This is a genomic window from Caballeronia sp. Lep1P3 (assembly GCF_022879595.1).
In the GTDB taxonomy this organism is placed as follows: domain Bacteria; phylum Pseudomonadota; class Gammaproteobacteria; order Burkholderiales; family Burkholderiaceae; genus Caballeronia.
In genome coordinates, this window is record NZ_CP084265.1 from 173,015 (window position 1) to 284,450 (window position 111,436).

The window sequence follows — 111,436 nt, forward strand, 5'->3', positions numbered from 1 at the left end:
GTTGGCGGTGAATATCGTGGAGTGTTGAGGCGAGGGCGCTTCGGAGCAATGGCTTCGAAGGTCAACTGAAACATTCGGTGAACGAAACGTTTCGCGGCGATGGATACAGATAGAGTAAGTCTGAAGATCGTCAGCCCACCGCATCGCCCGCTTTCCTTCGCTGCGGTGGCCCCTCAGTCGACCCGGGAGAACCGCAATTGCATCCGAAGGACCTTGCCGCTCATAAGAGCGTGCGCAAGCGGCTGACTGCCGCGCCTCGATTCAGCAAGCTGGTGCGTAATGCGTTGCCCAAGCCGTTCAACAGGATTGGCAGACAAGGAAGTCAGACGACAGATCTGCTGGCCGTGTCCGACGATCACTGTGTTCTCTTCATGTGGCACGACGGACCGGAGCGAACGGATCGCTCGTTCTACGGGTATCTGCTGAGCGTTGCGCGAAACGGCGATCTGTATCCGCTCTTCGAGTTCCACTATCATCCTGCTCACAAGGGCCTGCATTGCAAAGTGCCGTGTCAGACGATCGCGGACTACCGGAACCGCTTGCTGCCTGGCGCACCGGAGCTTACCCTGAAGCCGGCTCGCGAGTTCGATCCAGCATCGGAGCACGATCGCGCAGCATTGATCACGGTTTTTTGCAAGGCAGTGGGAATCGAGACGTTGTTCGAAGACGATCGCCAGGCTCGGTTATGGAATTAACGCAAACGCTCAAGCATTGCATTTGCTCGCTATTCGAAGTGCACGCGGATACTAACGGCGTGCAGCGAATCGTCACGCCACTCGAATATTCGGGAACCGGTGACCGGGTGGTCGTGCGGGTTCGGCTTAAGGACGGGGGCTATGTGGTCGATGAGAACGGCGAAGCATGTCTGAATGCAAGCATGTCGGGCGGCGATGTCGAGTCCGCAGCGATTGGCCGATGGTCTCAAGAACTCGCCGAAGCGAGTCCCGCGCGACTCTTCGGCGACGGAGTCATTCGCGCAACCACGCACGCAGAACGACTGATCGCGCCTTATGTGTTTCGCGTGGCGGAAGCCGCGCAGCAACTGTACGCCGTGGCGACTTCACAGGCCGACCGGCAAACCAACAGCGACTTCACAGAGCAGTTAGCGAACGTACTCGCGGAGATCGCACGTGAGCTTTGCGTTCCGCTGCGCTCGGATGTCGAACTGCCCATCTCCGGCGGCTGGGTCGCGGATCACGTCGTCGACATTGAGAAGCCCTTGATTATCATCGGTGCGTCGAGTCCCACGCGGTTACTTGAAGCCGAGATGATCTTCATGCAGTACAAGATGCAGAGTATGAGCGGCTATGTGCTCGCCATTGCGGAGAGCCAAAAGGCGGTCACGAAAAAACAGTTCGAGCGCGCGAGTTACTACACAGACAAGACAGTTGCGTTTGACGCGAAGAACCTCAAAGGCATGATTGCTTCGTCGATTCAGTAAGCGTCGCCCCGTCACCCCCCAATCAGATTAACCACCTTCACATTCCGCGTATCCGGCACTTCCGCATAAGAAAGCACCTTCAACTGCGGCAAGCTCCTGCGCAGGAATCGCGCAAGCATCGCGCGCAGCGAATGCTGCACGAGCAGCACGGGCGGCAGTCCCAGATTCTGCTGACGCAGCATCGCGTTCTGCGTCGAATTCATCAGCGTTTGCGCGAGCCCCGGCTCCAGCCCCGGATTCGGCCCCGTCGATAGCGCCTGCGACAGCACGCGCTCCAGCGTCGGATCGAGGCCCATCACCTGCAGATCGTCGGCGCCGGGATACCACTGCTGCGTGATCGCGCGGCCCAGCGCGAGACGCACGGCCGCCGTGAGCTCGAACGCGTCCGAGATGCGCGGCGCGTGTTCCTGCAGCGCGTCGAGAATGGTCCGCATGTCGCGGATCGGCACGCTTTCGTCGAGCAGGTTCTGAAGCACTTTCTGCAAGGTCGTGAGCGACAGCGTCTTCGGCACGAGATCGTCCGTGAGCGACGGCGTGTCCTTGCCGATGCGCTCGAGCAGCGCCTGCACTTCCTGCCGCCCGAGCAATTCGGCTGCGTGCGTGACGACGAGATGATTCAGATGCGTCGCGACGACCGTGCTCGCATCGACCACGGTGTAGCCATACACCTGCGCCTGTTCGCGCATGTTCGTGTCGATCCAGACCGCCGGCAAACCGAAGGCCGGATCGGTCGTCTGCGTGCCCGGCAGCGTCGCCGAAACCTGCCCCGGATTGATCGCGAGCCATTGTCCCGGAAACGCCTCGCCGATGCCCACTTCCACGCCCTTGAGCGCAATGCGATACCCGTTCGGCCGCAGTTCGAGGTTGTCGCGGATATGAATGACCGGCGGCAAAAAGCCGATTTCCTGCGCGAACTTCTTGCGGATTCCCTTGATGCGCTTGAGCAGTTCGCCATCCGCGTTGCGGTCGACGAGCGGAATGAGCCGGTAGCCGACTTCCAGCCCGAGCGGATCGATGAGCGCGACGTCTTCCCAGCTCGCCTCGGCGTTCTCGGCGGATGCCGCCGCCGCCGACGCGATCGGCGTCACGTCCGTCACCGCGCTCGCCTTCTTCTTCGCTTCGGCGCGCTTGTTCATCGAGCGCGCGGCATAGATGAGGCCGCCGCCCAGCAGCATGAACGCGAAATGCGGCATGCCCGGAATCAGTCCCATCACGCCGATGATGACGCCCGTGATCATCAGCACGCGCGGATTCTGGAACAACTGCCCCGTCAACTGCGTGCCGATGTCCTCTTCCGTCGCGACGCGCGACACGATCACGCCCGCCGCCGTCGAAATGATGAGCGACGGAATCTGCGCAACGAGGCCGTCGCCGATGGTAAGCAGCGTGTAATTGGTCGCGGCGTGCGCGAAGTCCATGTCGTGCTGGAGCATGCCGACGATCAGCCCGCCCACCACGTTGATGACCATGATGAGCAAGCCCGCGATGGCATCGCCGCGCACGAACTTCGACGCGCCGTCCATCGAGCCGTAGAACTCCGCTTCCTGCGCCACGCCCTGACGGCGCTTCTTCGCGGTTTCCTCGTTGATGAGGCCGGCGTTCAGGTCCGCGTCGATCGCCATCTGCTTGCCGGGCATCGCGTCGAGCGTGAAGCGCGCGCCGACTTCCGCGATACGTCCCGCGCCCTTCGTGATGACCATGAAGTTGATGATCATCAGAATCACGAACACGACGATGCCGACCGCGAAGTTCCCGCCGACGAGAAAGTGGCCGAACGATTCGATCACCTGTCCCGCCGCGTCCGGGCCGGTGTGCCCTTGCAGCAGCACGATCCGCGTGGATGCCACGTTCAGCGAGAGCCGCAGCAGCGTGGAAAACAGCAGCACGCTCGGGAACGCCGCGAAGTCGAGCGGCTTTTGCGTGTACATGCTGACGAGCAGCACCATCACCGCGAGCGCGATGTTGAAGGTGAACAGCAGATCGAGCAGAAACGCCGGCAACGGCAGAATCATCATGCCGAGGATCATGCAGATCAGAATCGGACCGGCCAGCGCCCGCAGGTTCTGTGTGCCGAGCGCGTCGGTCCGTTTGGCGAAAAATCCAGCGCGCGCGTTCATGCTGCGGCTCCATCGGTAGTGTTGTCGCCGCTCAGCGCTTCAGCGGCTTCCTGATCGGCGTCGGCGTCGGATACGCCGCCCTTGTCCAGTTCCTTCGGCACGTCGAGATCGGTCGGATCGTCGGGCTTCGCGCCGCCGTCTTCCCGGTAGCGTTTCAACTGGTAGACCCACGCGAGCACTTGCGCGACCGCGCCATAGAGCGCGCCCGGAATCTCGCGGTCGATGTCGACGTTGTGATACAGCGCCCGCGCGAGCGGCGGCGCTTCGAGCAGCGGCACGTTGTTCTCGCGACCCAGCTCGCGGATGCGCGCGGCCACGAGATTCACGCCCTTCGCAACCACGCGCGGCGCGCGCATCTCGCCGTCGGTGTACTTCAGCGCGACGGCGAAGTGCGTCGGGTTCGTCACGATCACATCGGCGGTGGGAATCGCCTGCATCATGCGGCGACGCGCGGCCGCGCGCTGCTGCTGACGGATCTTGCCCTTGATGTGCGGATCGCCTTCGCTTTCCTTGTGCTCGCGCTTCACTTCTTCCTTGCTCATGCGCAGCTTCTTCGCGTGCGACCACATCTGATACGGCACATCGACGGCGGCGACCAGAAAGAGACCGCCGATCGCCATGCCGCAGCACACGACGATCATGTGCAGCGCATCGGCGAGCGCGAGGCCGAGCGGCTTTGTCAGCAGGCCGAGCACTTCGGCCTTGCGGCTCCAGATTGCGGAACCCGCCATGCCGCCGACGACGAGCGTCTTCAGGATCGACATGCCGAGCTGGATCGGCCCCTGCACGGAAAAAATCTTGCCGAGCCCGCTGACGGGATTGAGCCGCCCGAAATTCGGCGCGAGCGGTTTCGTCGTGATGAGCCAGCCGCCGAGCGCCATCGGCGCGGCAAGCGCGGCGAGCGCGGTCATCGCGAGCACCGGCAGCACGGTGAGCATGCCTTCCTTGCCCGCGTTGGCCGCGCCGATCATCATCTGGCGGGTGTCGAGCACGGTGTCGTGGTTGAACGTGAACGCGCCGCGCAGAATGGACTGCAGATGCAGGCTGATCGACCCGGACATGCCCCAGATGCCGAAAAACCCCGCCGCCAGCAACGCGAACGAGGCGAGTTCGCGCGAGCGCGCGACCTGACCTTCCTCCCGCGCCTTTTCCAGGCGCTTGGGAGTGGCTGATTCGGTTTTTTCGAGATCGCTTTCTTCCGCCACCGCGTACTCCGCTCCGTGCTTCGCTTCGTGCTTGATTCGAAACGGCAAAACGCCGCTTTCTGATGCAAGCGATTATTGCGGAAGGCGTCGAGGGGCTATCGGCGGATTAGGTCGGGGAAAACCGGGTTAATCGGCGAATGAGCGCGGCGAGCATGCAAAAGCGGCGCGTGACCTCGAGAGGCCACGCGCCGCTTTTGCGGACCGAGAAACGCGTTACGCGCCCGGCACGCGGCCGTCCGGCCCGTAGAATCCGGCCTTCGACGGCGCGACCTGCAACGCGGCGAGCGCACGGCGGTTGTATTCCATGCGCGTGCGGATCAGCACGCCATTGTTGTTGTTCCCCTGTTTAGCGCGGCGCGCGGCGGCGCACAGGAGCGTCCATTGTTCGCCGATGCGGACATCGCCTTCGGCAGCGGCTTCCATGCCGACGAACCCGCCGGGCAAGCCGAGCGCGCTCAGGTGCGCGTCGCGCTGTTTCTCGAGCCCGCCGATGCGCTCGGTGAGAGCGGTCTTCTGCTCGATGATTCCGGGCAGCGCCGCAAGCGGCTGCGCGGCGATCAGCGCTTTTTCCTCGTGGGCGAGGAGGGCTTCGAAGTCCTGAACGGCGGCGACTTCTTCGATGACAGTGGCAAGCAGGGCGTCTCTCATTGCAGCTCGCTAAAACGCGGGTTGGGTTCAAGCCGCCCGGCGCCGTCCACGTCGCGTTCCGGGCGTGGCCCGGTTCGTCGCGTTCAGCCGCCGGTCGGCGGGGTTCTCGTTTGCAGCAGGTCGCGCGCGGTATTCAAAATGCCGTCGGCGATCTTGCTCGTGTCCATCTTCAGGCTGCCGTCGCGGATCGCGGCCTTGATCGATTCGACTTTCGCCGTATCGATGTCCGAGCCGTTCGATGCGCGCAAGTCCGACGAGAGCGTCGACAGGCTGACCGTCGAGGTCGCGTCCGTCTTCGCGCCGCCCGGCTGCGCGGTGGCTGCGGCAGCTTTCGCATCGCTCTGCGATGCACGTTGCGAGCCATCCGTCAGGCCCGTCACAGCGGTGTTGCTTTTCGATTCGATTTTCACGATGTCCATTCCCGAACGTGTTGAGTCCTTTATCGGCGGGGGGTTTGAAAAACTTTACCCTGCCGGTGAGGACGCGTCGCACGCCGATCCTGGTCATCGGCCGCAAAGCCTTATGGAGTAAGGCTGCGGCAGGTTTGAAACAAAATGCAACAGATTGTTAGGAAACGCACGCTGCGCTTTTACATCCGAATTTCGACCGTCTGGCTGTCCTTCACGACGCCGGTGATGATCTGCCCGCCGGCCGTTTTGACGCGAACCTGCTGGCCGGGCGCGGCGTTGTTCATCGCGCTGCCGTCGGCGGAGATCGAAAAGCCGGAGCCGTCCGCGACTACATGAACCGTCTGCCCGATGGCGACGGAACTCGCCGCGCGCAGCATGTCCGTGCGCAGCGGCAAACCGGCCGCCACGCGCGACAGCGCAACGGCGCCGACCGCCTGCGACGGATCGGTGACGACGGCTTGCGGCATCGCGGTGAGATCGCCGTCGCGGGCGACGAGATCGGCGCTCGCGAGCACTTCGCCCGGCGCGATAGCGCGCGCCGCGAGGTAATACGTCGCGTTGACGGAGATGCGCGCCTGAACGTACAGCGTCCACGGCCGCTCGCCGACACAGCGCACGCCGACGGTCACGCGACCCCACAGGCGCGCGCCGGTCGGCATGAACGGATCGAGCGCGGAGCAGGCGGCGAGGCCGCGCGGGAAGACGGGCGTGACGGCGATTTCGACCTTACCGGGCAAGCCCGCCGTCTGCTGCTGCAGAAACGCGAGGGCGGCGGCGCGCACCGATTCGCCGTCCTGTACCACGGCGGCGGGTGTTTGAGCGGCGGCGGGCGCGAAGCTCACACGCTTCATCGGGGAAACGGCGGCAGCCGCATAATTCGCCGGACGAACCGGCGATGCCGCGCCAGCCGCAATCGGGCGCGCGGCTGCCGCAGAGGCGTCGTCGCGCGTGACGACGACCGGCATCACATCGCGCGATGCCGACGCAACCGGCGCCTTCGGCAACGCCTGTGCCGCCGCGTTCGTACTTGCGGCGGGCTTCGCCTGCCCCGGCCCCGGAATGACGATCATGCCGCCCGCGTCGTCCATGGCGTCGTCGGCGGCCTCGGCGTGCGCTTCCAGCGCGAGCGCGGCGTGACGCATCGCGGCATCGGCGGCTTGCGTCGCCGCGCGATAGTCCGTCACTGGAGCGGGAGCAGGAGCGGGAACCGGAGCCGGCGCGGACGGACGGCTCGCGCCGAGACTCTTCGCCATGTCCGCCACGGCGGCCGGATTCGTTTCGGCGTTGCCCGCAATCGCGATGAAGCCGTCGCTCTGCTGCGCGAACGCGCTCGCCGCGAAGCCGGCGATCAGCGCGATCAGCGAGACGCCCGCCATACCGCGCGAAAGCGACGCCGCGCGCGCCCCGCGCTTCATCGCGATTTCGCGCGCCACGTTCGACGATTGCCTGGCGGACCTGCTCATCACTTGTTCTCCCTCGTCCATCGCGATGCGACGGCTTGCCTGATTCCATCGAGCGCATCGCCGTTCAGGGCGACCGCGCCTCGACCACGACCCAGATTCTAGATAGGCGCCGCCACGCTCAAGCGCCGAATAGAGGCCGCGTTTGCCGGTTATTCATCGGATTAGTAATTGCGCGCCGCTCCTAAGATGCGTGTCATGCAAAAAGCCCCCGTCGATGCGGGCGGCGACAGGCAGAAAGCAAGAACACGCAACACAACGGGACGGAGAACAACCCGATGCTAGACAAGCTCGACAAGGAATTCGCGTTCGGCCGCGAGGCGCTCGATGTGCGCGCTTACCGGCAGGAACTGCTGTCGTCGAATATCGCGAACGCCGACACGCCCGGCTACAAGGCGCGCGACGTCGATTTCTCGACCGCGCTCGCGGGCGCGCTGAAGCAAGGCGGCGGCGCGTCCAACGCCTCGACGCTCAAGATGGCGCAGCCGGTCTCGGTGAGCGCGGGCGCGTCGATGGCCGTGACCGCGCAAGGCCACATGACGGGCACATCGACGCTCGCCGCATCCGGCGGCAGCGCCGACGACTACGGCCGCCTCGCGTATCGCGTGCCGAGCCAGCCTTCGCTCGACGGCAACACGGTCGATCTCGACTCGGAGCGCGTGCAGTTCGCCGACAACGCGCTGCACTTCGAAGCCGGCATGACCGTGCTGAGTTCGCAGATCAAGTCGATGTTGTCCGCCATCACGTCCAATAGCTGAGAAAGACCATGCCCTCCTTGATGAACATCTTCAGCGTCGCCGGTTCCGCGATGTCGGCTCAGGCGCAGCGCCTGAACGTGACCGCGTCGAACCTGGCGAACGCGGACAGCACCACCGGGCCGGACGGCCAGCCGTACAAGGCGAAGCAGGTCGTCTTCGCCGTCGATCCGCTCGGCGGCGCGAAAAGCGGCTCCGGCCAGCAAGTCGGCGGCGTGCAGGTTACGGGCGTCATCGACGATCCGAGCCCCATGAAAACCAGCTATGACCCGAGCAACCCGGCGGCGAACGCGGACGGCTACGTGACGCTGCCGAACGTCGATCCGGTGCAGGAAATGGTCAACATGATTTCCGCGTCGCGTTCCTATCAGGCGAACGTCGAGACGCTCAATACCGCCAAGCAATTGATGCTCAAGACACTGACCATCGGAACCTGAAGGAACGCAACGTGACGACCAACACCACGATAGGCAGCAACGGCACCACCGTGTCGCAGACGCTGCTCGACACCATGAACGGCACGAACTCGTCGAGTTCGGCGAGTTCGTCCAGCAGCACGAGCGGCACGAGCGGCACGTCCGCATCCGACCTGCAGAACACCTTTCTCACGCTGCTCGTGACGCAGCTCAAGAACCAGGACCCGACCAATCCCGCCGACAGCTCGCAGATGACCTCGCAGCTCGCGCAGATCAACACGGTATCGGGCATCGGCCAGTTGAACACGTCGCTCAGCTCGCTCGCGACGCAACTGTCCGCAGGCCAGTCCACGCAGGCCGCGCTGCTCATCGGCTCGAACGTGCTCGCGCCGGGCAACAGCGTGACGGTGTCGAGCGGCGCGTCGTCGAACTTCGGCGTGCAGCTCGCCAACGACGTGAGCGACTTGCAGATCGTCGTGAAGGACAAGTCGGGGAACATCGTCAACACGCTCGATCTCGGCGCGCAGGGCGCGGGCGTCGTGCCGGTGTCGGGATGGACGCCGGTCGATTCGAAGGGCGCGACGCTCGCCGACGGCAGCTACACGATCACCGCGCAAGGCACGATCAACGGCCAGCAGGCAACGGCGACGACGCTGTCGGCTTCGCAGGTCCAGAGCGTCGTGCAGATGTCGGGCGGCACGCCGGGCCTCAAGCTCGCCAACGGTTCGACGGTCGCGCTCTCGAGCGTCGCCTCCATTCTCTGATTCCACTAATTTCGTGACGCCGGGTATCGCCCGGCCTTGAGACAAGACATGAGCTACCAACAAGCACTGAGCGGCCTGGGCGCCGCATCGAGCGATCTCGACGTGATCGGCAACAACATCGCGAACGCGAACACCGTCGGCTTCAAACAAGGCGCGGCGCAGTTCGCGGACATGTACGCGAGCTCGATGGCGACGGCCGTTTCGAACCAGATCGGCATCGGCACGCGCCTCTCGGAAGTGCAGCAGCAGTTTTCGCAAGGCACGATCACCACGACGAATCAGGCGCTCGACGTCGCGATCAACGGCAACGGTTTCTATCAGCTGTCGAACAACGGCTCGGTGGTGTACTCGCGCAACGGCGTGTTCCATCTCGACGACAGCGGCAATATCGTCAACTCGGCGGGCCTGCAACTGATGGGCTACGCAGCCGATTCGGGCGGCGTGGTCAACAGCGCGAGCACGGTTCCGCTCACGGTGCCGACCGCGAACATCGCGCCGACCGCGACGAAGACCATCACCGCCGCGTTCAACCTGAATTCGCAGGACGACGACAAGCCGGTATCAAGTTTCGATCCGACCAACGGCAACACGTACAACGCATCGACTTCCGTGGATGTGTACGACTCGCTCGGCGGCACGCAGAAGGTGTCCGTGTACTTCACCAAGAGCGACACCGGTTCGTGGGAAGCCTTCGCGGGCTATGGCGACCCGGTCTCGACCACGACCGATCTCGGCGCGGTGAGCTTCGATTCCTCGGGCACGCTGACCGGCACGGCGCTGTCCGGAACGTCGACCTCCGGCGTCACGATCCCGACGACGGGCAACAAGTTCACCTTCACGATTCCGAACGGCGCGGACAAGACCACGGGCGCTACGCAGACGCTGACGCTCGATCTCTCCGGCACCACGCAGTACGGCGCGAAGAGCGGCCTCACGAACCTGCATCAGGACGGCAACAGCACGGGCGAACTGACGGGCTTCACCGTCGGCACGGACGGCATGCTGACGGGCAATTACTCTAACGGCGAGACGAAGGCGCTCGGCCAGATCGCGATCGCCAACTTCAACAACCAGAACGGCTTGCAGAACATGGGCGGCAACGTGTACGCGCAGACGGCCGCATCCGGCGCGCCGCAAGTGGGCGTGCCCGGCTCGACGAACCACGGCACGCTGCAGGGCGGCGCGGTGGAGGACTCCAACGTGGATCTGACGAGCGAGCTCGTGAACCTGATCACGGCGCAGCGCAACTATCAGGCGAACGCGCAGACGATCAAGACGCAGCAGACCGTCGATCAGACGCTCATCAATCTGTAAGCACCGTGCGCCAAGCATAGCGAAGAAGGAAGCGATTCATGGACCGTCTGATTTACACCGCGATGACCGGCGCGAGCCAGTCGCTCGAGCAGCAAGCCGTCATCGCGAACAATCTCGCGAATACATCGACGACGGGCTTCAAGGCGCAGCTTGCGGCGTTCCGTCAGGTGCCGATGTCGTTCGAGAACCAGTCCGCCGATGGCTCGACGCGCACCTTTGTGCTGTCGTCGACGCCGACCGCCGATTACTCCGCCGGCCCGATTCAGCAGACCGGCAATCCGCTCGATGTCGCCGTTCAGGGACCGGGCTGGCTGTCCGTGCAGACGGCGGACGGCGGCGAGGCGTACACGCGCGCGGGCAACCTGCATGTGGATCAGAACGGCCAGCTCGTCACCGCGAACAACCTGCCGGTGCTCGGCAACGCCGGACCGCTGTCGGTGCCGCCCGGCGCGGAAGTGACCATCGGCAAGGACGGCACGGTGTCGGCGCTCATTCCCGGCGATCCGCCGACCGCGATCGCCACGGTGGATCAGCTGAAGCTCGTCAATCCCGATGCATCGACGCTCACGCGCGGCGACGATGGCCTCTACCGCACCGCGACCGGCGACCCCGCCGATGCAGACCCGAACGTCGTCGTGGCCGGCGGCGCGCTCGAAGGCAGCAACGTGAACCCGGTCTCCGCGATGGTCTCGATGATTACGAACGCGCGCCAGTTCCAGATGCAGACGAAGCTCATGGAATCGGCGGACCAGAACGAACAGTCGGCCAACAAGCTGCTCAACTTCTCGTAAGCGGCGCACAGAAGCTACACAGGAAACGAAAGAACATGAATCGCTCTCTCTACATCGCCGCGACCGGCATGAATGCGCAGCAGGCGCAGATGGACACGATCTCGAACAACCTTGCCAACGTGAGCACCAACGGCTTCAAGGGCTCGCGCGCGGTGTTCGAGGATCTGCTGTATCAGACCACGCGTCAGCCGGGCGCGAATTCGACGCAGCAAACGGAACTCGCCTCGGGCGTGCAGCTCGGCACCGGCGTGCAGCAGATCGCGACCGAGCGCCTCTACACGCAAGGCAATCTTCAGCAGACGGGCAACTCGAAGGACGTCGCCATCAATGGCCAGGGCTTCTTTCAGGTGACGATGCCCGACGGCACCACGGCCTATACGCGCGACGGCTCGTTCCAGACCAACGCGCAGGGCCAGCTCGTCACGTCGAGCGGCTATCAGTTGAACCCGGCGATCACGATTCCGCAGAACGCGACGTCGATCACCATCGGCTCGGACGGCACGGTGTCGATCACGCAGGCGAACAGCACGGCGGCCACCAACGTCGGCGCGATCCAGCTCGCGACCTTCATCAACCCGGCCGGCCTCGAAGCGCGCGGCGAAAACCTGTTCTCCGAAACGGGCAGCTCCGGCGCGCCGAACGTCTCGCAGCCGGGCTTGAACGGCGCGGGCACGCTGCAGCAGGGCTACGTGGAAGCGTCGAACGTGAACGTCGTGCAGGAACTCGTCAACATGATCCAGACGCAGCGCGCGTATGAGATCAACAGCAAGGCCGTGACCACGTCCGACCAGATGTTGCAGACGCTCTCGCAAATGCAGGTTTGACCCTCTATTCGACCGATTGAAACCGCGAGGACGGCGTCACACTAACGCTTCAATTGCTTCAAACGAGTTATCACGATGTTGCCCAAAACAATCCTCACGCGTGCTTCGATGGCAGTGCTCGTCGCCGCGCTCGCCGCGTGCGGCCTCGTGCCGAAAGAGCCGATCGTCCAGCAGCCGATGACCGCGCGCCCGCCGCAGCCGCCGATGGGCACGCGCTCGCCCGGCGCGATCTACAACGCGGGCTACGCGGGCCGGCCGCTTTTCGAAGACCAGCGTCCGCGCAACGTGGGCGACATCCTGACCATCGTGATCTCGGAGAACGTGAACGCGACGAAGTCGTCGGCGGCGAACACCAATCGCGGCGGCTCCGGCTCGTTCTCGGTGCCGACGACGCCCGGCATCTTCGGCGGGCTTTTCAACAACACGAACCTGTCCGCGACCGGCGCGAACAAGTTCACGGCGGCGGGCGGCGCGAGCGCGGCCAACACGTTCAGCGGCACGCTCACCGTGACCGTCACCGAAGTGCTGCCGAACGGAAACCTGATGGTGAGCGGCGAGAAGCAGATGCTCATCAATCAGGGCAACGAATTCGTGCGCTTTTCGGGCGTCGTCAACCCGACGACGATCTCCGGCAGCAACACCGTCTACTCCACGCAGGTCGCCGACGCAAAGATCGAATACTCCGCGAAGGGCTATATCGACGAAGCGGAGAACATGGGCTGGCTGCAACGCTTCTTCCTCAACGTGGCGCCGTTCTGATCATGAGTCCGCTTCTTCGCTTCCTTTCGTTTTCGCTCGCCGCCGCGCTCGTCGCAATCGGGTCCGCGCAACACGCGCACGCCGAGCGCCTCAAGGATCTCGTCTCGTTCCAGGGCGTGCGCGACAATCCGCTGATCGGTTACGGCCTCGTCGTCGGTCTCGACGGCACCGGCGACCAGACCATGCAGACGCCGTTCACGACGCAATCGCTCACGAACATGCTCGGCAATCTCGGCATCACCGTGAACTCGGCGACGACGCAGAACATGCAGTTGAAGAACGTCGCCGCGGTGATGGTGACGGCCACGCTGCCGCCGTTCGCGCGCCCCGGCGAAGCGATCGACGTCACCGTTTCGTCGCTCGGCAACGCGAAGAGCTTGCGCGGCGGCACGCTGCTGATGTCGCCGTTGAAGGGCGCGGACGGCCAGGTCTATGCGATGGCGCAGGGCAACCTCGTCGTCGGCGGCGCGGGCGCGAGCGCGAACGGCAGCAAGGTGCAGGTCAATCAGCTCGCGGTGGGCCGCATTTCGGCCGGCGCGATCGTCGAGCGCGCGGTGCCGACGGCGTTGCAGCAGCAAGGCGGCACCATGCAGATGGAACTGCGCGAGATGGATTTCGACACGACGCAGCGCATTGTCGCGGCGGTGAACAATCAGTTCGGCATGGGCACGGCGATCGCGCTCGACGGCCGCACCATTCAGCTTCGCGCGCCGCAGGACGCCGCCGAACAGGTTTCGTTCATGGCGCAGTTGCAGAACATCGACGTGCGCCCGGCGCAGGCCGCGGCGAAGGTCATTCTCAATGCGCGCACCGGTTCCATCGTGATGAATCAGATGGTGACGCTGCAGAACTGCGCGGTCGCGCACGGCAATCTGTCGGTGGTCATCAACACGCAGACGGCGGTGAGCCAGCCGAACGCGCTCTCGAACGGGCAGACGGTGGCGGCGAAGCAGTCGCAGATTCAGCTCAAGCAGGACTCGGGCGCGCTCAAGATGCTCTCGGCCGGCGCGAATCTCGCGGATGTCGTGAAGGCGCTCAACGCGCTCGGCGCGACGCCGGCGGACCTCATCTCGATCCTTCAGTCGATGAAGGCGGCGGGCGCGCTGCGCGCCGACCTCGAAATCATCTAAGGGACCACGGCTCATGAACTCGAACTTGACGAGCGGTATCGCCGGCTCCGCGCTGGCATCGACCGATACGAGCAGCGGCTTCGCGAGCCTGTCGAACCGCTTCGCGCTCGACACGCAGGGCTTCGACGCGCTGCGCGCGCAGGCGGGCGCCAATCCGCAGCAGGGCCTGAAGGCGGCGGCGCAGCAGTTCGACGCCGTCTTCACGCAGATGATGCTGAAGAGCATGCGCGACGCGACGCCGTCGGACAGCCCGTTCGATTCCAACGATTCGAAGTCCTTCACCGCGATGCTCGACCAGCAGTTGTCGCAGCAGATGTCGTCGAAGGGCATCGGCGTCGCGGACATGATGCTCAAGCAGTTGATGCGCAACGCGGGCGGCAAGAGCGATGCGGGCGGCGCCAGCGGCGCTGCTGCGACGAACGCGATGAACGCGTTCTCGGGCGGCGGTAGCGGCGGCGACATCGAATCGAATGCGGGCAACATCGCCGCGATGAACGCGATGGCGAAGGCCTATGCGGCGGCGCAGGCCAACCGCAGCGCGGCGTCGCTCGGCGCGGGCAAGGGCTATACGGCGGACAACTCGCTCGAGCCGCCCGTTCATGGCGTCGGTTCCGACAAGGTCAACGCGTTCGTCGAGCGCCTCGCGGCTCCGGCGCAGGCGGCGAGCGCGGCGACGGGCATTCCGGCGCGGTTCATCATCGGCCAGGCGGCGCTGGAATCGGGCTGGGGCAAGCGCGAGATCAAGCACGCGAACGGCGCGACGAGTCACAACATTTTCGGCATCAAGGCGACGCCCGGCTGGACCGGCAAGACCGTCGATTCGATGACGACGGAGTACGTGAACGGCCAGCCGAAGAAGGTCGTGGAGCGCTTTCGCGCCTACGACTCGTATGAGGATGCGCTGACCGATTACGCGAGCGTCATTAAGAACAATCCGCGCTATGCGCCGGTGGTGGAGGCCTCGCGCGACGTCGCGGGCTTTGCGCACGGCATGCAGAAGGCGGGCTACGCGACCGACCCGAACTACGCGCGCAAGCTGATTTCGATCATGCGGCAGATTGCCTGACGAAGCGCGCGGTTCGGTGCGAGCGCGAGTGGCAAACGTTTTACGTCGGAAGGGACGGCGCACCACATAAGATTTTCGCGACGGCCCCTAAACTTTTTAGATGACATGCCGCTAACCCGAGGACGACAGTGCCGGATCGACTGCGATCTGGCAGCCGCGTTGGAGCGAGGGCAGGCGATACGCGGGCAAAATGAACACGGCTAGCACCATGAATACCAATCACAAGCATGACTTTGCCGACGACGATGCGCCGAACGTGGATTTCGGGCGGCGCAATCCGCTGGAGATCGGGGTATCGCTGCGCAATCTCGCGAATCGCGGGGATTTTCTGACGGCGCAATATGGCGACGCGCAGATCGTGACGCGGCTGCTGGATGTCGACGTGACGGCGCACCGGTTCACTTTCGACTGGGGCGGCGTGGCGGGGCAGAACCGCGACGTGCTGCAGGCGCCGAAGCTGATTTTTCACGCCGCGCCGGATGGCGTGCGCGTCGAGTTCACGACTGGCACGCCGAGCGAGGTCGCGTTCGATGGCCGTCCGGCTTTCGAGGCGGACTTCCCGCCGGTGCTGTATTACATGCAGCGTCGCGAGTATTTTCGCGTCGAGGCGCCGGTGCTCGATCCTTATATCTGCAGCGGCTCGTTGTCGGAAGGCGAGCGGTTTCGCTTCGAAGTGCACGATCTTTCGCTGGGCGGCGTTGCGTTGCGCACGACCGACGAGCGCGTTGCGGATCTCGAAATGGGCGTCGTCATTCAGGACGCGGAGCTGCATTTTTCCGCTACCGGGAAAGTCACCGTCGATATGCAGCTCGTTTCGCATCGCGAGTCGACTACTGCCAAGGGCGATCGGCGGTTTACGCTTGGGTTCAAGTTTGTTTCCATGCCGGGGTCGGCTGAGAATACCTTGCAGCGGCTTATCACTCAGCTTGAGATGAAGAGGCGGGCGCTTGCACGTTGAGGGTTTTTTCTTTTTTGTCGGTGCTTAGTTTTGGTGTCGGTCTATTAGCGTTGCCCCTGTGCGGGGCGGCAGTCACTTTCTTTGCTTGGGACCAGAGTAAGGCGCTAAAGCGCCAACTCTGATCGACACAAAGAAAGTAACCAAAGAAAGCAGCTTCTCAGCCCAAAGCATCTACTGTGTGGGCGGCTTGCGGGAAGAGCATTGGCACTCAGCTTATAAACAGCCTTGAATGGCCTTCCGCGCCCGCTGAGCGCCACGTCCTCCGAGCCGCTTGGCTCGTCAAAACCACATCTCCATTTCGCGTTCTCGCCTGCGGTTCGGTCCGAGTTGGAGCGACCGCATGAGCTTTTGCATGGCCCGGCAGTTTGCTCTGCTGCGTGGACAACAGCGCCTACCTTTGCAGACCATCGGTGTTAACGAGCCAAGGGGCTCGCAGGACATGGCGGTCAGCGGGCGCGGAAGGTCATTCAAGGCTGTTTGTTTACCGAGTGCCAATGCTCTTTCCGCAAGCTGCCCACGCCCTAGCTGCTGTGGGCTAGAAAGCTGCTTTCTTTGGTTACTTTCTTTGTGTCGACCAGAGTTGGCGCTTTAGCGCCTTACTCTGGTCCCAAGCAAAGAAAGTGACCCCCGCCCCGGGGAGGGGCGACGCCAATAGACCGACACGAACAATCAGCACCAAAAAAAACAAAGAAATAAGCCCAAAACAACACTCAAATCGCCGAATGGCAAAAAGCCCCCCGTCCGATAATGCAAACCCCGGAAACCGCCGCCTCCGCAAAAGCGAAAAATCCGGCCAAGAAGCACCAAAAGAACCAAACTAAATTTCCCCGGCAAACCGCCGATATAACGTGCAGCCAAGCGGCAGCGCAAGAACCCCGAACGCCGCAGACAAGGATTCGTGCATGTCCAACAACATCTTCAACATCGGTCTTTCCGGTCTGAACGCCGCGCAGTGGGGCCTGACGACGACCGGTCAGAACATCAGCAACGCCGCGACGCCCGGCTATACGCTCGAAAAAGTCGCGTATCAGGAATCGTCCGGCCAGTTCACCGGCTCCGGCTATCTCGGCAACGGCGTGCAGACCGCCACCGTCACGCGTCAGTACAGCCAGTACCTCACGACCCAGGTCAACAGCACGCAGTCGTCGAGCAGCGCCGCCAACACGAACTACACGCTCGTCTCGCAACTCAACAATCTCGTCGGCGATCCGACGCAGGGCATCGCCTCGGGCATCAGCAGTTTCTTCTCCGGCCTGCAATCCGTCGCGAACGATGCGAGCAGCACCGCAACGCGTCAATCGCTCATCAGCGGCGCGCAAACGCTCGCCGATCAGTTCACGTCCGCCGGGCAGCAGTACGACCAGCTGCGCCAAAGCGTCAACACGCAACTGTCGAGCGCGGTCTCGTCGATCAACACGTATTCGCAACAGATCGCCGACCTCAACAAGCAAATCAGCATCGCCACCGCGTCGGGCCAGCAGCCGAACCAGTTGCTCGACCAGCGCGATCAGGCCGTCACCAACCTGAGTTCGATGATCGGCGTGCAAGTCGTGCAGCAGGACGGCAACTACAACGTGTTCATCGGCAACGGGCAGCCGCTCGTCGTCGGCAATACGCAATACGGGCTTCAGACGGTCAATTCGCCGTCGGACCCGAGCGAGCTGACCGTCGCGTTCCAGAGCCGCGACGGTTCCACGCAGACGGCCGCGCAAACGCAGTACATCGACAACTCCGCGCTCACGGGCGGCGTGGTCGGCGGGCTGATCGACTTCCGCACGCAGACGCTCGACCCCGCGCAGGCGCAGCTCGGCGCGATCGCCACCAGCTTCGCCGCGCAACTCAACGGACAAAATGCGCTCGGCCTCGATCTCAACGGCAACGCGGGCGGCGCGCTCTTCTCCGCCGGCCAGCCGGCCATCTACGCCGACGCGCGCAACAAGGGCGACGGCAGCGTCGCCGTCTCGTTCGACGATCCGACCAAGCCGACCACCGGCGATTACGCCGTCACCTTCAACGGCACGGATTACGACGTCACGGACCGCGCCTCGGGCAAGTCGCTCGGCAGCTTCTCGCAGACGGACGGCAGCGGCAGCGTCGACGGCATGACCATCACCGTGTCCGGCACCATGAAAGCGGGCGATTCGTTCACCATCCAGCCGACGCGCAGCGCGCTCGACAACTTCGCGCTCGCGACGACGAGCGCGGGCGCGATCGCGGCTGCGTCGCCGGCGGTGACGTCCGCGGCGACCACGAACACGGGCACGGCCTCGATCACGTCGGCGAGCGTGGCGGCGGGCTACACGGCGGTGCCGTCCGGCGGCATCCAGCTTACGTATGACAAGTCGGCGGCCGGGTTCACGTCGAACGTGGATGTGACGGTCGGCGGCGTCCCGTATCAGGCGAACCAGACGATTCCCTACAGCGCATCGACGGGCATCACCGTGAGCGCGGGCGGCATCAGCGCGACGGTGAGCGGCACGCCCGCCGACAAGGACGTCTTCAGCATCGACGCGAACAAGGGCGGCACGAGCGACGGCACCAATGCGCTCGCCATGTCGAACCTCGTTTCGGCGAAGTCGCTCAACGGCGGCACCGACACGCTCACGAGCTCGTATGCGGGCTACGTGAACGATATCGGCAACCAGACGAACCAGCTCAAGGCGGCGAGTTCGTCGCAGACGGCGCTGCTCAATCAGGCGACCTCGGCGCAGCAATCCGTGCAGGGCGTGAACCTGAACGAAGAAGCGGCGAACCTGATTCAGTATCAGCAGCTTTACCAGGCGAACAGCAAGGTCATTCAGACGGCGTCCACGCTCTTCCAGACGCTGCTCGGCATCTTCAACTGAGGCAACTCGCGATGCGTATTTCCAGCTCCCAGTACTTCAACATGAACGTCGCTTCGATGAGCGACCAGCAGAGCACGCTCGCGTCGATGTATCAGCAGATCTCGTCGGGCAAGCGCATTCTGACGGCATCGGACGATCCGCTCGGCGCGGCGCAGGCCGTGCAGCTCACGATGCGAAGCGGCGCGCTCACGCAATACAGCTCGAACCAGACGACGGCGCTTTCGTCGCTGCAGCAGGAAGATTCGACGCTCGGCGACGTCAGCAACGTGCTGCAGAGCATTCAGTCGAAGCTCGTGCAGGCGGGCGACGGCTCGCTCACGGACGCGGACCGCATATCGGTGGCGAACGCGATTCAGGGCTACCGCGACCAGCTTTTCGGCTTGGCGAACACCACGGATAGCGGCGGCAACTACATCTTTTCCGGCCTGAAGGGCGGCACGCAGCCGTTCTCCGACGACCCGTCGGGCGTCGGCACGACGTATTCGGGCGATCTCGGCCAGCGCACGGTGCAGATCAGCGAGGGACGTTCGATCGCCGTGGGCGACACGGGCGTATCGATTTTCGGCAGCGTGTCGCCGACGGAGAGCGATCCCGTATCGAGCGCGGCTTCGAACAAGGGCACGGGCACGATCAGCGCGGTGAGCGTGTCGGACGCGAGCGATCCGAAGAACGCGAGCACGTACACGATCCAGTTCGCCATGGACGCGACCACCGGCACGATGGGCTACACGGTGGCGGCCCAGCCGGCGGACGCATCGCTGCCGACGACGCCGACCGCCTACACGGGCAAGACCGACATCACGCTGGGCGGCCAGAAGGTGACGATCGACGGCACGCCGAGCGATGGCGATTCGTTCACGGTGCAGCCCGCGGCGTCGGGCAACAACGACATTTTCGCGACGCTCGACAATTTGGTGAATGCGCTCAAGCAGCCGACGGGTTCTCCCGCGGCGCAGGCCACGCTCACCAACGCGCTGACGACGGCGGGCACGAAGATCGGCAATACGTTCAACAATGTGCTGTCGGCGCAGACGGTTGTCGGCGGACGCGAACAGGAAGTGCAGTCTGCGCAGACTGCCATGCAGACCAGTCAGACGCAGACGGCTTCCGATATCGCCAATCTCACTAGTCTCGATCTCGTTTCTGCTATCAGTTCGTATGAGTTGACGCAGAATTCGCTTCAGGCCGCGCAGATGGCTTTTTCTCAGATTCAGAAGATGTCGTTGTTTGATTATTTGAGTAGTTGACGGGTTTTTTCTTGGTGCTTGGGTTTTTGGTGCTTCTTTTTCGGTGCTTAGATTTCGTGTCGGTTTATTAGCGTTGCCCCTCCCCGGGGCGGGGGTCGCTTTCTTTGCTTGGGACCAGAGTGAGGCGCTAAAGCGCCAACTCTGGTCGACACAAATAAAGTAACCAAAGAAAGCAGCTTCTCGGCCCGCAGTAGCTAGTGCGTGGGCAGCTCCCGGAACGGCATTGGCATTCAGCCAATAAAGAGCCTTGAATGACCTTCCGCGCCCGCTGAGCGCCACGTCCTGCGAGCCGCTTGGCTCGTCAAAACCACTCTCCCATTTCGCGTTCTCGCCTGCGGTTCGGGCCTGTTGGAGCGAACCGCATTGGCGTTTGAGACACCGGCAGTTTCCTTGCTGTAGACGCTAACGCGAGCAAGCGCGCTTACCCTTGCAAACCCTGGGTGTTAGCGAGCCAAGGGGCTCGCAGGACGTGGCGCTCAGCGGGCGTGGAAGAGCATTCAAGGCTGTTGATTAGTTAGATTGCCACCGTCTTGCCGGAAGCTGCTCACACGCTAGATGCTGCGGGCTCGAAAAGCTGCTCTCTTTGGTTACTTTCTTTGCAGCAGCAAAGAAAGTGACCCCCGCCCCGGGGAGGGGCAACGCTAATAGACCGACGCGAAAACTAAGCACCGAAACAAAGCACCGAACAGACCGACACGAAAAACTAAGCATCAAAAAAAGCACCACCCCCCCCCGCCCCGGGGAAAGAAACGAGCAACACCCTGTTCAACTCCCGAATTCGCCCCAAAAACCCCCTCTGTTCAACCCATCACGCCCCCCCGCGATAGCGAACAATGCACCCTATCGAAAGAGGCACGCATTCATGGCTACCACGACCGCAAACCAGCAACCCATCGTTCCCGCGAAGAACGGCAAGCTCAAACGCATTCTGATCATCGCCATCGGGGCGACCGCGCTTCTCGGCGCCGGCGCAGGAACCGCGTACTTCGTCATCGGCAAGACCGGTCACGGGGCCGCGAAACCCGTGCCCGTGCCGCCGCCCGTGTTCTTCCCGCTCGATTCGCTGACCGTCAACCTGCAAGCCGACGACGGCATCATGCATTACCTGCGCGTCGGCCTTACGCTCAAGCTCAAGAACGAAAAAGCGCAGGCCGCGCTCACCGAGCGCATGCCGGAAATCCGCAGCCGCGTGCTGCTGCTGCTCTCGGCGAAGCATCCCGAAGAGCTCGCCACCATCGACGGCAAGCGCAAGCTCGCAAGCGAACTGCGCACCGCCGTCGAAACGGCGGGCAGCACCGTCGATCAACCCGCGCACGTCGACGAAGTGCTCTTCACCGAATTCGTCGTTCAGTAAGCGCCCGTATTTCACTCAAGCAACGGAAAGAGTCATGGGCCACGAAGAGTTCATGTCGCAAGAGGAGGTCGATGCCCTCCTCAAAGGCGTCACCGGCGAGATCGACCAGGAGTCCGACGAGAAAAAACCCGTCGGCGTGCGCCCGTACAACATCGCGACGCAGGAACGCATCGTCCGCGGCCGGATGCCCGGCCTCGAAATCATCAACGACCGTTTCGCGCGTCTCATGCGCGTCGGCATCTTCAACTTCATGCGGCGCTCCGCGGAAATCTCCGTCGGGCCGGTGAAGGTGCAGAAATACAGCGAATTCACGCGCAATCTGCCGATTCCGACCAACCTGAACCTGGTCCATGTGAAGCCGTTGCGCGGCACGTCGCTGTTCGTGTTCGACCCGAACCTCGTGTTCTTCGTCGTCGACAATCTCTTCGGCGGCGACGGGCGCTTTCATACGCGCGTCGAAGGCCGCGAGTTCACGCAGACCGAACAGCGCATCATCCACAAGCTGCTCAATCTCGTGTTCGAACACTATTCGGCATCGTGGCGCAGCGTGCGCCCGCTGCAGTTCGAATACATGCGCTCGGAAATGCACACGCAGTTCGCCAACGTCGCGACGCCCAACGAAATCGTCATCGTGACGCAGTTCACGATCGAATTCGGCTCGACGGGCGGCACGCTGCACATCTGCTTCCCGTACTCGATGATCGAGCCGATCCGCGATGTGCTCTCGTCGCCGATCCAGGGCGAAGCGCTCGAAGTCGATCGCCGCTGGGTGCGCGTGCTGTCGCAGCAGGTGCAATCGGCGGAAGTGGAGCTGACGGTCGATCTCGCGGAGATTCGCTCGTCGTTCGAAAAGCTGCTCAACATGCGCGCGGGCGATGTATTGCCGATCGACATCCCCGAGCACGTCGTCGCGAAGGTGGATGGCGTGCCCGTCATGGAATGCGGCTACGGAATTTTCAATGGTCAATACGCGCTGCGCGTCCAGAAGATGATCAGCGCAAGCGATTCCTCGAAGGAAGGTAGTTATGAGTGATTTGATGCAGGAAGGCACGCAGCCGGGCGCGACCGTTTCGACGGACGACGAAATGGCAATGGACGACTGGGCAGCCGCGCTCGCCGAACAGAACGGCAACGAAACGCCGGTGACGTCGGCAGGCGTGTTCCAGCCGCTCTCCAAGGCGGCGGCACCCTCGACGCGCAACGACATCGAGATGATTCTCGACATCCCCGTGCAAATGACGGTGGAACTCGGCCGCACGAAGATCGCGATTCGCAACCTGCTGCAACTCGCGCAAGGTTCGGTCGTGGAACTCGACGGTCTCGCCGGCGAGCCGATGGACGTGCTGGTGAACGGCTGTCTCATCGCGCAGGGCGAAGTGGTCGTGGTGAACGACAAGTTCGGCATTCGCCTGACGGACATCATCACGCCGTCCGAACGCATCCGGAAGCTGAATCGATGAAACGCCTGGCCGCAGGGTTTCTGGCAGCGCCGCTCGTCGCGCGCGCAGCCGACATGAACGCCGTCAATCATGCCGCGCAAATCGCGTCGGGCGTCGGCGCGGGAAGCGCGGTGCCGTCGCTCGGCTTCGGCGCGGTGCTGCAAACGCTCGTCGGGCTCGTCGTCGTGATCGGCTTCGTGTTCGGCTGCGCGTGGCTCGCCCGCAAGTTCGGGCTTCAGGGCGGCAAGCGCAGCGGGCTCGTGAAGGTGGTCGGCGGCGCATCGCTCGGCAACAAGGAGCGCGTGGCGGTCGTCGAAGTCGGCGATACGTGGCTCGTGCTCGGCGCGGGTCCGGGCAACGTGCGGCTTCTGCATACGATGCCCGCCGGTTCCGCCGACGTGGACGGCATCGGCGAGCGGGCCGCGTCGCCCGATCAGCCGCTGCAAGGCTCGTTCGGCCAGCGCTTTCGCGATGCAATGCACGGCGAAGCGAGCAAGCGTCTCCAGAAGCTCGTCGGCTCCGGCAAATAACGCGGCTTTCGAAACAACACGACGGGCGTGCTCCGCAAGGGCCACGCCCGTTTTTCATTCGAGGAACCTGCCCTTCGCAATGGAGCGAGTTGGCGCCGAATCTCCCTTCTGTTCGCGCCATCGTTTCGCGAAGGGATGGTCAACAATTCACGCTATCGAAAGAGGCAGGAATTCATGGCTATCACGTTCGTCATTTTCCAGGGGCAGCGTCTTCGCAACGCGCTCAGGCGTATCAAGCACATCGCAGGCGGGAGCAAGTAATGCAGGTCAGTCGTAACATCGTGCGCGGCGTGAAGATCGCGGTTCCGGTCGTCGTCGGCCTATTGCCGATGCTCGCGTTCGCGCAAAGCACGGCGGGGCTGCCCGCCTTCAACACGAGCCCCGGCCCGAACGGCGGCACGACGTATTCGCTCAGCGTGCAGACGATGCTCCTGCTGACGATGCTCTCGTTCCTCCCCGCGATGGTCCTGATGATGACGAGCTTCACGCGCATCATCATCGTGCTGTCGCTGCTGCGTCAGGCGCTCGGCACCTCCAGCACGCCGCCGAATCAGGTGCTGGTCGGCCTCGCGCTCTTTCTCTCGTTCTTCGTGATGTCGCCGGTGCTGGACAAGGCCTACAACGACGCCTACAAGCCGTTCTCGGAAGGCCAGATCGCGATGGATCAGGCGATGACGCGCGGCGTCGCGCCGTTCAAGCAGTTCATGCTGAAGCAGACGCGCGAATCGGACCTCGCGCTGTTCGCGCGCATTTCGAAGGCTCCGCCGATGAACGGCCCCGAGGACGTGCCGCTCTCGCTGCTCGTGCCTTCGTTCATCACGAGCGAGTTGAAGACCGGGTTCCAGATCGGCTTCACGATCTTCATTCCGTTTCTCATCATCGACATGGTGGTGGCGAGCGTGCTGATGTCGATGGGCATGATGATGGTGTCGCCCTCGACGATCGCGCTGCCGTTCAAGCTGATGCTGTTCGTGCTCGTCGATGGCTGGCAGTTGCTGATCGGCTCGCTCGCGCAGAGCTTCGTATCGTAAGGAGACGCGAGATGACACCCGAATCCGTCATGACGATGGCGCACCAGGCGATGTACGTCGCGCTGCTGCTCGCCGCGCCGCTGTTGCTGGTGGCGCTGGTGGTGGGTCTTGTCGTGAGCCTTTTTCAGGCGGCCACGCAGATCAACGAATCGACGCTCTCGTTCATTCCCAAGCTGATTGCCGTTGCGGTGACGCTCGTGATTGCGGGTCCGTGGATGCTCTCGACGCTGCTCGACTACATGCGGCACGTCTTCACCATCACGCCCGCGATCACGGGCTGAGCGATCGATGTTCTCCGTCACCTATGCGCAGCTCAACGGCTGGCTGACCGCGTTCCTGTGGCCGTTCGTGCGCGTTCTCGCCTTGATTGCGACGGCGCCGGTTCTGAGCCACATGGCCATTCCGATGCGCGTGAAGATTGCGCTCGCGGCGTTCATCACGTTGATCGTCGCGCCGACGCTGCCCGCGATGCCGCAGGCGACGGTGTTTTCGGCGGCGGGCATCTGGATCATCGTGAATCAGTTTCTGATTGGCGCGGCCATCGGCATGACGATGCAGATTGCCTTCGCCGCGATCGATGCGGCGGGCGAGTTCATCGGCCAGCAGATGGGCCTTGGTTTCGCGATGCTCTACGATCCGCGCGAGGGCGGCAATGCGGTGGTCGTGTCGCGCTATCTGAACACGCTCGCGATGCTGGCGTTTCTCGTCTTCGACGGGCATCTGCAATTGATCGGCGCGCTTGTCACGACGTTCCAGAACGTGCCGATCGAGGCGAATGTGGTTGCGGCGGCATCGCATGCACAGGGCTGGCGCGTGCTCGTCGGCTATGGCGGGAGTATCTTCGGCACCGGGCTGCTCCTTTCGCTGCCGATCGTGGCGGCGTTGCTCATCGCCAATCTGGCGCTCGGGATTCTTAATCGCGCTGCGCCGCAGATCGGGATTTTCCAGGTTGGGTTTCCTGTCACCATGCTCGTGGGTTTGCTGCTTTTGCAGCTTATGGTGCCTAATTTGATGCCGTTCTTTTTGCGGGTTTTTGATGCGGGGATCGCGGAGGTGGGGCGGGTTGTTGGGGGGTTTTAGTTAGAGATTTTTTTGTTGGTGCTTAGTTTTGGTGTCGGTCTATTGGCGTTGCCCCTGTGGGACCTATCCGTAATTCCGTGGGCGAGGCATATCATGAGAGGTAAAAGTCATGGATATGCCGATGAAGAAGAAACGCACCGTCGCGTCTCAGGCAGCGGCCCGCGGGCCGCTGCCTGAGTTGCCTGAAGCGCTGCTTGATGAGCTGGTGAAGGGTCCGATGACGCCCGGTGAGGTCCAGGACCTGATGCTGGCGTTCAACAAGGCGCTCATCGAACGCGCGATGGGCGCGGAAATGAGCATGCATCTGGGCTACCGGCCCGGCCAGCCCAAGCCTGCCGAGCAGACCAATGAACGCAACGGCGCCAGCGGCAAGACCGTCATCACCGAGCGCGGCGCGGTGCGGGTCGATCTGCCGCGCGACCGTGAAGGCAGCTTCGAGCCGATCCTGATTCCCAGGCACGAGCGCCGTTTCGCGGGCTTTGACGAGCGCATCATCGCCATGTACGCACGCGGCATGAGCGTGCGCGAGATTCAGGCATTTCTGGCCGAAAGCTATGGCACCGAGGTCTCACCCGATTTCATCAGTTCGGTCACCGATGAGGTGATGGCTGAAACGCTGGCCTGGCAAAGCCGTCCACTCGAGGCGATGTACCCGGTGGTGTTCTTCGACGCGCTGCGCGTGAAGATCCGTGGCGACGGCGTGGTGAGCAACAAGGCGGTGTATCTGGCGCTGGGCATTCAGGCCGACGGCCAGCGCGACGTGCTCGGCCTGTGGATCGAGCAGACCGAAGGCGCGAAGTTCTGGCTGAAGGTGTTCAATGAACTGAAGACCAGGGGCTGCCAGGACATCCTGATCGCGGTCGTCGACGGCCTGAAGGGGCTGGCCGAGGCGATCGGCACAGCGTACCCGCGCACGGCCGTGCAGACCTGCATCGTGCACCTGATCCGCAACAGCCTGGAATACGCCAGCTACAAGGACCGTAAAAGCGTCGCCGCCGCGTTGCGTCCGATCTATGGGGCGGCCAGCGAACAGGCCGCGCAGCAGGCGCTGGAGGCCTTTGCCGAAGGGCCATGGGGCGCGAAGTATCCGACCATCGTGCAGTCATGGCGACGGGCATGGGAGAACGTCACACCGTTCTTTGTGTTTCCCCCGGCGATACGCCGGGTGGTGTACACCACCAATGCCATTGAGAGTCTGAACATGCAACTGCGCAAGATCATCAGGACGCGCGGCCACTTCCCCAACGACGAGGCCGCCATCAAGCTGCTTTGGCTGGCATTGCGCAATGTGCTGGCGAAGTCGGTACGGGCGGCATTTGACTGGTCCTCCGCCATGAACCAGTTCGCTATTCTGTTTGGAGAGCGTTTTACCAACGCACGCGGGTAACTCCGCTAACCGCCTCGCCCACAAAAACGCGGATAGGTTCCCCCTGTGCGGGGCGGCAGTCACTTTCTTTGCTTGGGACCAGAGTAAGGCGCTAAAGCGCCAACTCTGGTCGACACAAAGAAAGTGACCAAAGAAAGCAGCTTTTTGAAGCCCGCAGCATCTAACGTGCGGGCAGCTTGCGAATAGGCATTGGCCCTCGGTGAATAAACAGCCTTGAATGACCTTCCACGCCCGCTGAGCGCCACGTCCTGCGAGCCGCTTGGCTCGTCAAAACCACTCTCCCATTTCGCGTTCTCGCCTGCGGTTCGGGCCTGTTGGAGCGAACCGCATTGGCGTTTGAGACACCGGCAGTTTCCTTGCTGTAGACGCTAACGCGAGCAAGCGCGCTTACCCTTGCAAACCCTGGGTGTTAGCGAGCCAAGGGGCTCGCAGGACGTGGCGCTCAGCGGGCGTGGAAGGTCATTCAAGGCTGTTTATTCACCGAGTGCCAATGCTCTTTCCGCAAGCTGCCCACACATTAAGTGCTTTGGGCTAGAAAGCTGCTTTCTTTGGTTACTTTCTTTGCAGCAGCAAAGAAAGTGACCCCCGCCCCGGGGAGGGGCAACGCTAATAAACCGACACGAAAATAAGCACCGAAGCAAAACACCGAACAGACCGACACGAAAACTAAGCGCCAACAAAAAAGCACCGAGAAAACCCAAAAACCTCAAGCAAAAGTATCAACAAGCCCCACAGTCCGCCGGACTGAAACCCCCGCCGTGCCACCGGCAACAACGCCACCAACAGAACCACGCGCCCCGCGTTCATTCCCGCGACGATCATCCCCCTGCGACTGCCGCCCGAACCCGAACGCGGACCCGTCCGAAACACTGGTGCTGCCGAGGCTGATGCCATTCGCCTCCATCGCCTCACGCAGCTTCGGCATGGCAGCCTCGACCGCCTCCCGCACCTGCGCATGCTGCGAAACGAAGAGCGCGTGCGCGTGGTTCTCCGCGACTTGCAGCGTCACCTGCAACGGACCGAGATCCTTCGGATTCAGCGTCAATTCAGCGCTCTGCCGATCCCCCTTCGACAGAAACACGACCTTCTGGCTGAACGCATCGTCCCAGCCGGATGCGCCCACATGCGGCGCAATCGCCGCGCTGGTCGCCGCCGTCATCTCGCCCTGCGGAGCCGACACCGCCGAATTCGCCGATGCCGTCTGCATCGCCACTGCATGCGCCGCCGCATCCGCCGCCTGCTTGTACGCAGCGCTCGCGCCGTCACCCGAAGGCGCAAGCGCCGCTTGTGCCGCTTGTGCCGCTTGTGCCGCTTGCGCCGCCTGTGCCGTCGTCAGCGCAGCAGCGTCGGTGGCGGGCGCCGTTGTCGCAGCGGTTTTCGCATCGTCCGACGCAGCGCTGATCAGGCCCGTGCCGCGAGCGCCTTTCGCGCCCGCGCCGGCCAATTCGCCCTGCGTCTGTTCTTTTGCTCCGTTCACGCCGTTCCCGGCAGTCTGGGCGCCCGCTGCCGCATGAAGCGCCGCCGCATTCGCGGGCGCAGCGGTCATCGCGGCGAGCGCGGCTTGCAAAGCGTCATCCGCCGATTTCGCATCGTCGGACTTCTTCGTTTCGCCCGTCGCCGATGCATCGCCATCCGTCGATGTCACCGACGCCGCAGCATTCGCCGCATCCGCGAGATCGGCCAGCGTGGCATCGTTGGCGTCATCGCCGGCATTGGCGGCATCCGCGCGCGCCTTCGCGTCGGCGGCTGCCTTTGCCGCAGACGCAGCGGAAGCGGAAGCGCTGGAATTCGCGGCATTCGCTGAATCCGCCGTCTTCGACGGCGAATCCTTCGACGCATCTTCCGCGTGCTTCGGCGCGGCGTCGGTCTTTACGCCCGTATCCGCCGACGACGAAGCCTGCGCGTCCTTCGCGTCGTCGCCCGGTTTCGCGGCGCTCGCGTTGTCGTCGGGCTTGGGCGCGTCGTGCACGCTCGATTTATCGCCCGCTGCGAGCGTTTGCGCGGCGAGCGCTTCCGCGTTGGCGCGGTCGGTGATGCCCTGCAGCGTCAGCCCGAACGACGCGCCCGCGCTTGCCGCACGCTTCGCGGCCAATGCGCTCGACGATGTTGCGCCCGTCTGCGCGCCGATTGAAGTAACGGAGGACATGTTCGGCCTCTTGGATCCGGTAAGTGAAATACAAATACACGCGGCAAAGCGCCGCTAAATCATCAGGCTCGCTGGGCGCGCATGCGCAGCACCTTGGCCGCATGCTCGTCCGCTTCGCGCTGTTCTACGCGCGCCGCTTGCTTCGCGAGAATCGCCTCGCCGCGCGCGGCCAGCACTTCGTAGCTGCCCACTTTCTGCTTCTTCATCCGCCATTCGGGTTTCGCCGCCTCGATGCGCTGGTCGGCCATCAGAAGCGCCGTGCGCTGCTGCGCGATCGCGGCATCGAGCGTATCGACGAATGCCTGGAAGTTGCGCAGCGTCTGCGCGGTCGTGCCTTGCTGCGCCGACGCCGTGAAACGCGCGTGATATTCGTCGCGATAAGTCACGAGCGAATTCATCTGCGCCTCGATGTCGTTGCGTTCCTGCTGCAGTTTCCCGAGCTTCTTGGTGACGGCGTCGAGTTCTTCCTGCGCAAGCTCGATGAGTGTGTTGATCGGCAGATTTTTGGACATGAACGTGGCGGTCTCTGTGGTCTTCGTGTGCTACGCGTTCTTATGAGGAATGGCTCGAATACTAGTCGAAAAGCCTGTGCAGCAAATCGAGGCTCGGTTCAAAATTTGCCTGCTCGCGGAAGCCTTGCTGTAAAAACTGCTCCATGCGCGGATACAGCGCAATCGCGCGGTCGAGCAGCGCATCGCGTCCGCTCGAATACGCGCCCACGTTGATGAGATCGCGGTTGCGCTGATAGCGCGAGAGCATCTGCTTGAAGAGACGCACGCGCTCGAGATGCTTGTCGTCGATGATCGACGTCATCACGCGGCTGATCGACTGTTCGATGTCGATGGCCGGGTAATGTCCCGCCTCCGCCAGCGACCGGTTCAGCACGATATGGCCGTCGAGAATCGCGCGGGCGGAATCGGCGATCGGGTCCTGCTGGTCGTCGCCTTCGGTCAGCACCGTGTAGAACGCGGTAATGGACCCGCCGCCTTCCGGTCCGTTGCCCGTGCGTTCGACGAGCGCCGGCAGCTTCGCGAACACGGATGGCGGATAGCCCTTCGTCGCGGGCGGCTCGCCAATCGCGAGCGCGATTTCGCGCTGCGCCATCGCGTAGCGCGTGAGCGAATCCATCAGCATCAGAACGTGTTTGCCCTGATCGCGGAAATATTCGGCGAGCGAGGTCGTGTACGCGGCGGCCTGCATGCGCAGCACCGGCGACACGTCCGCGGGCGCCGCGACGACGACCGAGCGCGCGAGTCCGTCCTCGCCCAGAATCTGCTCGATGAATTCCTTCACTTCGCGGCCACGCTCGCCGATCAGCCCGATCACGATGACTTCGGCGCTCGTGTAGCGCGCCATCGTGCCGAGCAGCACCGATTTACCGACGCCCGAGCCCGCGAAGAGGCCCATGCGCTGTCCGCGCCCGACGGTGAGCAGCGAGTTGATCGCGCGCACGCCGACATCGAGCACCTTGTGGATCGGCTCGCGGTTGAGCGGATTGATGACCGGCCCGGCGAGCGGCGCATCGACTTTCGCGCCGAGCGGCCCGAGACCGTCGAGCGGACGCCCGGACGCATCGACCACGCGGCCGAGCATTTCCCAGCCGACAGGAAGACGCTTCGCGCCCGCCATCGGATCGTTGATCGGCGCGCTTTCGAGCGGATAGACGCGCGCGCCGGGCAAGAGGCCCGCGACTTCGGTCGTCGGCATCAGAAAGAGCTTGTCGCCCGCGAAGCCCACGACTTCGGCTTCGGCGGTCGGAATCGCGCTGCCGGGCGGCAGCTCGATCATGCATTCGGAGCCGACGCCCATCTTCAGGCCGACCGCTTCGAGCACGAGACCCGCCGCGCGCGTGAGCCGCCCGCATGGACGCAGGGGCCTCGCGATCGCGTTGCGCGATTTCATCGCGTCGAGCTTCTCGCGCCACGCGTCGATGTGCGGATTGCCGGCGAGCTGCGCGAGCTCGGCGATGGTGCGCGCGGCATGCGCATCGGGCGTGTCGTCGCCGTTGACATCGCTCGCGAGCGGCCCGAACGACGCGCGCGCGATTTCCTGTTCCAGCGCCGAGAATCCGTCCTGCGTGATCCGGTTGTTCACCACGGCTTGTTCCTCCCGAGCGCGGCGGCGACGCGTTCCCAGCGCGATGCGTTGGTCGCGTCGACTTCGCCGGTTGCGGCGTGCGCCTTGCAGCCGCCGCGTTCGATGGCCGGGTCCGGACGCACGGTCCAGCCGGCGGCTTCGAGTTCTTCCTTCAGATACGAGTCGACGACGGGCAAATCCGCCGGACTCACGACGAGCGTCGGCGCGCCCGAAAGCTCCGGCTCGGCCGCGATCACTTCGCGCGCGACGGCGACGAGCGCGGTCGGATCGAGCGCGAGATGCTGACGCACGACCTGCTGCGCGATATCGATGGCGAGCGCGGCGAGCGTCTCCGCGATGGCGGCATCGGCGGCCTGCAGCGCGGTCCTGAACGTATCGGCGATCTGCGCGAGTTGCGCGGCCTCTGCGAGCGCTTCCTTGCGGCCCTCTTCGAAACCCTTCGCGTTGCCTTGTTCGAAGCCCGCCTTGAAGCCGTGCGCCTGACCCGCGACGTGGCCCTTCGCGAGCCCTTGCGCGTGCGCGTCTTCCTCGACGCGGCGCAGATGCGCTTCGAGCGCCGCCTGGTCCGCCGCGCTGTTGTCGACGGTGACGGGATCGAACGACGCCATCTCCCAGCGCTGATACGCTGAGACCTGCGCCTTCCCGTTCTGCGTGCGGGCCGCGTCAGACATACGCGTCCTCCGCCTTGCCGCCTAGCTGGATCTGGCCGTTTTCTGCGAGATTGCGCACGATTTGCAGAATCTTGCGCTGCTGCTGCTCCACTTCCGAGACGCGCACCGGACCGCGCGAATCGAGGTCTTCCGCGAGCAGTTCGGCCGCGCGCTGCGACATGTTCGACAGGAACTTCTGACGCAGTCCCGGCTGCGCGCCCTTGAGCGAGACGATCAGCGTTTCGGATTCCACTTCCTTCAGCAGCAACTGGATCGCGCGGTCTTCCAGGTCGAGCAGGTTCTCGAACACGAACATCTGGTCGATGATCTTCTGCGCGAGTTCGGCGTCGTATTCGCGCACGTTCGACAGCACGCCTTCTTCGTGATTGCTCGACATGAAGTTGAGAATTTCCGCCGCCGTGCGGATGCCGCCCATCGGCGCGCGCTTCAGGTTGTCGCTGCCGGAGAGGAGCGTCGTCAGCACGTCGTCGAGTTCGCGCAGCGCGGCGGGCTGAATGCCGTCGAGCGTCGCGATGCGCAGCAGCACGTCGTTGCGCAGGCGGTCGGTCAGAAGCGCCACGATTTCCGACGCCTGATCGCGGTCCAGATGCACGAGGATCGTCGCGATGATCTGCGGATGCTCGTTCTTGATGAGTTCCGCGACCGCGCCCGAGTCCATCCACTTCAGGCCTTCGATGCCGCTCGTGTCGCTGCCTTGCAGAATGCGGTCGATGAGCGCGCCGGCCTTGGTTTCGCCGAGCGCCTTCGTCAGCACGGTGCGGATGTATTCGCTCGAATCCAGCGAGAGCGCGGTGTGTTTTTCCGCTTCCACGACGAACTCGGTCAGCACGTTGTCGAGCTGCTCGCGGGTCACGTTCTTGAGCGACGCCATCGTCGCGCCGATCTTCTGCACCTCGCGCGGGGCGAGATACTTGAAAACGTCGGCGGCTTCTTCCTCGCCGATCGACATCAGCAGGAGGGCGGCTTTATTCAGGCCTTCAGCGTTCATCGGACACCCAGTTCTTGACGACCGTCGCGACGATTCTCGCGTCCTGACGCGCGATCATCCGCGCGTAGTCGAGATTGCGATCGAATTTCGCCTTGTTGCTTTCATGACCGAGGAGATTCACCTCGGCATCCTTGTCTTCATCGTCCTTCTTCTCGCCGTTGAAAGAAGGGCCGTCCAGCACAGAGAGGTCGTCCGGCGAGCCGAGCGAGGGCGCGGCGGGTTCGGGCGGCGGGAACGCGCGGCGCATCGCCGGCTTCACCATGCTGAAGTAGAGGAACAGCGCGACGATGCCGATGCCCACGTACTTCGCGAGCGAAATGCCGCGCGCGATCATGTCGGGCGTGCGCCACCACGGGACGTCCGGCGTCGCGTCGAGGTCCGACGAAAATGCGCTGTTGACCACGTTCACCGAATCGCCGCGCTTTTCGTCGAAGCCCATCGCGTCCTTCACGAGCTGCTGCACTTGCGCGAGCTTGTCGGCGGTGAGCGGCGTCATCGTGACCTTGCCCTTCGCGTCGATCTGCCTTTCGTAATTGACGACCACCGCGACCGACAGACGCTTGATGCCGCCCGTCGCCTGCTCGAAGTGGCGCACGGTGCGATCGACTTCGTAGTTGGTCGTCGTGTCCTTGCGCAGATTCGTCGGCGTGGCTTTCGTCGCGGCCGCCCCCGATGCCGCCGCGTCGATCGGCGCGGAAGCCGGCTGCGGCGGCTGATTCGAGAGCGCGCCCGGCACGCCCGACGCGCCGCTGCCCGACGTTTCGCTCGATTCGCTCGACTGCTGGCTGCGAATCGCCGTGCTTTGCGGATTGGCGTTCGGGCCGTAGCTCTCGGCGGTCTGCTCGAGCTTCGAGAAGTCGATGTCGGCGCTCACCTGCGAGCGCGCATTGCCGGCGCCGAAGAGCGGCGCGAGGATCGCGTCGATGCGCTTTTGCGTGTTGTGCTCGATCTGCTGCACGTACTTCAGTTGCGACGCATCGAGGCCATTCACCGCGCTCTGGCTCGTGAGCAGGTTGCCGTCCTGATCGACGATGTTCACGTTGCGCACCGGCATGTCCGGCACGCCCGACGACACCATGTGCGCGATCGCGAGCACCTGGCCTTCGTCCAGCACGCGGCCCGGATACAGGTTGATGAGCACGGAGGCGGTCGGCAGTTCCTTGTCGCGCACGAAGACGCTCGGCTTCGGAATGGCCAGATGCACGCGCGCCGACTTCACCGACGAAATGGAGCCGATGGTGCGCTCCAGCTCGCCTTCGAGCGCGCGCTGATAGTTGATCTGCTCGGCGAACTGGCTGATGCCGAACTTCTGGTTGTCCATCAGCTCGAAGCCGACCGAGCCGTTCTTCGGCAGGCCCTGGCTCGCGAGACGCAGACGCGTTTCGTGAACCTGCTCGGCCGGCACGAGGATCGCCCCGCCGCCGTCGGAGAGCTTGTACGGAATGTTGCCCTGCTGGAGCGCGGTAACGATTGCGCCGCCGTCGCGATCCGACAGATTGCTGAAGAGCACGCGGTAATCCGGCTGGCGCGACCACATGACGAGACCGGCGACGACCATCGCGAGCACCGCGACCGCGATGATCAGCGGCACGCGCGGGTTCGAGCGGAACTGCGAGAGCATCGGCACGCGCTGCGCGAAGCCGCCGCCGAGCGAGCCCGCGGCGGGCGCCGCGGCCGCGCCGGGCTGCGCACCCGCCAGGCCCATTCTGGCGTCGGGCGTGATCAATGAATTGTTGGGCGTTTCCATTTAGCGTCGAAGCTCCGAATCTTTTGCGCCTTCCTGCGCCGCCGCGTTTTCGTTAAGCGGCTGAGGAAGTCTTTTCACGATGGGGATTATCCGCACAACATTGCAAGTCGATTCGGTGAATAGAGCGGGGTTTTCCCCGTTCTTCGCACGCTTTGGAAACGGGCCCGCTGCTAATCTTTTTCATACCCGGACGAGGCTTTTCAACGCCCGCCGAACGCATGAAGTCACGCGCAACCTGTCACACGGAGTCAACATGAACTTTCCGATCAATCCGCTTTCCGCCGCGCTCGGCGCCATTCAGTCGATGTCGGCGCAGGCCGCCGGCGGCGCGGGCAGCGCATCCACGGTCGCGTCCGGCGCGGTCGCGGGTCAGGGCGGCTCGGGCGCGGTGAGCGCGGGCAGTTTCGCGGACGCGCTGAAATCGTCGATCGACAAGATCAGCGACAACCAGACGAGCGCGCTCAACGAAGCGCACGCATTCGAGATCGGCGCGCCGAACGTATCGCTCAACGACGTGATGGTGGACATGCAGAAGGCGAACGTCGGCCTGCAATTCGGGCTGCAGGTGCGCAACAAGCTCGTCTCCGCCTACAACGACATCATGCAAATCTCCGTCTGACGCGAGCGCCGCGCGCGGTCCCGCTGTGCCTGGCACCCGCTCGAAGCCTTGTGCCCTAAAGCTTTGCCGCGTTTCTCCGATAACCCCGATAACAGCACGGCGAACGATGGTTCGCTCGCGAAAGCGGGCGCGGCCTTCGTGTTTCACGCCGGCGCCGGAGTCGGGCCGCGAAACCGGCGGCTTCGGCAAGCGCACAGCAACCATCTTGCAGGGAGCGAGCGAAGAGGCCGAAGCTCTTGCGCTCGCGTACCGCAACCACATGCAGAGGGACGAGATCGCGGCCGAAGCGCCCGGTCCCGTGTCCGGGAGAGCCATCGATGTTTTCGCAGGGACAGGCGGGAGCCAACGCATACGCGCGCGTCGGCGTTCAGACAGGCGTCATGGGAGCCAGCCCGCACCGGCTCATCGTGATGCTCTATCAGGGCGCGCGGCAGGCCATCGCGCAGGCGCGGATGCATTTGCAGCAGAACAACGTGAGCGCACGCGGCATGGCGATCAGCAAGGCGATCAGCATCATCGAGAGCGGTTTGCAGCAGGCGTTGAACAAGGAAGCGGGCGGCGAGATCGCGCAGCGACTCGACGCGCTCTACGCCTACATGACGCGCCGTCTGCTCGAGGCGAACATGCAGCAGGACGAGAAGATGCTCGTGGAAGTCGACGACCTGCTCGCGACGCTGGAAGAAGCGTGGGTGGGAATCGGACAGGAAGTGGCACAGATGACCGCGGCGGCAGTCTGAAAGGAAAGCGGCGGGCGACTGCCGGAGAAGAATGAAAACGACAGAACAATACTTCGCTCACTACGAAGCCATCGCCGCGCTTTCCGCACAAATGCTGATGGCGGCGCGCGAAGGCGAATGGAGCGATCTGAAGGCGATGCAGGGTACGTATCGCGAGTTGATCGACCAGTTGAAGGAGACGGACGCGGGCTCGGTACTCGACGAGACCGCCCGGGCGCGCAAGCTCCATCTGGTGAAGAAGATTCTCGCCGATGACGCCGCCATCCGCGATCTGAGTTCGCCGAGTCTCGCGCGGCTCTCCGCGCTTTTTACGGTCAACAGCCCGGCGCGCGTCCTGAAGAAGATGATCGGACTGCGCTAGGGCAAACGCGCCGCGACGTATCGCGGACGCACTTGAGGATCTCGCATGACTGGACTCGACTCCGCGCTCGCAGCACTCTTCGCCAGCCGCACGGATCTCGTCCTGTCCGCGATCCGCGCGGCCGATGCCGTGAACGGCGCGGCCGGCGCCGCCGCTGGCCGCACGACGACGCAAGCGGGCACCCCGTCTTCCGTCGATACGGCGCAGACGCCGACGGCCGCCGCGAGCGATGCGGGCGCACCGGCGGCATCGGCGCAAACGCAGCTTTCCAGCGTCGCGCGCACGCTCGACGTGATTTCGCGGCTCGGCGGCGCGGCGCCGCCCGTTCTCGGCGACGTCCCGCTGTGGCCGACGCCGCCGCGCCCCGCGAGCGCCTTCGCCGCGCTCACCACCGGACTTTTCGATACCGCGTTCTCGTCGAACGCCGCCGCCGTCGCGGCTGCACGCGCCGCGAGCCAGAATCTGCCGCCGCTGCCGGCATCGGTGCTGGCGGGCGAACTCGCCAAGACCGTCGGCGAGAGCGGGCTTTTCTACGAATCACACCTCGCGCAGTGGCTCGCGGGACAGCGCAGCGCGGCTTCGCTCGGCAACGAGCCGCAGGCGCGCGCCGATGCCCGCTCGCTCACGTTGCCGCTCGATTTCGAGGGCGAACCGCCTCTCGGCGAAACCCACGTTGCGCCCGACTTCCCCGACGCTTCCCCGACGATGCCCGCGCGCGCCGTCGCGATGCCGCAAACGCCGCAGCAGGCGGCGGCGCTCGCGGCATCGGTGCGCGATGCGCCCGCGTCGGCGTTATCGAGCTCGCAGAATGGCGGCGCGGGCGCGAATGGGAGCACGGCGTCCGCGCCCGCGCAGGCGGAACCGCATGAATCGGCGATGCAGGCGTCGATGGCGGCGGGCATTCATCCGTCGACGCTCGCTGTCGTGCGCCAGCAGCTCGACGTGCTCGCCAATGGCCAGTTTCGCTGGCAGGGCGAGGCGTGGCCGGGCACGCGCTTCCAGTGGGAAATCGGCCCCGAGCCGCGCGACGCGCGCACGCCGGAACCCGCCGCCGACGAGCGCGCCTGGCGCACCCGCGTGACGCTTTCGCTGCCCGCGCTCGGCATGGTCGACGCCGAACTGGTGCTGACCGGCGGGAAGCTCGCCGCGCGCATCAAGGCGAGCGACAAGGGCGCGGGCCGGCTCGCGGCCCAGGGCACGGCGTTCGCGCGCCAACTGGAGGCGGCGGGCATCGCGCTGGCGTCGTTTTCGGTGCGTTCGATCGACGGCAGCGCGGACATCGACCTGACGGGCGACGAAAGCCGCGCGGCCGCGAAAGCCGTGCGCTCGCCGCTGGAACATCTCTTTCGCGCATCGCCGCGCGGCGAAGGAGGCGCGTCATGAGCACGCCCTACAACCGCAAGCAGGCGACGGCGCTCGCCTACGAAACCGGCAACCGCGAAGCGACGCCGCGCGTGGTCGCGAAGGGCTACGGACTCGTCGCGGAAATGATCGTGCAGCGCGCGAAGGAAGCGGGCGTCTATGTGCACGACTCGCCGGAAATGGTGTCGCTGCTGATGCAGGTCGATCTCGATTCGCACATTCCGCCCGCGCTGTATCAGGCGGTGGCGGAGTTGCTGTCGTGGGTTTACCGGCTGGAAAACGAGGAGCCGATGCGCGGCGTGCGCTGACGCATCACCGCAAACATCGACGAAAACCATCGCCGCGACTTGTCGCCGTAAAGCATCGCCGCCAAATATCGCCGAAAAGCATCGCGGTAAAACACCGCCGTAAAACGTCGCCGCAAAACATCGCCGAAAAGCATCGCGACTTCGCCGCGCTATCGCTCGAAGGCCCGCTGCACGATTCGCTCATGGTCGAACCGCGCCGGCAACGTGCCGTACACGCGGCCCGTTTCGCCGCGCGCATCGCCGAGCCGCGTTTCGATGAACGCCTGCGCCACGTCTTCCGGCGCATGCCGCGCGAGCAGCACGCCCTGCGCGCACAACGCGAGTTGCTGCGCGATGCGCCGCGCCGACGCCTCGCGCGATGCGGCATCGTCCGTCAGCATGCCGGCTAGCGCGCGAAGCGCCGCCGCGAGCGCCGGATGGCGCGCGCCCGCGCTCGCCCAGTCGTCGAAAAGCGCATGCGCCGCGTCCTGTTCGCGCTCGAACGCGCGCAGCACGTCGAGGCACATTACGTTGCCCGAACCTTCCCAGATCGAATTGACCGGCGCCTCGCGATAGAAGCGCGCCATCGGCCCGGTTTCGACGTAGCCGTTGCCGCCCCAGACTTCCATCGCCTCGCCGGTGAATTCGAGCGCGCGCTTGCAGACCCAGAACTTCGCCGCCGGCGTCACGATGCGCCGCCACGCGCGCGCGGCAAGCGCATCCTTCGACGCCGCGCTCTCCTCGAACGCGCCCGCGAGCCGCATGAACAGCACGGTCGCCGCTTCCGATTCCAGCGCGAGATCCGCGAGCACGTTGCGCATCAGCGGCTGATCGGCGAGCCGCGCGCCGAATGCGCTGCGATGCCGCGCGTGATGAATCGCCTGGACGAGCGCCGCGCGCATCAGCGCCGCGCTGCCGATCACGCAATCGAGCCGCGTGGTGTTCGCCATTTCGATGATCGTCGGCACGCCGCGTCCTTCGTCGCCGATCATCACGCCGTAGGCATCGAGAAATTCGACTTCGCTGCTCGCGTTCGAGCGATTGCCGAGCTTGTCCTTCAGACGCTGAATCTGAACCGCGTTCTTGCGGCCATCCGGTGCGAAGCGCGGCACGTAGAAGCACGACAGCGCGCCTTCGTCGGCGGTGCGCGCGAGCACGAGATGCGCGTCGCACTGCGGCGCGGAGAAAAACCATTTGTGCCCGACCAGCCGATACGCCGCGCCGCGCCCCGCCGCGCCGAGCGAAAACGCGCGCGTGCGGTTGCTGCGCACGTCCGAACCGCCCTGTTTCTCGGTCATGCCCATGCCGATCATCATCGAGCGCTTGCCCGCTTCCAGCGCGATGTCGCGCGGATCGTGCTCGCGCGAGAGCAGCGGGGCGGCGAGCCGCGCGTAGAGCGCCGGCTCGTTGCGCAAAACGGGGATGCTCGCGAAGGTCATCGTGATCGGGCAGAGCGAACCGGATTCGAGCTGTCCGTGCAGAAAGTAGCCGGCGCATCGCGCGGCCATCGATCCGGCTCGCGCGTCCGGCTCGAACGGCAGCGCGTGCAGGCCTTCGTGCCGCAGACGCCGCAGCAATTCGTGCCACGCGGGATGAAATTCGAGCGCATCGACGCGTTCGCCGCGCGCATCGTGCGTGGCGAGTTCGGGCGTATGGCGGTTGGCGAGATCGGCGAGCGCGAGCGCATCGGGCTTCGCGAGCGCGCGGCCGTCGCGGGCGAGCGCCTCGGCGTGCCAGCCGGCGCCTTCGCGCTCGACGGCGGCACCGAGCGCGGGATCGGCGGCGAACGGGTCGTAATCGCAGAGCGGCGGCGCCTGGTTCGTGACGTCGTGCGTCTGTCCGAAACGATGCGCCTGCCAGTCGTTCAAGGGCGAATTCATGCGGAGGTCTCCTGTTCGCGTCGCGCGGCGGCCGGCGAGTTGCCGTGTCGCCGCGACAGTGCGCCGAGGCGCCGCGCAAGCCATCTCGAATCAATCCATCATAGGCCGCGCGCGAAGCGGGCGAGTAGACGCATCGCTCGGTTCAACGTGGCGGCGCGGCGCGGCGCGCTTGTCACAGCGCCGCGAACTCTTCTTAGGCGCAGTCCCAAAATTCCTATGCCTGAGACAAATCCGATTGTTCAGTGAGCCGGACTGACGGACAGGACCCCGAACCTATAATCGGACGGCACGAGCGGGCCGAAGAGCCCGAATCCGCCTTTACTGGAAGTCTTCTCAATGAGCATTAACCTCAATCAGTTGGTACAAGGCGCTTTCAATGAAAGCGTATTGGAGCAGGCCGCCGCGCGCGTCGGCTGCTCGCCGGAGTTGGCCAAGCGCGTCGTGTCGCTGTGCGGCCCCGCACTCATCGGCTCGATCATGAACAAGGCGTCGTCGCTCGAAGGCGCCCGCGCGCTCTTCGCAGCCGTCATGTCGCCGACGGTGAACGCGCACATCGCCGAAGAGCTGCCGATGTTCGTCACGCGCGACGAAGGCATGCGTCAACTTTTGTCGACGAGCGTTTCCGTGGATGGCGCCGTGGCGTCGCACGACAGCGTGAATCTGCTGAGCGAACGCATCTCCGAATACACCGGCGTCGCGGCGGGCGCCACGCGCACGCTGGCGGGCGCGGTCGGCGCGACCATTCTCGGGCTGCTCAAGCGCCATTTGACGCAGCAGAACGGACAGGTCGGCCAGTTGCCGACGCTGCTCGGCCATCAGCTTCCCGTGGTCCGCGCGAACATGACCGATGCGTTCGCGCAGGCGCTCGGGCTCGGCCCGGTCGGTGGCTTCCTCGCGGGCGTCGCGTCGCGGCTGAAGGCAGTGTCGTCGCATCTGGAGCATCCCGCCACGCAGGAGGCGTCCGCGTTCCCGCTTCAGAGCGATCTCTACCCCGCGCCTCAAACCGACGAAGCCCAGCCGAAGCAGAGCAGCCGTAAATGGATCTGGGTCGCGAACGCCGCCGCGCTCGCGCTGTTGGCGGCGCTCGTCGCGCGCGGTTGCTCCACCGCCGACAAGCCGAAGGAAGACGCCGTGGACGCGCAGGCGGACACGTCGGCGGCGGCGGTGTCGTCGGCCATCGCGACCGATTCGGCAAGCGCTTCGGCGGCTGACGCCGGGGCGTCGGCGTCGGAACAGGCGTCGTCGCCGGCGTTCATGCCGACGCTCATGCCCGGCAAGGACGCGCTCGCCAGCGTCTCGGTCGATGCCGCCGGCGTGCCCACGCTCAAGGCGACCGTCGGCACCGACGAAGAGCGGCAGCACCTGATCGACGAGTTGTCGTCGAAACTGGGCGCGGACAAGTTCCACGCGAAAGTGACGGTCGATCCGGACACGAAGCCGTCCGCATGGATCGGCAAGCTGGACAAGCTCTTGCCCGTCTTCACGCTGCCCGGCGCGAGCGTGCAGATTACCGGCGACACGATTCAGCTCGATGGCGCCGCCGCCGACGCAAAGCTCGGCTGGATGGACAAGCTCAAGGCGCTGTTCGGCGCGGGCTGGAGCGTCGGGAAGGCGCCTGTTCGCGAAGGCGCGGCCTCGGCTTCGGCTTCGGCGCCGGCCTCGGCTTCTACGCCCGCTTCCGTGGCTTCCGTTTCGGCGAATTCGATGGGATGCGAGGCCCCCGCCATCGCCCGCATGCTCAACCTGAAGCCGATCAATTTCCGCACCGGCTCGAACACGCCGCCCGCCGCTGCCATGGCGGCGCTGGCGAAGTCGGCGGAAACGCTCAAGGAATGCGATGCGCGCGCCACGCCGATCAAGCTGCAGATCGCCGGCTATTCGGACAACACCGGTGAAGCGGCGCTCAACGTGCAGTTGTCGAAGAAGCGCGCGGAGTCCGTGCGCGCTTATCTCGTGAAGCACGGCATTCCGGCGAACTCGCTCACGGCCGTAGGCTTCGGCGAAGCGCATCCGATCGCGGACAATGCCACGCCGGCGGGACGCATGGCGAACCGCCGCATCGAGTTCAAGCAACTGAACTGACCGGCTGACCAGTCGTCGCGAAACGCGCCGGGTCGCTGTACGCGATGCCGGCGCGTTGCGCTTTTGGGAACATCGAACGATCAGCCGCCCGCGTCGCGGCGGCGCGAGCGCGCGAAGCCCTCGGCCATGAAGTCCTGATCCAGATTGCCGGGCAGCACTTCCCGCGCGACATCGATCCACGCGCGCGCCGCGTGCGACAGATACCCATTGCGCCGCCAGCCGAGCGCCATGTCCCAGTGAATCTCCGGCGCGACGACCGGCCGGCAGGTGAACGCGCCCGCATCCAGCCGACGGCAATACGGCGCGGGCAGGAGCGCAATTCCGACGCCCGCCTGCACCAGCGCCGCCATGAAATCCCAGTGTCCGCTGCGCCCGACGATCGTCGGCGAAAAGCCCGCTTCGCGGCACGCGCCGAGCACGACATCGTTCAGCGCGAGGCTCTCGCCATAAAAGACGAACGGCTCCGCGGCGAGATCCGCGAGCGGCACCTCGCGCGCATCCTCCCAGCGCGAACCTTTCTGCGCGACGAGCCATAGAAGCTGGCGGCTGACGGGCAGCACGTCGAACACTTGCGCATCGACAGGCTGGAGCACGCCGCCGAGTTCGAGTTCGCCGTCGATCAGCGCGGCCTCGATCGCCTTCGAGCCGCGTTCGAAGAGCTTCAGTTCCACCTTCGGATACCGCTGCCGGAACGCGGCGATGGCGGGCGTGAAGAGCGATCCGCCCATCGGCGGAATGCCGATGGTGAGCGTGCCGCGCCCGAGCGTGCCAAGGTCGTTCAGTTCCGCTTCGAGCCGCGCGTGCGCCGCGAGGACATCGACGCCACGCTGATAGACGATCTGCCCGACATCGGTCAGGACCATTTGCCGGCCTTCGCGCAACAGCAGCGGCGAACCGACTTCGTCTTCCAGTGCCTTCACCATCTTGCTGATGGTCGGCTGCGTGACGAACATGTGTTCGGCGGCGGCCGTGAAGCTCTTCTGCTTCACGACTTCGACGAAATAGCGCAGCGCGCGCAGTTCCATGCGGACTCCCGATTCCATATTGGAATGATTTGAATAAGGTTAAGTCATTTTTATTATGGCGAGCGCGGTCCTATACTCGGACTCAAGGTTTACCCTAGCTCCTCCAGGAAATTGCCATGTCCGCCGTTCTCTCGAATCAAACGCCGTTCAGCGCCCGCGTCGCCCTGAGCCGTCTTGCGCGCGTCGCGGTTCAGTCGGCGGGCATCGCCGGAATCTGGTTCGTGTCCGACTTCGTCGCGCGCAAGCTCGCGTTGCCGGTTCCGGGCGGCGTGGTCGGTCTCGTCGCCCTGCTTGCGCTGTTGCTGACCGGCGGCATCGCGCCGCGCTGGGTCAAGGCAGGCGCGGACTGGCTGCTCGCCGACATGCTGCTGTTCTTCATCCCGGCCGCCGTCGCCGCGGTGCAGTACGGCGGCCTTTTCATGGAGGAGGGCTGGCGGCTCGCGCTGGTCGTCGTCGCGGGAACGCTGATGGTGATGGTCGCCGTCGCGTTCGCCGTCGATCGCGCCGCGCGCCTCGAACGCCGTCTCGCGCTGCGCCGCGCACTCGTCGCGCGTCACGCCGCTCGCGCGTGAGCGCATCGCGATGAGCCACTTCTACGCCTCCCTTTTCAACGATGACGCCGCGCGCCTCATCGCCGCCGGCTGCTTCGTGCTGACCGTCGCGCTGTATTTTGCGTCCAAGCGCGTGTACGCGCGCTTTCGCAAGCCGTGGCTCACGCCGATGCTCGCCGCGCCCGCTGTGCTGGCGCTGATCGTCGTGACGGCGCGCATTCCGTATTCGGTGTACTTCGCCGACACGCGCTGGCTGATGTGGCTGCTCGGGCCGGCCACCGTCGCGTTCGCCGTGCCGATCTACGAATACCGCGCGCTGCTCAGACGCCACTGGATTTCGCTCACCGTCGGCGTGACGGTCGGCATTCTCGTCGCGGTCGGCGGATCGCTCGCGCTCGCGAAGCTGCTGCATCTGTCGCCGGAATTGCAGCGCAGTCTCGCGACGCGTTCCGTTTCCACGCCGTTCGCGCTCGCCGTCTCGGACAAAATTCACGCGCCGCGCGATCTCACCGCGCTCTTCGTGATCGCGACGGGCGTCTGCGGCATGCTCTTCGGCGAACTGGTGCTGGCGCTCGTGCCGCTGCGCACGCGGCTCGCGCGCGGCGCGCTGTTCGGCGCGGCGGCGCACGGCGTCGGCACCGCGAAGGCGCGCGAACTCGGCAGCGAGGAAGGCGTCGTCGCCAGCCTCACGATGATGATCGCGGGCGTCGTCATGGTGCTGCTCGCGCCGCTCATCGGCATGCTGCCGATCTAGCCCGCGCTTCGGCTTTCGGCTGCGCTGGAAACGCCATCGGCGAAGGCTGAAAGGCAAACGATCCAACGAGACTTTGCTACAATCGACGCTCGCCTTCGAGGAGCGTTGCGACGGGTGATCCGCTTGATTCAAGCGTCACCTGCCAGGCTCGGAGGCATTCAATCCGGACGGTTCGAAAACGCCTCTTCTCGCAGGCGCCCGCAGAGCCACCGCATTCGAACGGCGCTCACGTCAACATTTCTAGTCTTTTTTAGAAAGGAGGGCGTGATGAACGCCGCAGTTCTCGATTCTCAAGCATCCAAGGATTTCGTCGTCGCGGACATGTCGCTCGCCGCATGGGGCCGCAAGGAACTCGACATCGCCGAAACGGAAATGCCGGGTCTCATCCAGACGCGCGAAGAGTACAAGGCGCAACAGCCGCTGAAGGGCGCGCGCATCGCCGGTTCCCTGCACATGACCATTCAGACGGGCGTGTTGATCGAAACGCTCACCGCACTCGGCGCGGACGTGCGCTGGGCGTCGTGCAACATCTTCTCCACGCAGGATCACGCTGCCGCCGCAATCGCCGCTGGCGGCACGCCGGTGTTCGCGTTCAAGGGCGAATCGCTCGACGAGTACTGGGAATTCACGCACCGCATCTTCGAATGGCCGAACGGCGAGTTCGCCAACATGATTCTCGATGACGGCGGCGACGCCACGCTGCTGCTCATTCTCGGCGCGAAAGCGGAGAAGGACCGCTCGGTCATCGGCAAGCCGGCGAACGAAGAAGAAGTCGCGCTTTACAAGGCCATCGGCAAACATCTCGACGCCGATCCGACGTGGTACTCCACGCGCCTGTCGCACATTCAGGGCGTGACCGAAGAAACGACGACGGGCGTGCATCGCCTGTATCAGATGGAAAAGGAAGGGCGCCTGCCGTTCCCGGCCATCAACGTGAACGATTCGGTCACGAAGTCCAAGTTCGACAACCTGTACGGCTGCCGCGAATCGCTGGTCGACGGCATCAAGCGCGCAACCGACGTGATGATCGCGGGCAAGATCGCGGTCGTGGCCGGTTACGGCGACGTGGGCAAGGGCTGCGCGCAGTCGCTGCGCGGTCTCGGCGCGACCGTGTGGGTCACGGAAATCGATCCGATCTGCGCGCTGCAGGCGGCGATGGAAGGCTACCGCGTCGTGACGATGGAATACGCCGCCGACAAGGCCGACATCTTCGTGACGGCAACGGGAAACTATCACGTCATCAATCACGACCACATGAAGGCGATGCGCAACAACGCGATCGTCTGCAACATCGGTCACTTCGATTCGGAAATCGACGTTGCGTCCACGCGCCAGTACACGTGGGACAACATCAAGCCGCAGGTCGATCACATCATCTTCCCGGACGGCAAGCGCATCATCCTGCTGGCCGAAGGGCGTCTCGTGAACCTCGGCTGCGCGACGGGCCATCCGTCGTTCGTCATGTCGAATTCGTTCACGAACCAGACGCTCGCGCAGATCGAACTGTTCACGCAAGGCGACAAGTACGAGAACAAGGTGTACGTGCTGCCGAAGCATCTCGACGAGAAAGTGGCGCGCCTGCATCTGGGCCGCATCGGTGCCGAACTGACCGTGCTGTCGGACGAGCAGGCCGGCTACATCGGCGTCGAAAAGAACGGTCCGTTCAAGCCGAACCACTACCGCTATTAAATCGGACGCGGCGGCTGTCGCGCGCGCGGGTCACGTATCCGCGCGTGCGCTCGACCAAGACCCAACGGAGAACTTTCGATGACCGTGCTGCTGACATGGCTGATCAACGCGCTCGCGCTTCTGATCATCACCTATCTCGTGCCGTCGATTCATATTCGCAGTTTCGGCACGGCGCTGATCGTCGCTGTGGTGCTCGGTCTGATCAACGCGGTGCTGCGCCCGGTGCTCATCATCCTGACGCTGCCGGTGACCATCCTGACGCTCGGCCTCTTCATCCTCGTGGTGAATGCGCTATGTTTCTGGCTGTGCTCGTCGCTGCTGAAGGGTTTCGAGGTCTCGGGATTCTGGTCGGCGTTCTTCGGCTCGATTCTCTATAGCATCGTGTCGTGGCTGTTGTCGGCGCTCATTTTCGGGCAGCGCAACTTCGGCTAGCCGCCGCGCTTTGCGCGCACATCACCATCATGAAACCCATCGAACTCTCATTCGAGTTTTTCCCGCCGAAGACGCAGGAAGGCGTGGAGAAGCTGCGCGCCTCGCGTGCGCAACTCGCGCAGCTCGCGCCGAAGTTCGTCTCCGTGACGTTCGGCGCGGGCGGCTCCACGCAGCAAGGCACGCTCGATACCGTTCTCGAAATGGCGGCGGAAGGCTTCGAGGCGGCGCCGCATCTTTCGTGCATCGGCTCGTCGAAGGAAAGCCTGCGCGCGATTCTCGCCGCGTACCGCGAACACGGCATTCGCCATATCGTCGCGTTGCGCGGCGACTTGCCTTCGGGCATGGGCGAAGTCGGCGAACTGCGTTACGCGTCGGAACTCGTCGCGTTCATCCGGCAGGAACACGGCGACTGGTTCCATATCGAAGTGGCCGGGTATCCGGAGTTTCATCCGCAAGCGCGTTCGCCGCGCGCCGATCTCGAAAACTTCGCGCGCAAGGTGAAGGCGGGCGCGAATGCCGCGATCACGCAGTACTTCTTCAACGCGGACGCGTACTTCGAGTTCGTCGACGAAACGAAGAAGCTCGGCGTGGACGTGCCGATCACGCCGGGCATCATGCCGATCACGAACTTCTCGCAGCTCATGCGCTTTTCCGACATGTGCGGCGCGGAAGTGCCGAAGTGGATCGCGCGGCGGCTCGAAAGCTACGGCGACGATCGCGAGTCGATTCGCGCGTTCGGACTCGACGTGGTGACGGGCCTGTGCCGCCGCCTCATCGACGATGGCGCGCCCGGCCTGCACTTCTACACGCTCAACGGCGCTTCGGCGACGAAGACGATCTGCGAGCGGCTCGGGCTTCGGCGCGTCTGATTCGCTTTATCCGCTTCATTGCATCACCCGCGCGGCGCTCGCCGCGCGGTTCCCGCCTCTTCGTTTTCGACTCCATGTTTCGCGGTCCGACGCATTTCAAGCCCCCAAAAGAGGGGAACACGAGGCACGCGCGTAACATTTGTTCATGCTAGTGTTGCGCCCGCGTTTCGCATCCGCTACCAAAGCGATTGGTGCGATCAAGTAATATCGCGCTACGCCGGCCGCGAGGCTGGCTCTGACTTGGAGGAAACATGAAGAAGAATGGCCTGTTGCGAACCGCCCGCATGTCGGCGCTCCTGGGCGCCGTCGCCACGGCAACGCTTTTCGCGGTGACCGCAGGGAATGCTGCGCACGCCGCGATTCCCAACAAAACGCTGATTTACTGCTCCGAAGGCAGCCCCGCTGGTTTCGATCCCGCGCAATACACCACCGGCACCGATTTCACCGCGAACACGTTCACCGTCTACAACCGTCTCGTCGAATTCGAGCGCGGCGGCACGAAGGTCGAGCCGGGTCTCGCGGAAAAGTGGGACGTCTCGCCGGACGGCCTCACTTACACGTTCCATCTGCGCCACGGCGTGAAGTTCCAGACCACGTCCTACTTCAAGCCGACGCGCGAATTCAACGCGGACGACGTGCTCTTCACGTTCAACCGCATGCTCGATCCGAATCAGCCGTTCCGCAAGGCGTACAACGTGCAGTTTCCGTACTTCACGGACCTGGGCCTCGACAAGCTGATTTCGAAGATCGAAAAGGTCGATCCGTACACCGTCAAGTTCACGCTGAAGGAAGTGAGCGCGCCGTTCATTCAGAACATGGCGATGGAATACGCGTCCATTCTCTCCGCCGAGTATGCGGACAAGCTGCTGAAGGACGGCAAGGCCGCCGACATCAACCAGTATCCGCTCGGCACGGGTCCGTTCATTTTCCGCAGCTACACGAAGGACGCGACCATTCGCTTCGACGGCAATCCGGACTACTGGAAGCCGAACGCGGTGCAGATTTCCAAGCTGATCTTCTCGATTACGCCGGATGCCGCCGTGCGCGTGCAGAAGCTCAAAAGCAACGAATGCCAGGTGATGAGCTATCCGCGTCCGGGCGACATCTCCGCGCTGAAGTCGGCGTCGAACGTGGACACGCCGTCGCAGGCGGGCTTCAACGAAGGTTACGTCGCGTATAACGTGACGAAGAAGAACCTCGACAACGCCGACGTGCGCCGCGCGCTCGACATGGCGATCAACAAGAAGGCGATCATCGATTCCGTGTATCAGGGCGCGGGCCAGCCGGCCACCGCACCGATGCCGCCGACGCAGTGGTCGTACGACAAGAACCTGAAGACGAACGCCTACGACACCGCGAAGGCGAAGCAGTTGCTCGCCAAGGCGGGTTTCCCGAACGGCTTCGACATCACGCTCTGGGCGATGCCCGTGCAACGCGCCTATAACCCGAACGCGCGCCTGATGGCCGAAATGATTCAGGCGGACTGGGCGAAGATCGGCGTGAAGGCGAACATCGTGTCCTACGAGTGGGGCGAGTATCTGAAGCGCGCGCACGCCGGCGAACACGATGCGCTGCTGATCGGCTGGACGGGCGACAACGGCGACCCCGACAACTGGCTCGGCACGCTGCTCGGCTGCGACGCGGTGAAGGGCAGCAACTTCTCGAAGTGGTGCTATAAGCCGTTCGACGACCTCGTCGTGAAGGGCCGCTCCACCACGGATGTCGCCGCGCGCACGAAGGCGTACACCGACGCGCAGCAGATCTTCGCGCAACAACTGCCGTTCTCGCCGATCGCGCATTCGACCGTCTATCAGCCGGCCAGCAAGAAGGTGACGAACATGAAGATCGAGCCGCTCGGCTACGTGCGCTTCGATGGCGTCGGCATGCAGTAAGGCTTGCTGGCAGAATGCTTTTTGCACTAAACCATAACTAGTCGAAACACGTCCGGCGGCACGGATCGAAACGATCCGTGCCGCCGGTAGCGTATTTATCCCCTAGAACGATACCCAAGGGACCATCATGTTCCGATTCGTTTTGCGACGCATAGGAATGGTGATACCGACGTTCATCGGCATTACGATTCTCGCGTTCGCGCTCATCCACCTGATCCCGGGCGATCCCATCGAAGTGATGATGGGCGAACGCGGCGTGGACCCCGCCGCTCACGCCGAAGCGATGAAGCGCCTGGGCCTCGACCAGCCGCTTCCGATGCAGTACGTCCACTATGTCGGCCACGCGCTCAAGGGCGATCTCGGCACGTCGATCATCACGAATACGAGCGTGATGGGCGAGTTCATGGCGCGCTTTCCCGCGACCGTCGAGCTGTCCATCTGCGCGATGATCTTCGCGCTCGTCGTCGGCTTGCCGGCGGGCGTGGCGGCGGCGCTCCGGCGCGGCACGGTCGTCGATCACGGCGTGATGGGCACCGCGCTCACCGGCTATTCCATGCCGATCTTCTGGTGGGGCTTGATCCTCATCATGTTCTTCTCGGCGAAGCTCGGCTGGACGCCGGTGTCAGGGCGCATCGCCGTGGAGTACGACATCCCGCACGTCACCGGCTTCATGCTGATCGACTCGCTCTTCTCGACCGACGAAGGCGCGTTCACGTCCGCGCTGTCGCATCTGATTCTGCCGACCATCGTGCTCGGCACGATTCCGCTTGCGGTCATCGCGCGCATGACGCGTTCTTCGATGCTCGAAGTGCTGCGCGAGGACTACATCCGCACGGCGCGCGCGAAGGGGCTTTCGCCGCTGCGCGTGGTGGTCGTGCATGCGCTGCGCAACGCGCTGATTCCCGTCGTCACCGTGATCGGGCTGCAAGTCGGCACGCTGCTCGCGGGCGCGGTGCTGACCGAGACGCTGTTCTCGTGGCCGGGCGTCGGCAAGTGGCTGATCGACGCCATCTCGCGCCGCGATTATCCGGTCGTGCAAGGCGGCATTCTGATGATCGCGACGCTCGTGATCGTCGTGAATCTGGTCGTCGATCTGCTTTACGGCGTGTTGAATCCGCGCATTCGCCATACTCGCTGAGGTCTTCATAAAGTCATGGCTGACGTTCAAAACAATCTCCCGCCGGGCGCGCTCACGCCGCCGTCCGGCCGCATGGTCGCCGCGCGCGAATTCTGGTTCAACTTCTCGCGCAATCGCGGCGCGGTGGCGGCGGGCATCATCGTGTTGCTGCTGCTTTTCGTCGCGATATTCGCGCCGCTGATCGCGCCGCATAGTCCGATCGAGCAATATCGCGAGTACGTGAAGATTCCGCCCGCGTGGCTCGAAGGCGGCAACCGCATGTTTCCGCTCGGCACCGACGAAGCCGGCCGCGACATCCTCTCGCGTCTGATGTACGGCGCGCGGCTGTCGTTCTGGATCGGCTTCGTGTCGGTCGTGCTCGCGCTGATTCCGGGGGTCGTGCTCGGGCTGATGGCCGCGTTCTTCCACTGGCTCGATACGCCGATCATGCGCGTGATGGACGTGCTGCTCGCGCTGCCGTCGCTGCTGCTCGCGGTGGCGGTCGTCGCGATCATCGGGCCGGGGCTCGTCAACACGATGCTCGCCATCGCCATCGTCGCGCTGCCGGGCTACGTGCGGCTCACGCGCGCGTCCGCGCTCGGCGAATTACAGAAGGAATACGTGACGGCATCGCGCGTGGCGGGCGCGGGCGTCGCGCGGCTGATGTTCTCGCAAGTGCTGCCGAACTGCGCCGCGCCTTTGATCGTGCAGGCGACGCTCGGCTTTTCGTCCGCGATTCTGGATGCCGCCGCGCTCGGCTTTCTCGGCCTCGGCGTGCAGCCGCCGGCCGCCGAGTGGGGCGCGATGCTCGCCTCGGCGCGCGACTACATCGAAAGCGCATGGTGGATCGTGACGATGCCCGGCCTTTCCATTCTGGTTTCCGTGCTCGTCATCAATCTGCTCGGCGACGGCTTGCGCGACGCGCTCGATCCGAAACTCAAACGGATGGGCTAAGACATGAACGATCTTCTGACTATCCGCAATTTGCAGGTCACGTTCGGCGGCACGCAGGCCGTCGATCGCATCAGCCTTTCCGTGAAGCCGGGCGAAGTCGTCGGCGTCGTCGGCGAATCCGGCTCGGGCAAGAGCGTCACGATGATGGCGCTGATGGGCCTCATCGATCATCCCGGCAGAGTCACCGCCGACGAGATCACCTTCGACGGCCGCGACTTGCTGAAGGCGTCGGCGCGCGAGCGTCGGAGAATCATCGGCAAGGACATCGCGATGGTGTTCCAGGACGCGTTGACGAGCCTCAACCCGAGCTACACCGTCGGCTATCAGATCAAGGAAGTGCTGAAGCTGCACGAAGGCTTGCGCGGCGATGCGCTCAACAAACGCGCGCTGGAACTGCTCGATCAGGTCGGCATTCCGGACGCGAAGAACCGCATCGGCACGTTTCCGCATCAGATGTCGGGCGGCATGAACCAGCGCGTGATGATCGCGATGGCGGTCGCGTGCAATCCCAAGCTGCTGATCGCCGACGAGCCGACCACCGCGCTCGACGTGACGATCCAGGCGCAGATCATGGAACTGCTCGTGAAGCTGCAGAAGGAGCGCGGCATGGCGCTCGTGCTGATCTCGCACGATCTCGCGGTCGTGTCGGAAGTGGCGCAGCGCGTGGCGGTCATGTACGCGGGCGAGATCATCGAAACGAATCACGTACCGGCGATTTTCAGCGAGCCGCATCATCCGTACACGGAGGCGCTGCTGGCCGCGATTCCCGAGCACAGCCGCGGCGCCGCGCGTCTTGCCGCGCTGCCGGGCATGGTGCCGGGCCGCGACGATCGCCCGAGCGGTTGTCTCTTCGCGCCGCGCTGCAAGTACGCCGTCGAGGATTGCTGGAAAGGGCGGCCGAAGCTGTATCAGCTCGATGCCCGCGATGCCGACGTGCGCGCGCGCTGCATCAAGCCGCTCAACGTCGAAAGCGCCGTCGCGCAAGCGGTGCGCGCCGAACGCGAAGCGCAGATCGTCGAGGAGGGCGCACGATGAACGCAGTACCGAAGGAACTCAGCCGGGACATCGTGCTCGCCGCCGACACGCTCACGAAGCACTACACCGTGAAGCGCAGCATGTTCACGCAAGGCACGGTGAAGGCGCTCAACGGCGTGTCGTTCGAATTGCAGCGCGGACGCACGCTCGCGGTGGTCGGGGAATCCGGCTGCGGGAAGTCCACGCTCGCGCGCCAGTTGACGATGATCGAAGCGCCGACGTCCGGCCGCTTGTTGATCGAAGGCGAGGACGTCGCGGGCGCGAGCAAGGCGAAGATCGCGGAGTTGCGCCAGCGCGTGCAGATGGTGTTCCAGAACCCGTTCGCATCGCTCAATCCGCGCAAGACGGTCGAGCAGACGCTCGGCGAGCCGCTCGCGATCAACACGAAGCTCTCGGCGACGGAGCGCGCCGAGCGCATCGCGCACATGATGCGAACTGTCGGCTTGCGGCCCGAGCATGCGTCGCGCTATCCGCACATGTTTTCGGGCGGCCAGCGTCAGCGCGTGGCGATTGCGCGCGCGATGATTCTCGATCCGCAAATCCTCGTCGCCGACGAGCCGGTGTCCGCGCTGGACGTGTCCATTCAGGCGCAGATTCTCAACCTGTTCATGGACTTGCAGCAGCAATTCGGCACGAGCTATGTGTTCATCTCCCATAACTTGTCGGTGGTGGAGCATATTGCCGACGACGTGATGGTGATGTACTTCGGCGGCATCGCGGAACTGGGCGACAAGAAGACCATCTTCGCGAATCCGCGCCATCCGTACACGCGATCGCTGATGTCCGCGACGCCCGCGCTCTTCGAGGAAGACCGGCGCATCAAGATCAAGCTGCAAGGCGAGATGCCGTCGCCGCTCAATCCGCCGTCGGGGTGCACGTTTCACCAGCGCTGCCCGTATGCAATCGAGCGGTGTCGCGTGGAGGAGCCTGCGCTGCGCGTGGTCGATGGCCGTCAGGTCTCGTGTCATCGCGCCGAGGAGGTCGGTGAAGGCGACGCCTGAATCGCGGGCGGCGCGGCCGGCGGTCGGCCGGACGCGCCGCTTCGCTTCTAGCCTGGCGACGCTCGCCGTGCGCGTGGCGGCGTGGCGGGTGCGCGCGGTATCGCTGTCGCTGGTTTTGACGCTGGCTTTGGGGATGGCGACGATTGCATCGCCGGGCTACGCGGTCATCGGATCGCGCCCGCCCGCGGGCGGCACGCCGCAGCCCGCCGGCGACGCAAGCGCGACGGAAGTTCCGCCCGCGCCCGCGCAGCCCCCGCGCGTGGACCGCTCGACCGGCACGACCGCGAGCGGCCCGGTGCGCGCGCAGCCGCCGCGCATGCCGTTTTACGTCGCGACCAAAGGCTCGACGACGATTTATTTGCTCGGCACGCTGCATGTCGGCTTCGCAAGCGACTATCCGCCCGAGCAGCCGTTTCGCAAGCCGATTCTCGCGGCGCTCGATGCATCGCCGACGCTCGCGCTGGAAATCTCCCCCGACGAACTGCTGCTGTCGCAAGACGACGTGAACCGTTACGGCATGTGCCGCAGCGAATGTCTGATCGACTATCTGCCGGATTCGATGTGGACGAAGGTCGAAGCGCGCATGCGCAACAATCCGGCCGCGCTGAAGGAGTTGCGCCATACGCGGCCGTGGCTCGCGTCGATGCTGATCGAAACCTACGACACGCTGAAGGCCGGATTCCAGAGCGAGTACGGCACCGAAGTGCAATTGCAGAACGCGTATCTGCGCGTGCGCGGGAAGATCGTCGGGCTGGAGACGTTGAACGAGCAGATATCGACGTTCACGCGGCTGACATCGGCGCAGCAGCGCGAAATGCTCGCGCAAGACCTCGTGCAAGGCTCGGCTGAGAACGTCGCCGATGTGAAGGAGCTGCACCGGCTATGGCGCATCGGCGACGCCGACGCGCTCAAAGCCTGGGACGACGCGAAGGGCAGCAAGCTCGCGCGGTCGCAGACGCTCGCCGCACAGGTCGACAACCGCGTGGTCTACGAGCGCAACCGGCGCTTCGTCGCGCGCATGGTGCAGTTGGCCGCGCCCGACAAGCCGGTGTTCGTGGCCATCGGCGCGCTGCATCTGGGCGGGCCGCGCGGCGTGCTGGAGTTGTTGAGAAAGCGGGGGTTTGCGGTCGCGCCGGGGTGAGGGCGCGACGCGTGGATTCACCCGTTCTGTCACGCAGATTCAATCGACGAGCCGCCAGGCGTCATACAAGCCATTTCATGTTTCACTCATTGTTCCGCACGCTCGCGCTGTTCGCCGTTACGCTCGCATTGCCGATCCCATCCGCCGCAAAACTCCCGCACGATCAGGAGGCGCCGCGTGTCGGCGTGCAGGCAAAGGTGGAAACGCTCTCGCAGCGCGACGCCGACGCCATAGCGCAGGCCGGGTTCGGGTTCGTGCGCTTCGGCATTTGGACGAACCTCGTCGACGATCCGGTCTACATGCGGCGTGTTGCGTCCGCGTTTCGTGCCGCCGCGCATGCACGGCTTCCGGTTCTGCTGACGATGCGCTCGACCGCTCCGCTCACCGACCCGGGCGATTCCAGCGACGCGCGTTTGATGGCCGAAGGCAGGCGCTTCGGCATGCAGGTCACAGCCATCGCAAGGCAGTACGCATCGCAACTCGTTGGCATCGAATTGTGGAACGAGCCGGACTTGGACCGATACTGGCCGACCGGCGATGTCGCCACGACGTTTCCCGTCTTCATGCAGGGCGTGTGCGGCGAGCTCGCGGCGGCGTCACGGCAAACGCGGATTTTTGGATTCGGATTTTCCCGCGCCCCGGTCGGTGCGAATGCGGCAAGCTCGCTCCTGCGATCCGCGCTGAGCGCGTCGCCGCATTGCATCGACGCCGTGTCGTATCACGCGTATGGCATGACGCCATCGCAGATTCGGGACGTCGCACGAGAGGTCCGCGAGAAGTATGCGATGCCAGCGCTCATCACCGAATGGGGTGTGCCTTCCCAAGGCTCGGCTGCCCGCAACCCGGCGGCGCAGGCGAGCGGCATCGCGAGCTTTATCGCCTCGCTTCGCGGTCTGGACGTCCCGCTCGTGTCCATCTATGAATGGAAGGACACTGCGAGCGCACGGACCGCGAGAGAGCGCAGCTTCGGCCTCGTCGATGCCACAGGCGCGGAAAAGCCGGCGCTCGATCGCATACGCGCTTATTTCGCCGCCGACTCCGGCTCGCGCGGCCGTTGAACGGCGCGGGCATCGCGGGCGCTGTCGCCCGGTGCGCTCAAGAGGACCATGCAAAAAAGCGACACGCTCGACAGGTGGCGCACATAGCTGCCGAGGTCCGGTTCGAACAGCGTCGATACCATCATGTGTCCCAAGACGATGCACGCAAGCACGCCGATGCCGGGCCAATCGCGCGCGGCGTTACGCGGCCGACGCGTCGCAGACCATGCCGCGAGCACGAATGCCTGCATCGCAATGCCTCGCGGGTCCGGGGAGAACAGCATCGGAAGATGAAGCCGCAGCGCGGCGTATGCATAGTCGATGCAGAACGATGCGAAGGAATCCGGCGGCAGCACGTTATAGAAGCTCGTGCGCGCGCCGAAAGGCGACTGGTACACGAGATAGTCGACCGCCATGTCGCGCGGATTCAGCAACGCGTGATAGACCACCGATGGCGACAGATACAACGCGAGCAAAGCCGCGCACGTCGCGACAAGACGCGCGCGCAGGCCGATTCGTCGATAAATCCAGACCGAAACGGCCGCCGCCGCGATCAGAAGATAGTAGCTGCGCACCGAAACCGCGTAAGCCGCGTAGCCGGTCAGCGCGACAGCAACGGTCAGCTTGGCGCCGCCGCGTCGCAGCGTCGAGACGATGAAAAGCGATAGCGCGACGACGAGCGTATCCTTCGACGCGACGAACAAATTGAAGAAGACGCACGGCGCGCCGAACAGCAATGCGCCCGCCAGCGAGCCCGCATGGTTCACGCGCCGGAAAACGGCCAGTATGAAAGCGATGCCGACTGCGAGCACGATCATATCGAGCAGCGTCGGGCCGAACATCGCGTAGAACTTGCCTACGGCATCGAAGGAAGAGCCGTCATAGGTGCTCGCTCCGTTCATCTGCGCCTGGATCTTGTCTGCGTCGCGGAACAGGAATTCGGGCAGGAAGGACCTGCCAGCCACGAACAAGCCCGCGTAGCCAAGCGCGGTCAAGCCAGCGAGCCAGGCAATCAGTCCGCGGCTGAGGCGCGGGCCAGCGCGCATGAAGCGGCTAAGCACGACTGAAAGCCCGTTCGGACCGGCGGCTCCGCGCCCACGCCAGCGCGGCCAGAGCGAGCGCGCTGGCGAGCAGGTGAGCGATCGCGACGAACATCGCGCCGTGGCCACGAATGAGCCACAGCGAAGCCGGAAACGCGCAAGCCGCAGCGAGGAACACGGCGATGACGATTTTTCCGCGAGCTGCGCGGGCGACGGCCGCAGCCCAGAGCAGGTCGCCGAGCGAACGGAGCAGGAACGAGACGACGAGGATGCCCAGTGTCATCGTGCCTGCGGCCGTGGCCGTCTCCTTCGCCATCCGGAAGATAAGCGGCGACGAAGCCATGACGCCGAGCGCCACCGCGCCACTCACCGCGAGCGTGCGGACGAGCAGCGGCCGGAAACTGCTCCGCCATTCGGCGATCGACGCGGTGGCAGCGCGAGCGAGCCGCGGCGCCGCGACAACCCCGACGGTCGCATAGCAGATGGTCTGCACGGCATTGGCCACCGACCACGCGAACACATAGCGGCCGACTTCGTTTGCCGGCAGAAACGCCGACGCAACGAAGCGCTCTGCGTACTGCAGCCCTGCCAGCACGACGCCGCCGACGTAGTACGGCGCGCCGGCGATCCACGTCTCGCGCAGTCGCGATACGGCGCGACGCGCCTCGCTCGCGCTCGATCCGTCGCGCGGCGCGACCTGACGAAGCTGCGACCACGCCCACACGATAACAGCCGCGTTCGCGAGCGCCCACAGCAGGAACACGGCGTCGATGCCACCCGGCATCCCGCACGCGAGTCCGCTAATTGCTACGATCGCCCATCCGCCGGTGCGGACGAACAGCATCGCCGAGCCGGCTCGCGAGCGATGCACGGAGAAGACATACGTGTTGGCTTCGAAGGCATAGTGTTCGCTCGCCGCGACGAAGAGGATCATGGCCCACGAACCGATGCGCGCCGTTTCACGCAACCATCCGTCGTCCGCCCATGCCGCCGCGAGGCACACTGCTGCCGCGCCGAGATAGAACGCGGCATAGACACCGCGCAGCGCGCGAGCCGTCGCGATGGCGGCATGGCATTGCGGCCCGCTCATGCGGCGATTGAGTTCCGCGCTGAAGCCAAGACCGAAGAGCTTCGACGCGATCACCGATGCGGCAACCGCCAGGCCGTAGTGCGCAACGGCCTCCAGTCCGAGCGTGCGTGCGATGACGATCGTCAGCCCGAACTTCGCAGCGAGCGCGAGTACGCGCAGAGAAAAACGCAGCAGCATCGTGGGTTATCCGTGCATTTCCTCGGGCTGAAGCGCGTAGCCGCCCGAGTGTTCGTGTGTCGTCGAAACACCCGCCGCGCGCCGCACCAACTGAACCAGCGATGCCCGCTGCGCGGCGATGCGCGCCAGCGCGCCTTCGGTCGCGTCCCATAACGACGGCAGCGCTTGCGGTGCGCAGACGTGCTGCATCACGGCGGCGGCGTCGAAGTCCGCCGCGTTGGAGACCCAACCCGGTATGCCCAAGTCGTCGTAGGCGCCGAAGCCCTTGCGTTCGTAGCTAAGGTGATACGCCGGCACGCCGTGCAGCAGCGTTTCGAGCGCACCGTGCAACCGCACGGAAACAACGGCGTCCGGCGTGTCATGCTCCAGCAGATGACGCAGGCTCGGCAGATCGCCGGAGATTCCCAATCGCCGGTAGTAGGCGGCGTCGTCGTTCCCGCGTCCGGTGCTCTGGACGGCGAAGCTCACGCGGCATTCGCCCTCGGCCAGTCGGATAAGCTCGCGCACCGAGCGCGCATAGCGCTCGCGCTGGGCGGCGGTCCAGCTCGGCGCATCGCGAAGCACGAGCGCCAGGTGCCTGACGCGATCTCCCCGCGACGCCGCGCGTGCCAGCACCGTCTCGCGCGCGCGGGCGAATTCGAGAACGGCCAGATCGGGCATTCGCACGACGTTCGCGTGCCCGAGCACGAAATCCCGCGAGCGGTCGTCGCGCACGCAGACGGCATCGAAACCGCGGCGAGCGCGTGCCGCATGCGGCTTGCCAATCGGGCGGACAACGCAGGCGTGCACGCCATTGCCGGCCCGATGCTTTGCGGTAGATAGACCGTGGGCTTGCCCGCTTCGCGCGCGGCCCTTGCTTGCACGAGATGGCCCAGTTCCAGCTTGAGCGCTTCTGCACCGTCGCGTGCGCGCATGTACCCGCCGCCCACCGCGACGATCATGTCCGCTCGCGAAAGCCGCTCACGCAGAATGGCGAGTGCCGATGTCTCCCGACGACACGCGGTGCGCAATGCCGCCGCAACGCGGGCAATGCCCGCATCCGCGATGACGGGCGCGCCGAGCACGTCGTCGTATTCGGGGAAGGAGGCCGGATCCGCCGCGACGACGGCAATGCGGATCTTCGTTCCGAAAGCCTCGCGCAAAAGTGCCGCCGACAGGTCGACGAGCAGGCCGTCGCCCGAATTGCGGCGGCTGTAGGCGTGCAGCAGCACGATCTGCTTGATCGATTTCATACGTTATGCCGATTGATGCATCTGCGATAGATAGCGAGGGTTTCATCGACCATGCGGTCCGCCGTGAAATGCGCGGCGCGTCGGTCGCGAGGGCGATGAGCGCGTCTGCGAATGGCGCGGGATCATCGCTATTGGGAACGACGACGCCGGTCTCGTGCGTCGTCACGAGCGCGTCGGCGCCGGCCACGCGCGTCGAGACAATCGGCACGCCGGTCGCGACGGCTTCGAGGTAGACGTAGGGAAAGCCTTCGTAGCGGCTCGGCAGTGCGATCACATCGAAGGCGCGCAATAGCCGCCGCGCCTCGGGCACTGCGCCGACGACGCGGATGGTGTCCGGCCGCTGCTGCGCATGGACGCCTGCCGCCGTCACGAAATCGCCGCTGCCGATGCAGACGAACTCCACGCGTTCGCTCGAACGCCGGCCGACTTCGCGTGCGATCGCCACGAGCCTGTCGACGCCCTTCTGGAACGCGAATCGCCCGATCAGCCCGACCACGAACGCGCCATCCGGAACGCCGAGCCGCTGCCGCGCTTCGCTGCGGGACACGGTGTCGAACGCCGGAACGCCGTTCCACACGGTCGCGATGCGCGCCGGCGGAATGCGAAGTTCGTCGCGCAGGTGCCGCGCTTCGTCGTCCGACACCGCGACGACACAATCGGTCAGCCAGCGTCCGAATAGGCTCTCGATCGCACCGAACGCGCAGCGCGCCGAACGCCCCAGCGCAGGATTGAGCGTGTACACGGCATGAGGCGTGTACACGCTCGCCCACGGGCCGCGACACGCGCGCGCGAGCACGCCTGCCTTCGAGCTATGTGAGTGGACGACGTCCGGGCGAATGCGCGCGAGCGTCCGGCGCACGTTCAGGAAGGATGCGATGTCGTGCACGCCGACATTGCGGCGCATCGGCACGCGCGTCACCGAGCGGCAGGCTGAGAGCCGCTCCGGACTCAGGCAGTGCGCGTCGAAGCGGTCTTCGTCCTGTGTTGCGATGAGATGAACGTCGACGCCGCGCGCCGCGAGACCTGCGATGAGGTCGGCAAGATGCACGGCGACACCGCCGCCCGCAGCTTCCACGACTATCGCAACGGTCAGCGGCAGCGGCGACGCCGTATCGGCGGCATCGACGTCCGGCCTTGATGAAGCGCGCGTCGTCATCACCGCCCGATCCATGAACGAAGGCGCTCGCTCAGCGTCGAGCGCTGCGCCTCGGCGGGCGAGGCATAGTTGTAGGTGGTATAGCCGTAGCTTCCATAGGCCGAGCGAGCCGAACGCGTCGGCAGGCCGTTCAGCACGACGCCGACCGGCATCGACGCCGGGCGATTGAGCCGTTTGACCGACTCTCTCAACTCGCCGATGCGCGTCACCCCGGCGCGGGCGACCAGCAGGACGATATCGGCGTGCGGCGCGAGCGACGCGGCGTCGTTGACTGCGAGCATCGGCGGCGTATCGATCAGGACGTAGTCGTACTGGCTCCGCGCCGCGCCGATGAGCATGCCGACGCGCGGCGAAAGCAGCAGCTCGGCCGGCGCCTTCGCGAGCGACCCCGCCGCGACGAAGTCGAGGCCCGACTGTCCAGTGCGATGCAGCGTCGACGCAAGCTCCGCGGTTCCGGAAACGAGTTCGGACCATCCGGCGCCTTTCGCAACGCAGAAGTATGAACGCAGCGAACTGCGACGCAGATCGCTGTCCACCACCAGCACGCGCAGGCCCATCGACGCGAGCACCGCGCCGAGATTGGCGGTGACGAACGACTTGCCGGCAGCAGGCGCGGCGCCCGTCACGACCACAACATTGCCCGTCGCCGCGCCGGGCAGCGTCATGCTGAGCGCCGTTCGCAGACTGCGCAGCGCCTCGATCGCCTGATCTTCCGGCGCGTCGCATGCGAGCAGACTCAACGTCTGGGCGTCGCCGCTCATTGCGCGCCTGTGCAACGACTTCTGCCTCGCGGACAACGGCACCGACGCGAGGACGGGCAAGTCCGTGCGATCCTCGATTTCATCGGCCGAAGCGACGCCGCCGTGCAGGAACTCGCGCGCGAACGCATACGCGATGCCCAGCACCAGGCCGCCCAACAGCGCACCGATGATGACGATCGCGCGCTTCGGCCATGCCGGTTCGTCGAGCACCGCAGGCGTATCGATCACGCGCACGCTGCCGACCTTGCCAGCCTTGACCAGTTGCAGTTGCTGCACGTTGTTCAGCGTCGCCGCGTAAAGATCAGTGTTGACCTTCACGTCGAGCATCACGCGCGCGGTCTCCTGCTCGATGTTCGGCAGTCGGCGCAACGCAGCGTCGAACCGCTCGATCTGTCCGCTCAGCACCGCGATCTGCCGGTCCATCGCGACGACTTCCGGGTGCAGCGTGGTAAAGCGCGTGACGAGTTCGGCGCGCTTCTGCTGCAACAACGCGAGCTGCGTCCTTGCTTCGGCCTGCTGCTGGACACCCGCTGCCGTCTCGACAGGCAGATCGATCACGCCGCGATCGTTGCGCAACTTCGTCAGGCGGTCCTGCGCCTCGTCCACCTTCTCGCGAAGCTGCGGCAGTTGTGCGCCGAGGAACGTGACGGATTGAGCCGCATCCGCGTATTTGCGCTCGACGTTCTGCCGCAGATACTGCTCACCGATTTCCCGCAACGTGCGGCCGGTGCGCTCGGGGTCGCGGCCGAGCAGAGTCGCGACGAGCACGCCCGACTGCTTCACCTTCTCCTGAACGTCGAGCCGCATCTGCAACTGATTCACGGTGTCGTCGAACCCGTGACGCACGAGGGTGAAGCGCGTGCCGGGCATGGCGTCGAACCGCGCGATCCGAATGACGACCGGACCATGGCGGGTCTCGCCAAGGCGCTCGACGCCGAGCTGTCCGTGCACGGGCGCCGCGAGGTCCGAACCGCGCAGCACGTAGCGGCCGCCGGCTTCGACCGTCAAGGAGAAGTGGTCGTCCTCCAGTTGTTTCGGAACGTCGAAGCGCGTCACCTCGACGCTTTGCTGTCCCCACGCGAATCCGCCCAAGCCGAAAATTCCCGGCGGTAACGCGTTTTCGGTCACGCGCGATACGAAGTCGCCGATCAGCGGAAAGCGCGCGGGCGTCGCGTCGATATACAGGCGCTGCTTGTCCACGGCGCGTGAGAGCACGAGTCGCGACGCAAGAATCTGCGCTTCGGCCGCCGCGGACGACTTGACGTCGAAGAGCGAGGAAACCTCGCCGAGCAGCGTGCCGGCGGCCGCGCCGTCGGCGCTGTCCTCCACCTGGACGACGATGTCGGCCTGGTACTTGGGCGGCCACAGAAACGCCCAGGCCGTCGCGATGGCGACGACAGCCGCCGCAATGCAAACGATGCGCCACCTGTGCATGAGCAGGGTGTCCAGTACGGCGATGACGTCGAGCGTCGAGGCCTCGGAAGGGCTGTGCCTATCGGCGTGTGACATGGCTAGGTTTATCGAGTGGGGGCGAGCCGCGACGTGCTCCGACGCGCGGTCGAAACCTCGCGGACGGCTGGCGTTGCATCAGGGAGAGATCACGCAGCGGCTGGCGCCGTGGCAAGCGGCCCGCGCAGCCTGCGTGTCCAGTGAGAGACGCCTTCCCGGATATGCTCGAGAGAGGCGTTGAAACAGGCGCGGTCCTGGCGAAACGGATCGATTACATCGCTCGCCGCGCCTGGCCGCAGCCGATACACGCGGCCACGCGCGAACGGATAGCGGGACAACAGGCTGTCGCGCTGCGCCTGCGTCATCGTCAGGACGAGTTCGCTTTCGCGCATCAGCCGAAGGTTGACCGTTCGCGCGATGTGCGCCGAGAGGTCCACGCCGCACTGACGCATCAAGTCCACGGCGAGGGAATCGGCCGGGCGTCCATCGAGGGCCGCCGTGCCCGCGGACGAAACCATCACCTCCGGACCGACGCATTGCGCAAGCAGCGCCGCCGCCATCGGACTCCTGCATATGTTTCCTTCGCAAACCACGAGAACGGAGCGGATCATTTAGCGATGATCCCGGCAGTCAGGCCGGTGTTGACCAGCGGCATCAGAAGCGTCATGACACGGTTGAAGCGCACGAGACCGTTCCCGTCGACATAGACGATGTCCTTCGGCCGAAGATCGAACTCCTGTGCGACGAGCATCGCGACCGGCGAGCGGCTGTCGAGATGGAAGACTTCCGGCGCGTCCTTTCCTGCGCGGATCACGAACATCTGCGCGGTGTCGGCGGTGCTCGAATTGATGCTGCCCGCCTGCGCAAGCGCATCGGCGAGCGACAGGCGTCCGTCGCGGCGCGGCAAGGCAACGCCCGGCTTGTTGACTTCGCCCGCCACGTACACGTTGTTTTCATCGCGCGAAGTCACGCGCAGCAGGTCGCCGGACTTCAGATACAGCTGCGACGGACTGAGGCCCTCGGCGAGCATTTCGGTAAGGTCGATGCGATATGAAGCGCCGCCGCGAACCAGCACGAGATCGCTCTGATCGCCGCTTTCGCGCAAGCCGCCTGCGCGCGCGATGGCGTCGTAGAGATTGAGTGGAACATCGGTGACGGGCAGCGCGCCGGGACTGTTCACTTCGCCATCGACATAGACTTCGCGCGCACGGAAGGACGCCATCCGCACCGTGACCTGCGGCTTGACGAGATACTTCGACAAGGCGGCCGTGAGACGCGCCTGAATCTGCTCGGTGCGCAAGCCTGCAACGGGCAGCGCGCCCGCATACGGAAAGTGCAGATTCCCGCTTTGATCGACGACGAACCCCGCCGCCGGATCGCCGGCTTTCGACGCGGCCGGGTTCTGCGCCGAGCCGAGCGCCGCCGCAAACTCCGGGTGATCCCATACGACGATCTGCAGAACGTCGCCCCGACCGACGGTGTACGCGGGCGGCGCGCCCAGAAGACGACTCACGCGCCGATTCCGGGCGCTCTTGCGCTCGGCGGTGAGGCGCTGCGCGAGTCCGAGACTGAGTTCGGTTACGGGAATGTCGGGCGTTGCGGCAGTCGCTTCGATATGCGTGCCGGTCGCGGATGCGCCGCCGGTTGCCTGACCGCTGGCCGCGTCCGGCACGACGGGCATACGCCAGCCGGGTGCGAACGAACAGGCATTGAGGAGCGCCACGAGCGCGGCGGTCATCGAGCGACGCACGAACGTCGCTCGAACGGGTTGGAACCTGTACATCATCTTTCGGTGTTGCGCGTCAGTAGGCGTTGCGGTGAATCAAACCCCGCACGGCGGTCGCGAGCACGATGCGCACATCGAGAGCGAGCGACCAGTTGCTGAGGTAATAGAGATCGAGTTCGATGCGTTGCCGCATGGCGTCGATGGAATCGGTTCCGCCGCGAAGCCCATTGATTTGCGCCCAGCCGGTGATGCCCGGCCTGATGCAATAACGATGGATGTAGCCATCGACGATGTCCTGATAGAGCGCGTCGTGCTCGATCGCATGCGGGCGCGGCCCGACGACCGACATCTCGCCGCGCAGCACGTTCAGGAACTGCGGCAGTTCGTCGAGGCTCGTGCGGCGCAGGAACGCACCGATGCGGGTAATGCGGCTATCGCCGCGCGTCGCCTGCATGACGACGCCGTCGGGCGATGCGTGAACGTGCATCGTGCGGAACTTGTAGATCTGGAACGGCTCGCCTTTCGAACCGTGGCGCCACTGCCTGAAGATCACTGGGCCCGGCGAGGACAGCTTCACGGCAACGGCAATGCCGAGCAGCAGAGGCGAAACGAAGACGAGCGCGCACGCGGCAAACGCGCGGTCGAACGCGGCCTTGATGGCCAGGGCCCGGTCCGTGAGCGGCGCGGCCATGAAATCGACCGCGAGTGCCGCCTCCGCGTCGGCGGCGCCGCTGCGAAAGCGCGCGTGCTGGCCGATGCGGGGCAGGAAGCGGATATCGAGCAGATCGTTGCGGAAGATGTCGAGGAAGCGCAACAGCGTCTCTTCGTCGGTGAGCGGCAGTGCGAGCCAGAGTTCGGCGATGCGCCGGGTTCGCACGTAAGCGACGAAAGCGTCGATATCGCGAAAGTGCTGGACGCCGCCGACAGCCGCCGGCGTGCCGTCATCCATATCGAACTGTGCGTCGATGCGATACGACGAATCGTTCTTGTCGAGAAAGCGCAGGAGGGACGCCTCGTAGTGATCGCCGCGGCCGACCACGGCGACCGGGCGCGAGCCAGCGCGCCGCACTCGCGCGGCGCGCACCGCCGCGCGGCACAGACCGACGCCCGTTCCCGTCAGCGCTGCCCAGCAGCCTAACCACGCGAGCGACGGATGGTATTCGCGATGCATCCACATGACGATGCCCGTGGCGAGCGCCTCGCAGAGTGTCCAGGCCAGCACGGGCAGACAGATGCTTCCGAGGAGTCCGGTTCGACGCGCGTGCGTGGAGTTCGGGGTCCAGGCAAACAGCACGGCAATCGCGGCAGCGGCGATGTTGCATGCTTGATCGACGGGTGCGCCGAAGAGACGGTATGCCGCGAGCGCGCTTGCCGCGGCGACGAGCGCTTCGAGCAGACGAAGCGGGACATGGCGGCCGGAAGGCAGCCCTGTCAAAAGAGAGAATCTGGGTACGCGCATGGCGGGACCGACGACGACATCTGATCCAACACGCTCTCCGGAAGAGGCGTCTTGGCTGATTCATGGACCCCGTGCTCGGCCGCAGGGCCTATTGGTTCGCACTGGCCGGGGACTCTTCTTCCAGACGTCACGACTTATACGAAGCCGGCAACGATGAGGCCGAGAGTCTGCGGTAAGCGGTCAGAAGCCGAAATCGGCTTTATCCGAAATTGGATGATGCGCAGCATCTTGCCGACGCAGTTGGCTGCGGGGCGACTGGATAACGTAAGAAGCGCGAAAAGAATAGTCAGGCGCCGCGTCGTGGTCGCGCGGCGAGACGGTCAGGATCGGGAATCAGGCGGAGGCGTCGGCGCGCCCGGGCGGGAGCGCGCGAGACAAAAGGCGCGGTGACGACGCATCGCCATTACGCGAAGAGGGAAGGCCGGTGCGCCGCAATGCGGCCATGCGCCGAACGGCTTGCGAGCGCGCGAATCGTCGGCAACGGAGCGCGCGAGGGACAGGCGGCTTACGGCCGCCCGCCGCCTTTCAAATAAACATCAACCAGTTCAACAAGAAGATATTCACGACCAGCAGCGTCAGCGCGGTCGGCACCTGCACCTTGATGACCGCGTTTTTGTCCGGCAACTCCAGAAGCGCCGCCGGCACGATGTTGAAGTTCGCGGCCATCGGCGTCATCAGCGTGCCGCAGTAGCCGGAGAACATGCCGATCGCGACCATCGTCGCGGGATTGCCGTGGAACACGCCGACGAGCACCGGCACGCCGACGCCGCCGGTCATCACCGGGAAGGCGGCGAAGCCGTTGCCCATGACCATCGTGAAAAGCGCCATGCCGATGCAATACACCGCCGCGGCGACGAGCCGATAGTCCATGTTCACGTAAGCCGTGGTCACATGCGCGACGGCCTTGCCGACGCCCGCATCTGAAAACACGAGCCCGAGCATGCCGAGCATCTGCGGCAGCACCGCCGCCCACGAAAGTGCGTCGATGAGCCGGCGCGTTTCGCGCATCGACTGGCCGACGGTATCGCGCGTCATGACGCAGGCGACCGCCAGCGCAATCACGCAGCCGACGCCGAAGCCGATGAGCGTCACGTTCTTCAACTCGATCAGCGGCTTGCCGCCGAACACGAGATGACTCGCGCCGAGCGTGAGAATCACGGTGACGACGGGAATCGTCAGCGCGGGGATGAAGAGCTTGTTGCCAAGGCGCATGGCGCTCTGGCGGCGCGTTTCCTCGGAGAGCATCTTCGGCTTCGCGCCGGTGACGCCGCCCAGGCCCGCGATCAGCGCCATCGCCACGACGAGCACGCCGACCACCGGCACGGGAATCCAGTCGCCGACCAGAAAGATCAGCGCGTAGATCAGCCAGAAGACGCCCGCCGTCAGACGCCGGGGATGCGACTTGTCCGTGAGAATCATGCCCGCGACGACCACGAGCACGATGCCGACGAGATAGAAGAGATAGTTGATCGTGAGCGTCATGCCTTTTCTCCGGCGACGTTGCGCGTGAGCGCGTCGAGTTCGCGCGTCAACTGGCGGTCCAGCAGCCACAGTCGGAAGCCGTGGATGAGAAACGCGCAGATCGCCGTCGGGATGCCCCACACCGCGACGTGCATCGGCTCGACGACGATTCCGAGCTCCTTCAGGAACGTGACCATCAGCACGATCGCGCCGAACGCCACGAAGATGTCCTCGCCGAAGAAGAGGCCGACGTTGTCGGTTGCCGCCGAATACGCGCGCAGTTTGAAGCGCACCGCGTCGGATAGCTTGCCGTAGCGCGCTTCGGTCGCGCCTTCTGCCATCGGCGCGAGCAGCGGCCGCACCATTTGCGGATGCCCGCCGAGGCCCGTCAGACCGACCGCCGCAGTCAGTTCGCGCACGAGCAGATAGACGATCAGAAGCCGCCCGGCCGTCGCCGCGCGAATGCTCGAAATCCAGATTTGCGCGCGCTCGCGCAGGCCGTGACGTTCGAGCAGGCCGATCACCGCGAGCGGCAACAGGATGATGAGCGGAATGTTGCGCGTCTTCAGAAAGCCGCTGCCGATGGCCGTGAGAATGCGCTCCACCGGAAAGTGCGCCGCAAAGCCGGTGACGATCGCGGCGGCGGCGACGATCAGCATCGGATTGAAGCGCAGCACGAAGCCCACGATGATGACGGCCACGCCGATGAGCGGCCACAAGCTGACTGGGGTTGCCATGAGATCTCCAAACGTTTTGTCGATGAAAACATCGCGCCTCGAAGCGAGCGCGTGGCTATTCACGCTACGACATGCGGCTCTCGTGGCCGCTTGTTAAAACGCCCCGGCTTTCAACGGGGCGTTCGATGCTTCATGCGACGGCGTCAGGCGGCGCGGGCGGCGCGAACGCCGATGCCCGCATCGGCAAGCGCGCCACGGATGCGCCGCGCGAAGGCGAGCGCATGCTCGCCGTCGCCGTGCAGACAGATCGTCTGCGCGTTGAGCGGCACCCAGTCGCCGGAGACGGCCTGCACGCGCTGCTCGCGAATCATGGAAAGCGTGCGGTCGAGGACGATGTCTTCGTCGTCGAGCAGCGCGCCCGGCTCCTTGCGCGGCACGAGCGAGCCGTCCGCGCGATAGCCGCGGTCCGCGAACACTTCCTCGATCGCGACGAGACCCGCGCGACGCGCGGCATCGACGAGACCGCTGTTCGCGAGACCGAAGACGAGCAGCGACGGATCGAAGTCGCGCACGGCGGCGGCGATGGCATCCGCGATTTCCGGCGTCTTCGCCGCCTGGTTGTAGAGCGCGCCGTGCGGCTTCACATGCGCGATGCGTCCGCCTTCCGCCTTCGCGATCGCGCCGAGCGCGCCGAGCTGATACAGCACGCCCGCGTAAATCTCCTCGGGCGGCAGGTCCATTTCCTTGCGGCCGAAGTTCTCCGGATCGTTGAAGCTCGGATGCGCGCCGATGGCCACGCCTTTTTCCACTGCCCAGCGCACGCAGTCGCGCATCGCGGTGGCGCCGCCCGCGTGCCAGCCGCACGCGATGTTCGCGGAACTGACGAGGTCGAGCAGGGCTTCGTCGGAGCCGCAGCCTTCGCCGAGATCGGCGTTCAGATCGATTTCCATGATTTTGTCGTTCGAAATAGTCGTTGCGTTCGTCGTTGCGTTTGTCGTCATCGTGCGATGCGGTCTTCGTGCATCGCGATGGCCGTTTCAACCTGGCTCACATACTGCCGCTCCTGCGCGAGCGCATGGCGCGCTTCCTCCACCGATGTCTCGATGAAGCGCACGCCGCCGTTCAGACGCACTTGCGCGAGCTTCCACAAATCCGCCCGGATGACCGCGCCGATCTTCGGATAACCGCCGGTCGTCTGCGCGTCGCCCATCAGGATGATCGGCTGGCCGTTCGGCGGAACCTGAATCGTGCCGGGCAAGACCGCGTGCGAGAGCAGCTCGGTCTTGTCGCTGCGCGCGAGCGGCGTGCCCGCGAGCCGAAAGCCCATGCGATTGCTGTTCGGCGTGATCGTCCATTCCTCGTTCCAGAAGTCCTGATGCGCCTTGTCGCTGAAGCTCGCGTATTCCGGGCCGCGCAACACGCGGATCGGCGCGGCCCACGCAAGCCCCGGCGCGTGGCGGCCGCGGCGCACGGGTTCGTCGACGAGGACGAACCTGCACCACGCGGGCGCCTTCACGCCGAAGGCCGGTTCTTCCGGCGAAAACGCGATGCCCTTGTGCGGCTGCGGCACGCCCACCGGCAAGCGGTCGCCGTCGCGCAACGCGCGTCCGCCGAGTCCGCCGAAGCACGCGCCGAGATCGGTGCTGCGCGAGCCGAGCATCGGCAAAACGTCGATGCCGCCCGCGATGCATACGTAGCCGCGCATGCCGCGCTTCGCCGCGCGCAGCGTCAGTTCCTGGCCCGCGCGCACGGGCAGGCTCCACCACGAATAGACGGGCGTGTCGTCGAGCGTCGCGCCGAAATCGGTGCCGGTGATGGCGATGCGCGTCGCGCGCTTGAAGCGCAGCACGGTCGGCCCGAACGTCACTTCGATGCCCGCCGCATCCGGCTTATTCCCGACGATGCGATTGCCGATTTCGAGCGACAGCGCATCGAGCGCACCGCCCGAACTGACGCCGAGGTGCCGATAACCGTGGCGGCCTAAATCCTGCACCGTCGAGAGCACGCCCGCACGAATCACGTCGATCATGCGCGCACCTCCAGCGCCGTGAAGCGCACGCGGTCGCCGGGCTGCATCAGCGTGGGCGGATTGCGCGACGGATCGAAAAGGCTGAGTTCGGTGCGGCCGAGCAACTGCCATCCGCCCGGCGACGTCGCCGGATAAATGCCCGTCTGCGCCCCGCCGATGCCGACCGACCCCGCCGGCACTTCGAGTCGCGGCTCGCGGCGGCGCGGCATGTGCAGCGCGGGATCGAGCCCGCCGAGATACGCGAAGCCCGGCTGAAAGCCGAGAAAGAACACGATGTATTCGGCTTCGGTGTGACGCTTCACCACTTCGTCGATGGAAAGCCCCGCGTGATCCGCGAGCGCCGCGAGGTCCGGGCCGTCGGCGCCGCCGTAACGCACCGGAATCTCGATCTCGGCGCCCGGCGTGTCGGCGTGACCGGCCGCGTCCCATCCCGCGTCGAGCTGCGCGGCGAGGCTTTCGTAATCGGCTTCGAGCGGATCGAAGACGATCGTCATATTGTTCATGCCCGGCACGACTTCCACGACGTGCGGCAAGAGGCGCGCGTGGTCCGCGAGCGTCCAGATGCGGCGCTGGCAGTCGATCGTGGCGGGCGGCGCGGCTTCGCAGACGAGCGCGCTATCGCCGAGCGGAAAAATTCGTGGTCTGGTCATGCGTTCGTGTCGGCCCTTCGAGCGCGGCGCGTGCGGAATCGGAATCGTCTTTCCGGTCCCGCCGCGCCGTCTCAGAATGTTACATTGTCAATAAATTATCGAGAAATTATCAATACGCGTTTGTCTGGAGTGCCGCGCAAAAGCGTTGCGCTACACTCCGACGCACTTCATACGGTCATCGCCATGTCGCGTCACTCTGCCAAGATCGTGTCGTCCGAACATCTCGTCTCCGAAACCAGCGCGGAACTCTCCGAGTTCGAATATGCGCTCATCATGGCGAGCAACGCGTTCAACCGATGGATGGTGCGCTGCATGTCCGCGGCCGGCGCGAAGGACATGACCGCGGTGGAAGTGTCGCTGCTGCACCACGTCAATCATCGCGACCGCAAGAAAAAGCTCGCGGACATCTGCTTCGTGCTCAATATCGAGGACACGCACGTCGCCACCTACGCGCTCAAGAAACTGGTTGCGCGCGGCTACGTGACGAGCGAAAAGAGCGGCAAGGAAGTGTTCTTCTCGGCGACGCCAGCGGGCCGCGAACTGTGCGGCAAATATCGCGATGTGCGCGAAAGCTGCCTCATCTCCGCGCTCACGGAAAGCGGGCTGTCCAACGAACAGATCGGCGAGGCCGCGCAACTGATGCGCAACGCATCCGGCCTCTACGACACCGCCGCGCGCGCGGCGGCTTCGCTCTGAGCGCGGCTCGATAGAAGCTCAATAGCGCGCGGATTCGGTGACGATCGCATCGAGCGGCATGTCGTGCGATTCGCGCGGCAACGCGTCGAGCCGGCCCATTTCATACGCGATGCCGATGGTCGCCGGCTTCTTCGCCGCAGGCCACGCCGCGAGCGTGCGGTCGTAATAGCCGCCGCCGTAGCCCAGCCGATAGCGGTGCGCATCGAAACCGACGCACGGCACGAGCAGCAATTCCGGCACCGTGACGCGCTCGTCCTCCGGCACGGGAATGCGGTAGCGGCCCGGCTTCATGCGCGAATCGGGACGCCACGCGTGGAAGGCCATCGGCGCATGAGGCTGCACGACGACGGGCAGCGCGGCCACGCGCGCATCGTGCGATGCGAGCCAGTCGGCGAGCACGGCGCGCGCGTCGAATTCGCCCGCCACCGGCCAGTAAAAGCCGACGCATGTGACCGCGCGTTCGTCGAGCAGCGCGCGCAGACGCTTGCCGAGCGCCGCGTTTCGCGCGGCTTGCGCGGGCGCTTCGGCCTGCGCCTCGCGGCGTGCGAGCAGCGTCGCGCGCAGCGTGCTTTTAGGTTCCGCGCAAACGTTGCGTGCTATGCTTTCAACCGATCTTTGGACCACCTCGCGCTCCAGTCAATAACGATGTCAAAACGCTTCAACCGAGTATATCTCGCGGTCGGTTACGCCCTTGCCGCCGCGACGTTGGTGGCCTGTGGAACCGCATCGGCCATCCGTCCCGACGCCGACTTTTCGCCTTCCTCCGACGACCGCATCTTCATGCAATTGCGCGAGGCGTCCCGCGCGAACGACGCCGGCCGTGCCGCCGCACTCGCCGCGCAAATTCCGGATTACCCGGCGCCGGGCTACGTCGACTATTTCACGATCAAGCCGCAACTCTTCGATTCGCAGGGCCACGCGCGCCCCGACGCGCCCGATGCGCCGGTGCTCTCGTTCCTGCAGCGCTACGACGGCCAGGCCATTGCGGACCGCATGCGCAACGATTACCTCGTCGTGCTCGGCGGCCGTCACGACTGGCGCACCTTCGAGAAGGAATATGCCCGCTTCGTCCTGAACGACGACACGCAGGTCAAGTGCTACGCGCTCGAAGCGCGCCAGTCGCGCGGGGAGAACGTCGCTGATGCGGCGCGCGCGCTGCTCGTCGATCCGAAGTGGTACGGCGACGGCTGCGTCGATCTGATCGCGGCGCTCGCGGAGTCCGGCCAGTTCACGAGCGACGACATCTGGCAGCAAATCCGCCTCGCCTACGAACAGAACTACACGACGACCGGCGCGAATATCGTCGATGCGCTCGGTCAGGAACGGCCGAAGCCGGAACTGCTCGACAACGCCGTGAACAAGCCGCCGCTCTATCTCGCGCGCGGCGTCATGCCGAACACACCCGCGCATCAGCTCACGCTGCTCGCCGTCACGCGCCTCGCCCGCAACGATCCCGCGATGGCCGCCGCGACGTTCAGCACCGTGGCGCCTAGCCTCACGGCCGCCGAGCGCGCGACCGGCTGGGGCACGATCGGTTATCAGGCGGCGTTGAAGCGCATGGCGGCGGCCGCGGACTGGTATCGGCTGTCGGCGAACGCGCAGTTGTCGAATCCGGCGTATGAGTGGCGCACGCGCAGCGCGCTCCTCGCGGGCGACTGGAACATGGTGCGCTGGTCCATCGAACAGATGCCGCCGACATTGCGCGCGCAGCCCGCGTGGGTTTACTGGCACGCGCGCGCCGTCAAGCAGGCGGGCGACGCGGCTGCGGCCAATCAGGAATTGCAGAGCATCGCGGATCAATACAACTTCTACGGCCAGCTCGCGCTCGAAGAACTCGGGCAGAAGATCACGGTGCCGCCGCGCACGACCGTCTCCGACGCCGAAATCGCGCAGATGCAGTCAGTGCCGGGCTTCGCGCTGTCGCAGCGTTTCTACGCGCTCAACATGCGGCTCGAAGGCAATCGCGAATGGAACTGGCCGCTGCGCACGATGACCGACCGGCAACTGCTCGCCGCCGCGCAGTATGCGAAGCGCATCGAACTGTTCGACCGCACCGTGAACACCGCCGACAAGACGAAGAGCGAGCACGATTTCTCGCTGCGCTATCTCTCGCCGTTCCGCGATATCGTCGAGCGCGACGCGCAGACGACCGGGCTCGACATCGAGTGGGCTTACGGGCTGATCCGCCAGGAATCGCGCTTCATCATCAATGCGCGCTCGGAGGTTGGCGCGGGCGGCCTCATGCAGCTGATGCCCGGCACAGCGCAACTCGTCGCGAAAAAAATCGGCCTGGGTTCGCTTTCGCGCGCGCAGATGAACGACATCGACACCAACATTCTGCTCGGCACGAATTACCTGTCGATGATCTACAATCAGTTCGATAATTCGCCGGTGCTCGCCACCGCTGGCTACAACGCCGGTCCGGGCAGGCCGCGCCAGTGGCGGCAGGATTTGCGCGCGCCGGTCGAGGGCGCGGTTTTTGCTGAAACCATTCCGTTCTCCGAGACGCGCGATTACGTGAAGAACGTGCTGTCGAACACCGTGTACTACGCGGCGCTGTTCGAGGGCCGTCCGCAATCGCTCAAGGCGCGGCTGGGTTATATCGCGCCGTAAGCGCATTCATACGACGCCGCGCGTTCGGGCATTCGACAACGCAAGAACGCGCGGCGGCTCGCCTATTCGTATCAGCCCCGCATTCGTCAGCCCCGTTTCCAAGAGGCGAACATGCGACATCAGAACGTAGCGCTCATCGGCGGCTCGGGATTCATCGGCAGTCATCTCGTCAACGCGCTCGTCGATCTCGGCAAAAGCGTGCGCATCGCCACGCGGCGGCGCGCGAACGCGGCGCATCTCACGCTGCTACCGGTCGATGTCGTCGAAACGGATGTTCACGATCCCGTGAAGCTCGCCGGTTTCGTCGCGGAAGCGGATGCCGTCATCAATCTCGTCGGCGTATTGCAGGGGCGGCGCGGCGATCCCTACGGTCCCGAATTCGCGCGCGCGCACGTCGAACTGCCGCGCAAGATCGTCGCCGCGTGCGAAGCGAAGGGCGTACGCCGGCTCATTCACATGAGCGCGATCGGCGCGGACGCGGACGGCCCGAGCATGTATCTGCGCTCGAAGGGCGACGGCGAAAAGCTCGTGCGCGAATCGGGCCTCGACTGGACGATCTTCCGCAGTTCGGTGGTCTTCGGTCCCGAGGACAATCTGCTCAATCAGTTCGCGTTTCTCGAGCGCCTCTTTCCGGTGATCCCGCTCGCGTGCGCCGACGCGCAATTCCAGCCCGTGTTCGTCGGCGATGTCGCGAAGGCCATCGTCAACGTGCTCGACCTCGATGCCGCCAACGGCATGACCTACGAACTCGCGGGTCCGGCCGTCTACACGCTCGCGGAACTCGTGCGTTTCGCGGGCGCGACCATCGGCAAGCATGCGCGCATCGTCAAACTGCCGGACAGCCTCGGCCGCCTCCAGGCGATGACGCTCGAAATGGCGCCCGGCGAACCGATCATGTCGCGCGACAATCTCGATTCGATGAAGACGCCGAGCATCGCGAGCGCGCCGCTCGCGCCGGAACTCGGCATCGGCGAGCCAGCGAGCATCGAGGCGATCGCGCCGCTGTATCTCACGGGCATGTCGCCGCGTTCGCGCTTCAATACTTTCCGCGCCACGGCGCACCGTTGATCTTCCGACCGTATGAAACTCGTTATCGGTGACAAGAACTCATCCTCCTGGTCGATGCGTCCCTGGGTGCTGCTCAAGCACTTCCACATTCCGTTCGAGGAAACGCTGATCCGCCTCGGCCAGCCCGACACGAAGCGAAAGATTCTCGATATCACGCCGTCCGGCAAGGTGCCGTGCCTCGTCACGGATGCGGGCGATGTCGTGTGGGAATCGCTGGCGATCATGGAAACGCTTGCCGAGCAGTATCCGCATCGCGCGCTGTGGCCGCGCGATGCCGCCGCCCGCGCGCGCGCGCGCAGCATCAGCGCGGAAATGCACGCGGGCTTTTCGGACCTTCGCCAGAACATGCCGATGGAAATCGCGACGCAGGCGCCGGGCATCGGCGCGACGCCCGCGACGCTCTCGGACATCGCGCGGATCGAGGCTATCTGGAGCGAATGTCTCGCGGCATCGGGCGGGCCGTTTCTGTTCGATGAATTCTGCATAGCGGACGCGATGTTCGCGCCCGTCGCGATGCGGTTCAACTCCTACGCGCCCGCGATCAGCGAACGCGCGCACGAGTACTGCGCGCGCGTGACCGCGTTGCCGTCCGTCGCCGCGTGGATTGCCGACGCGAAGAAGGAAGCCGCGCGATGAACATCTATGCGGTAGGCGGCGCGATCCGCGACGAATTGCTGGGCGTGCCGGTGGTGGATCGCGATTACGTGGTCGTCGGCGCGACGCCCGAGCAGATGGTCGCGCAGGGATTCAGGCCGGTCGGCAAGGACTTTCCGGTGTTTCTGCATCCGCAGACGCACGAGGAATACGCGCTCGCGCGTACCGAGCGCAAGACGGCGGCGGGCTATCACGGCTTTCAGTTCTACTATTCGCCGGACGTGACGCTCGAAGAGGACCTGGCGCGGCGCGACCTGACGATCAACGCGATGGCGCGCGAGGTGAATCCGGCGGGCGAACTCGTCGGCCCGGTGATCGATCCGTTCGACGGCCAGCGCGATTTGAAGAACAAGCTCTTCCGTCATGTGGGCGACGCGTTCATCGAAGATCCGGTGCGCATTCTCCGGCTCGCGCGATTCGCGGCGCGTTTCGCGGATTTCAGCGTCGCCGACGAGACGCAGGCGCTCATGAAGCGGATGGTCGAAGCTGGCGAAGTCGACGCGCTCGTTCCCGAGCGCGTGTGGCAGGAAGTGTCGCGCGGATTGATGGAGAAGCGGCCGTCGCGCATGTTCGAGGTGTTGCGCGGCTGCGGTGCGCTCGCGCGGATTATTCCCGAAGTGGATGCGCTGTGGGGCGTGCCGCAGCGTGCGGACTATCACCCGGAAGTGGACACCGGCGTGCATGTGATGATGGTGCTGGACTATGCGGCGTCGCAGGGCTATGCGCTGCCGGTGCGCTTCGCCGCGCTGACGCACGATCTCGGCAAGGCGACGACGCCGGAGGACGTGTTGCCGCGTCACATCGGACACGAGGGGCGCAGCGTCGATTTGCTGAAGCCTTTGTGCGAGCGCTTGCGCGTGCCGAACGAATGCCGCGATCTTGCGATGCTGGTCGCGCGGGAGCACGGCAACATTCATCGCGTGATGGACATGGGCGCGGCGGCGCTCGTGCGGCTTTTCGAACGCACCGATGCGTTGCGCAAGCCTGCGCGCTTTGCGGAAGCGCTTCAGGCCTGTGTCGCGGATGCGCGCGGGCGGCTTGGACTCGAGCAGCAGGCTTATCCGCAGGCGGAGCGTTTGCGCGAGGCGCTCGTGGCGGCGCGATCCGTCGATGCGGGGGCTGTTGCGCAGAGGTTTGCGCTTGAACCTGCTCGCATTAAGGAGGCTGTGCATGCGGCGCGGGTTGAGGCCGTACAGGTGGGGGTTTTTAGTTAGGGATTTTTAGTTCGTACTTAGTTTCGTTGGCGCTTATTTTTGTTGGTGCTGATTGTTCGTGTCGGTCTATTCGGTGCTTTGCTTCGGTGCTTAGTTTTGGTGTCGGTCTATTAGCGTTGCCCCTCCCCGGGGCGGGGGTCACTTTCTTTGCTGCTGCAAAGAAAGTAACCAAAGAAAGCAGCTTTTCAAGCCCGCAGCAGCTAGTGCCTGAGCAGCTTCCGGCAAGACGGTGGCAATCTAACTAATCAACAGCCTTGAATGAGCTTCCACGCCCGCGGAGCGCCACGTCCTGCGAGCCCCTTGGCTCGTTAACACCCAGGGTTTGCGCCGGTAAGCGCGCTTGCTCGCGTTAGCGTCTACAGCAAGCAAACTGCCGGTGTCTCAAACGCCGATGCGGTTCGCTCCAACAGGACCGAACCGCAGGCGAGAACGCGAAATGGGAGAGTGGTTTTGACGAGCCAAGGAACTCGCAGGACGTGGCGCTCAGCGGGCGCGGAAGGTCATTCAAGGCTCTCTATTAACCGAGCGCCAATGCTCTTTCCGCAAGCTGCCCACGCGCTAGTTGCTGCGGGCTTGAGAAGCTGCTTTCTTTGGTTACTTTCTTGGACCTATCCGTAATTCCGTGGGCGAGGCATATCATGAGAGGTAAAAGTCATGGATATGCCGATGAAGAAGAAACGCACCGTCGCGTCCCAGGCAGCGGCCCGCGGGCCGCTGCCTGAGTTGCCTGAAGCGCTGCTTGATGAGCTGGTGAAGGGTCCGATGACGCCCGGTGAGGTCCAGGACCTGATGCTGGCGTTCAACAAGGCGCTCATCGAACGCGCGATGGGCGCGGAAATGAGCATGCATCTGGGCTACCGGCCCGGCCAGCCCAAGCCTGCCGAGCAGACCAATGAACGCAACGGCGCCAGCGGCAAGACCGTCATCACCGAGCGCGGCGCGGTGCGGGTCGATCTGCCGCGCGACCGTGAAGGCAGCTTCGAGCCGATCCTGATTCCCAGGCACGAGCGCCGTTTCGCGGGCTTTGACGAGCGCATCATCGCCATGTACGCACGCGGCATGAGCGTGCGCGAGATTCAGGCATTTCTGGCCGAAAGCTATGGCACCGAGGTCTCACCCGATTTCATCAGTTCGGTCACCGATGAGGTGATGGCTGAAACGCTGGCCTGGCAAAGCCGTCCACTCGAGGCGATGTACCCGGTGGTGTTCTTCGACGCGCTGCGCGTGAAGATCCGTGGCGACGGCGTGGTGAGCAACAAGGCGGTGTATCTGGCGCTGGGCATTCAGGCCGACGGCCAGCGCGACGTGCTCGGCCTGTGGATCGAGCAGACCGAAGGCGCGAAGTTCTGGCTGAAGGTGTTCAATGAACTGAAGACCAGGGGCTGCCAGGACATCCTGATCGCGGTCGTCGACGGCCTGAAGGGGCTGGCCGAGGCGATCGGCACAGCGTACCCGCGCACGGCCGTGCAGACCTGCATCGTGCACCTGATCCGCAACAGCCTGGAATACGCCAGCTACAAGGACCGTAAAAGCGTCGCCGCCGCGTTGCGTCCGATCTATGGGGCGGCCAGCGAACAGGCCGCGCAGCAGGCGCTGGAGGCCTTTGCCGAAGGGCCATGGGGCGCGAAGTATCCGACCATCGTGCAGTCATGGCGACGGGCATGGGAGAACGTCACACCGTTCTTTGTGTTTCCCCCGGCGATACGCCGGGTGGTGTACACCACCAATGCCATTGAGAGTCTGAACATGCAACTGCGCAAGATCATCAGGACGCGCGGCCACTTCCCCAACGACGAGGCCGCCATCAAGCTGCTTTGGCTGGCATTGCGCAATGTGCTGGCGAAGTCGGTACGGGCGGCATTTGACTGGTCCTCCGGACCTATCCGTAATTCCGTGGGCGAGGCATATCATGAGAGGTAAAAGTCATGGATATGCCGATGAAGAAGAAACGCACCGTCGCGTCTCAGGCAGCGGCCCGCGGGCCGCTGCCTGAGTTGCCTGAAGCGCTGCTTGATGAGCTGGTGAAGGGTCCGATGACGCCCGGTGAGGTCCAGGACCTGATGCTGGCGTTCAACAAGGCGCTCATCGAACGCGCGATGGGCGCGGAAATGAGCATGCATCTGGGCTACCGGCCCGGCCAGCCCAAGCCTGCCGAGCAGACCAATGAACGCAACGGCGCCAGCGGCAAGACCGTCATCACCGAGCGCGGCGCGGTGCGGGTCGATCTGCCGCGCGACCGTGAAGGCAGCTTCGAGCCGATCCTGATTCCCAGGCACGAGCGCCGTTTCGCGGGCTTTGACGAGCGCATCATCGCCATGTACGCACGCGGCATGAGCGTGCGCGAGATTCAGGCATTTCTGGCCGAAAGCTATGGCACCGAGGTCTCACCCGATTTCATCAGTTCGGTCACCGATGAGGTGATGGCTGAAACGCTGGCCTGGCAAAGCCGTCCACTCGAGGCGATGTACCCGGTGGTGTTCTTCGACGCGCTGCGCGTGAAGATCCGTGGCGACGGCGTGGTGAGCAACAAGGCGGTGTATCTGGCGCTGGGCATTCAGGCCGACGGCCAGCGCGACGTGCTCGGCCTGTGGATCGAGCAGACCGAAGGCGCGAAGTTCTGGCTGAAGGTGTTCAATGAACTGAAGACCAGGGGCTGCCAGGACATCCTGATCGCGGTCGTCGACGGCCTGAAGGGGCTGGCCGAGGCGATCGGCACAGCGTACCCGCGCACGGCCGTGCAGACCTGCATCGTGCACCTGATCCGCAACAGCCTGGAATACGCCAGCTACAAGGACCGTAAAAGCGTCGCCGCCGCGTTGCGTCCGATCTATGGGGCGGCCAGCGAACAGGCCGCGCAGCAGGCGCTGGAGGCCTTTGCCGAAGGGCCATGGGGCGCGAAGTATCCGACCATCGTGCAGTCATGGCGACGGGCATGGGAGAACGTCACACCGTTCTTTGTGTTTCCCCCGGCGATACGCCGGGTGGTGTACACCACCAATGCCATTGAGAGTCTGAACATGCAACTGCGCAAGATCATCAGGACGCGCGGCCACTTCCCCAACGACGAGGCCGCCATCAAGCTGCTTTGGCTGGCATTGCGCAATGTGCTGGCGAAGTCGGTACGGGCGGCATTTGACTGGTCCTCCGCCATGAACCAGTTCGCTATTCTGTTTGGAGAGCGTTTTACCAACGCACGCGGGTAACTCCGCTAACCGCCTCGCCCACAAAAACGCGGATAGGTTCGGTCCTCCGCCATGAACCAGTTCGCTATTCTGTTTGGAGAGCGTTTTACCAACGCACGCGGGTAACTCCGCTAACCGCCTCGCCCACAAAAACGCGGATAGGTTCACTTTCTTTGTGTCGACCAGAGTTGGCGCTTTAGCGCCTTACTCTGGTCCCAAGCAAAGAAAGTGACCCCCGCCCCGAGGAGGGGCAGCCTAATAGACCGACACGAACAATAAGCACCCAAAAAAACCGCGCAAGCTACAACATCCGCGCAATCAAAGAAAGCAAAACCGAAAGCAAAATCGTGGACATAAAAGGAAACGAATACTCCCGTCCAAAAATCCGCAAATTAAAATCCCCGGGCAACCGCCCGATACCAAACTTCCGAAGCCAGGGCATCGACCCCGACAGCACGGCAAGTGCGATAAACGTAGTGAGTACCCAGCGGATCATGACCGCGCCCTCATAGCGTATGCGACCGATCGCCAACGGCAAAAGCATCGACGGTCCCGTCGATTCCGCGCGAAAACGCGATCACCTTGAAAAGCTCGCCCATTTCCGCTTCGGAAAGCAGCTTCTGCACGGCATTCGCAGCAGGCAGAAAGCGTTTGACGTCACTCGGATCGAAAGCGCCGAGAACATCGGTAATACCTGAATTCATCAGGAACCGCGCCTGCGACGTAAAGCCGAGCAAATCCGCGCCCGCCTCGACGCCCGCTTCCGCAATGCCGGAAAACTCGACGTGGGCGGTAATGTCCTGCAATCCCGGATAAAGAAACGGATCCGCGTGCGCGCGATGCCGGTAATGACACATCAACGTGCCCGTCGCTCGCTGCGCATGGTAAAACTCGCGGCGCGGAAAGCCATAGTCGGTAAAAAACGCCGCGCCGCGCGTAATCATCGTGCAAACCGTCTTCGTGAATCCGAGCGCCGCCTCATGCGTCTCGGTGACGTAGTCCGCCGAAAGCTCGTCCTCGATGGCGGCGTCAATCAGTTCCACGTGCGCATCCGGCTCGATTGCGCGGTCTTCGAACGCAAAGCCGTCGTTCAGCGCGACGACGCCGCGCTCATGCCACGCGCCCAGCTTGCGCACGACGAGGCGAACCGGCATCGCGTCCAGCACCTCGTTGCCGATCGCCACGCCCTCGAACGCTTCGGGCAACGCATCGAGCCACTGCACCTTGCCGGCGAGCGCGCCCGCGCGCGCGTCGATCGTCGCGCGCTGACGATCCCGCAATTCGCCCGACAACTCGACGATCTCGTAGCTGTCGATGTCCACGTTCATCTCGGCAAGCGCGGTCAAAAGACCCGCCGCGAGCTTGCCCGTGCCCGCGCCGAACTCCATCAGCCGCCGCGTGCCGCTCTGCTGCAATGCCTGAGCGACCGGGCGCGCGAGCGTCGCCGCGAAAAGCGGCGACAGTTCCGGCGCGGTGATGAAATCGCTGCCGTCCTCGGCGCGGCGGCCGAATTTCATCGCACCGCCGCTGTAGTAGCCAAGGCCGGGCGCGTAAAGCGCGAGTTCCATGTATCGGTCGAACGGCAGCCAGCCGCCCGCCGCCGCGATGCGCGCGCGGATCGTCGCGCACAGGGCTTCTGACTGCGCGAGCGCGTCGGCGCCCGGAGCAGGTAAACTATCGGTTGGTCGATTCGGATTCATCCCAGTATTGTAAATGAGCGCCTCTACGCCGCTTTCTCCCGCGAATTCGCCGTCTTTCGGCTCCATCTCGCCGCTGTCGCAGTCGCCGTCAGGCCGGCGTCCGCGCGCCGTGCTCGTGACCGGCGCGGGAAAGCGCATCGGGCGGGGCATCGCGCTCGCGTTCGCGCAGCAAGGCTGGAACGTCGGCGTGCACCACGGCCGCTCGGAACGCGAAGCGCACGAAACCGTCGCGCAAATCGAGGCGCTCGGGCGCCGCGCGGTCGCGCTCAAAGCGGATCTCGCCGTGGAAGCAGAAGTCGCGCGGCTCGTGCCCGCGTGCGTCGAAGCGTTCGGCGCGTTGCAATGCGTGGTGAACTGCGCATCCCGTTTCGACGAAGACACCGCCGCCGATTTCGGCTACGCGAAGCTCCTGCAGATGACCGCCGTGAACCTCGCCGCGCCGCTCACGCTCGCTCGCGCGCTGCACGAAGCGACGCCCGATGCCGCCGAAGCCGACGAATCCCAGCGCGCCGTCGTCATCAACGTGCTCGACCAGAAGCTCTACAACATGAACCCGGACTATCTGTCCTACACGCTCACGAAGGCCGCGCTCGACACCGCGACCGTCGCGCTCGCGCAGGCGCTCGGTCCAAAGCTGCGCGTGGTCGGCCTCGCGCCGGGACTCACGCTCATTTCCGCCGGACAAACGCCCGCGTCGTTCGAAGCGGCGCATCGCGTGACGCCGCTCAAGCGTTCATCGACGGTCGATGATGTCGCAGAGGCCGCGTGCTATCTGGCCAGCGCGAACGGCGTGACCGGCACGACGCTCGTCGTCGATGGCGGGCAGCATCTCGTGCCGAGCCCGCGCGACGTGATGTACATGATCGGCGCGCAAAAGCCTTAACCCTGGAATGACACTCATGCTTGCCGCACTTTCGCATCCCCGGCTGACCGATTGCCGGCGGCTCTTTCTGCGCAACTACGAAGTGCGCATCAATATCGGCGTGCACGACTTCGAAAAACGCGGCGAGCAGCGCGTCGTGTTCAACGTCGAACTGTTCGTGCCGCTGGCGCTCTCGACGCCCGTCGCGGACAAGCTCGCAGAGGTCGTCGACTACGACTTCATGCGCTCGACCATCGCCGAGCGCGTGAAGCGCGGCCACATTCATTTGCAGGAAACGCTGTGCGACGACGTCGCCGCGGCGCTGCTCGCGCATCCGAACGTGCGCGCGGTGGCCGTATCGACGGAAAAGCCCGACGTCTATCCCGACTGCGACGCGGTGGGCGTCGAAGTCTTTCGCATCAAAGAGGAACGAGCATGAACGCGCGCGAAGCCATCGATCACGCAGGCGAGGAAGCACGCGAGGAAGCACACGAAGAGAAGCCCGCGCGCGAGGCGCTCACGCGGCGCCAGCAGAAGGAAGCCTACGAGAACAACAAGCTCTTCAAGCGGATCGCGCGGCAGGTCGGCCAGGCCATCGGCGACTTCAACATGATCGAGGAAGGCGACAAGGTGATGGTCTGCCTCTCGGGCGGCAAGGACAGCTACGCGATGCTCGACGTGCTGATGCGCCTTCGCGAGCGCGCACCGATTCACTTCGACATCGTCGCTGTCAATCTGGATCAGAAGCAACCGGGCTTTCCCGAGGACGTGCTGCCCGACTATCTGACGAAGCTCGATATTCCGTTCCACATCGAGAATCAGGATACGTACAGCATCGTCAAGCGACTGGTTCCGGAAGGCAAGACAACGTGCTCGCTGTGCTCGCGGCTGCGTCGCGGCATTCTGTATCGCGTGGCCGGCGAGCTCGGCGCGACGAAGATCGCGCTCGGGCATCATCGCGACGACATTCTCCAGACGCTGCTGCTCAATATGTTCTACGGCGGCAAGCTGAAGGGCATGCCGCCCAAGCTGCAATCGGACGACGGCCGGAATGTCGTGATCCGCCCGCTTGCCTACGTGAAGGAAACGGACCTCGAAAAGTACGCCGAACTGCGCGAATTTCCGATCATTCCGTGCAACCTGTGCGGCAGCCAGCCGAATCTGAAGCGCGCCGAAATGAAGGCGCTGATTCGCGAATGGGACAAGCGTTTCCCCGGCCGCATCGAGAACATGTTCAACGCGCTGTCGAACGTCGTGCCCTCGCATCTGATGGACCGGCAACTTTTTCCGTTCACGAGCCTGCGCGCAACCGGCGAGGCGGACGCGCAGGGCGACATCGCGTTCGACGAAGAACCGTGCGCAAGCGAACCGTCAGCACCGGCGAACGCCATTTCAATTGTTCAGTTCGACGACCTGTAAAAGCTCGCGGCTCACGCCCGAAAACGCGGTTTTTCGGGGCATTTCAGTAAAAATGTGCGTGCTATATTGGCGCGATTTTCGAACTTCAAGACTAGATCGATGAACATCGTGATTCTGGCTGCCGGCATGGGCAAGCGCATGCGCTCCGCCTTGCCGAAAGTGCTTCATCCACTCGCGGGCCGGCCGCTTCTCGCGCATGTCATCGACACCGCGCGCACGCTGTCGCCTACGCGCCTCGTGGTCGTCATCGGGCATGGCGCGGAGAAAGTGCGCGAAGCCGTCGGCGCGCCGGACGTGCAATTCGCCGTGCAGGACCAGCAGCTCGGCACCGGCCACGCCGTCCAGCAGGCGCTGCCGCTTCTGGACCCGTCCGTGCCGACGCTCGTGCTCTACGGCGACGTGCCGCTCACGCGCGCAAGCACGTTGCAGCGCCTGCTCGATGCCGCCGGCGGCGAACGCTACGGCGTGCTGACCGTCACGGTGGACAACCCGGTGGGCTACGGCCGCATCGTGCGCGATGCGAGCGGCGCGGTGCAAAGGATCGTCGAGCAGAAGGACGCGAACGACGAAGAGAAGCGCATCACGGAAATCAACACGGGCATCGTCGTATCGCCGACGCGCACGCTCGAAGCGTGGCTCGGCTCGCTGAAGAACGACAACGCGCAAGGCGAGTTCTATCTGACCGATGTGGTCGAGCGCGCGATCGAGGCGGGCGTCGAAGTCGTCACCGCGCAGCCGGACGCCGAATGGGAAACGCTCGGCGTGAACAGCAAGGTGCAGCTCGCGGAACTGGAGCGCATCCATCAGCGCAACGTCGCGCACGCGCTGCTGGAGGCGGGCGTGACGCTCGCCGATCCCGCGCGCATCGACGTGCGCGGCACGCTCGAGTGCGGCGCGGATGTGTCGATCGACGTGAACTGCGTGTTCGAAGGCCGCGTGACGCTCGCGGACAACGTGAGCATCGGGCCGAACTGCGTGATCCGCGACGCGGTCATCGGTGCCGGCACGCGCGTCGATGCGTACACGCATATCGAAGGCGGCACGGCGGGCGCGAACGTCGTGCTCGGGCCGTATGCGCGCCTGCGTCCGGGCGCGGTGCTCGCCGACGAAGTGCATGTGGGCAACTTCGTCGAAGTGAAGAACGCGGCGATGGGCCGCGGCTCGAAGGCGAACCACCTGAGCTATATCGGCGATTCGGATGTCGGCGCGCGCGTGAACGTGGGCGCGGGCACGATCACCTGCAATTACGACGGCGCGAACAAGCATCGCACGGTCATCGGCGACGACGTGTTCATCGGCTCGGACACGCAACTCGTCGCGCCGGTGCGCGTCGGGCGCGGCGTGACCATCGCGGCGGGCACGACCGTCTGGAAGGATGTCGGCGACGGCGAGCTCGTGCTGAACGAGAAGCGTCAGGTGAGCAGGACCGACTACGTTCGTCCGGTCAAGAAGAAACGTTGAAAGCGCGCGGGCCGGGCCGGTGAAGGTCCGGCCCTTTTCGATTGTGCGTTCGAGTTAAGACATCAAAGGGAAAACGCCATGTGCGGAATTGTCGGCGCGGTTGCGCAACGTAACATCGTCTCGGTGCTCGTCGAAGGATTGCGGCGGCTCGAATATCGCGGCTACGACTCGTGCGGCGTCGCCGTGCTTAGCAATGGCGAGCCGCGCCGCGCGCGCAGCGTCGCGCGCGTGTCCGATCTCGACGCGCAAGTGAAGGACACCGGCCTCGGCGGCATGACGGGCATCGCGCACACGCGCTGGGCGACGCATGGCGCGCCCGTCACCAGCAACGCGCATCCGATCTTTTCGCGCGATACGGTGGCGCTCGTGCACAACGGCATCATCGAGAATTACGAGTCGCTGCGCACGATGCTGCGCGACAAGGGTTACGAGTTCGTGTCGCAGACGGATACGGAAGTCATCGCGCATCTGATTCACAGCATGTATCGCGGCGACCTGTTCCAGACCGTGCGCGATGCCGTGAAGCTGCTGCACGGCGCGTATGCGATCGCGGTGATCCACAAGGACCAGCCGCATACGGTGGTGGGCGCGCGTCAGGGCTCGCCGCTGGTGGTGGGCATCGGCGAGGGCGAGAACTTTCTGGCCTCCGATGCGCTCGCGTTGGCGGGCAGCACGGATCGCTTCGCGTTCCTCGAAGAAGGCGATGTCGTCGAGATCGCGCTCGATGGCGTGAAGATCGTCGATCGCGACGGCCTGCCCGCGCAACGCGAAGTGCGCGTAGTGACGGCTTATGGCGGCGCGGTCGAGCTCGGGCCGTATCGCCATTTCATGCAGAAGGAAATCTTCGAGCAGCCGCGTGCGATCACCGACACGATCCCGCAAGCCGACAGTTTCGACGCGAGCCTCTTCGGGGAAGGCGCGAAAGAGGCGTTCGCGGGCATTGACAGCCTGCTGATTCTGGCTTGCGGCACGAGCTATTACTCGGGGCTGACGGCGAAGTACTGGCTCGAATCCATCGCGAAGATTCCGACGCAGGTCGAGATCGCGAGCGAGTACCGGTACCGCGAGTCGGTGCCGAATCCGAAGGCGCTCGTCGTCGTCATATCGCAATCGGGCGAAACCGCCGACACGCTCGCCGCGCTCAAGCACGCGCAGTCGCTCGGCCACACGCACACGCTCGCGGTCTGCAACGTCGCGACGAGTGCGATGGTGCGTCAGACCGAGCTGGCCTTTCTCACTCACGCGGGCACGGAAATCGGCGTGGCGTCGACGAAGGCGTTCACGACGCAGCTCGTCGGCCTGTTCGTGCTGGCAGTGACGCTCGCGAAGATGCGCGGTCACGTCGATGCGAAGCAGGAAGCGGCGTATGTCGGGCAGTTGCGTCATTTGCCGGCGGGACTGAACGCGGTGCTGGCGCTGGAGCCGCAGATCATCGCGTGGTCGGAGGAGTTCGCGCGCAAGGAAAACGCGCTCTTCCTCGGGCGCGGGCTGCATTATCCGATCGCGCTCGAAGGCGCGCTCAAGCTCAAGGAAATTTCGTATATCCACGCGGAGGCGTATCCGGCGGGCGAACTGAAGCACGGGCCGCTCGCGCTCGTGACCGAGGCGATGCCGGTCGTGACGGTCGCGCCGAACGACGCGCTGCTCGAAAAGCTCAAGTCGAACATGCAGGAAGTGCGGGCGCGCGGCGGCGAGCTGTACGTGTTCGCGGATGCGGATACGCGCATCGTCAGCGAGGACGGGATTCATGTCATCCGCATGCCGGAACACTATGGCGCGTTGTCGCCGATCCTGCATGTGGTGCCGCTGCAATTGCTGGCGTATCACACGGCTTGCGCGCGGGGGACGGATGTCGACAAGCCGCGCAATCTGGCGAAGTCGGTGACGGTGGAGTGAGGGTAGCGTCGGCGTTTTTGCCAACACCTTCCCTGAAAGCGCCTCTTCGGAGGCGCTTTTTCTTTGTCCTCTTGATCGACGCCCAAGCCAGCCTCTGTGGACAACCCTGTGCCCACTGCACCGCTCAACCTGTTGGCCTTTTCTGCATAACTCGCCGATGTCGAGTAAACGCGGAAAGTTGTCCTCGCTTGCCGCCGCAAATCGTCGAACAATACCGAAGTTGTTTACGTCGCAAGTCGTTGACCCATAACGCCAGAATCGGGTTATCCACCGAAACGCGGGGCGCTTGTTAACTACTACCACGTATACATACGCGTTTCCTTTGTTTACTTAAGCAAGCGGCCGCAGTGCTCAAAACATCACCCGCATTCAGCCAGCCGCTCGCGGCTATTGCTCGAATGCATTCGCATGGCAGCACGCGCGTCGTCGGCATACTGACGGACGATCGCCTGATAGATCGCGTTATGGTCGTTCAGCACGTTACGCAGCCGTTCGACCTGATCCGTCTAGGCAATCTCGGCCCGACGCAAGCGCGGGCGCGGACCCACGGCGCGTCCATGTGGCTGAGCACATCGTAGAAATAGCGATTGCCGCTCGCCCGCGCGATCTGCAAATGAAACTCGACGTCGTGTTGCAGCACATCGGTGCTGCCGTTCGCGACCTGTTCCTCGAAGCGCTTGAGCGCGCCTGCAATCTGCTTGAGATGCTGCTCGGTTCGGCGTCCAGCGGCGAGCGCGGCGGCAGCGCCTTCGAGATCGATGCGAAATTCGATGACCGCCACGACGTCGAGCAGATCCGACAAGTCCGCGCCCCGCAGACGCACCGCCTCGCGGTCGGCGGGCGCGCGTACGAACGTGCCGACGCCGTGACGCCTTTCGACGATATTTGCCGCCTGCGATCGCGACACCGCCGCGCGCACCACCGAGCGGCTCACCGCGAATTGCTTCATCAGCGCGACTTCGGTCGGGATACTGTCGCCGGGGCGCAGCGCGCCGCGCTCATGTCCTCATCAGGGTTGAGACGACTTTATCGGTGAGACTGGCCGTCTCGATAATGCTTGCTGCGTCGTCGGACATGCGGGAGCGCGCGGCAGTCCGCCGACAGCGATGAAAGGGCGGATGGTCCGGCGACACTGAGTCGGCACACCGCGTATCCGTCAATTCAAGCGGCGCACGCACGAAATAAGATGTCGTACAACACTGCGTAAGGATCACTTCTAAGAGCGACGCCCGGAACAGGCCAGTGCGGGTAAACGCTCCTGTCGTCATCCACGATTTGCCAGTATCTTGTGTTAAGACATCCTATGACTTAATCCGAAAGCACGAGCGGCCACCACAAGGAGGCATCATGCCGTCAACGACACCGTATCAACCGTTGCCAAACGCATTCCGGACCTCGCTGCGCGCGCGGGAGAGGCTGATCGGCTGCTGGATGTCGCTCGCGAGTCCGATCGCGACCGAGATGATCGGCGTCGTCGGATTCGACTGGATGCTGCTCGACGCCGAGCACGCGCCCAACGACGCGCTCACGCTCATCCCGCAACTCATGGCGCTCAAGGACAGCGTGAGCGCGCCGGTCGTGCGGCCGCCCGCGAACGACGCCGTCGCGATCAAGAAGCTGCTGGACTCCGGTTTCGTCAACTTTCTGATTCCGTTCGTCGATACCGCCGCCGATGCAGAGCGTGCCGTCGCGGCGACGCGCTATCCGCCGCAGGGCATTCGCGGCGTGTCGGTCGGGCATCGCGGGAACCGTTACGGCACCGTGGCGGACTACTTCAAAGTGGCAAACGACAACATCAGCGTCGCGGTGCAGATCGAGAGCCGCGCGGCCGTCGATGCCATCGACGAAATCGCCGCGGTCGAAGGCGTCGATGCGCTCTTCGTCGGTCCGTCCGATCTTGCCGCCAACTATGGTCAACTCGGCAACGCGAACCATCCGGACGTGCAGGCGGCCATCGCGCATATCTTCGAGCGCGCGCACGCGGCAGGCAAGGCGACGGGCATTCTCGCGCCCGTCCAGCAGGACGCGGAGCGCTATCTCGCAATGGGCTGTACGCTCGTCGCCGTATGCGCGGATCTCGGCTTGCTCAGGAACGCGGCGCAGGCCGTGAAGCAACACTTCATCGCCCGGTAACGACGAGCCGCGCTCGCCTTCCGGCAAGGAACACAAGGAGCAGACATATGACGACAAAAGCAGGCTTTATCGGACTCGGCATCATGGGACATCCCATGGCGGCGAATCTCGTCAAGAACGGCGTCGAGCTGGCCGCGTTCACACGCAGCGGCGTGCCGGCCGAACTGACGCAAGCGGGCGCCACCGCCTGCAACAGCCCGGCGGAAGTCGCGCAGAAGGCCGACATCGTCTTCCTGATGGTGCCGGACACGCCCGACGTCGAGCGCGTCCTGTTCGGCGAGAACGGCGTCGCGAACGGGCTGCGCGCGGGACAGATCGTCGTCGACATGAGTTCGATCTCGCCCATCGCGACGCGCGAGTTCGCCTCGAAAGTGCGCGAGCGCGGCGCGGACTATCTCGACGCGCCGGTATCCGGCGGCGAGGTCGGCGCGAAGGCGGCATCGCTGACGATCATGGTCGGCGGCGCGCAGGCCACCTTCGACAAAGTGAAGCCGCTCTTCGAGATGATGGGCAAGAACATCTCCCTGATCGGCGATGTCGGCGCGGGCCAGGTCTGCAAGGTCGCGAATCAGGTCATCGTCGCGGCGACGATCGAGGCGGTCGGCGAGGCGCTGCTGCTCGCATCGAAGGCAGGCGTCGATGCGGAAAAAGTCCGCACGGCGCTGATGGGCGGCTTCGCGTCGTCGCGCATTCTGGAAGTCCACGGCGAGCGCATGACCAAGCGCACGTTCAATCCGGGCTTTCGCATCGAGCTGCACCAGAAGGACCTGAATCTGGCGCTTTCGACGGCGCAATCGCTCGGCGTCGCGCTGCCGAACACGGCGACTTGTCAGGCGCTCTTCAACGCGTGCACCGCGCACGGCGGCCAAGCGTGGGATCACTCGGGCATGGTCCGGGCGCTGGAGATTCTGGCCAATCACGAGATCGGGCAGGACGCGAAGTCATAGCGCGCTCGGGGCGTCATTCGCGCATCGGCATCGAGCCGGCGAAAGCCGGCTTTTTCGTTTCCTGATCGTCGCGCAAATGTGCAACGACTGGGGCGTCACCTGGGGCTCGCATTCGAACAAATCACTTCGACGCGTCGCTCGCCATGTTCGCGCACGTCGCCGCCGCCGCGCCAGGCAAGATCACCGCGATCGACACGCACTGGATCTGGCAGGACGGTCAGCGCCTGACGCGCGATCCGCTGGAAATCGTCGGCGCCGGGTCTGGGCGTCGAACTGGACATGACGAAATCGAGAAGGCGCACGCGCTGTATCGGCAGCATGGGCTCGACGACGGCATCGCCATGCAATCTCTGATTCCGAACTGGACGTTCGACAACAACGAGACCATGTCTCGTGCGCTAAACGTCAGGCCGGCTCGTCGAGCCGCTTGATGAGCGCCATCGCGGCGGCGGGGTTCGCGGCCTTGTAGCCGCTGATGACGTACAGATACACGTCGCGCGCCGCTGACTTCTCGGCCGGCCCGCCGACCGTCGGCAAGTCGTCCGGCGCACCGCCCGCCGCCCATTCCTGCGCGCGCGCCGACCAGCGGTCGAGCGCGGCCTTCGGGTAGCCGGTCTTCTGCTTTTCGGTCGTGCCCATGATGCGCGCATAGACGAAGGGCGCGGTCACGTCCGCGATCTGCGGATACTTCGAATCGCCCGCCACGACCACCGCGACGCCGTACTTGCGCACGAGCGCGACGAACGCCGCATCGACGAAACTCTCGTGCCGCACTTCGACGACGTGACGAATCGCGCGGCCTTCCACCGTCGCGGGCAGGAGCTTCAGGAAGCTCTCGAAGTCTTCGGGATCGAAATGCTTGGTCGGTGCGAACTGCCAGTTGATCGGCCCGAGCTTGTCCTTCAGTTCGAGCACGCCGCTCTCGAAAAAGCGCTCGATGGAATCGCCCGCTTCGGCGAGCACCCTCCGATTGGTCGCGTATCGCGGCGCCTTCAGCGAGAACACGAAGTCCTCGGGCGTTTCGTCGTGCCACTTCGCGAAGGTTTCCGGCTTCTGCGTGCGATAGAACGTGCCGTTGACTTCGATGCTCGTTACCGCGCGGCTGGCGAATTCGAGTTCACGCTTGTGCGCGAGGCCTTCCGGATAGAACGTGCCGCGCCACGGCTCGAAGTCCCATCCGCCGATTCCGACACGAATGCGTGCCGCGCTGCCAGTCTTTTTGGTCGCCATGGGGCATCTCCGGTCTCACGCGGTCGCTGTGTGCCACGAGTGTAGCGAACCCGGCACGAACGTGCGCCGCACTGTTCTTCGCCCGATTATTTGCGTCCGACGAGATAGCTCACGCCTTGCGGCCCGAATTGCTCGGAGTGCTCGACATTGGCCGGCAGATGAAAGATGTCCCCCGCGCGATACTGGCGCGCTTCGTCGCCGACGCGAATCGTCAAATCGCCTTCGACGATCAGCGCCTTCGCTTCGAACGGATGCGCGTGCACATCGAGCGCTTCGTTCGGCGCGCGCGTGACGGTCACGACCTGGTTGAAGCCTTCGCGCGAGAGCGCGGCGAGAAAGTCGTCGCGATGCATGTAGCGGGTTCTAGAGAAGATGGAGGGCGCGCCCGGCCTCGGACGGGCGCGCCACGGCAAAGCGCGTTCAGTTGCCGAAGAAGATATCGCACTGCGGCCCGCGCACGCAGGGCTTCGAGATGGGATTGCTGCGCGTGGTCATCGGGCCGGCGTCGCTGCGGGACGACGGCATGCCGCCATACGACGTGTCGCCCGACTGTCCCTGCGCGTTGGCGTCCTGCATCCCGCCGGATTGCGTCCACGTATCGGGCGTGGCTTGTCCTGGCACCTGCGCGGTTCGATAGTAAGTCTGCTGCGCCGACGCGATGCCGGCAGCGGCGAATAACGAGGCGGCGAGCGCCGTCATGACGAGACGTGATTTCATGTCGACTCCTTGATGGCGATGCGCTCGCGTGAAGATCGCGCACCGGTTTTCCTTTCCACTTTCGTGCCGTGTCCGCACGGCTCGGTGCGGACGTTCGTGCATGACGCGCCCGCCTCGAATCGATGCGATGTGGTGGCTGGGAGCAGCGGCCGTGCCACGGGCATTTCCGTTATAGGCCGCGCTTTCGCCTATTGACAGGACAATCGACAGCTCAATGGACAAGACAGCGCTCATGCGCCGCCATCCGGCCGGCAAGATGACGCGAGCCGGGCGCGACCGCCATCGCAGCGCGCGTTCGGCTCTAGAATGCGAGGCATCGACGAAACCTGGAAGCGAGCGAACCTGAGGAGACGCCCATGACCGTCACGATCTACCACAACCCGAAGTGCGGCACCTCGCGCAACACGCTCGCGCTGATCCGCAATGCGGGCATCGAGCCGAACGTCGTCGAATATCTGACGTCGCCGCCGAGCCGCGAGACGCTCATGGCGCTGATCGCGCGCGCAGGGATTTCGGTGCGCGACGCGCTGCGCGAGAAGGGCACGCCCTACGGGGACTCGGCTTGAGCGATCCCGCGCTCACCGACGATCAGCTCATCGACGCGATGCTCGCGCATCCGATCCTCATCAACCGTCCGTTCGTCGATACGCCGAAGGGCGCGCGTCTGCGCCGTCCGTCCGAACTCGTGATCGACATGCTGCCGTCGCCGCAGAAGGGGCCGTTCACGAAGGAAGACGGCGAAGTCGTGATCGACGCGCAAGGCCGGCGCGTGCGCTGACGCACATGTCTGCTGCGTGCCGTTACCTTGCGTTACCTTTCTGGCAGTGCTGTTGCACCTGTGTCGCGAATCGCCTTCTAGACTGCACCTGACTCACACGGCACTCGGTGCAAGGAGAAAGCGAAAAATGAAGAAAAAACTTCTTGGTACGGCCATCGGGCTTGCGGGAATGGCGGCGCTCGCGGTGTCGGCATCGGCGTTCGCCCATGTCGATGTGGCGGTCGGGCTCGGCGTTCCGGCTTATTACGGCCCCGCGCAGCCGGTCTATGTGCAGCCGGCGGTTCCCGTCGCGTATGGATACGGCTACGGCGAGCGCGACGAACGCTGGCGCGAGCACGAATGGCGCGAGCGTCGCGAATGGCGGGAACGCCAATGGCGGCACGAGATGCATCGCGAGGAACGCTGGCACGATCATCACGGCTGGTAACGGAGCAACGGGCACACTCGGATGACGACGCGGCGGACCGTTCGGTCCGCCGCGTTTTTTCATCGCCTCTCAAGATGTGCGCGCTCGCGCCGTCATTGCATGGATCGTGTCGCGGCGTGCCAGCGCCTCACGCACTCCAACTCATCATCTGCGATGTTCAGTCCCGTCAGCATTCTCGTCGTCACCGCGTTGTCGAGCGTTCTCTCGATACTCGTGCTGGTCTCGCTGGCGTCGCACGCCATCGACGGCGTGTCGCGCTGGATCTGGGCGAACGTGCTGGCGATCGCATCGCTCCTGCTGTTCGCCGCGCAGAACGTCGCTCCCGCGTGGCTCGGCGTGGTGGCCGCCAATCAGCTGCTCGCGGCGACCATCCTGCTCTTCTACGAAGGCTGCAACGATTTCTTCGGCGTGCGCGTCGATGCGAAAGCGCGCGCGACCGGCTGGATCGCGTGGGCGGGCGTGCTCGCGGGCATCGTCTACTACACGTATGGCGCGCCGGACGTGCATATGCGCGTGGTGGTCGTCTCGGCGTTTCATGCGGCATGCGATCTCGCGATCACCGGACGCATCCTGATGTCGCGCCCGCCCGAGCGACCGCGCTACAACTATCTGTTCGTCGCGGGGACGTCGGCGCTCGGCGCCATCGGTCATACGGTGCGCGGTGCGATCTACGCCGTGAAGCCGCCCGGCGAGACCGCGCTCCTTCAGCCCGGCCCGATGCAAATCACGTTTCTCGCGCTCGGCATTCTCGTGCTGCCGTCGCTGTGCATCGGGCTCGTCATCATGGCGCACGACCGCCTCGCGATGCGCCTCGAGCGCCTCGCGCGCTTCGACGATCTCACCGGCGCGCTGTCGCGCAAGGCGCTGCTCGCGGCCGCCACCGCGCGGCTCGCGCGCGGCGCGGAGGATGACCGGCGCGAGTTCGTCGCGGTCATCGATCTGGATCACTTCAAGAGCGTGAACGACCGTTACGGACACGCCGGCGGTGACGACGTGCTGCGCCACTTCGCGTCGATCGTGAGCGCGCGCATTCGTGACGACGATGCATTCGGGCGCATCGGCGGCGAGGAATTCTGTCTCTTCTGCAGCGCGGCGCGCCTCGCCGATGTGACCGCGCTCGTCGAACGGCTGCGCGTCACCGTCGAAGCGACGCCGTGCGGCGTGCCGGGCGGCGCGCTGCATTACACGTTCAGCGCGGGCATCGCGCAATGGGACGGACGCGAGCCGCTCGCCTCGCTGATGGCGCGCGCCGACGGCCTGCTCTACGAGGCGAAGGTCGCCGGGCGTAATCGCGTAAAGGCGCTCGCCGAAGATATGGCCGCGTGAAGCGCCGAGCGAATATTGGCGCGCTAAGGTAGGCGGCTCCTCACTCCCGACGAGACCCATGAGCCATCAACCCAAGTTCTCTATGATCGACGCCGCGCCGACGCCCGTCGGCCCGTTCTCGCACGCGGCGGAAGCCGACGGCTGGGTGTTCCTCACCGGCCAGATGCCGACGCATCCCGAAGACGACGCGGCGCCGCTGCCCGAAGGCATCGCCGCGCAGACGCGCCGCGTCATGGATAACCTGATTCTCGTGCTGACGGGACTCGGCCTCACGCTCGACAACGTGGTGAGCGTGCGCATCTTCCTCACCGAGTTCAAGCGCGATTACGACGCGATGAACGCTGTCTACCGCTCGTACTTCGCGCCGAAGCCGCTGCCGGCGCGCACCTGCATCGGCGTGACGGGACTCGCGCGCGATGCGCTCGTGGAGATCGACTTCGTCGCGAAGAGACCGTGATTCACTTGCGTGCGCGGGACGCATCCACCCAGCGGAACGTGAGATTGATGCGCTCGCCGCGCGCGCCCGGTTCCTTCGGCACGCGATGCACCCATTCGAGCTGCGTGCGTCCGCGCATCACGAGCAGGCTGCCGTGCGTGAGCGAAAGCGCGTGAGAGGCGTGCGTGCGGGCGTGGCGGAATTCGAAGCTGCGCGTGGCGCCGAGGCTCACCGATGCGATCACCGGCTCGGGGCCGAGTTCGCGCTCCTTGTCGGCGTGCCAGCCCATGCTGTCCGCGCCGCTTCGATAACGGTTGATGAGCACGCTGTTGAACCGCGCGCCGCATGTGTCGCACGCGGCATCGCGCAAAAGCGCGACAGCGGGCGTCCACGGCTGCGGCACATTGCGGATGCCCGAATAGACGTAGACGGCCTCCGGCTCGCCCTGCCACGCGGTCAGGCGCGGCAGCGGCACGCGGCCGCCCGGCGTGTTCATCGAGTCCTGCTGCCAGCGCACTTCGTCGATGAGCGCGGCCATCAGGTCGGAGCCCGCGTCCGCGCCGATCCAGTCCGGATGCCACGCGATATCGGGCTTGGGGATGTCGTCGAAGAGATCGAACATGGCAAGGCGACGATGCGGCCGAAAGATTCACGATAGCAGAGCCGTCGCGCGTCCGCGTTGCGCCTTCATCCGACTGCCCGCAATGCCTGTGCTACAGTCGGCGAGCCAATCATGCAAAGAGCGGAGCCACGCATGAGCCTCACCGCCGAAACGAATAAAGGCACGGCCTGCCGCCGCATCCTGCTCGTCGACGACAGCGCCGACGCCGCCTTCGCCATGTCCATGCTGCTCGAAGCGCTCGGTCACGAAGTGCGCACCGAATACGACGGAACATGCGCGCTCGATTCCATCGACGATTTCCGGCCCGATGTCGTGCTGCTCGACATCGGCTTGCCGGGAATGAGCGGCCTGGATGTGGCGCGCGAGATGCGCAAGCGCGATGCGACCCGCGACGCGCTGCTGCTCGCGCTCACCGGCTACGGCAGCGCGGCGGATCGTCAGAGCGCGCTCGACGCGGGCTTCGATCATCACCTCACGAAGCCGGTTTCCATCGGCGCGCTCGAAGCGCTGCTCACGCGCGCGTAAGCCGCGCTATTCGATGCGCAGCCGCGCCATGTACGGCAGGTGATCCGAAAGCCACGCGGTGTCCTGCGTCGGCACGATCCATTCAACGGCTTTGAGACCGCGCACGAACATCTTGTCGAGCGCGAGGGCCGGCGAGAATGCCGGGAACGTGCGGCCGGATTCGCCGAGCATCGTTGCGACTTCGTTCATGCCGAGTTCGCCGAAGAGCGGCACCGAGTCGTTGCGCCAGTCATTGAAGTCGCCCGCCAGCACGAGCGGTCCTTCCGGCGCTTCCTTCGCGATCCAGTGCGCAATCCAGTTCATCTGACGCAGACGCGCCGAACGCGTGAGCGCGAGGTGCGCGCATAGAAGCGTGATCGCGTGGCCGGCGAACGTCGCGCGCGCGACCAGCAGCCCGCGCTTCTCGAAACGATGCGCGGAAATGTCCCATCGTCCGGAAAGATCCAGCGGATGCGGCGACAGAATCGCGTTGCCGTGCCGCCACGACGGCTTGAACACGTTCGGCCCGAGCGCGATCTGCAATTCGAGCGCGGTCGCGATTTCGGTTGCCTGACAGTGCCAGACATCGTCGAGCGGAGCGGAGAGCGGCTTGCCGAAGCCGCTTGCGAGCACCGGCTGCGGCAGGCGGCGCGCCATGGCTTCCTGCAAAAAGTAGACGTCCGCGTTGGTGGTTTGCACCCACCGCTGCATCGCGTTCCAGGCGCGCAGGCCGAGCGGCGAGCGGCCCTTGTGCAGGTTCCAGCTCACCGCCGTGAAATCCGGCGTGACCGCTCTCGCGGACGGTGCTGGCGGAAGATGTTCTGGGTTTCGCATGCGTTCGTTCTGTTGTGCGTGGCGGCGCGACGGTCACTGCGCCGGCGCGGATGAAGCCATGCTGGCGCGGACCCGGTACGCCAGCGAGGGATTGCTGTCGACGATCTGCCACGTCGCCCATTCGCCCGGTTTCAGCACGAGCCCCGGATGCGACGCGCTGACCTGACGCGGCGCCGGCGGCACTTTACAGCCCGAAGGCGAGGCGCGCGACGCGTCGTCTTCGAGCGTCTCCTGCGCGTCGATGGCGAGCGTGATGTCGTCGGCGCTCGCGTGCGTCGGCGAAACGGTGAGCGTGCGTTGCAGGTCGACGTCGCCGGCGGGCTTGTCCGCGCATCCGACGCGGTTCTGCACGACGTTGTGGTGCGTGTCGGTGCGCGCCTGGCCGACGTTCGTCGTCGCGGAAAACGAGTCGATCTGCTGGCCGTCGCGCACGACCTGCAATTCCCACTGAACCGGCTGTGGCGCGCCTTGCGCGAAGGCGCCGTGGCTCGCGGCGATACACGCGCCCGCAACGAGCGCCCGGCCGAGCGAATGCATGAATGCGATGCGGTTTGTTGTCGTTTTCGTCATTGAAGGCTTCTCCGGCGCGCGGGCGGATCGGATGGCGGCGCGGGCGCACGGCTTGCCGCCTGCGCGACGCCGCCGGACGGCGTTGCCCGGCGACTTCGTTGTGACAGGACGGACGCGGGGTGGTTCAGCGCTTGCCTCACGCCGGCCGTTGCAGTGACAGCACGTTCCGAACCCGCCCGCCGCGTCCATGCCGACGATGATACTAGCGCGCGGGGGCCGCGGTCCGCATCGCGGAAACTGGCAGCAGACGCGCGCGACTGCTCGCTTGCGCGCGGTTTTGTCATCGATACACTGAACTCGTCGAACAAGGCAAATCACGGGGTGCGACATGACGACGGCCGTAGTGAAACAGGAGTTGGCGGTGGCGTCGTTCAGCAAGGTCTACAGTCTCGACGACGTGGAAACCGCGCTGAACGATCTCACGGAAGGCGCGAGCGAGGCGCTGCGCGCCACTTACGAAAAGATGCTCAAAGCGGGCAACCTGCGCTTTTGCGTGAAGCCCAACCGCATGCCTTCCATCGACGATCTCGCGGCGTCGCTGCCGAACTTCGACGAACCGCTCGACGATATCCGCAAGCAGATCGCGCTCTGCCTCGAAACCGACGACCGTCTCGAACTCATGCCGATGCTGCTGCTGGGCGAGCCGGGCATCGGCAAGACGCATTTTGCGAAGCAGCTCGCGCGGCTCCTCGGCACGTCGAGCCATTACGTCGCGATGAGTTCGCTGACAGCCGGATGGATTCTCTCGGGCGCGTCGTCGCAATGGCGCAATGCGAAGCCCGGCAAGGTCTTCGACGCGCTCGTGAACGGCAGCTACGCGAATCCCGTCATCACCGTCGATGAAATCGACAAGGCGACCGGCGACGCGCAATACGACCCGCTCGGCGCGCTCTACGCGCTGCTCGAGCACGACACGGCGCAGGCGTTCACCGACGAATTCGCCGAAGTGCCGATCAACGCGGGCAATGTCGTGTGGATCGCGACCGCCAACGACGCGGGCGCGATTCCCGAACCGCTTCTGAACCGCATGAACGTCTACGAGATTCCGGCGCCCGACCGCGACGGCGCGCGGCGCATCGCGCAGGCGATCTACGCGGAAATCCGCGACGCGCACGCGTGGGGCGCGCGCTTTCCGGAAACGCTCGGCGACGCGCCGCTCGACGCACTGACGAAGGCTTCGCCGCGCGGCATGCGGCGCGCGATGCTCAACGCGTTCGGCAACGCGCGCATCGGCGGCAGGCACCACGTCGAGGCGCGCGACATCCAGCTCGACCGGCAGTCGCGCCGCAAGTCGATGGGATTCTGAAAACCGCGAAAAAACGCGCCGAAAGCCGGCTTTTGCGACATCTGGCGGCCAGATTCTCGCGAATTTCCGAATTGCACCGGAAAACGGCGCGTAACGCGTGCGTTTGTTGTGCGACGCGCAATAGTCCCGCACGTAGAATAGTTAGCATCGAGTTGGGGCGCGAAGGGACATGGATCGGATCGAATGCGTAGTGATCGGGGCGGGCGTCGTCGGGCTCGCCATCGCGCGGGCGCTCGCGTTGCGCGGGCGCGAAGTCATGGTGCTGGAAGCGGGCGAGGGCATCGGCGTCGGCACGAGTTCGCGCAATAGCGAAGTCATCCACGCGGGCATCTACTATCCGCGCGGATCGCTCAAGGCCGAGTTGTGCGTGCGCGGACGCGAGATGCTCTACGCGTTCTGCGAGGCGCACGGCGTGCCGCACCGCCAATGCGGGAAGCTGCTCGTCGCGACCGCGCGCAACCAGATTCCGCAACTCGCGGCCATCGAGCAGAAGGGCATCGAGAATCGCGTCGAAGGGCTCGTGCGCGTGAGTGGCGCCGAGGCGCGCGAGATGGAGCCGCAGCTCAGTTGCGTCGAAGCGGTGTATTCGCCGCGCACGGGCATCGTCGATAGTCACCAGCTGATGCTCGCGCTGCAAGGCGACGCCGAGAATCACGGCGCGGGCGTCGTCTTCCACACGCCGGTCACGGCCATCGACGCGCGCGAAGGCTGCTTCATCGTCGAGACGGGCGGCGACGCGCCGGCGCGCTTTCGGGCGTCGTATCTCATCAACAGCGCGGGGCTGCACGCGAACGACATCGCGCGGCGCATTCGCGGCCTCGACGACCGCTACGTGCCGCCGCTCTACTTCGCGAAGGGCAACTACTTCAGCGTGAGCGGGCGCGCGCCGTTCGAGCGGCTGATCTATCCGATGCCGAACGAGGCGGGTCTCGGCGTGCATCTGACAGTCGATATGGGCGGGCAGGCGAAGTTCGGCCCGGACGTGGAATGGGTGCAGTCGATCAACTACGACGTCGATCCGCGCCGCGCCGATTCCTTCTATGCCGCCATCCGCGCGTACTGGCCGGGACTTCCCGACGACGCGCTGCAACCCGCCTACGCGGGCATCCGGCCGAAGCTCTCCGGCCCCGGACAGGTCGCGGCGGACTTCATGATTCAGGGCAAGTCGGCGCATGGCGTGCCGGGGCTCGTGAACCTCTTCGGCATGGAATCGCCGGGGCTGACGGCCTCGCTTGCCATCGGCGAGCGCGTCGCGGACATGGCGCGCTAAAGCGTTCGTCCGCGCTTATCTCCAACATTTGTCGTGATCGGCTCGCTTGCGTGTTGTTATGCTCGGATGTCGCCGTCGTCAAGAACGGCGCTTTTCCCCAATACAACATGGAGCGAGTCACCATGAAGACATCCCGTCGCACCTTTCTGATGACGAGCGTAGGCGTCGCCTCGACGATCGCGCTCGGTTCGCGCGTCGCGTTCGCCGCCGACGCGCCGAAGGTCGAAGAGAGCGATCCGACCGCGCAGGCGCTCGGCTACAAGCAGGACGCGAGCAAGGTGGACAAGGCCAAGTTCGCGAAGTACGCGCCCGGGCAGGAATGCGGCAACTGCCAGTTCTATCAGGGCAAGGCGTCCGACCCGTTCGCGCCGTGCCCGATGTTCGGCGGCAAGCAGGTCGCCGCGAAAGGCTGGTGCAGCGCGTATGTGAAGAAGGCATAACGCGATTCCCACCGGCACCGATACCGCGCGCCCGGCTGCAAAGCCCGGCGCGCTTTTCTTTGTGGCTTTCTCGTCCTTGATTAGGCGGCGCGCGGTCTTTACACTCGCCAAGACAAAAATTCACCGGCCGCGCCACGTCCGAGCCGGTCAACAGAGACCACAGAGAATCGCATGGCAGACAGAGCATTGAACGCGCGCGCCGTCGCGGCCGCCGTTATCGGCAACGCGCTGGAGTGGTACGACTTCACGGTGTTCGGCTTCATGACCGTGGTCATCGCGAAGCTCTTCTTCCCGAGCGAAAGCGACTACTCCTCGATTCTCCTCACCACCGCGACCTTCGGCGTCGCGTTCGTGATGCGGCCGGTCGGCGGCATCGTGCTCGGGCTTTACGCGGATCGCGCGGGGCGCAAGGCGGCGCTGTCGCTCGTGATCGCGCTGATGACGCTCGGCATTCTGCTCCTCGCGATTGCGCCGCCGTATTCGGCCATCGGCATCGGCGCGCCGCTGCTGATCGTGGCCGCGCGGCTCGTGCAGGGCTTCTCCGCGGGCGGCGAGTTCGGCAGTGCCACCGCGCTTCTGATCGAAGCCGCGCCGTTCTCCAAACGCGGCTTCTACGGCAGCTTCCAGATGGCGAGTCAGGCGGCGGCGCTGCTGCTCGGCGCTATCGTGGGCGCGGCGATTTCGCGCGGACTCTCGCCCGAGGCGCTCAATTCATGGGGATGGCGCCTGCCGTTCGTTCTCGGGCTGGTGATCGGGCCGGTCGGCTTGTATATCCGCCGCAACATGTCGGACACGGAAGCGTTCATGCACGCGCAGAAGACCGCGCGGCGCGCGACGCTCGGCGAAATCTTTCGCGCGCATAGCCGCGAAGTGCTGTGCGGCCTGGGTTCGGTCATCGCGCTGACGGTGACGGTCTACGTGCTGATCGCGTATCTGCCGACGTTCGCCGTCAAGCAGCTAAAGCTGCCGTTCGGGGAGTCGTTCACGGCGCTCATCGTCGGCAATTTGCTGTTGACGGTGCTTTCGCCGGTGGCGGGGGCGTGGTCCGACCGCATCGGGCGCAAGGCGCTCACGCTGTGGTCGCTCTTCATCACGCTCGTCGTCATTTACCCGCTTTTCGTGTGGCTCGCCGCCGAGCCGAGCGTGTTGCGGCTCGTCATCGTGCAGAGCGTGCTTTCGATTGCGCTGTCGGGCTATTACGGGCCGTTCGGCGCGCTGCTCGCCGAACTGTTCCCGGCGCACATCCGCTCGACAGGTCTCTCGCTCGCGTACAACATCGCGGTGATGCTCTTCGGCGGCTTCGGCCAGTTCATCGTGACGTGGCTCATCCGAGTCACGCATTCCCAGCTCGCGCCGACGTTCTACGTGATGGCCGGCCTCGTGCTCTCGCTGATCGCGGTGGCGTACATTCCCGCGACGCGTCACGCCGATGTCGACGAAGCGCGCGACATGACTCGCTAGGCGGTATCGGATGAAAGTGATCGAGAGCGGAAAGTTCACGGCCGAGCGCGCGTGGGGCGCGCTCGATATCTGCGTGATGAACGGCACGTCCTGCCGGCTGCACTGGACCGACGCGCCGTACAAGTGGCATGTGAACGACGGCGAAGAGGTCTTCGCCGTGATGCAGGGCGTGGTCCGGATGCATGTGCGCGATGCCGACGGCGAGCGCACGCTGACGCTCGATGCCGGCGACATCTTTTACGCGCAGGCCGGCGACGAGCATTACGCCGAGCCCGTGGGCGCGGCGCGCATCCTCGTGATTGAGAAGGAAGGCAGCGTCTGAACGACGCTCAACGCTCGAGGCCCGCCGCGACGAGCAGTTCGGCGAGCGCTTCGGTCATGCCGCCTTCGTGCGCTTCGGCGCGTTCCTTCAGTTGGCTGACGAGCTTTTCGTCGAGCTTGCACGCGAACGGCACGAGACCCTTCGCCTGATCGAGCTTGCGCTGCTCGCGGCGGTCCGTCTTCGCTGCGGCGCCGGCGCGCGCGCGGCCGCCTTGCTTCAGGTCGTTGGCGAGCTTGAACGCCTTGTTCTGTTCCAGTTCGAATTTATTCACGCGATGCTCCGGGGCGGCAGTTTCAATGGACGCGTATTGTACGTGCGCGGACGCTTCAGGCCTGGCTTGCTTCCGCGAGCGCGTCGATGCGCGCGCGCATCCGCCGCCAGTGCGATCCTTCCCAGAACACGCGGCGGCACACATCGCAGGTCACGAAGCGCGTGTGGCGCTGACGCACGCCTTCGGGCACGCGGTCGTCGATTTCTTCGGGCGCGGCGCGGCGCAGCGGCGCGTTGCACATGAGGCACAGACGAAACGCGCGCACATGCGGCGCGAGATCGAGGCGCTCCGCGAGCTCGCGCCATTGCTCGTCGGGCTGAAGCGCGCGCACGTAGCAGCCGCGCAGCACGGTGCGGCGCTTGAGCAACTCGCGGTCGCGCGTGAGCACGATGCGCGATTCGTCGTGCGCGAGGCGCTCGATTTCGTCGTCGGGGTAGTTGTTGTCGTAGCGCGTGTCGAAGCCCGCGAGCCGCAGCAGTTGCGCGAGGCCGCCGAGATGCGCGTCGGCGATGAAGCGCAAATCCGCGGCGCGAAGCGGCGGGCGCAGCAACGAGCCGCCCTCGGCCAGGTCCGGCGGCGCGCGGCCATCCGGATAGACCTCGATGAAATCGCCGGGCTGAATCTGCACGTCGAAGCCGGCGGCAAGCCCGTTGCGCACGACGAGACCGACTTCCGTGTGCGGTACGCCGAGCGCTTCGATCATGTGTTTCGTCGATGACGTCGGCGGACACGCGCACTCGAACGTGCGCCCGCGCTGCGGCCGCGCGAGGAAGTCGTTCAGTTCATCGTGGAAATGAAAGCGCGCGTTGACCATGAGAGGCAGTATCGCATCGCGCGCGCCTGCGTGCTCCCGGTCGATGTGCTTTACTGGCGCTCGGGCCGCGTCATCGGCGCGGCGGCAACGGAACAGCGAAAGGAGCGCACGGCATGGATATCGGATTCATCGGATTGGGCGAAATGGGCAGCGCAATGGCGAGCAACGCGCTGAAGGCGGGACACTCGGTTCGCGTGTGGAACCGTTCGCGCGACAAGACGCGCGCGCTCGCGGATCAGGGCGCGTCCGTGGTCGATACGCCCGAGCAGGCCTTCGCCGGCGACGCCGCGTTCTCGATGCTCGCCGACGACAACGCGCTGCGCTCCGTGCTGATCGACGGCGGGCTGCTGAAGCACGCGTCGAAGGGGCTCGTGCACGTCAACATGGCGACGATCTCCGTCGCGCTCGCCGCCGAGTTGACGGAGCTGCACGCGCAGCATGGCGTCGCGTATGTGGCCGCGCCGGTGCTGGGCCGCCCGGACGTCGCGGCGGCGGGCAAGCTCAACATTCTCGCGGCGGGCGCGGATGCGGACATCGACCGCGTGCAGCCCGTGCTCGATGCGCTCGGGCAGAAGACGTGGCGCGTCGGCGAGCAGCCGCAGCATGCGAACGTGCTGAAGCTCGCGGCGAATTTCATGCTGGGCGCGGCGATCGAAACCGTCGGCGAGGCGGCGGCGCTCGTCCGGGGACACGGCATCGAGGCGCAGGCGTTCATCGACGTCATCGCGAATTCGCTGTTTCCGGGGCCGGTGTATCAGGGCTACGGCAAGATGATCGCGGAGCGCCGCTACGAGCCCGCGCTCTTCAAGGCGCGCCTCGGACTTAAGGACTTGCGGCTCGCGATCGCCGCGGGCGAAGCGGTGAACGTGCCGCTGCCGGTGGCGAGCGTCGTGCGCGACAACCTCGTCGATGCGCTCGCGCACGGCGATGGCGAGAAGGACTTCGCCGTGCTCGGACAGGCGGCGGCGCGGCGGGCGGGGCAATGAACGGTTGACTTCGGCCGGGAGCGGCGCGGCATAATCCCGCTCCGCTTTTTCCGTCCGATGCTGCAATGAATCTGCATGTCTGGTGGCTTTTCGCCGCGACCGTATTCGCCGTTTCCATCATTCCCGGTCCCAACGTGCTGCTCGTCATGACGCACGGCGCGCGCTTCGGCATGCGCCGCGCGTTCGCGACGGTGGCCGGCTCCGTCTGCGCGCTGGTGCTGATGATGGCGGTGTCGGCGGCGGGACTGGGCGTATTTCTCAAGGCGTGGCCGCGCCTCTTCGACGCGCTGCGCTTCGTCGGCGCGGGCTATCTCGTCTGGCTCGGCATCGCGAACTGGCGCGCGAAGGCGAGCGCGGTCGAATCGTGCGAATCCCGCGATGGAAGCGGCGGCGCGCGCGGGGCGCTTTTTCGCAGCGGCTTTATCGTCGCGGGCAGCAATCCGAAGGGCATTTTCTTCGCCGCCGCGTTGCTGCCCGAATCCATCGACGCGACGCGGCCCGTGCTGCCGCAGTTCGCGATGCTCGTATCGACGTTCGCGGTCATCGAAGTGGCGTGTTACGCGATGTATGGCGGCCTCGGCGCGCGCATCGGCGACAGGCTGAGAAGCGTGGCCGTCGCGCGGGCGTTCAACCGGCTGACGGGCGGCGTGTTCGTCGGTTTCGGCGCGATGATGGCGTTGCTGCGTCACTGATCGGCGGTCAACGGCGCGCAATGTGCGACGGCGCTCACACGCCCGACTGAACGGGTGCGCGGTTTGCTCGGGCTTGCGTGTGCTTCATTCGCTTCCGAACATACGTGGACGGTTGGCGGGCGGATAGTGGGCATCGTCCATCGGTCTCATGTTTTCGCGGCGAACGACAAGAACGAGTGGAGGGCTATCGGCTGGGGGCTTGTTGGTCGGCAGCCCTGCATGGGACCGAAGTAAGGCGCTAAAGCGCCAACTGCGGTCGACCGCTCTGCATGGGACCGCAGTAAGGCGCTAAAGCGCCAACTGCGGTCGACCGCTCTGCATGGGACCGCAGTAAGGCGCTAAAGCGCCAAGTGCGGTCGACCGCTCTGCATGGGACCGCAGTAAGGCGCTAAAGCGCCAACTGCGGTCGACAGGAGACACGATGCTTGCGAAGAAAAGAGTCGTGCTCGCCGCGCTTTGCTGCGGCGTGCTGACGACCGCGCTCACCGCTCGCGCCGACGATACGCCGAGCCCCTGCGATGCACTCAAACGCATCGTCGCGGCATCGCCGATATTCTCGTCGCTAACGGCCACCGATGGCCGCGCCATCGCGCTGCCCTACGGCGACGACGCCCGTTGCGCCGCATCCCAAGCCCGCTACCAATGCACCTGGACGCCACACGGCGGCTCCGGCGCGGACGCGCTGCAAGGCGTCGCGGCGGACATCGCGTCCTGCTTGCCCGACGCCACGCACGACCAGAACTCGCCCGCGCGCCAGCACTTCTATGTCGGATCCCGCGGCGCACGCACCGAGATCACGGCTGCGCAGGCAGGCGCGAACAAGCTGAGCCTCGACATCCATGCAACGCGGTGAGGGCATCATGACCAAGCGCATCCTGATAGCCGATGACGACGACGACGCGCTCGCCGGCCTCGCGCATCTCCTGAACGGCATGGGCTACGAAGTGGCGCTCGCGGCGAACGGCGCGCAAGCGGTCGAAGTGGCGGCCCAGTTCGCGCCGGAAGTGGTGATCCTTGATCTCGGGATGCCGCTCGTCGACGGTCTCGCCGCCGCCCGCGCGCTGCGGCAGATGCCGAACGGCGCCGCGATGCTGCTCGTCGCGTTGACCGGCTGGGGACAGCCGCAGCATCACGCGATGACGCAGGAAGCCGGCTTCGACATGCACTTAGTCAAGCCGATTTCGGCGGACCAGCTTCAGTTCATTCTCTCGATGACGCAGTCCTGAACCGTGTTGTTGCGATGCACCAATTTTCTTGCTATAGTGGTCTTGTCTCCTCCATGTCTCCACTGATATGGATTCAGCCCGCCACTCCAGGCGGGCTTTTTTTCGTCCGCGCATTTCATGTTGCAGCGCATGAAAAAGCCGACCCGCAGGTCGGCTTGAAGTCGCTCCAGCTCAGCTGGTGAACTCAGCGCGCGAGACCGGTTTCCTCGTCCACGCCAATCGCCAGATTCATGCACTGAATCGCCGCGCCCGACGCGCCTTTGCCCAGATTGTCGAGCCGCGCGACAGTCACGATGCGCTCGTCGTTGCCGAATACGAAGACATCCACGCGGTTTGTGTCGTTGCAGGCTTGCACGTCGAAGAAACCGTTGTCCAGGTTGCTGTCGGCGTCGAACGGCATCACGCGCACGAACGGTTCGTTGGCGTAGTACTCGGCGAGCATCGCCCGCACGTCCTGCGGCTTGGCCGCGCGCGCGAACTGATCCGGCGAGAAGTACGTCGTCACGGCAAGCCCTTTCAGAAACGGCCCGACGATCGGCGTGAAAATCGGCGCGCGAGACAGTCCGCTGCGCACCGACATTTCCGGCAGATGCTTGTGCGTGAGGCTGAGCGCGTAGGCGCGCGGACTCGCGAGGCGCGCGTCGCCGCCGGCTTCGTATTCCGCGATCATCTTCTTGCCGCCGCCGCTGTAGCCGGTGATCGAGTACGCGTGCGCGTGGAAATCGGCCGGGACCAGGCCGCCCGCGACGAGCGGCTGCATCGACAGCACGAACGCCGACGCGTGACAGCCCGGCACCGCGATGCGCTTCGCCGTGCGCAGGCGCTCGCGCTGCGCGCGCGAAAGCTCCGGCAGACCGTAGGCCCAGTCGTCGTGCGTGCGAAAGGCGGTGCTCGCATCGATCACGCAAGTCGTATCGTTGCCCGGCTCGACGAGAGACACCGACTCGCGCGACGCGACATCCGGCAGGCACAGGAACGTGACGTCCGACGCGTTGATGAGCCGGCGGCGTTCCTCGACGTCCTTGCGCTTCGCCTCGTCGATGCGCAGCACTTCGACGTCGCCGCGCTGCGACAGGTATTCGAAAATCCGGAGGCCGGTCGTGCCTTCCTGTCCGTCGACAAATACTTTCGTGGTCATCTCGATCTCGCTGGTTCGTGGCCGACGCGCGCCTGCGCTCGCCTCAAAACCGCCATTCTAAGGCGATTTCGGGGCGAGCCGATGACCGTGGCGCGTGTTACGGCGCGGCGGGCGCGCGGTTTTCCGTCCAGCGCGCGGCGACGGCGGCAATGCGCGCGCCGAACGTCCTCGCGGTCTCCAGGTCGCCGGGCGGCGGGGCTTCGTCCGGCGATGCATCCGCGGGCGACTGCGTGAGCAGCCCCGTGAAGCCGCCGACGAAATTCAGGTCGTTGCGCGTCGCCGCTTTCGTGTTCGATGGCATCATGCCCGCGCCGACCCAGATCATGCCGTGCTGCATCGCGAGTGTGACGAAATACGAGATGGTCAGGAACTTGTCGCCGTTCATGTGCGCGGAATTCGTGAAGCCCGCGGCGAGCTTGTCTTTCCACTTCTGCCCGAACCACGGTTTGGAACTCGCGTCGGCGAATTTCTTGAAGTCGGCGGACGGCCCGCCCATGTACGTCGGCGCGCCGAAGATGATGGCGTCGGCGGCGTCGAGATCGGCCCAGGCGGTTTCGTCGAGGTCGCCGACCGACAGCAGCCTTGCAGCCGCGCCGGCGTCGGTTGCGCCGGCTAGGACGGCCTCGGCCACCTTCTTCGTGTGACCGTAGCCGCTGTGATAGACGATGATGATGTTCGGCATGGTTTCCTCTCGCCGCGCGCGGGCGGCGCGTGCATCGGCATGTGCGGACATGCATCGGCACGCGAATTCGCATGATGGCCGCGGTCGTCGGCACGAGCGCGCGGAACGGCCGGTGCGCGCATTCGTCAGGGAAGACGCGACCAGCGGACGGACCCGGCCAGTCTAGCAAAGCCAATTTCGCGCTTACCGGCGGCAACGCACGCAGAAAGCGAAACAATCGGTCGCGACGCCGCTCACCGCCCGACGGTGAAGGTCAGTTGCGCCGTGGCGAGTGCCATCGTGCGAATTTCGTGCTCAAACATCAGCGCGGGCGTGCCCTGGCGCAGGCGGAAATCATCGCCATCGAGCGCGTAGACGGTCAGGATGTAGCGATGCGGCTTGCCGGGCGGCGGGCAGGGGCCGCCGTAACCTTCGGTGTCCCAGTCGTTGCGCGCTTCGACCGCGCCCATTTTGCGCAGCGCGCCCGATGCGCTCGCGTTGGCGGCCAAGTGCGTGACGTCCGCCGGGATGCCCGCGACGGCCCAGTGCCACCAGCCGCGTCCGGGCGCGTCGGGGTCGAAGATCGTCACCGCGAAGCTGCGCGTCTGCGCGGGCGCGCCGCGCCAGGCGATTTGCGGCGAACGATTGCCGCCCTTGCAATCCGATTCGTTGAAGAGCAAGTCGCGGCTAATGCTCTTGCCCGGCGCGATGTCCGCGCTCGACACGGTGAAACCGCTTTGCGCCGCCGCGACGCGCGAAACCGCGAGCACGCCAAAGACGCCGGGCGCGGCGGCGATGACGAACGTCAGAACAGCAGCACTACCCGACCGCACGATCCGGCATGCGAGGCGCATGGCTGACTCCTGGCAGTCGATGACCCGCATATAGCAGCGTTTCAACGACTGCAACGATGTTTTTTGTCTCAGTGATGCGCTTGGTAGGAGGTTGCAGTTTAACATTGCAACAAAGCATTAAAAGCTTGATCCTTGGGACTAAACCTATGGCGCAAATTCAGTCGCGTTGGGTATGTAAAGCGCGTCTGAAGGCCGGGACTCCAGACGCAGTTGATCAGAACATGAACTATTTGACGTTGATTCGCGCGGCATTCAGTCGACCGAATTGGGGGAAGAATAAATGAGCCAGCGAATTCAAGTCATCATTGCAGACGACCATCCAGTAATTCTATTCGGCGCGGCACAAGCGCTGAGCCGATTTCCGGAAGTCGATGTCGTCGGGCAGGCGCGCCAGTCCACCGAACTGGTGCAGCTTCTCCAGAAAACGCCGTGCGACGTTCTCGTGACGGACCTCGCCATGCCCGGCGGCTCGTATGGAGACGGCATGCCGCTGCTCGGCTATATCGGCCGGCAGTTTCCGAAAGTGCGCCTCGTCGTGCTGACGATGCTCGAAAATCCCGCGTTGCTCAAACGATTGCGGGAAGTGGGCGTCATGTCGATCATCAACAAGGCGGACGACATGAATCACATCGGCTGGGCCATCCAGCACGTCATGCGCGGCCAGGAATACTTCGGGCCGTCGGTGAAGGCGGCGCTCGACAGCATGGCTATCGGCGCGACGGGGCAGCAGCGCGGCGTCATTCTTTCGAAGCGCGAACTCGAAGTGGTGCGCCTCTTCGTCTCCGGCATGACCATTACGGAAATCGCGGGTCAATTGCGGCGCAGTATCAAGACCATCAGCACGCAGAAGAACACCGCAATGCGCAAGCTCGGCATCGAACGGGATTCGGAGCTTTTTCAATATGCGCAAAGCAACGGCTTGATGAATCTCTCCGCGTATTCGGGCGACGGCTCACTCGACGATTCCCCGCTGCCCAATTCGACTTCCCTGTAGCTGTTAATCGGCCCGCACAAAAAATAAAGCCGCTGACGTAAATCAGCGGCTTCATTTTTTTATACTCTGAAATAAAGCGAATGCTTTATTGCGGCGCCGCCGTCGCGCCTCCGTGCGCAGCGGACCATTCGGCGGGCGCGTGCAGGAATTTTTCGACTTCGTCGAGCGTCTTCGTTTCGAAATAGCCCTGTTCCTTCGCGACGCGCAAAACGTCCCACCACGTGGCAAGCGCGTGCAGTTCGACATCGATGTCCTTCAGCACCGACACGCTTTCCTTGAAGATGTTGTAGTGGAACAGCACGAAGCAGTGGTTCACCGTCGCGCCGGCCGTGCGCAGCGCGTTGATGAAGTTGATCTTGCTGCGGCTGTCCGTGGTCAGGTCTTCGACGAGCAGCACGCGCTGGCCTTCGGTCAGCAGGCCTTCGATCTGCGCGTTGCGTCCGAAGCCCTTCGGCTTCTTGCGCACATACTGCATCGGCACCATCAGGCGATCCGCGATCCACGCGGCGAACGGAATGCCCGCGGTCTCGCCGCCAGCGACGGCGTCGATCTGTTCGTAGCCGACATCGCGCAGGATGGTCGCTTCGGCCATTTCCATGAGACCCCGGCGCACGCGCGGATACGAAATCAGCTTGCGGCAGTCGATATACACCGGACTCGCCCAGCCGGACGTGAAGATGAACGGTTTTTCCGCGTTGAAATGCACGGCCTGAACTTCCAGCAGCATCCTGGCGGTGGTGTCGGAGATCGTCTGGCGATCGTTGCCTGTCATGGGCGAATCCTTGGACTGATGTGGCGCTTGAAGAAGCGGGAGGCGGCCGCGAGGGCCCTTGGCGCATGACCCGGCGCGAAAGGAGCCGTCTTCGAAAGAGGGCTTTTCGCGCTGCCTGCGCGCGTGTCGACGGGACTTGGGCGCGCGAGCGCCGGTGTCATCCCATACACGGCTAACCCAAAATTTTACCCGAGCACGCGTGCCGGGGCGAGCGTTCGCGCAGCGCGTCTCCGGTTGTGGGCGCCCGGCTCTCGCCAGTACACTGCCGGCGCCCTCCGATTTGCTGCCTCCGATCCGCTGCCTCCCATGACACTTGCTTCCCGCCCCGCCGCCGATTCCCGCGCATCGTCCCCGCGCCACGCGATGCATGCGCTCGCCGCATCGGTACTCGGCTACGCGATGGACGGCTTCGACCTCCTGATTCTCGGCTTCATGCTGCCCGCGATCGCCGCCGATCTGCACCTCACGCCCGCGCAGGCCGGCTCGCTCGTCACCTGGACGCTCGCGGGCGCGGTCGCGGGCGGCGTCGTCTTCGGTGTGCTGTCCGACTATTTCGGACGCGTGCGCATGCTCACGTGGACGATCCT

110 protein-coding genes, 5 pseudogenes and 1 riboswitch (2 of these 116 cut by a window edge) are annotated in these 111,436 nt (G+C 64.8%); of the genes and pseudogenes, 72 read left to right on the top strand and 43 right to left on the bottom strand.

Going from position 1 to position 111,436, the window contains the following annotated elements:
• The 3 genes from LDZ27_RS00730 to LDZ27_RS00740 form a co-directional block, all read left to right on the top strand.
• Positions 1 to 28: the final stretch of an L-serine ammonia-lyase gene (locus tag LDZ27_RS00730; RefSeq protein ID WP_244814889.1), read on the top strand. It extends 1,361 nt beyond the left edge of the window; 28 of the gene's 1,389 nt are visible here — the last part of the coding sequence; its start codon lies off the left edge, out of view; the stop codon is at positions 26 to 28.
• Positions 29 to 197: 169 nt separating this feature from the next.
• Positions 198 to 695, top strand: a complete 498-nt coding sequence (locus tag LDZ27_RS00735; RefSeq protein ID WP_244814890.1) for a hypothetical protein — start codon at positions 198 to 200, stop codon at positions 693 to 695.
• 59 nt (positions 696 to 754) lie between these two features.
• The gene (locus LDZ27_RS00740) at positions 755 to 1,441 is read left to right on the top strand and encodes a hypothetical protein (RefSeq protein WP_244814891.1); all 687 of its coding nucleotides are present in this window, start codon (positions 755 to 757) and stop codon (positions 1,439 to 1,441) included.
• 11 nt (positions 1,442 to 1,452) lie between these two features.
• On the opposite strand, the gene flhA is transcribed toward LDZ27_RS00740, so the two are convergent.
• The 5 genes from flhA to flgA all read right to left on the bottom strand — a co-directional run bounded on the left by flhA (position 1,453) and on the right by flgA (position 7,284).
• Positions 1,453 to 3,558 (bottom strand): flagellar biosynthesis protein FlhA, encoded by a 2,106-nt coding sequence (gene flhA, locus LDZ27_RS00745; protein WP_244814892.1) that lies wholly within the window; start codon positions 3,556 to 3,558, stop codon positions 1,453 to 1,455.
• Positions 3,555 to 4,763, bottom strand: coding sequence for a flagellar biosynthesis protein FlhB (flhB, locus tag LDZ27_RS00750; RefSeq protein ID WP_244816003.1), 1,209 nt, complete (start codon positions 4,761 to 4,763; stop codon positions 3,555 to 3,557). Before flhB ends, flhA begins: the two co-directional genes overlap by 4 nt.
• A gap of 213 nt (positions 4,764 to 4,976) precedes the next feature.
• The gene (locus LDZ27_RS00755) at positions 4,977 to 5,411 is read right to left on the bottom strand and encodes a flagella synthesis protein FlgN (RefSeq protein ID WP_244814893.1); all 435 of its coding nucleotides are present in this window, start codon (positions 5,409 to 5,411) and stop codon (positions 4,977 to 4,979) included.
• A gap of 83 nt (positions 5,412 to 5,494) precedes the next feature.
• Positions 5,495 to 5,830 (bottom strand): flagellar biosynthesis anti-sigma factor FlgM, encoded by a 336-nt coding sequence (gene flgM, locus LDZ27_RS00760; RefSeq protein WP_244814894.1) that lies wholly within the window; start codon positions 5,828 to 5,830, stop codon positions 5,495 to 5,497.
• Positions 5,831 to 6,000: 170 nt separating this feature from the next.
• Positions 6,001 to 7,284 (bottom strand): flagellar basal body P-ring formation chaperone FlgA, encoded by a 1,284-nt coding sequence (gene flgA / locus LDZ27_RS00765; protein ID WP_244814895.1) that lies wholly within the window; start codon positions 7,282 to 7,284, stop codon positions 6,001 to 6,003.
• 275 nt (positions 7,285 to 7,559) lie between these two features.
• Between flgA and flgB the strand changes: the two genes are divergently transcribed.
• The 20 genes from flgB (at position 7,560) to LDZ27_RS00865 (ending at position 26,972) form a co-directional block, all read left to right on the top strand.
• A complete protein-coding gene (gene flgB, locus LDZ27_RS00770) occupies positions 7,560 to 8,039 on the top strand; it encodes a flagellar basal body rod protein FlgB (RefSeq protein ID WP_244814896.1) in 480 nt (159 codons plus the stop codon).
• 8 nt (positions 8,040 to 8,047) lie between these two features.
• Positions 8,048 to 8,473, top strand: a complete 426-nt coding sequence (gene flgC / locus LDZ27_RS00775) for a flagellar basal body rod protein FlgC (RefSeq protein WP_035962196.1) — start codon at positions 8,048 to 8,050, stop codon at positions 8,471 to 8,473.
• Positions 8,474 to 8,484: 11 nt separating this feature from the next.
• Positions 8,485 to 9,216 (top strand): flagellar hook assembly protein FlgD, encoded by a 732-nt coding sequence (locus tag LDZ27_RS00780; RefSeq protein ID WP_244814897.1) that lies wholly within the window; start codon positions 8,485 to 8,487, stop codon positions 9,214 to 9,216.
• A gap of 48 nt (positions 9,217 to 9,264) precedes the next feature.
• Entirely contained in the window at positions 9,265 to 10,530 is a 1,266-nt protein-coding gene (gene flgE, locus LDZ27_RS00785) for a flagellar hook protein FlgE (RefSeq protein ID WP_244814898.1), read from the top strand.
• Positions 10,531 to 10,568: 38 nt separating this feature from the next.
• Positions 10,569 to 11,321: a flagellar basal-body rod protein FlgF gene (gene flgF / locus LDZ27_RS00790; protein ID WP_244814899.1), complete on the top strand. Its 753-nt coding sequence runs from the start codon at positions 10,569 to 10,571 to the stop codon at positions 11,319 to 11,321.
• 35 nt (positions 11,322 to 11,356) lie between these two features.
• Positions 11,357 to 12,145, top strand: coding sequence for a flagellar basal-body rod protein FlgG (gene flgG, locus LDZ27_RS00795; RefSeq protein WP_244814900.1), 789 nt, complete (start codon positions 11,357 to 11,359; stop codon positions 12,143 to 12,145).
• Between the two features lie 75 nt (positions 12,146 to 12,220).
• Positions 12,221 to 12,904: a flagellar basal body L-ring protein FlgH gene (gene flgH / locus LDZ27_RS00800; RefSeq protein ID WP_244814901.1), complete on the top strand. Its 684-nt coding sequence runs from the start codon at positions 12,221 to 12,223 to the stop codon at positions 12,902 to 12,904.
• Positions 12,905 to 12,906: 2 nt separating this feature from the next.
• Positions 12,907 to 14,034, top strand: coding sequence for a flagellar basal body P-ring protein FlgI (locus LDZ27_RS00805; protein WP_244814902.1), 1,128 nt, complete (start codon positions 12,907 to 12,909; stop codon positions 14,032 to 14,034).
• Positions 14,035 to 14,047: 13 nt separating this feature from the next.
• Positions 14,048 to 15,100, top strand: a complete 1,053-nt coding sequence (flgJ, locus tag LDZ27_RS00810) for a flagellar assembly peptidoglycan hydrolase FlgJ (RefSeq protein ID WP_244814903.1) — start codon at positions 14,048 to 14,050, stop codon at positions 15,098 to 15,100.
• Positions 15,101 to 15,308: 208 nt separating this feature from the next.
• Positions 15,309 to 16,058: a flagellar brake protein gene (locus LDZ27_RS00815; protein ID WP_244814904.1), complete on the top strand. Its 750-nt coding sequence runs from the start codon at positions 15,309 to 15,311 to the stop codon at positions 16,056 to 16,058.
• Between the two features lie 902 nt (positions 16,059 to 16,960).
• Complete coding sequence (gene flgK / locus LDZ27_RS00820; RefSeq protein WP_244814905.1) at positions 16,961 to 18,904, top strand: flagellar hook-associated protein FlgK; 1,944 nt, start codon at positions 16,961 to 16,963, stop codon at positions 18,902 to 18,904.
• An 11-nt stretch (positions 18,905 to 18,915) separates the two neighbouring features.
• The gene (gene flgL, locus LDZ27_RS00825) at positions 18,916 to 20,151 is read left to right on the top strand and encodes a flagellar hook-associated protein FlgL (RefSeq protein ID WP_244814906.1); all 1,236 of its coding nucleotides are present in this window, start codon (positions 18,916 to 18,918) and stop codon (positions 20,149 to 20,151) included.
• 862 nt (positions 20,152 to 21,013) lie between these two features.
• Positions 21,014 to 21,505 (top strand): flagellar basal body-associated protein FliL, encoded by a 492-nt coding sequence (gene fliL, locus LDZ27_RS00830; protein ID WP_244814907.1) that lies wholly within the window; start codon positions 21,014 to 21,016, stop codon positions 21,503 to 21,505.
• Positions 21,506 to 21,539: 34 nt separating this feature from the next.
• On the top strand, positions 21,540 to 22,538 hold the full coding sequence (gene fliM, locus LDZ27_RS00835) for a flagellar motor switch protein FliM (RefSeq protein ID WP_244814908.1): 999 nt from the start codon (positions 21,540 to 21,542) through the stop codon (positions 22,536 to 22,538).
• On the top strand, positions 22,531 to 22,965 hold the full coding sequence (gene fliN, locus LDZ27_RS00840; RefSeq protein ID WP_244814909.1) for a flagellar motor switch protein FliN: 435 nt from the start codon (positions 22,531 to 22,533) through the stop codon (positions 22,963 to 22,965). The genes fliM and fliN overlap by 8 nt, the downstream gene beginning before the upstream one ends.
• A complete protein-coding gene (fliO, locus tag LDZ27_RS00845) occupies positions 22,962 to 23,474 on the top strand; it encodes a flagellar biosynthetic protein FliO (RefSeq protein ID WP_244814910.1) in 513 nt (170 codons plus the stop codon). The genes fliN and fliO overlap by 4 nt, the downstream gene beginning before the upstream one ends.
• 260 nt (positions 23,475 to 23,734) lie before the next feature.
• Positions 23,735 to 24,505, top strand: coding sequence for a flagellar type III secretion system pore protein FliP (gene fliP / locus LDZ27_RS00850; protein ID WP_244814911.1), 771 nt, complete (start codon positions 23,735 to 23,737; stop codon positions 24,503 to 24,505).
• A gap of 11 nt (positions 24,506 to 24,516) precedes the next feature.
• Positions 24,517 to 24,786 (top strand): flagellar biosynthesis protein FliQ, encoded by a 270-nt coding sequence (fliQ, locus tag LDZ27_RS00855; RefSeq protein WP_008352562.1) that lies wholly within the window; start codon positions 24,517 to 24,519, stop codon positions 24,784 to 24,786.
• A 7-nt stretch (positions 24,787 to 24,793) separates the two neighbouring features.
• Positions 24,794 to 25,585 (top strand): flagellar biosynthetic protein FliR, encoded by a 792-nt coding sequence (gene fliR / locus LDZ27_RS00860; protein ID WP_244814912.1) that lies wholly within the window; start codon positions 24,794 to 24,796, stop codon positions 25,583 to 25,585.
• A gap of 115 nt (positions 25,586 to 25,700) precedes the next feature.
• Entirely contained in the window at positions 25,701 to 26,972 is a 1,272-nt protein-coding gene (locus LDZ27_RS00865) for an IS256 family transposase (RefSeq protein WP_370653380.1), read from the top strand.
• 706 nt (positions 26,973 to 27,678) lie between these two features.
• Here the strand turns inward: LDZ27_RS00865 and LDZ27_RS00870 are convergent.
• The 6 genes from LDZ27_RS00870 to fliF form a co-directional block, all read right to left on the bottom strand.
• Complete coding sequence (locus LDZ27_RS00870; RefSeq protein WP_244814913.1) at positions 27,679 to 29,118, bottom strand: flagellar hook-length control protein FliK; 1,440 nt, start codon at positions 29,116 to 29,118, stop codon at positions 27,679 to 27,681.
• 62 nt (positions 29,119 to 29,180) lie between these two features.
• Entirely contained in the window at positions 29,181 to 29,630 is a 450-nt protein-coding gene (fliJ, locus tag LDZ27_RS00875) for a flagellar export protein FliJ (protein ID WP_244814914.1), read from the bottom strand.
• Between the two features lie 61 nt (positions 29,631 to 29,691).
• A complete protein-coding gene (fliI, locus tag LDZ27_RS00880) occupies positions 29,692 to 31,215 on the bottom strand; it encodes a flagellar protein export ATPase FliI (RefSeq protein ID WP_244814915.1) in 1,524 nt (507 codons plus the stop codon).
• Positions 31,209 to 31,886, bottom strand: coding sequence for a flagellar assembly protein FliH (gene fliH, locus LDZ27_RS00885; RefSeq protein ID WP_244814916.1), 678 nt, complete (start codon positions 31,884 to 31,886; stop codon positions 31,209 to 31,211). Before fliH ends, fliI begins: the two co-directional genes overlap by 7 nt.
• Positions 31,879 to 32,874, bottom strand: coding sequence for a flagellar motor switch protein FliG (fliG, locus tag LDZ27_RS00890; protein ID WP_244814917.1), 996 nt, complete (start codon positions 32,872 to 32,874; stop codon positions 31,879 to 31,881). Before fliG ends, fliH begins: the two co-directional genes overlap by 8 nt.
• Entirely contained in the window at positions 32,864 to 34,621 is a 1,758-nt protein-coding gene (fliF, locus tag LDZ27_RS00895) for a flagellar basal-body MS-ring/collar protein FliF (RefSeq protein ID WP_244814918.1), read from the bottom strand. Before fliF ends, fliG begins: the two co-directional genes overlap by 11 nt.
• Before the next feature lie 253 nt (positions 34,622 to 34,874).
• Here fliF and fliE point away from each other — a divergent pair, with 253 nt between their 5' ends.
• The 5 genes from fliE to LDZ27_RS00920 all read left to right on the top strand — a co-directional run bounded on the left by fliE (position 34,875) and on the right by LDZ27_RS00920 (position 38,008).
• Positions 34,875 to 35,240: a flagellar hook-basal body complex protein FliE gene (gene fliE, locus LDZ27_RS00900; RefSeq protein ID WP_244814919.1), complete on the top strand. Its 366-nt coding sequence runs from the start codon at positions 34,875 to 34,877 to the stop codon at positions 35,238 to 35,240.
• A 317-nt stretch (positions 35,241 to 35,557) separates the two neighbouring features.
• Complete coding sequence (fliS, locus tag LDZ27_RS00905; protein WP_244814920.1) at positions 35,558 to 35,977, top strand: flagellar export chaperone FliS; 420 nt, start codon at positions 35,558 to 35,560, stop codon at positions 35,975 to 35,977.
• Positions 35,978 to 36,008: 31 nt separating this feature from the next.
• On the top strand, positions 36,009 to 36,338 hold the full coding sequence (locus LDZ27_RS00910) for a flagellar protein FliT (RefSeq protein ID WP_244814921.1): 330 nt from the start codon (positions 36,009 to 36,011) through the stop codon (positions 36,336 to 36,338).
• Between the two features lie 45 nt (positions 36,339 to 36,383).
• Entirely contained in the window at positions 36,384 to 37,721 is a 1,338-nt protein-coding gene (locus LDZ27_RS00915) for a flagellar hook-length control protein FliK (protein ID WP_244814922.1), read from the top strand.
• Positions 37,718 to 38,008: an EscU/YscU/HrcU family type III secretion system export apparatus switch protein gene (locus tag LDZ27_RS00920; protein ID WP_244814923.1), complete on the top strand. Its 291-nt coding sequence runs from the start codon at positions 37,718 to 37,720 to the stop codon at positions 38,006 to 38,008. Before LDZ27_RS00915 ends, LDZ27_RS00920 begins: the two co-directional genes overlap by 4 nt.
• 149 nt (positions 38,009 to 38,157) lie before the next feature.
• Here the strand turns inward: LDZ27_RS00920 and LDZ27_RS00925 are convergent, their stop codons facing one another.
• Positions 38,158 to 39,867 carry an isovaleryl-CoA dehydrogenase gene (locus tag LDZ27_RS00925; protein WP_244814924.1) on the bottom strand — a complete coding sequence of 570 codons (1,710 nt, stop codon included), beginning with the start codon at positions 39,865 to 39,867 and terminating at the stop codon, positions 38,158 to 38,160.
• A gap of 336 nt (positions 39,868 to 40,203) precedes the next feature.
• On the opposite strand from LDZ27_RS00925, the gene LDZ27_RS00930 reads away from it, so the two are divergent.
• Positions 40,204 to 41,949 carry an OmpA family protein gene (locus tag LDZ27_RS00930; RefSeq protein ID WP_244814925.1) on the top strand — a complete coding sequence of 582 codons (1,746 nt, stop codon included), beginning with the start codon at positions 40,204 to 40,206 and terminating at the stop codon, positions 41,947 to 41,949.
• Positions 41,950 to 42,029: 80 nt separating this feature from the next.
• On the opposite strand, the gene LDZ27_RS00935 is transcribed toward LDZ27_RS00930, so the two are convergent.
• Entirely contained in the window at positions 42,030 to 42,974 is a 945-nt protein-coding gene (locus LDZ27_RS00935; protein ID WP_244814926.1) for a LysR family transcriptional regulator, read from the bottom strand.
• Positions 42,975 to 43,090: 116 nt separating this feature from the next.
• On the opposite strand from LDZ27_RS00935, the gene LDZ27_RS00940 reads away from it, so the two are divergent.
• The 12 genes from LDZ27_RS00940 (at position 43,091) to LDZ27_RS00995 (ending at position 55,467) form a co-directional block, all read left to right on the top strand.
• A complete protein-coding gene (locus LDZ27_RS00940) occupies positions 43,091 to 43,546 on the top strand; it encodes a CidA/LrgA family protein (protein ID WP_244814927.1) in 456 nt (151 codons plus the stop codon).
• Between the two features lie 10 nt (positions 43,547 to 43,556).
• The gene (locus tag LDZ27_RS00945; protein WP_244814928.1) at positions 43,557 to 44,279 is read left to right on the top strand and encodes an LrgB family protein; all 723 of its coding nucleotides are present in this window, start codon (positions 43,557 to 43,559) and stop codon (positions 44,277 to 44,279) included.
• A gap of 91 nt (positions 44,280 to 44,370) precedes the next feature.
• A riboswitch (S-adenosyl-L-homocysteine riboswitch) is annotated at positions 44,371 to 44,514 on the top strand.
• A gap of 32 nt (positions 44,515 to 44,546) precedes the next feature.
• Positions 44,547 to 45,968, top strand: a complete 1,422-nt coding sequence (ahcY, locus tag LDZ27_RS00950; protein ID WP_244814929.1) for an adenosylhomocysteinase — start codon at positions 44,547 to 44,549, stop codon at positions 45,966 to 45,968.
• Positions 45,969 to 46,046: 78 nt separating this feature from the next.
• Positions 46,047 to 46,400, top strand: coding sequence for a phage holin family protein (locus tag LDZ27_RS00955; RefSeq protein ID WP_244814930.1), 354 nt, complete (start codon positions 46,047 to 46,049; stop codon positions 46,398 to 46,400).
• Positions 46,401 to 46,429: 29 nt separating this feature from the next.
• Positions 46,430 to 47,269, top strand: a complete 840-nt coding sequence (gene metF / locus LDZ27_RS00960; RefSeq protein ID WP_244814931.1) for a methylenetetrahydrofolate reductase [NAD(P)H] — start codon at positions 46,430 to 46,432, stop codon at positions 47,267 to 47,269.
• A 251-nt stretch (positions 47,270 to 47,520) separates the two neighbouring features.
• Complete coding sequence (locus LDZ27_RS00965) at positions 47,521 to 49,161, top strand: ABC transporter substrate-binding protein (protein ID WP_244814932.1); 1,641 nt, start codon at positions 47,521 to 47,523, stop codon at positions 49,159 to 49,161.
• Positions 49,162 to 49,288: 127 nt separating this feature from the next.
• Positions 49,289 to 50,299: an ABC transporter permease subunit gene (locus LDZ27_RS00970; protein WP_244814933.1), complete on the top strand. Its 1,011-nt coding sequence runs from the start codon at positions 49,289 to 49,291 to the stop codon at positions 50,297 to 50,299.
• Between the two features lie 15 nt (positions 50,300 to 50,314).
• Positions 50,315 to 51,232, top strand: a complete 918-nt coding sequence (locus tag LDZ27_RS00975) for an ABC transporter permease subunit (RefSeq protein ID WP_244814934.1) — start codon at positions 50,315 to 50,317, stop codon at positions 51,230 to 51,232.
• A gap of 3 nt (positions 51,233 to 51,235) precedes the next feature.
• Positions 51,236 to 52,267 carry an ABC transporter ATP-binding protein gene (locus LDZ27_RS00980; RefSeq protein WP_244814935.1) on the top strand — a complete coding sequence of 344 codons (1,032 nt, stop codon included), beginning with the start codon at positions 51,236 to 51,238 and terminating at the stop codon, positions 52,265 to 52,267.
• Entirely contained in the window at positions 52,264 to 53,268 is a 1,005-nt protein-coding gene (locus LDZ27_RS00985; protein WP_244814936.1) for a peptide ABC transporter ATP-binding protein, read from the top strand. Before LDZ27_RS00980 ends, LDZ27_RS00985 begins: the two co-directional genes overlap by 4 nt.
• On the top strand, positions 53,252 to 54,409 hold the full coding sequence (locus LDZ27_RS00990) for a TraB/GumN family protein (RefSeq protein ID WP_370653339.1): 1,158 nt from the start codon (positions 53,252 to 53,254) through the stop codon (positions 54,407 to 54,409). The genes LDZ27_RS00985 and LDZ27_RS00990 overlap by 17 nt, the downstream gene beginning before the upstream one ends.
• 77 nt (positions 54,410 to 54,486) lie before the next feature.
• Positions 54,487 to 55,467 (top strand): cellulase family glycosylhydrolase, encoded by a 981-nt coding sequence (locus LDZ27_RS00995; RefSeq protein ID WP_244814937.1) that lies wholly within the window; start codon positions 54,487 to 54,489, stop codon positions 55,465 to 55,467.
• Here LDZ27_RS00995 and LDZ27_RS01000 read toward each other — a convergent pair.
• The 14 genes and pseudogenes from LDZ27_RS01000 to pxpB all read right to left on the bottom strand — a co-directional run bounded on the left by LDZ27_RS01000 (position 55,431) and on the right by pxpB (position 70,353).
• On the bottom strand, positions 55,431 to 56,411 hold the full coding sequence (locus LDZ27_RS01000; protein WP_244814938.1) for a hypothetical protein: 981 nt from the start codon (positions 56,409 to 56,411) through the stop codon (positions 55,431 to 55,433). The genes LDZ27_RS00995 and LDZ27_RS01000 overlap by 37 nt on opposite strands.
• 88 nt (positions 56,412 to 56,499) lie before the next feature.
• Positions 56,500 to 57,753 (bottom strand): polysaccharide biosynthesis protein, encoded by a 1,254-nt coding sequence (locus LDZ27_RS01005; RefSeq protein WP_244814939.1) that lies wholly within the window; start codon positions 57,751 to 57,753, stop codon positions 56,500 to 56,502.
• Between the two features lie 6 nt (positions 57,754 to 57,759).
• The gene (locus LDZ27_RS28845) at positions 57,760 to 58,542 is read right to left on the bottom strand and encodes a polysaccharide pyruvyl transferase family protein (RefSeq protein WP_370653340.1); all 783 of its coding nucleotides are present in this window, start codon (positions 58,540 to 58,542) and stop codon (positions 57,760 to 57,762) included.
• 68 nt (positions 58,543 to 58,610) lie between these two features.
• Positions 58,611 to 58,985: pseudogene (locus LDZ27_RS28850) on the bottom strand (polysaccharide pyruvyl transferase family protein); the annotation flags it as partial.
• Between the two features lie 118 nt (positions 58,986 to 59,103).
• Positions 59,104 to 60,156: pseudogene (locus LDZ27_RS01015) on the bottom strand (glycosyltransferase); the annotation flags it as partial.
• A complete protein-coding gene (locus LDZ27_RS01020) occupies positions 60,141 to 62,411 on the bottom strand; it encodes a polysaccharide biosynthesis tyrosine autokinase (protein WP_244814940.1) in 2,271 nt (756 codons plus the stop codon). The gene LDZ27_RS01020 and the pseudogene LDZ27_RS01015, both read right to left, overlap by 16 nt.
• A gap of 89 nt (positions 62,412 to 62,500) precedes the next feature.
• Positions 62,501 to 62,911 carry a low molecular weight phosphotyrosine protein phosphatase gene (locus LDZ27_RS01025; protein ID WP_370653341.1) on the bottom strand — a complete coding sequence of 137 codons (411 nt, stop codon included), beginning with the start codon at positions 62,909 to 62,911 and terminating at the stop codon, positions 62,501 to 62,503.
• Positions 62,912 to 62,958: 47 nt separating this feature from the next.
• Complete coding sequence (locus LDZ27_RS01030) at positions 62,959 to 64,134, bottom strand: polysaccharide biosynthesis/export family protein (RefSeq protein ID WP_370653381.1); 1,176 nt, start codon at positions 64,132 to 64,134, stop codon at positions 62,959 to 62,961.
• Between the two features lie 19 nt (positions 64,135 to 64,153).
• Complete coding sequence (locus LDZ27_RS01035; RefSeq protein WP_244814941.1) at positions 64,154 to 65,536, bottom strand: undecaprenyl-phosphate glucose phosphotransferase; 1,383 nt, start codon at positions 65,534 to 65,536, stop codon at positions 64,154 to 64,156.
• Positions 65,537 to 66,061: 525 nt separating this feature from the next.
• Positions 66,062 to 67,018: a DUF979 domain-containing protein gene (locus LDZ27_RS01040; protein ID WP_244814942.1), complete on the bottom strand. Its 957-nt coding sequence runs from the start codon at positions 67,016 to 67,018 to the stop codon at positions 66,062 to 66,064.
• Entirely contained in the window at positions 67,015 to 67,734 is a 720-nt protein-coding gene (locus tag LDZ27_RS01045; protein WP_244814943.1) for a DUF969 domain-containing protein, read from the bottom strand. The genes LDZ27_RS01040 and LDZ27_RS01045 overlap by 4 nt, the downstream gene beginning before the upstream one ends.
• 143 nt (positions 67,735 to 67,877) lie before the next feature.
• Positions 67,878 to 68,624, bottom strand: a complete 747-nt coding sequence (gene pxpA, locus LDZ27_RS01050; protein ID WP_244814944.1) for a 5-oxoprolinase subunit PxpA — start codon at positions 68,622 to 68,624, stop codon at positions 67,878 to 67,880.
• Positions 68,625 to 68,671: 47 nt separating this feature from the next.
• On the bottom strand, positions 68,672 to 69,703 hold the full coding sequence (locus LDZ27_RS01055; RefSeq protein ID WP_244814945.1) for a biotin-dependent carboxyltransferase family protein: 1,032 nt from the start codon (positions 69,701 to 69,703) through the stop codon (positions 68,672 to 68,674).
• A complete protein-coding gene (gene pxpB, locus LDZ27_RS01060) occupies positions 69,700 to 70,353 on the bottom strand; it encodes a 5-oxoprolinase subunit PxpB (protein ID WP_244814946.1) in 654 nt (217 codons plus the stop codon). Before pxpB ends, LDZ27_RS01055 begins: the two co-directional genes overlap by 4 nt.
• A 183-nt stretch (positions 70,354 to 70,536) precedes the next feature.
• Between pxpB and LDZ27_RS01065 the strand changes: the two genes are divergently transcribed.
• Positions 70,537 to 71,049 (top strand): winged helix DNA-binding protein, encoded by a 513-nt coding sequence (locus LDZ27_RS01065; protein ID WP_244814947.1) that lies wholly within the window; start codon positions 70,537 to 70,539, stop codon positions 71,047 to 71,049.
• Positions 71,050 to 71,067: 18 nt separating this feature from the next.
• Here LDZ27_RS01065 and LDZ27_RS01070 read toward each other — a convergent pair whose 3' ends face one another.
• Positions 71,068 to 71,673, bottom strand: a complete 606-nt coding sequence (locus tag LDZ27_RS01070) for a 5-formyltetrahydrofolate cyclo-ligase (protein ID WP_244814948.1) — start codon at positions 71,671 to 71,673, stop codon at positions 71,068 to 71,070.
• Positions 71,674 to 71,694: 21 nt separating this feature from the next.
• On the opposite strand from LDZ27_RS01070, the gene LDZ27_RS01075 reads away from it, so the two are divergent.
• The 6 genes from LDZ27_RS01075 to LDZ27_RS01100 all read left to right on the top strand — a co-directional run bounded on the left by LDZ27_RS01075 (position 71,695) and on the right by LDZ27_RS01100 (position 79,801).
• Positions 71,695 to 73,662 (top strand): lytic transglycosylase domain-containing protein, encoded by a 1,968-nt coding sequence (locus LDZ27_RS01075; protein ID WP_244814949.1) that lies wholly within the window; start codon positions 71,695 to 71,697, stop codon positions 73,660 to 73,662.
• Between the two features lie 111 nt (positions 73,663 to 73,773).
• Positions 73,774 to 74,730, top strand: a complete 957-nt coding sequence (locus tag LDZ27_RS01080) for a complex I NDUFA9 subunit family protein (RefSeq protein ID WP_244814950.1) — start codon at positions 73,774 to 73,776, stop codon at positions 74,728 to 74,730.
• A 12-nt stretch (positions 74,731 to 74,742) separates the two neighbouring features.
• Positions 74,743 to 75,366: a glutathione S-transferase family protein gene (locus tag LDZ27_RS01085; protein WP_244814951.1), complete on the top strand. Its 624-nt coding sequence runs from the start codon at positions 74,743 to 74,745 to the stop codon at positions 75,364 to 75,366.
• Entirely contained in the window at positions 75,363 to 76,598 is a 1,236-nt protein-coding gene (locus LDZ27_RS01090) for a multifunctional CCA addition/repair protein (protein ID WP_244814952.1), read from the top strand. Before LDZ27_RS01085 ends, LDZ27_RS01090 begins: the two co-directional genes overlap by 4 nt.
• A 660-nt stretch (positions 76,599 to 77,258) precedes the next feature.
• Complete coding sequence (locus LDZ27_RS01095; protein WP_370653382.1) at positions 77,259 to 78,518, top strand: IS256 family transposase; 1,260 nt, start codon at positions 77,259 to 77,261, stop codon at positions 78,516 to 78,518.
• An 11-nt stretch (positions 78,519 to 78,529) separates the two neighbouring features.
• Positions 78,530 to 79,801, top strand: coding sequence for an IS256 family transposase (locus LDZ27_RS01100; protein WP_370653380.1), 1,272 nt, complete (start codon positions 78,530 to 78,532; stop codon positions 79,799 to 79,801).
• A 280-nt stretch (positions 79,802 to 80,081) separates the two neighbouring features.
• Here LDZ27_RS01100 and LDZ27_RS01105 read toward each other — a convergent pair whose 3' ends face one another.
• Positions 80,082 to 80,276: a DUF2905 domain-containing protein gene (locus LDZ27_RS01105; RefSeq protein WP_244814954.1), complete on the bottom strand. Its 195-nt coding sequence runs from the start codon at positions 80,274 to 80,276 to the stop codon at positions 80,082 to 80,084.
• 10 nt (positions 80,277 to 80,286) lie between these two features.
• Positions 80,287 to 81,480: a class I SAM-dependent methyltransferase gene (locus tag LDZ27_RS01110; RefSeq protein WP_244814955.1), complete on the bottom strand. Its 1,194-nt coding sequence runs from the start codon at positions 81,478 to 81,480 to the stop codon at positions 80,287 to 80,289.
• A 13-nt stretch (positions 81,481 to 81,493) separates the two neighbouring features.
• On the opposite strand from LDZ27_RS01110, the gene LDZ27_RS01115 reads away from it, so the two are divergent.
• From LDZ27_RS01115 to glmS, 5 genes are all read left to right on the top strand, one after another.
• Complete coding sequence (locus tag LDZ27_RS01115) at positions 81,494 to 82,363, top strand: SDR family oxidoreductase (RefSeq protein ID WP_244814956.1); 870 nt, start codon at positions 81,494 to 81,496, stop codon at positions 82,361 to 82,363.
• 16 nt (positions 82,364 to 82,379) lie between these two features.
• Entirely contained in the window at positions 82,380 to 82,781 is a 402-nt protein-coding gene (locus tag LDZ27_RS01120; RefSeq protein WP_244814957.1) for a dihydroneopterin aldolase, read from the top strand.
• Positions 82,778 to 83,761: a tRNA 2-thiocytidine(32) synthetase TtcA gene (gene ttcA / locus LDZ27_RS01125; RefSeq protein WP_244814958.1), complete on the top strand. Its 984-nt coding sequence runs from the start codon at positions 82,778 to 82,780 to the stop codon at positions 83,759 to 83,761. The genes LDZ27_RS01120 and ttcA overlap by 4 nt, the downstream gene beginning before the upstream one ends.
• A 99-nt stretch (positions 83,762 to 83,860) precedes the next feature.
• On the top strand, positions 83,861 to 85,222 hold the full coding sequence (gene glmU, locus LDZ27_RS01130) for a bifunctional UDP-N-acetylglucosamine diphosphorylase/glucosamine-1-phosphate N-acetyltransferase GlmU (protein WP_244814959.1): 1,362 nt from the start codon (positions 83,861 to 83,863) through the stop codon (positions 85,220 to 85,222).
• 78 nt (positions 85,223 to 85,300) lie between these two features.
• A complete protein-coding gene (gene glmS, locus LDZ27_RS01135; RefSeq protein ID WP_244814960.1) occupies positions 85,301 to 87,118 on the top strand; it encodes a glutamine--fructose-6-phosphate transaminase (isomerizing) in 1,818 nt (605 codons plus the stop codon).
• A gap of 359 nt (positions 87,119 to 87,477) precedes the next feature.
• Here glmS and LDZ27_RS01140 read toward each other — a convergent pair.
• Positions 87,478 to 88,194: pseudogene (locus tag LDZ27_RS01140) on the bottom strand (FadR/GntR family transcriptional regulator).
• A gap of 271 nt (positions 88,195 to 88,465) precedes the next feature.
• Between LDZ27_RS01140 and garL the strand changes: the two are divergent.
• The 3 genes and pseudogenes from garL to gudD form a co-directional block, all read left to right on the top strand.
• Positions 88,466 to 89,251 (top strand): 2-dehydro-3-deoxyglucarate aldolase, encoded by a 786-nt coding sequence (garL, locus tag LDZ27_RS01145; RefSeq protein WP_244814961.1) that lies wholly within the window; start codon positions 88,466 to 88,468, stop codon positions 89,249 to 89,251.
• Between the two features lie 47 nt (positions 89,252 to 89,298).
• Positions 89,299 to 90,198 (top strand): 2-hydroxy-3-oxopropionate reductase, encoded by a 900-nt coding sequence (locus tag LDZ27_RS01150; RefSeq protein WP_244814962.1) that lies wholly within the window; start codon positions 89,299 to 89,301, stop codon positions 90,196 to 90,198.
• A gap of 67 nt (positions 90,199 to 90,265) precedes the next feature.
• Positions 90,266 to 90,600 (top strand): annotated as a pseudogene (gudD, locus tag LDZ27_RS01155) (glucarate dehydratase); the annotation flags it as partial.
• Positions 90,601 to 90,603: 3 nt separating this feature from the next.
• Here the strand turns inward: gudD and LDZ27_RS01160 are convergent.
• From LDZ27_RS01160 to LDZ27_RS01170, 3 genes are all read right to left on the bottom strand, one after another.
• Entirely contained in the window at positions 90,604 to 91,428 is an 825-nt protein-coding gene (locus LDZ27_RS01160) for a DUF72 domain-containing protein (RefSeq protein WP_244814963.1), read from the bottom strand.
• Between the two features lie 86 nt (positions 91,429 to 91,514).
• Positions 91,515 to 91,781 carry a cupin domain-containing protein gene (locus LDZ27_RS01165; RefSeq protein WP_244814964.1) on the bottom strand — a complete coding sequence of 89 codons (267 nt, stop codon included), beginning with the start codon at positions 91,779 to 91,781 and terminating at the stop codon, positions 91,515 to 91,517.
• Positions 91,782 to 91,848: 67 nt separating this feature from the next.
• Positions 91,849 to 92,145, bottom strand: coding sequence for a hypothetical protein (locus LDZ27_RS01170; RefSeq protein WP_244814965.1), 297 nt, complete (start codon positions 92,143 to 92,145; stop codon positions 91,849 to 91,851).
• Between the two features lie 356 nt (positions 92,146 to 92,501).
• Between LDZ27_RS01170 and arsC the strand changes: the two are divergent.
• From arsC to LDZ27_RS01190, 4 genes and pseudogenes are all read left to right on the top strand, one after another.
• Positions 92,502 to 92,923, top strand: a pseudogene (gene arsC / locus LDZ27_RS01175) (arsenate reductase (glutaredoxin)).
• 127 nt (positions 92,924 to 93,050) lie between these two features.
• Positions 93,051 to 93,350 carry a hypothetical protein gene (locus LDZ27_RS01180; protein ID WP_244814966.1) on the top strand — a complete coding sequence of 100 codons (300 nt, stop codon included), beginning with the start codon at positions 93,051 to 93,053 and terminating at the stop codon, positions 93,348 to 93,350.
• Positions 93,351 to 93,503: 153 nt separating this feature from the next.
• Positions 93,504 to 94,676, top strand: a complete 1,173-nt coding sequence (locus LDZ27_RS01185) for a GGDEF domain-containing protein (RefSeq protein WP_244814967.1) — start codon at positions 93,504 to 93,506, stop codon at positions 94,674 to 94,676.
• Positions 94,677 to 94,734: 58 nt separating this feature from the next.
• Positions 94,735 to 95,133: a RidA family protein gene (locus tag LDZ27_RS01190; RefSeq protein WP_244814968.1), complete on the top strand. Its 399-nt coding sequence runs from the start codon at positions 94,735 to 94,737 to the stop codon at positions 95,131 to 95,133.
• Between the two features lies 1 nt (position 95,134).
• Here the strand turns inward: LDZ27_RS01190 and LDZ27_RS01195 are convergent, their stop codons facing one another.
• On the bottom strand, positions 95,135 to 95,734 hold the full coding sequence (locus LDZ27_RS01195) for an alpha-ketoglutarate-dependent dioxygenase AlkB (RefSeq protein WP_244814969.1): 600 nt from the start codon (positions 95,732 to 95,734) through the stop codon (positions 95,135 to 95,137).
• A gap of 132 nt (positions 95,735 to 95,866) precedes the next feature.
• Between LDZ27_RS01195 and LDZ27_RS01200 the strand changes: the two genes are divergently transcribed.
• Entirely contained in the window at positions 95,867 to 96,259 is a 393-nt protein-coding gene (locus LDZ27_RS01200) for a response regulator (protein ID WP_244814970.1), read from the top strand.
• 6 nt (positions 96,260 to 96,265) lie between these two features.
• Here LDZ27_RS01200 and LDZ27_RS01205 read toward each other — a convergent pair whose 3' ends face one another.
• Positions 96,266 to 97,072: an endonuclease/exonuclease/phosphatase family protein gene (locus LDZ27_RS01205; protein ID WP_244814971.1), complete on the bottom strand. Its 807-nt coding sequence runs from the start codon at positions 97,070 to 97,072 to the stop codon at positions 96,266 to 96,268.
• A 33-nt stretch (positions 97,073 to 97,105) separates the two neighbouring features.
• On the bottom strand, positions 97,106 to 97,642 hold the full coding sequence (locus LDZ27_RS01210) for a hypothetical protein (RefSeq protein WP_244814972.1): 537 nt from the start codon (positions 97,640 to 97,642) through the stop codon (positions 97,106 to 97,108).
• Between the two features lie 328 nt (positions 97,643 to 97,970).
• Here LDZ27_RS01210 and LDZ27_RS01215 point away from each other — a divergent pair, with 328 nt between their 5' ends.
• From LDZ27_RS01215 to LDZ27_RS01235, 5 genes are all read left to right on the top strand, one after another.
• Complete coding sequence (locus tag LDZ27_RS01215) at positions 97,971 to 98,948, top strand: AAA family ATPase (protein ID WP_244814973.1); 978 nt, start codon at positions 97,971 to 97,973, stop codon at positions 98,946 to 98,948.
• 169 nt (positions 98,949 to 99,117) lie between these two features.
• The gene (locus tag LDZ27_RS01220) at positions 99,118 to 100,218 is read left to right on the top strand and encodes an NAD(P)/FAD-dependent oxidoreductase (RefSeq protein WP_244814974.1); all 1,101 of its coding nucleotides are present in this window, start codon (positions 99,118 to 99,120) and stop codon (positions 100,216 to 100,218) included.
• A 122-nt stretch (positions 100,219 to 100,340) separates the two neighbouring features.
• Positions 100,341 to 100,658 (top strand): high-potential iron-sulfur protein, encoded by a 318-nt coding sequence (locus tag LDZ27_RS01225; protein ID WP_244814975.1) that lies wholly within the window; start codon positions 100,341 to 100,343, stop codon positions 100,656 to 100,658.
• A 171-nt stretch (positions 100,659 to 100,829) separates the two neighbouring features.
• Entirely contained in the window at positions 100,830 to 102,119 is a 1,290-nt protein-coding gene (locus LDZ27_RS01230) for an MFS transporter (RefSeq protein WP_244814976.1), read from the top strand.
• Between the two features lie 10 nt (positions 102,120 to 102,129).
• The gene (locus tag LDZ27_RS01235; RefSeq protein ID WP_244814977.1) at positions 102,130 to 102,441 is read left to right on the top strand and encodes a cupin domain-containing protein; all 312 of its coding nucleotides are present in this window, start codon (positions 102,130 to 102,132) and stop codon (positions 102,439 to 102,441) included.
• 7 nt (positions 102,442 to 102,448) lie between these two features.
• On the opposite strand, the gene LDZ27_RS01240 is transcribed toward LDZ27_RS01235, so the two are convergent.
• A complete protein-coding gene (locus LDZ27_RS01240) occupies positions 102,449 to 102,712 on the bottom strand; it encodes a hypothetical protein (RefSeq protein WP_244814978.1) in 264 nt (87 codons plus the stop codon).
• A 55-nt stretch (positions 102,713 to 102,767) separates the two neighbouring features.
• A complete protein-coding gene (locus tag LDZ27_RS01245; RefSeq protein ID WP_244814979.1) occupies positions 102,768 to 103,526 on the bottom strand; it encodes a Mut7-C ubiquitin/RNAse domain-containing protein in 759 nt (252 codons plus the stop codon).
• 113 nt (positions 103,527 to 103,639) lie between these two features.
• Between LDZ27_RS01245 and LDZ27_RS01250 the strand changes: the two genes are divergently transcribed.
• The 4 genes from LDZ27_RS01250 to LDZ27_RS01265 all read left to right on the top strand — a co-directional run bounded on the left by LDZ27_RS01250 (position 103,640) and on the right by LDZ27_RS01265 (position 106,430).
• Entirely contained in the window at positions 103,640 to 104,512 is an 873-nt protein-coding gene (locus tag LDZ27_RS01250) for an NAD(P)-dependent oxidoreductase (RefSeq protein WP_244814980.1), read from the top strand.
• 65 nt (positions 104,513 to 104,577) lie between these two features.
• Entirely contained in the window at positions 104,578 to 105,204 is a 627-nt protein-coding gene (locus tag LDZ27_RS01255; RefSeq protein ID WP_244814981.1) for a LysE family translocator, read from the top strand.
• Between the two features lie 421 nt (positions 105,205 to 105,625).
• On the top strand, positions 105,626 to 106,057 hold the full coding sequence (locus LDZ27_RS01260) for a hypothetical protein (RefSeq protein WP_244814982.1): 432 nt from the start codon (positions 105,626 to 105,628) through the stop codon (positions 106,055 to 106,057).
• A 7-nt stretch (positions 106,058 to 106,064) separates the two neighbouring features.
• Positions 106,065 to 106,430, top strand: a complete 366-nt coding sequence (locus LDZ27_RS01265) for a response regulator (RefSeq protein ID WP_244814983.1) — start codon at positions 106,065 to 106,067, stop codon at positions 106,428 to 106,430.
• Positions 106,431 to 106,614: 184 nt separating this feature from the next.
• Here LDZ27_RS01265 and argC read toward each other — a convergent pair whose 3' ends face one another.
• The 3 genes from argC to LDZ27_RS01280 all read right to left on the bottom strand — a co-directional run bounded on the left by argC (position 106,615) and on the right by LDZ27_RS01280 (position 109,083).
• Positions 106,615 to 107,568, bottom strand: coding sequence for an N-acetyl-gamma-glutamyl-phosphate reductase (gene argC, locus LDZ27_RS01270; RefSeq protein ID WP_244814984.1), 954 nt, complete (start codon positions 107,566 to 107,568; stop codon positions 106,615 to 106,617).
• A gap of 97 nt (positions 107,569 to 107,665) precedes the next feature.
• The gene (locus LDZ27_RS01275) at positions 107,666 to 108,250 is read right to left on the bottom strand and encodes a flavodoxin family protein (RefSeq protein ID WP_244814985.1); all 585 of its coding nucleotides are present in this window, start codon (positions 108,248 to 108,250) and stop codon (positions 107,666 to 107,668) included.
• Positions 108,251 to 108,483: 233 nt separating this feature from the next.
• Positions 108,484 to 109,083, bottom strand: coding sequence for a YbhB/YbcL family Raf kinase inhibitor-like protein (locus tag LDZ27_RS01280; RefSeq protein ID WP_244814986.1), 600 nt, complete (start codon positions 109,081 to 109,083; stop codon positions 108,484 to 108,486).
• Positions 109,084 to 109,363: 280 nt separating this feature from the next.
• Here LDZ27_RS01280 and LDZ27_RS01285 point away from each other — a divergent pair, with 280 nt between their 5' ends.
• A complete protein-coding gene (locus tag LDZ27_RS01285; RefSeq protein WP_244814987.1) occupies positions 109,364 to 110,077 on the top strand; it encodes a response regulator in 714 nt (237 codons plus the stop codon).
• Positions 110,078 to 110,162: 85 nt separating this feature from the next.
• Here LDZ27_RS01285 and LDZ27_RS01290 read toward each other — a convergent pair whose 3' ends face one another.
• Positions 110,163 to 110,849, bottom strand: a complete 687-nt coding sequence (locus tag LDZ27_RS01290) for an orotate phosphoribosyltransferase (protein WP_244814988.1) — start codon at positions 110,847 to 110,849, stop codon at positions 110,163 to 110,165.
• A 306-nt stretch (positions 110,850 to 111,155) separates the two neighbouring features.
• Here LDZ27_RS01290 and LDZ27_RS01295 point away from each other — a divergent pair, with 306 nt between their 5' ends.
• Positions 111,156 to 111,436, top strand: the beginning of a protein-coding gene (locus tag LDZ27_RS01295) for an MFS transporter (RefSeq protein WP_244814989.1). The gene runs 967 nt beyond the window's last position; only the first 281 of its 1,248 coding nucleotides appear in the window; it begins with the start codon at positions 111,156 to 111,158; its stop codon lies beyond the right edge, outside the window.

Bases quoted from the DNA above. Each gene is read 5' to 3' on its own strand.
- LDZ27_RS00940 (WP_244814927.1), top strand. From the start codon at position 43,091: ATGTCCGCCGTTCTCTCGAATCAAACGCCGTTCAGCGCCCGCGTCGCC.
- LDZ27_RS00970 (WP_244814933.1), top strand. From the start codon at position 49,289: ATGTTCCGATTCGTTTTGCGACGCATAGGAATGGTGATACCGACGTTC.
- LDZ27_RS01250 (WP_244814980.1), top strand. From the start codon at position 103,640: ATGGATATCGGATTCATCGGATTGGGCGAAATGGGCAGCGCAATGGCG.
- fliJ (WP_244814914.1), bottom strand. From the start codon at position 29,630: ATGTCCAAAAATCTGCCGATCAACACACTCATCGAGCTTGCGCAGGAA.
- LDZ27_RS00985 (WP_244814936.1), top strand. From the start codon at position 52,264: ATGAACGCAGTACCGAAGGAACTCAGCCGGGACATCGTGCTCGCCGCC.
- LDZ27_RS01110 (WP_244814955.1), bottom strand. From the start codon at position 81,480: ATGAATCCGAATCGACCAACCGATAGTTTACCTGCTCCGGGCGCCGAC.
- LDZ27_RS01290 (WP_244814988.1), bottom strand. From the start codon at position 110,849: ATGACAGGCAACGATCGCCAGACGATCTCCGACACCACCGCCAGGATG.
- LDZ27_RS00935 (WP_244814926.1), bottom strand. From the start codon at position 42,974: ATGGAACTGCGCGCGCTGCGCTATTTCGTCGAAGTCGTGAAGCAGAAG.
- flgK (WP_244814905.1), top strand. From the start codon at position 16,961: ATGTCCAACAACATCTTCAACATCGGTCTTTCCGGTCTGAACGCCGCG.
- LDZ27_RS01085 (WP_244814951.1), top strand. From the start codon at position 74,743: ATGAAACTCGTTATCGGTGACAAGAACTCATCCTCCTGGTCGATGCGT.
- flgL (WP_244814906.1), top strand. From the start codon at position 18,916: ATGCGTATTTCCAGCTCCCAGTACTTCAACATGAACGTCGCTTCGATG.
- LDZ27_RS01040 (WP_244814942.1), bottom strand. From the start codon at position 67,018: ATGACGCTCACGATCAACTATCTCTTCTATCTCGTCGGCATCGTGCTC.
- fliN (WP_244814909.1), top strand. From the start codon at position 22,531: ATGAGTGATTTGATGCAGGAAGGCACGCAGCCGGGCGCGACCGTTTCG.
- LDZ27_RS01170 (WP_244814965.1), bottom strand. From the start codon at position 92,145: ATGAAATCACGTCTCGTCATGACGGCGCTCGCCGCCTCGTTATTCGCC.
- LDZ27_RS00915 (WP_244814922.1), top strand. From the start codon at position 36,384: ATGACTGGACTCGACTCCGCGCTCGCAGCACTCTTCGCCAGCCGCACG.
- fliQ (WP_008352562.1), top strand. From the start codon at position 24,517: ATGACACCCGAATCCGTCATGACGATGGCGCACCAGGCGATGTACGTC.
- LDZ27_RS01160 (WP_244814963.1), bottom strand. From the start codon at position 91,428: ATGGCGACCAAAAAGACTGGCAGCGCGGCACGCATTCGTGTCGGAATC.
- LDZ27_RS00965 (WP_244814932.1), top strand. From the start codon at position 47,521: ATGAAGAAGAATGGCCTGTTGCGAACCGCCCGCATGTCGGCGCTCCTG.
- LDZ27_RS01080 (WP_244814950.1), top strand. From the start codon at position 73,774: ATGCGACATCAGAACGTAGCGCTCATCGGCGGCTCGGGATTCATCGGC.
- fliM (WP_244814908.1), top strand. From the start codon at position 21,540: ATGGGCCACGAAGAGTTCATGTCGCAAGAGGAGGTCGATGCCCTCCTC.
- LDZ27_RS00910 (WP_244814921.1), top strand. From the start codon at position 36,009: ATGAAAACGACAGAACAATACTTCGCTCACTACGAAGCCATCGCCGCG.
- LDZ27_RS01065 (WP_244814947.1), top strand. From the start codon at position 70,537: ATGTCGCGTCACTCTGCCAAGATCGTGTCGTCCGAACATCTCGTCTCC.
- LDZ27_RS01195 (WP_244814969.1), bottom strand. From the start codon at position 95,734: ATGTTCGATCTCTTCGACGACATCCCCAAGCCCGATATCGCGTGGCAT.
- LDZ27_RS01280 (WP_244814986.1), bottom strand. From the start codon at position 109,083: ATGCGCCTCGCATGCCGGATCGTGCGGTCGGGTAGTGCTGCTGTTCTG.
- fliL (WP_244814907.1), top strand. From the start codon at position 21,014: ATGGCTACCACGACCGCAAACCAGCAACCCATCGTTCCCGCGAAGAAC.
- LDZ27_RS01210 (WP_244814972.1), bottom strand. From the start codon at position 97,642: ATGACGAAAACGACAACAAACCGCATCGCATTCATGCATTCGCTCGGC.
- glmS (WP_244814960.1), top strand. From the start codon at position 85,301: ATGTGCGGAATTGTCGGCGCGGTTGCGCAACGTAACATCGTCTCGGTG.
- LDZ27_RS00920 (WP_244814923.1), top strand. From the start codon at position 37,718: ATGAGCACGCCCTACAACCGCAAGCAGGCGACGGCGCTCGCCTACGAA.
- LDZ27_RS00945 (WP_244814928.1), top strand. From the start codon at position 43,557: ATGAGCCACTTCTACGCCTCCCTTTTCAACGATGACGCCGCGCGCCTC.
- fliO (WP_244814910.1), top strand. From the start codon at position 22,962: ATGAAACGCCTGGCCGCAGGGTTTCTGGCAGCGCCGCTCGTCGCGCGC.
- LDZ27_RS01260 (WP_244814982.1), top strand. From the start codon at position 105,626: ATGCTTGCGAAGAAAAGAGTCGTGCTCGCCGCGCTTTGCTGCGGCGTG.
- fliG (WP_244814917.1), bottom strand. From the start codon at position 32,874: ATGAACGCTGAAGGCCTGAATAAAGCCGCCCTCCTGCTGATGTCGATC.
- LDZ27_RS01100 (WP_370653380.1), top strand. From the start codon at position 78,530: ATGCCGATGAAGAAGAAACGCACCGTCGCGTCTCAGGCAGCGGCCCGC.
- LDZ27_RS01230 (WP_244814976.1), top strand. From the start codon at position 100,830: ATGGCAGACAGAGCATTGAACGCGCGCGCCGTCGCGGCCGCCGTTATC.
- glmU (WP_244814959.1), top strand. From the start codon at position 83,861: ATGAACATCGTGATTCTGGCTGCCGGCATGGGCAAGCGCATGCGCTCC.
- LDZ27_RS01190 (WP_244814968.1), top strand. From the start codon at position 94,735: ATGAGCCATCAACCCAAGTTCTCTATGATCGACGCCGCGCCGACGCCC.
- fliH (WP_244814916.1), bottom strand. From the start codon at position 31,886: ATGTCTGACGCGGCCCGCACGCAGAACGGGAAGGCGCAGGTCTCAGCG.
- flgC (WP_035962196.1), top strand. From the start codon at position 8,048: ATGCCCTCCTTGATGAACATCTTCAGCGTCGCCGGTTCCGCGATGTCG.
- fliP (WP_244814911.1), top strand. From the start codon at position 23,735: ATGCAGGTCAGTCGTAACATCGTGCGCGGCGTGAAGATCGCGGTTCCG.
- LDZ27_RS01200 (WP_244814970.1), top strand. From the start codon at position 95,867: ATGAGCCTCACCGCCGAAACGAATAAAGGCACGGCCTGCCGCCGCATC.
- LDZ27_RS00980 (WP_244814935.1), top strand. From the start codon at position 51,236: ATGAACGATCTTCTGACTATCCGCAATTTGCAGGTCACGTTCGGCGGC.
- LDZ27_RS01165 (WP_244814964.1), bottom strand. From the start codon at position 91,781: ATGCATCGCGACGACTTTCTCGCCGCGCTCTCGCGCGAAGGCTTCAAC.
- metF (WP_244814931.1), top strand. From the start codon at position 46,430: ATGAAACCCATCGAACTCTCATTCGAGTTTTTCCCGCCGAAGACGCAG.
- fliR (WP_244814912.1), top strand. From the start codon at position 24,794: ATGTTCTCCGTCACCTATGCGCAGCTCAACGGCTGGCTGACCGCGTTC.
- LDZ27_RS01215 (WP_244814973.1), top strand. From the start codon at position 97,971: ATGACGACGGCCGTAGTGAAACAGGAGTTGGCGGTGGCGTCGTTCAGC.
- LDZ27_RS00815 (WP_244814904.1), top strand. From the start codon at position 15,309: ATGAATACCAATCACAAGCATGACTTTGCCGACGACGATGCGCCGAAC.
- LDZ27_RS00925 (WP_244814924.1), bottom strand. From the start codon at position 39,867: ATGAATTCGCCCTTGAACGACTGGCAGGCGCATCGTTTCGGACAGACG.
- garL (WP_244814961.1), top strand. From the start codon at position 88,466: ATGCCGTCAACGACACCGTATCAACCGTTGCCAAACGCATTCCGGACC.
- LDZ27_RS01255 (WP_244814981.1), top strand. From the start codon at position 104,578: ATGAATCTGCATGTCTGGTGGCTTTTCGCCGCGACCGTATTCGCCGTT.
- LDZ27_RS01275 (WP_244814985.1), bottom strand. From the start codon at position 108,250: ATGCCGAACATCATCATCGTCTATCACAGCGGCTACGGTCACACGAAG.
- flgM (WP_244814894.1), bottom strand. From the start codon at position 5,830: ATGGACATCGTGAAAATCGAATCGAAAAGCAACACCGCTGTGACGGGC.
- LDZ27_RS01035 (WP_244814941.1), bottom strand. From the start codon at position 65,536: ATGCGCGTACCCAGATTCTCTCTTTTGACAGGGCTGCCTTCCGGCCGC.
- ttcA (WP_244814958.1), top strand. From the start codon at position 82,778: ATGAACGCGCGCGAAGCCATCGATCACGCAGGCGAGGAAGCACGCGAG.
- LDZ27_RS00955 (WP_244814930.1), top strand. From the start codon at position 46,047: ATGACCGTGCTGCTGACATGGCTGATCAACGCGCTCGCGCTTCTGATC.
- LDZ27_RS01055 (WP_244814945.1), bottom strand. From the start codon at position 69,703: ATGATCGACGTGATTCGTGCGGGCGTGCTCTCGACGGTGCAGGATTTA.
- pxpA (WP_244814944.1), bottom strand. From the start codon at position 68,624: ATGGAAATCGATCTGAACGCCGATCTCGGCGAAGGCTGCGGCTCCGAC.
- LDZ27_RS01185 (WP_244814967.1), top strand. From the start codon at position 93,504: ATGTTCAGTCCCGTCAGCATTCTCGTCGTCACCGCGTTGTCGAGCGTT.
- LDZ27_RS01120 (WP_244814957.1), top strand. From the start codon at position 82,380: ATGCTTGCCGCACTTTCGCATCCCCGGCTGACCGATTGCCGGCGGCTC.
- flgG (WP_244814900.1), top strand. From the start codon at position 11,357: ATGAATCGCTCTCTCTACATCGCCGCGACCGGCATGAATGCGCAGCAG.
- flgJ (WP_244814903.1), top strand. From the start codon at position 14,048: ATGAACTCGAACTTGACGAGCGGTATCGCCGGCTCCGCGCTGGCATCG.
- flgF (WP_244814899.1), top strand. From the start codon at position 10,569: ATGGACCGTCTGATTTACACCGCGATGACCGGCGCGAGCCAGTCGCTC.
- LDZ27_RS01045 (WP_244814943.1), bottom strand. From the start codon at position 67,734: ATGGCAACCCCAGTCAGCTTGTGGCCGCTCATCGGCGTGGCCGTCATC.
- flgB (WP_244814896.1), top strand. From the start codon at position 7,560: ATGCTAGACAAGCTCGACAAGGAATTCGCGTTCGGCCGCGAGGCGCTC.
- LDZ27_RS01235 (WP_244814977.1), top strand. From the start codon at position 102,130: ATGAAAGTGATCGAGAGCGGAAAGTTCACGGCCGAGCGCGCGTGGGGC.
- pxpB (WP_244814946.1), bottom strand. From the start codon at position 70,353: ATGACCAGACCACGAATTTTTCCGCTCGGCGATAGCGCGCTCGTCTGC.
- LDZ27_RS01150 (WP_244814962.1), top strand. From the start codon at position 89,299: ATGACGACAAAAGCAGGCTTTATCGGACTCGGCATCATGGGACATCCC.
- LDZ27_RS00975 (WP_244814934.1), top strand. From the start codon at position 50,315: ATGGCTGACGTTCAAAACAATCTCCCGCCGGGCGCGCTCACGCCGCCG.
- LDZ27_RS00805 (WP_244814902.1), top strand. From the start codon at position 12,907: ATGAGTCCGCTTCTTCGCTTCCTTTCGTTTTCGCTCGCCGCCGCGCTC.
- LDZ27_RS01105 (WP_244814954.1), bottom strand. From the start codon at position 80,276: ATGATCCGCTGGGTACTCACTACGTTTATCGCACTTGCCGTGCTGTCG.
- LDZ27_RS00995 (WP_244814937.1), top strand. From the start codon at position 54,487: ATGTTTCACTCATTGTTCCGCACGCTCGCGCTGTTCGCCGTTACGCTC.
- LDZ27_RS01095 (WP_370653382.1), top strand. From the start codon at position 77,259: ATGCCGATGAAGAAGAAACGCACCGTCGCGTCCCAGGCAGCGGCCCGC.
- fliE (WP_244814919.1), top strand. From the start codon at position 34,875: ATGAACTTTCCGATCAATCCGCTTTCCGCCGCGCTCGGCGCCATTCAG.
- flgE (WP_244814898.1), top strand. From the start codon at position 9,265: ATGAGCTACCAACAAGCACTGAGCGGCCTGGGCGCCGCATCGAGCGAT.
- LDZ27_RS01020 (WP_244814940.1), bottom strand. From the start codon at position 62,411: ATGTCACACGCCGATAGGCACAGCCCTTCCGAGGCCTCGACGCTCGAC.
- LDZ27_RS01025 (WP_370653341.1), bottom strand. From the start codon at position 62,911: ATGGCGGCGGCGCTGCTTGCGCAATGCGTCGGTCCGGAGGTGATGGTT.
- LDZ27_RS01030 (WP_370653381.1), bottom strand. From the start codon at position 64,134: ATGTACAGGTTCCAACCCGTTCGAGCGACGTTCGTGCGTCGCTCGATG.
- fliS (WP_244814920.1), top strand. From the start codon at position 35,558: ATGTTTTCGCAGGGACAGGCGGGAGCCAACGCATACGCGCGCGTCGGC.
- LDZ27_RS01205 (WP_244814971.1), bottom strand. From the start codon at position 97,072: ATGCGAAACCCAGAACATCTTCCGCCAGCACCGTCCGCGAGAGCGGTC.
- LDZ27_RS01245 (WP_244814979.1), bottom strand. From the start codon at position 103,526: ATGGTCAACGCGCGCTTTCATTTCCACGATGAACTGAACGACTTCCTC.
- flgA (WP_244814895.1), bottom strand. From the start codon at position 7,284: ATGAGCAGGTCCGCCAGGCAATCGTCGAACGTGGCGCGCGAAATCGCG.
- flhA (WP_244814892.1), bottom strand. From the start codon at position 3,558: ATGAACGCGCGCGCTGGATTTTTCGCCAAACGGACCGACGCGCTCGGC.
- LDZ27_RS01220 (WP_244814974.1), top strand. From the start codon at position 99,118: ATGGATCGGATCGAATGCGTAGTGATCGGGGCGGGCGTCGTCGGGCTC.
- LDZ27_RS01090 (WP_244814952.1), top strand. From the start codon at position 75,363: ATGAACATCTATGCGGTAGGCGGCGCGATCCGCGACGAATTGCTGGGC.
- LDZ27_RS00870 (WP_244814913.1), bottom strand. From the start codon at position 29,118: ATGTCCTCCGTTACTTCAATCGGCGCGCAGACGGGCGCAACATCGTCG.
- LDZ27_RS00755 (WP_244814893.1), bottom strand. From the start codon at position 5,411: ATGAGAGACGCCCTGCTTGCCACTGTCATCGAAGAAGTCGCCGCCGTT.
- LDZ27_RS01285 (WP_244814987.1), top strand. From the start codon at position 109,364: ATGAGCCAGCGAATTCAAGTCATCATTGCAGACGACCATCCAGTAATT.
- LDZ27_RS00930 (WP_244814925.1), top strand. From the start codon at position 40,204: ATGAGCATTAACCTCAATCAGTTGGTACAAGGCGCTTTCAATGAAAGC.
- LDZ27_RS00865 (WP_370653380.1), top strand. From the start codon at position 25,701: ATGCCGATGAAGAAGAAACGCACCGTCGCGTCTCAGGCAGCGGCCCGC.
- fliF (WP_244814918.1), bottom strand. From the start codon at position 34,621: ATGGAAACGCCCAACAATTCATTGATCACGCCCGACGCCAGAATGGGC.
- ahcY (WP_244814929.1), top strand. From the start codon at position 44,547: ATGAACGCCGCAGTTCTCGATTCTCAAGCATCCAAGGATTTCGTCGTC.
- flgH (WP_244814901.1), top strand. From the start codon at position 12,221: ATGTTGCCCAAAACAATCCTCACGCGTGCTTCGATGGCAGTGCTCGTC.
- LDZ27_RS01005 (WP_244814939.1), bottom strand. From the start codon at position 57,753: ATGCTGCTGCGTTTTTCTCTGCGCGTACTCGCGCTCGCTGCGAAGTTC.
- argC (WP_244814984.1), bottom strand. From the start codon at position 107,568: ATGACCACGAAAGTATTTGTCGACGGACAGGAAGGCACGACCGGCCTC.
- LDZ27_RS01225 (WP_244814975.1), top strand. From the start codon at position 100,341: ATGAAGACATCCCGTCGCACCTTTCTGATGACGAGCGTAGGCGTCGCC.
- LDZ27_RS01115 (WP_244814956.1), top strand. From the start codon at position 81,494: ATGAGCGCCTCTACGCCGCTTTCTCCCGCGAATTCGCCGTCTTTCGGC.
- LDZ27_RS01075 (WP_244814949.1), top strand. From the start codon at position 71,695: ATGTCAAAACGCTTCAACCGAGTATATCTCGCGGTCGGTTACGCCCTT.
- LDZ27_RS01265 (WP_244814983.1), top strand. From the start codon at position 106,065: ATGACCAAGCGCATCCTGATAGCCGATGACGACGACGACGCGCTCGCC.
- LDZ27_RS01180 (WP_244814966.1), top strand. From the start codon at position 93,051: ATGAAGAAAAAACTTCTTGGTACGGCCATCGGGCTTGCGGGAATGGCG.